General features: G+C 61.3%; 81 protein-coding genes (1 of these 81 running past the window's edge). 40 read left to right on the plus strand and 41 right to left on the minus strand.

Annotated features, from left to right (window positions below; all coding sequences use genetic code 11):
* The 3 genes from ONB52_19765 to ONB52_19775 form a co-directional block, all read left to right on the plus strand.
* A partial coding sequence (locus ONB52_19765) for a hypothetical protein (GenBank protein ID MDZ7418369.1) occupies positions 1-311 on the plus strand: 311 nt, incomplete at its 5' end.
* 430 nt (positions 312-741) lie between these two features.
* Positions 742-2124 carry a GH1 family beta-glucosidase gene (locus tag ONB52_19770; protein MDZ7418370.1) on the plus strand — a complete coding sequence of 461 codons (1383 nt, stop codon included), beginning with the start codon at positions 742-744 and terminating at the stop codon, positions 2122-2124.
* 228 nt (positions 2125-2352) lie between these two features.
* Entirely contained in the window at positions 2353-4446 is a 2094-nt protein-coding gene (locus ONB52_19775) for a glycoside hydrolase family 9 protein (GenBank protein ID MDZ7418371.1), read from the plus strand.
* Positions 4447-4740: 294 nt separating this feature from the next.
* Here the strand turns inward: ONB52_19775 and ONB52_19780 are convergent, their stop codons facing one another.
* The 6 genes from ONB52_19780 to ONB52_19805 form a co-directional block, all read right to left on the minus strand.
* The gene (locus tag ONB52_19780; protein ID MDZ7418372.1) at positions 4741-5061 is read right to left on the minus strand and encodes a hypothetical protein; all 321 of its coding nucleotides are present in this window, start codon (positions 5059-5061) and stop codon (positions 4741-4743) included.
* Positions 5062-5225: 164 nt separating this feature from the next.
* Complete coding sequence (locus tag ONB52_19785) at positions 5226-6560, minus strand: SpoIID/LytB domain-containing protein (GenBank protein ID MDZ7418373.1); 1335 nt, start codon at positions 6558-6560, stop codon at positions 5226-5228.
* A complete protein-coding gene (locus ONB52_19790; GenBank protein MDZ7418374.1) occupies positions 6557-7540 on the minus strand; it encodes a DUF4922 domain-containing protein in 984 nt (327 codons plus the stop codon). The genes ONB52_19785 and ONB52_19790 overlap by 4 nt, the downstream gene beginning before the upstream one ends.
* Before the next feature lie 93 nt (positions 7541-7633).
* Positions 7634-9103: a glycosyltransferase gene (locus ONB52_19795; GenBank protein MDZ7418375.1), complete on the minus strand. Its 1470-nt coding sequence runs from the start codon at positions 9101-9103 to the stop codon at positions 7634-7636.
* A 177-nt stretch (positions 9104-9280) separates the two neighbouring features.
* The gene (locus ONB52_19800; protein MDZ7418376.1) at positions 9281-11179 is read right to left on the minus strand and encodes a CocE/NonD family hydrolase; all 1899 of its coding nucleotides are present in this window, start codon (positions 11177-11179) and stop codon (positions 9281-9283) included.
* A gap of 664 nt (positions 11180-11843) precedes the next feature.
* Positions 11844-14768, minus strand: a complete 2925-nt coding sequence (locus tag ONB52_19805) for a M20/M25/M40 family metallo-hydrolase (protein MDZ7418377.1) — start codon at positions 14766-14768, stop codon at positions 11844-11846.
* Positions 14769-14837: 69 nt separating this feature from the next.
* Between ONB52_19805 and ONB52_19810 the strand changes: the two genes are divergently transcribed.
* The 7 genes from ONB52_19810 (at position 14838) to ONB52_19840 (ending at position 20354) form a co-directional block, all read left to right on the plus strand.
* Positions 14838-15380: a hypothetical protein gene (locus ONB52_19810; protein MDZ7418378.1), complete on the plus strand. Its 543-nt coding sequence runs from the start codon at positions 14838-14840 to the stop codon at positions 15378-15380.
* A 488-nt stretch (positions 15381-15868) separates the two neighbouring features.
* Positions 15869-16327: a hypothetical protein gene (locus tag ONB52_19815; GenBank protein MDZ7418379.1), complete on the plus strand. Its 459-nt coding sequence runs from the start codon at positions 15869-15871 to the stop codon at positions 16325-16327.
* 163 nt (positions 16328-16490) lie between these two features.
* Positions 16491-17426: a hypothetical protein gene (locus ONB52_19820; protein ID MDZ7418380.1), complete on the plus strand. Its 936-nt coding sequence runs from the start codon at positions 16491-16493 to the stop codon at positions 17424-17426.
* A gap of 152 nt (positions 17427-17578) precedes the next feature.
* Entirely contained in the window at positions 17579-18304 is a 726-nt protein-coding gene (locus ONB52_19825) for a superoxide dismutase (protein ID MDZ7418381.1), read from the plus strand.
* Entirely contained in the window at positions 18301-18747 is a 447-nt protein-coding gene (locus ONB52_19830) for a cytochrome c (protein MDZ7418382.1), read from the plus strand. The genes ONB52_19825 and ONB52_19830 overlap by 4 nt, the downstream gene beginning before the upstream one ends.
* A 442-nt stretch (positions 18748-19189) precedes the next feature.
* Positions 19190-19768 carry an SCO family protein gene (locus ONB52_19835; GenBank protein MDZ7418383.1) on the plus strand — a complete coding sequence of 193 codons (579 nt, stop codon included), beginning with the start codon at positions 19190-19192 and terminating at the stop codon, positions 19766-19768.
* Between the two features lie 100 nt (positions 19769-19868).
* On the plus strand, positions 19869-20354 hold the full coding sequence (locus tag ONB52_19840) for a copper chaperone PCu(A)C (GenBank protein ID MDZ7418384.1): 486 nt from the start codon (positions 19869-19871) through the stop codon (positions 20352-20354).
* Positions 20355-20745: 391 nt separating this feature from the next.
* Here the strand turns inward: ONB52_19840 and ONB52_19845 are convergent, their stop codons facing one another.
* The 9 genes from ONB52_19845 to ssnA form a co-directional block, all read right to left on the minus strand.
* Positions 20746-21294: a BMC domain-containing protein gene (locus ONB52_19845; protein MDZ7418385.1), complete on the minus strand. Its 549-nt coding sequence runs from the start codon at positions 21292-21294 to the stop codon at positions 20746-20748.
* Between the two features lies 1 nt (position 21295).
* Positions 21296-22621, minus strand: coding sequence for an SLBB domain-containing protein (locus ONB52_19850; GenBank protein MDZ7418386.1), 1326 nt, complete (start codon positions 22619-22621; stop codon positions 21296-21298).
* A gap of 18 nt (positions 22622-22639) precedes the next feature.
* Complete coding sequence (locus tag ONB52_19855; GenBank protein MDZ7418387.1) at positions 22640-23620, minus strand: ornithine carbamoyltransferase; 981 nt, start codon at positions 23618-23620, stop codon at positions 22640-22642.
* Between the two features lie 308 nt (positions 23621-23928).
* Positions 23929-25110, minus strand: a complete 1182-nt coding sequence (locus ONB52_19860) for a YgeY family selenium metabolism-linked hydrolase (GenBank protein MDZ7418388.1) — start codon at positions 25108-25110, stop codon at positions 23929-23931.
* Between the two features lie 20 nt (positions 25111-25130).
* Positions 25131-26603 (minus strand): pyridoxal-phosphate dependent enzyme, encoded by a 1473-nt coding sequence (locus ONB52_19865; protein MDZ7418389.1) that lies wholly within the window; start codon positions 26601-26603, stop codon positions 25131-25133.
* Positions 26600-27856 carry a threonine synthase gene (locus tag ONB52_19870; protein ID MDZ7418390.1) on the minus strand — a complete coding sequence of 419 codons (1257 nt, stop codon included), beginning with the start codon at positions 27854-27856 and terminating at the stop codon, positions 26600-26602. The genes ONB52_19865 and ONB52_19870 overlap by 4 nt, the downstream gene beginning before the upstream one ends.
* A 395-nt stretch (positions 27857-28251) precedes the next feature.
* Positions 28252-30843: a selenium-dependent xanthine dehydrogenase gene (xdh, locus tag ONB52_19875; protein ID MDZ7418391.1), complete on the minus strand. Its 2592-nt coding sequence runs from the start codon at positions 30841-30843 to the stop codon at positions 28252-28254.
* 25 nt (positions 30844-30868) lie between these two features.
* A complete protein-coding gene (locus ONB52_19880) occupies positions 30869-32887 on the minus strand; it encodes a glutamate synthase (protein ID MDZ7418392.1) in 2019 nt (672 codons plus the stop codon).
* 153 nt (positions 32888-33040) lie between these two features.
* Positions 33041-34387 (minus strand): putative aminohydrolase SsnA, encoded by a 1347-nt coding sequence (gene ssnA / locus ONB52_19885; GenBank protein ID MDZ7418393.1) that lies wholly within the window; start codon positions 34385-34387, stop codon positions 33041-33043.
* Between the two features lie 691 nt (positions 34388-35078).
* Between ssnA and ONB52_19890 the strand changes: the two genes are divergently transcribed.
* Together ONB52_19890 and ONB52_19895 are read left to right on the plus strand one after the other, a co-directional pair.
* Positions 35079-37184, plus strand: coding sequence for a serine hydrolase (locus tag ONB52_19890; GenBank protein ID MDZ7418394.1), 2106 nt, complete (start codon positions 35079-35081; stop codon positions 37182-37184).
* 121 nt (positions 37185-37305) lie between these two features.
* Entirely contained in the window at positions 37306-39006 is a 1701-nt protein-coding gene (locus tag ONB52_19895) for a peptidylprolyl isomerase (GenBank protein ID MDZ7418395.1), read from the plus strand.
* 448 nt (positions 39007-39454) lie between these two features.
* Here ONB52_19895 and ONB52_19900 read toward each other — a convergent pair whose 3' ends face one another.
* From ONB52_19900 to ONB52_19930, 7 genes are all read right to left on the minus strand, one after another.
* Positions 39455-40351 carry a carbohydrate ABC transporter permease gene (locus ONB52_19900; protein ID MDZ7418396.1) on the minus strand — a complete coding sequence of 299 codons (897 nt, stop codon included), beginning with the start codon at positions 40349-40351 and terminating at the stop codon, positions 39455-39457.
* Positions 40344-42707 carry an extracellular solute-binding protein gene (locus tag ONB52_19905; GenBank protein MDZ7418397.1) on the minus strand — a complete coding sequence of 788 codons (2364 nt, stop codon included), beginning with the start codon at positions 42705-42707 and terminating at the stop codon, positions 40344-40346. Before ONB52_19905 ends, ONB52_19900 begins: the two co-directional genes overlap by 8 nt.
* Before the next feature lie 1167 nt (positions 42708-43874).
* Positions 43875-44696 carry an AAC(3) family N-acetyltransferase gene (locus ONB52_19910; protein MDZ7418398.1) on the minus strand — a complete coding sequence of 274 codons (822 nt, stop codon included), beginning with the start codon at positions 44694-44696 and terminating at the stop codon, positions 43875-43877.
* Positions 44697-44703: 7 nt separating this feature from the next.
* Positions 44704-46113: a DUF5009 domain-containing protein gene (locus ONB52_19915; protein MDZ7418399.1), complete on the minus strand. Its 1410-nt coding sequence runs from the start codon at positions 46111-46113 to the stop codon at positions 44704-44706.
* Positions 46113-47456 carry an FAD-dependent oxidoreductase gene (locus ONB52_19920; GenBank protein MDZ7418400.1) on the minus strand — a complete coding sequence of 448 codons (1344 nt, stop codon included), beginning with the start codon at positions 47454-47456 and terminating at the stop codon, positions 46113-46115. The genes ONB52_19915 and ONB52_19920 overlap by 1 nt, the downstream gene beginning before the upstream one ends.
* 42 nt (positions 47457-47498) lie before the next feature.
* Positions 47499-48185, minus strand: a complete 687-nt coding sequence (locus tag ONB52_19925; protein ID MDZ7418401.1) for a putative N-acetylmannosamine-6-phosphate 2-epimerase — start codon at positions 48183-48185, stop codon at positions 47499-47501.
* A gap of 73 nt (positions 48186-48258) precedes the next feature.
* Complete coding sequence (locus tag ONB52_19930) at positions 48259-50439, minus strand: T9SS type A sorting domain-containing protein (GenBank protein ID MDZ7418402.1); 2181 nt, start codon at positions 50437-50439, stop codon at positions 48259-48261.
* Between the two features lie 407 nt (positions 50440-50846).
* Between ONB52_19930 and ONB52_19935 the strand changes: the two genes are divergently transcribed.
* The 8 genes from ONB52_19935 to ONB52_19970 all read left to right on the plus strand — a co-directional run bounded on the left by ONB52_19935 (position 50847) and on the right by ONB52_19970 (position 65951).
* Positions 50847-53282 carry a glycosyl transferase family 36 gene (locus tag ONB52_19935; GenBank protein ID MDZ7418403.1) on the plus strand — a complete coding sequence of 812 codons (2436 nt, stop codon included), beginning with the start codon at positions 50847-50849 and terminating at the stop codon, positions 53280-53282.
* 42 nt (positions 53283-53324) lie between these two features.
* Complete coding sequence (locus tag ONB52_19940; GenBank protein ID MDZ7418404.1) at positions 53325-56012, plus strand: TonB-dependent receptor; 2688 nt, start codon at positions 53325-53327, stop codon at positions 56010-56012.
* Positions 56013-56188: 176 nt separating this feature from the next.
* A complete protein-coding gene (locus ONB52_19945) occupies positions 56189-59383 on the plus strand; it encodes a hypothetical protein (protein ID MDZ7418405.1) in 3195 nt (1064 codons plus the stop codon).
* Positions 59384-59429: 46 nt separating this feature from the next.
* Positions 59430-60419, plus strand: coding sequence for a PorV/PorQ family protein (locus ONB52_19950; GenBank protein ID MDZ7418406.1), 990 nt, complete (start codon positions 59430-59432; stop codon positions 60417-60419).
* A gap of 68 nt (positions 60420-60487) precedes the next feature.
* Positions 60488-62425: a family 10 glycosylhydrolase gene (locus ONB52_19955; protein ID MDZ7418407.1), complete on the plus strand. Its 1938-nt coding sequence runs from the start codon at positions 60488-60490 to the stop codon at positions 62423-62425.
* Between the two features lie 58 nt (positions 62426-62483).
* Positions 62484-63539 carry an FAD-dependent oxidoreductase gene (locus ONB52_19960; GenBank protein MDZ7418408.1) on the plus strand — a complete coding sequence of 352 codons (1056 nt, stop codon included), beginning with the start codon at positions 62484-62486 and terminating at the stop codon, positions 63537-63539.
* A 28-nt stretch (positions 63540-63567) separates the two neighbouring features.
* On the plus strand, positions 63568-64686 hold the full coding sequence (locus ONB52_19965; GenBank protein ID MDZ7418409.1) for a DUF2334 domain-containing protein: 1119 nt from the start codon (positions 63568-63570) through the stop codon (positions 64684-64686).
* Positions 64687-64706: 20 nt separating this feature from the next.
* Positions 64707-65951 (plus strand): ROK family transcriptional regulator, encoded by a 1245-nt coding sequence (locus ONB52_19970; GenBank protein MDZ7418410.1) that lies wholly within the window; start codon positions 64707-64709, stop codon positions 65949-65951.
* Between the two features lie 136 nt (positions 65952-66087).
* Here ONB52_19970 and ONB52_19975 read toward each other — a convergent pair whose 3' ends face one another.
* Together ONB52_19975 and ONB52_19980 are read right to left on the minus strand one after the other, a co-directional pair.
* A complete protein-coding gene (locus ONB52_19975) occupies positions 66088-67242 on the minus strand; it encodes a family 10 glycosylhydrolase (GenBank protein ID MDZ7418411.1) in 1155 nt (384 codons plus the stop codon).
* A 1-nt stretch (position 67243) separates the two neighbouring features.
* On the minus strand, positions 67244-69697 hold the full coding sequence (locus ONB52_19980) for a glycoside hydrolase (GenBank protein MDZ7418412.1): 2454 nt from the start codon (positions 69695-69697) through the stop codon (positions 67244-67246).
* Between the two features lie 195 nt (positions 69698-69892).
* On the opposite strand from ONB52_19980, the gene ONB52_19985 reads away from it, so the two are divergent.
* The 14 genes from ONB52_19985 to ONB52_20050 all read left to right on the plus strand — a co-directional run bounded on the left by ONB52_19985 (position 69893) and on the right by ONB52_20050 (position 83719).
* Entirely contained in the window at positions 69893-70126 is a 234-nt protein-coding gene (locus tag ONB52_19985; protein ID MDZ7418413.1) for a hypothetical protein, read from the plus strand.
* A gap of 863 nt (positions 70127-70989) precedes the next feature.
* On the plus strand, positions 70990-71607 hold the full coding sequence (locus tag ONB52_19990; GenBank protein ID MDZ7418414.1) for a sigma-70 family RNA polymerase sigma factor: 618 nt from the start codon (positions 70990-70992) through the stop codon (positions 71605-71607).
* Positions 71608-71640: 33 nt separating this feature from the next.
* Entirely contained in the window at positions 71641-72273 is a 633-nt protein-coding gene (locus ONB52_19995; protein MDZ7418415.1) for a cupin domain-containing protein, read from the plus strand.
* Positions 72274-72478: 205 nt separating this feature from the next.
* Entirely contained in the window at positions 72479-73306 is an 828-nt protein-coding gene (locus ONB52_20000; protein MDZ7418416.1) for an anti-sigma factor, read from the plus strand.
* A gap of 126 nt (positions 73307-73432) precedes the next feature.
* Positions 73433-74182, plus strand: coding sequence for an ABC transporter permease (locus tag ONB52_20005; protein MDZ7418417.1), 750 nt, complete (start codon positions 73433-73435; stop codon positions 74180-74182).
* A 34-nt stretch (positions 74183-74216) separates the two neighbouring features.
* On the plus strand, positions 74217-74948 hold the full coding sequence (locus ONB52_20010) for an ABC transporter ATP-binding protein (protein MDZ7418418.1): 732 nt from the start codon (positions 74217-74219) through the stop codon (positions 74946-74948).
* 7 nt (positions 74949-74955) lie between these two features.
* Entirely contained in the window at positions 74956-76200 is a 1245-nt protein-coding gene (locus tag ONB52_20015; protein MDZ7418419.1) for an MlaD family protein, read from the plus strand.
* A gap of 178 nt (positions 76201-76378) precedes the next feature.
* Complete coding sequence (gene ubiE / locus ONB52_20020) at positions 76379-77167, plus strand: bifunctional demethylmenaquinone methyltransferase/2-methoxy-6-polyprenyl-1,4-benzoquinol methylase UbiE (protein MDZ7418420.1); 789 nt, start codon at positions 76379-76381, stop codon at positions 77165-77167.
* 99 nt (positions 77168-77266) lie between these two features.
* The gene (gene mce, locus ONB52_20025; protein MDZ7418421.1) at positions 77267-77680 is read left to right on the plus strand and encodes a methylmalonyl-CoA epimerase; all 414 of its coding nucleotides are present in this window, start codon (positions 77267-77269) and stop codon (positions 77678-77680) included.
* Positions 77681-77702: 22 nt separating this feature from the next.
* A complete protein-coding gene (locus tag ONB52_20030; GenBank protein ID MDZ7418422.1) occupies positions 77703-79850 on the plus strand; it encodes a hydantoinase in 2148 nt (715 codons plus the stop codon).
* 239 nt (positions 79851-80089) lie between these two features.
* A complete protein-coding gene (locus ONB52_20035) occupies positions 80090-81073 on the plus strand; it encodes an ROK family protein (GenBank protein ID MDZ7418423.1) in 984 nt (327 codons plus the stop codon).
* Positions 81074-81100: 27 nt separating this feature from the next.
* The gene (locus ONB52_20040) at positions 81101-81814 is read left to right on the plus strand and encodes an SDR family NAD(P)-dependent oxidoreductase (GenBank protein MDZ7418424.1); all 714 of its coding nucleotides are present in this window, start codon (positions 81101-81103) and stop codon (positions 81812-81814) included.
* A gap of 59 nt (positions 81815-81873) precedes the next feature.
* On the plus strand, positions 81874-82890 hold the full coding sequence (locus ONB52_20045) for a hypothetical protein (GenBank protein ID MDZ7418425.1): 1017 nt from the start codon (positions 81874-81876) through the stop codon (positions 82888-82890).
* 271 nt (positions 82891-83161) lie between these two features.
* Positions 83162-83719: an SET domain-containing protein-lysine N-methyltransferase gene (locus ONB52_20050; protein ID MDZ7418426.1), complete on the plus strand. Its 558-nt coding sequence runs from the start codon at positions 83162-83164 to the stop codon at positions 83717-83719.
* A gap of 377 nt (positions 83720-84096) precedes the next feature.
* Here ONB52_20050 and ONB52_20055 read toward each other — a convergent pair whose 3' ends face one another.
* Positions 84097-86124 carry a hypothetical protein gene (locus ONB52_20055; protein ID MDZ7418427.1) on the minus strand — a complete coding sequence of 676 codons (2028 nt, stop codon included), beginning with the start codon at positions 86122-86124 and terminating at the stop codon, positions 84097-84099.
* Positions 86125-86452: 328 nt separating this feature from the next.
* Positions 86453-87457 (minus strand): cobalamin-independent methionine synthase II family protein, encoded by a 1005-nt coding sequence (locus tag ONB52_20060; protein ID MDZ7418428.1) that lies wholly within the window; start codon positions 87455-87457, stop codon positions 86453-86455.
* 167 nt (positions 87458-87624) lie between these two features.
* Here ONB52_20060 and ONB52_20065 point away from each other — a divergent pair, with 167 nt between their 5' ends.
* Complete coding sequence (locus ONB52_20065; GenBank protein ID MDZ7418429.1) at positions 87625-88551, plus strand: AraC family transcriptional regulator; 927 nt, start codon at positions 87625-87627, stop codon at positions 88549-88551.
* Between the two features lie 170 nt (positions 88552-88721).
* Here ONB52_20065 and ONB52_20070 read toward each other — a convergent pair whose 3' ends face one another.
* From ONB52_20070 to ONB52_20115, 10 genes are all read right to left on the minus strand, one after another.
* Positions 88722-89573, minus strand: coding sequence for a phytanoyl-CoA dioxygenase family protein (locus ONB52_20070; protein MDZ7418430.1), 852 nt, complete (start codon positions 89571-89573; stop codon positions 88722-88724).
* Positions 89574-89837: 264 nt separating this feature from the next.
* Positions 89838-91448, minus strand: a complete 1611-nt coding sequence (locus ONB52_20075) for an amidohydrolase family protein (protein ID MDZ7418431.1) — start codon at positions 91446-91448, stop codon at positions 89838-89840.
* A gap of 146 nt (positions 91449-91594) precedes the next feature.
* Complete coding sequence (locus ONB52_20080) at positions 91595-92797, minus strand: aminotransferase class III-fold pyridoxal phosphate-dependent enzyme (GenBank protein ID MDZ7418432.1); 1203 nt, start codon at positions 92795-92797, stop codon at positions 91595-91597.
* Positions 92798-92945: 148 nt separating this feature from the next.
* Positions 92946-95651: a glycosyl hydrolase-related protein gene (locus ONB52_20085; GenBank protein MDZ7418433.1), complete on the minus strand. Its 2706-nt coding sequence runs from the start codon at positions 95649-95651 to the stop codon at positions 92946-92948.
* Positions 95652-95761: 110 nt separating this feature from the next.
* Positions 95762-96565, minus strand: a complete 804-nt coding sequence (locus ONB52_20090) for a sugar phosphate isomerase/epimerase (GenBank protein MDZ7418434.1) — start codon at positions 96563-96565, stop codon at positions 95762-95764.
* Between the two features lie 56 nt (positions 96566-96621).
* Positions 96622-97926, minus strand: a complete 1305-nt coding sequence (locus ONB52_20095) for an aminotransferase class V-fold PLP-dependent enzyme (GenBank protein ID MDZ7418435.1) — start codon at positions 97924-97926, stop codon at positions 96622-96624.
* A gap of 312 nt (positions 97927-98238) precedes the next feature.
* Positions 98239-99033 (minus strand): hypothetical protein, encoded by a 795-nt coding sequence (locus ONB52_20100; GenBank protein MDZ7418436.1) that lies wholly within the window; start codon positions 99031-99033, stop codon positions 98239-98241.
* A gap of 4 nt (positions 99034-99037) precedes the next feature.
* On the minus strand, positions 99038-100867 hold the full coding sequence (locus ONB52_20105) for a hypothetical protein (GenBank protein ID MDZ7418437.1): 1830 nt from the start codon (positions 100865-100867) through the stop codon (positions 99038-99040).
* Positions 100868-100901: 34 nt separating this feature from the next.
* Positions 100902-101927 (minus strand): hypothetical protein, encoded by a 1026-nt coding sequence (locus ONB52_20110; protein MDZ7418438.1) that lies wholly within the window; start codon positions 101925-101927, stop codon positions 100902-100904.
* Positions 101921-103510, minus strand: coding sequence for a hypothetical protein (locus ONB52_20115; protein ID MDZ7418439.1), 1590 nt, complete (start codon positions 103508-103510; stop codon positions 101921-101923). The genes ONB52_20110 and ONB52_20115 overlap by 7 nt, the downstream gene beginning before the upstream one ends.
* On the opposite strand from ONB52_20115, the gene ONB52_20120 reads away from it, so the two are divergent.
* Positions 103497-103997, plus strand: a complete 501-nt coding sequence (locus tag ONB52_20120; GenBank protein ID MDZ7418440.1) for a hypothetical protein — start codon at positions 103497-103499, stop codon at positions 103995-103997. The two genes, ONB52_20115 and ONB52_20120, sit on opposite strands and share 14 nt — an antisense overlap.
* Positions 103998-104062: 65 nt before the next feature.
* Here ONB52_20120 and ONB52_20125 read toward each other — a convergent pair whose 3' ends face one another.
* Both ONB52_20125 and ONB52_20130 read right to left on the minus strand, forming a co-directional pair.
* The gene (locus ONB52_20125) at positions 104063-104866 is read right to left on the minus strand and encodes a phytanoyl-CoA dioxygenase family protein (GenBank protein ID MDZ7418441.1); all 804 of its coding nucleotides are present in this window, start codon (positions 104864-104866) and stop codon (positions 104063-104065) included.
* Positions 104863-105111 (minus strand): hypothetical protein, encoded by a 249-nt coding sequence (locus tag ONB52_20130; protein MDZ7418442.1) that lies wholly within the window; start codon positions 105109-105111, stop codon positions 104863-104865. Before ONB52_20130 ends, ONB52_20125 begins: the two co-directional genes overlap by 4 nt.
* On the opposite strand from ONB52_20130, the gene ONB52_20135 reads away from it, so the two are divergent.
* Positions 105110-106363: a Gfo/Idh/MocA family oxidoreductase gene (locus ONB52_20135; GenBank protein MDZ7418443.1), complete on the plus strand. Its 1254-nt coding sequence runs from the start codon at positions 105110-105112 to the stop codon at positions 106361-106363. The genes ONB52_20130 and ONB52_20135 overlap by 2 nt on opposite strands.
* Before the next feature lie 237 nt (positions 106364-106600).
* Here ONB52_20135 and ONB52_20140 read toward each other — a convergent pair whose 3' ends face one another.
* Together ONB52_20140 and ONB52_20145 are read right to left on the minus strand one after the other, a co-directional pair.
* On the minus strand, positions 106601-106855 hold the full coding sequence (locus ONB52_20140) for a hypothetical protein (GenBank protein ID MDZ7418444.1): 255 nt from the start codon (positions 106853-106855) through the stop codon (positions 106601-106603).
* 436 nt (positions 106856-107291) lie between these two features.
* Positions 107292-107714 carry a hypothetical protein gene (locus tag ONB52_20145; GenBank protein ID MDZ7418445.1) on the minus strand — a complete coding sequence of 141 codons (423 nt, stop codon included), beginning with the start codon at positions 107712-107714 and terminating at the stop codon, positions 107292-107294.
* Positions 107715-107952: 238 nt separating this feature from the next.
* On the opposite strand from ONB52_20145, the gene ONB52_20150 reads away from it, so the two are divergent.
* A complete protein-coding gene (locus ONB52_20150) occupies positions 107953-109959 on the plus strand; it encodes a 9-O-acetylesterase (protein ID MDZ7418446.1) in 2007 nt (668 codons plus the stop codon).
* 1138 nt (positions 109960-111097) lie between these two features.
* Here ONB52_20150 and ONB52_20155 read toward each other — a convergent pair.
* A complete protein-coding gene (locus tag ONB52_20155; protein ID MDZ7418447.1) occupies positions 111098-111892 on the minus strand; it encodes a hypothetical protein in 795 nt (264 codons plus the stop codon).
* A 1312-nt stretch (positions 111893-113204) separates the two neighbouring features.
* On the opposite strand from ONB52_20155, the gene ONB52_20160 reads away from it, so the two are divergent.
* Together ONB52_20160 and ONB52_20165 are read left to right on the plus strand one after the other, a co-directional pair.
* Entirely contained in the window at positions 113205-114830 is a 1626-nt protein-coding gene (locus tag ONB52_20160) for a GMC oxidoreductase (protein MDZ7418448.1), read from the plus strand.
* A protein-coding gene (locus ONB52_20165; protein ID MDZ7418449.1) for an energy transducer TonB crosses the window boundary here: on the plus strand, positions 114808-115343 show its 5' portion. The gene runs 214 nt beyond the window's last position; the window shows 536 of its 750 coding nt (coding positions 1-536); the start codon lies at positions 114808-114810; its stop codon lies off the right edge, out of view. Before ONB52_20160 ends, ONB52_20165 begins: the two co-directional genes overlap by 23 nt.

A 115343-nucleotide genomic window follows, 5' to 3' on the forward strand; every position in this document is an offset into this window, starting at 1 on the left:
AGGGCAAGACGCGCCGCGGGACGCACCCGCCGTCTGCGAGGCCACATGGGACTCCTCCTGGTGAATTTTGCGCAAAGATACGCAGCGATTCACCCAGAGGAAAGATGTGGTTCACCGAGGGGATACGGTTAAAAGAGCAAATCGTTGCAGAAAAGAAATTTCCGGTCTATTTTATCACGAAACACCCTGGCCTGGGCATCCCGCCTGCATTGCAGACGGGAGGTTCAATGCCGCCAACTTTTTCCAAGCGATCAAATCCAAAAGCCAAAACCCGCAAGGACGCGAAGCCGCAGGGGCTTCACAAAAAGTAACCCTTCCGCCACGGTTTGACTGTGGCCTTTATCTTACGCTCCTGCGGAGGCTCTCTGCAGGAATGCCACCGCCAAGCCGTGGCAGATCAAAAAGGAGGGAACTGTCACCGCGAAGATTTTTGGATCACACAACCCGCCAAGAGCATGAGGGAAAACCTGGTGGCCTATGTGATTTCTGTGGTGCTGAGGCTCGTTGTTTGGCCATTGTTGCAGAAAACTCTTTGCGGGAGAGTTCTTTGCTATGTTTGAAAAATTAGTGACATTGGACCCGAGATCTGCGCTGCGCTTCCCGGGGTAATAGTGCCCTCCCGGTCGATTGAATTCTAAGGGCGCGGAATGCGACCGGCGGCAGCGTGATCATGCCTGTGTCGCAGTCGCGCTGCCACTCTGTCAGCGGCTGTGCAATCAGAAAGCCTCTTTCATGAAAACCATGAAAACATTCCCGTCTGATTTTGTATGGGGCGCCGCCACTTCGAGTTATCAGATCGAAGGCGCCTGGCTTGCGGATGGAAAAGGCCTCTCGATTTGGGATGCCTTCTGCCATACGCCCGGCAAAATTCACTGCAATGAAACCGGCGATCTTGCCTGTGATCATTATCATCGCTTCAAGGACGATGTCAAACTGATGGCCGACATGGGACTGCCGGCCTACCGCTTCTCGCTGTCCTGGCCGCGCATTCAACCCGCCGGCACCGGCCGGCCCAATACCGACGGCATCTGTTTCTATTCCGAACTGATTGACACGCTGCTCGCCCACAACATCACGCCGTGGGTCACGCTGTATCACTGGGATCTGCCCCTGGCGCTGCAGATCGAGCATGACGGCTGGCTCAATCCCCGCATGGCGGAGTTCTTCGCCGACTACGCCGCGATTTGTTTTGCGGCATTTGGCGACCGTGTCAAACACTGGCTCACGCTCAATGAGCCGTGGTGCAGCGCGTGGCTCGGTTATGGCCTGGGCGTGCATGCGCCGGGCCGCCTCTCCCGCGATGAACCTTATCGCGCCGGTCACAACCTTTTGCGCGCACATGCCCTGGCCGTGGCACGATATCGCAACGAGTTTCAGCCCGCGCAGAAAGGGATGATCGCCCTCACCAACAACTGCGACTGGCGCGAGCCGCTGACCGACAGCGAAGCGGATCGACAGGCGGCCCAACGCGCCGTCGAGTTCTTCCTGGGCTGGTTTGCGGATCCCGTTTTTTGGGGTGATTACCCGCAGGTGATGCGCCGGCGCCTGGGCGACCGGCTGCCGCATTTCACCGACGAAGAAAAGGCGCTGCTCAAAGGTTCGGCAGATTTTTTTGGCTTGAATCACTACTCCACCATGTATGCCGCCGACGCTTCCTCCGCTGCGGCGCGCAGCACACACGACTACAACAGCCTGCTGGAGGATCAGGCCGTGGTGCTCAGCTCGGACCCCGCCTGGCAAAAAACGGACATGCAGTGGAACATTGTGCCGGAGGGCTTCCACAAGCTGTTGCTGTGGATCCGGGACCGCTATGCCTCGCCGGCCATCTACGTCACCGAGAACGGCTGCGCCCTGGCGGATGTTTTGGTTGACGGCGAAGTGCACGATCGCGGCCGCATCGAATTTCTCGACGCCTATCTCACGGCGGCACACGAAGCCCTGCGCGCGCAGGTCGATCTGCGCGGCTATTTTGTCTGGTCGTTCATGGATAATTTCGAATGGACGGAAGGCTATGCCAGGCGTTTTGGGCTGCATTACGTCGATTATGCCACCGGCCGCCGCCTGCCCAAAGCCTCGGCGAAATGGTATGCCGGTGTCATTCAGCGCAATGGATTGTGTGATTGAGGGAATCCCGCTGCAAGGGAGGGAGGAGGGCAACCCCCTGCCGGCCTTGCTTGGCAGACAGGCGGTCTGTGCAGCCGGAGCGGCGGGCGGTTGCAGGCATTGGCCTCGCTGTTTGACCCGGAGAGGATGGTGGCTCCGGCCTCAACAAGACGATGCCGCCGCCGGCATGAATTTCACCCGCCACTGGAGGCGTCCCTGGCATTTTCCCTTCCTGCAGGAGATGCAATCATGTTTAACAAAATGCTGTGTGCCCATCTGACGCTCGCACCCGTTCTGCTTGTCATCGGCATTGCTGCCGGACAGGATGCCATTCGCTTGAATCAAATCGGCTTTTATCCCACCGGCCCGAAATTCGCCGTTGCTGTGGGGGCAGCGGGCGGGAGGTTTTACGTCCTCACGCGTGATCAGGGTGACACGCTGCTCGCCGGCACGCTGGGGACGCCGCGCCTGTGGCCGCATTCCGGCGAATCCGTCCAGTTGATCGATTTCACCTCTTTGCAACAGCCGGGCGAATACCTCATCGTGGTGCCGGGTTTGGGAAGCTCGCCCCCTTTCACCATCGGCAACCATGTTCATCAAACCGTGACGGTGATGGCGTTGAAGTCCTACTATTTTCAACGCGCCTCGACGCCCCTACTCGAACCCTTTGCCGGAAAATGGCGACGGCCGGCCGGCCATCCCGATACGCAGGTGTGGGTGCATCCTTCAGCAGCCAGCGCTGCGCGGCCGGTCAACACCATCCTTTCCTCTGCCCGGGGCTGGTATGACGCGGGCGATTACAACAAGTACATCGTCAACTCCGGCATCAGCACCTACACGCTGCTGGCGGCCTACGAACATTTCCCCGCGTATTTTCGCGCGCTGGCTGTCAACATCCCGGAGAGTGCCAACCGCCTGCCCGACATTCTCGATGAAGCGTTGTGGAATCTCGCCTGGATGCTGACGATGCAGGATCCCAATGATGGTGGCGTCTATCACAAGCTCACCACCGCCAATTTCAGCGGCTTTGTCATGCCGCATCAGGACACGGCGCGGCGCTACGTGGTGCAGAAGAGCACCGCCGCCACGCTCGATTTTGCCGCGGTGATGGCACAGGCCAGCCGCATCTTCGCCGATTTCAGCGCCGAGATGCCCGGCTTTGCGCAAACCTGTCTGCAGGCCGGCCTGGCGGCCTGGCGCTGGGCCCGCCGCAATCCCAATGTGCGCTACGATCAGCACGCGCTCAATGCGGCCTATGATCCCGACATCACCACCGGTGAATATGGCGACGGCAGCACCATGGACGAGCTGCGCTGGGCCGCCGCGGAGTTGTTCATCACCACCCAAGCCGACAGCTTTCTGGCTGCCGCCAATCCGCTGGCGGGACCGTTTGGCGTGCCCGCGTGGCCGAACGTCAATACGCTGGGGATTTATTCGCTGGCGTTTCATCGTGCCCGGGTGGGTGCTGCGTTGGATACCAATGCGGTCAAAGCCATTCTGTTGCATCTTGCCGGCAGTCTGCGCGCGGCTGCCAATGCTTCCGCATATCGCGTGGCGATGGGCATTTCGAACAGCGACTTTGTGTGGGGCAGCAACGGCATTGCCGCCAACCAGGGCATGGCGCTGGTGCAAGCCTGCCGCCTCACCGGAGATGTCTCCTTTCTGGAAGCGGCAGTGCACCATCTCGATTACCTGCTGGGCCGCAATGCCACCGGCTATTGTTTCATGACCGGTGCGGGTGAAAAATCCCCCCGGCATCCGCATCACCGCCCGTCGCAGGCGGACGGCATTGCCGAGCCGGTTCCTGGTTTGCTGGTGGGTGGGCCCAACGGCAATGCGCGCAACGATGACGGGGGGAGTTGTCCGGCCTACCTTGGGCCGGAACGCGCACGCATGTACCTCGACAACGTGTGCAGCTATGCCACCAATGAGAACGCCATCAACTGGAACGCGCCACTGGTGTATCTCGCCGGTGCGATCGAAGCCTTGTATTCGCCCACCGGCCGGCCCAATCCCACCACCGTCTCAGAACCACGAGAAGGCGCCTCGCCGCGCGCTTTTGGTTTGCTGCCGAACTACCCCAATCCATTCAATCCTTCCACCCAAATCCGCTATGCCTTGCCGGTTGCAGGCTGGGTTGAGTTTGGCATCTACAACGCCACCGGCCAGTTGATTCGGCGCCTGCAGCAGGCCACGCTGCCGGCGGGGTATCATACGGTCAGGTGGAATGCCGATACCGACAGCGGCCACCGGGTTGCGAGCGGCATTTATTTCGCCTGCCTGCGCTTTCAGGCCAGCGGCCGGGTCTGGCATGATTTGATGAAGATGCTCTTGCTGCGCTGAGCCGGAGAAGCACAATGAATGCGACTGGTGCGGGCAGGAGAACGTCATGCAAGCCCCGCCGGCACCACAGCGTGCGTCGCACAAGACTGTTGTGAAATCATCACGCTGCACTCTCTGCCATGTTGCGGTGCCACGTTTGTTCTGTGGGCGGGCCTCTCTCCGGTCTGCCTGTTGCGTCTGCGGCGCATGCCATGCCACAGCGCGAAGGTGTTTTTGCCCATCTCACAGATGGGGAAGAAGCAGGCCTCGCTGCTGCGGTTGCCGACCCGCACGGTTGGCGCTGCACTCCGAAATTCAATCCTCAACGCGGATAAAATTTCCCCGTTTGGCGAAGGCGTCACGTTTTTTCTCCCGCGAAAATGAATGTCTCTTGAGATTTTTTCGTGGCGAAATTTTTTGCATTTGATCCCGACATTGTCGTCCCGTTCCGGTGGCTCTTCTCATCTGGGACAAATGTGGCCACACAGGGCCATCGCCCGGGGAATTATCTTTTGACAGAATGAGCAGGATTGGCGGGATCAATTCCTGAATGTTGCATCCTCTTCCTGTCACCTTTCGCCTGAGAATAAATTCCCGGGCCGCAAAGCTGACAATCTTCAGCAAGGCGAGCTTCATGGCACTGCACACCGGTTTAGAAGGCCCAACTCGCACCTTGCAGCGGATTGGAGTCCTTTGCGCCGGGAAATGTGGCAACGGGGAATCTCGAGGCGGGAAAAGAGCAGGCCGGGGGAATTGCGGCGGTGCGAAACCTTACGGTTTGCGAATGCCAGCGACGGGCTTCAGTAGAGTTTGCGAAGCTCTGCGCCGCGAAAATAGTGCTGCACGATTTCTTCCGCGCGATAACCGGTAAGCGCCATCACCGCGGCGCCGATCTGGCACAAGCCGACACCGTGTCCCCACCCTGCGCCGTGCAGCGTAAACCGCAGTGGCAGGCCGCGGCGGTCGCGCTCCGTCCTGACGATGAACGCCGAGCTGTAGAGATGGCTGGGCGACAGCCAGCGGCGGATCTCCAGCTCCTTGCCCACCACCAGCGTTTGCGCGCTGCCCACGATTTTCAATTTCACCAGCCGGCCGGAGAGGCCGCGCTGCACCGGCACGAGATCGTGCAGCACGCCGAAGTGCAAGCCCGATTTCTTTTGCAGAATCTGCTCGAGCTGTTCGCGCTCATATGTCACCTGCCAGCGAAAGAAATCCGTGGTTTCCTGATCGAACGACGGCAGGATTTGTTGCAGAATCCTGCCGTCGGTGGTGTTGCAGAAGGCTTCTGGTTGGGAGAGAATCCATTGTTCCGCCTCGGCCTCACTGCGCAATGGCGGGTGGGGCTGCCGCGCATCCGCGATGCACTGCAGATAAGGCACCGGTGTGTCCTCCCAGGCATTTTCGAAGTTCTCGCTCAAGCCGCCGCAGGCCTTCGAAAAACGCGCATCACAGATTTCATTTTCATAAACCAGAAAGACGCCGGCGGTGTCCTGCACGGCCGCGGCCGCCGCCGGTGTAATGATCTTGGTCACCCCCTGATAGCGCTGGCAATGATCATCGGCGCACACGTCATACAGGTCATGATCCTCGCGATCGTACCAGCGGATCAGCTCACCCGGCATGGTCAGCGTGTGCGCGGATGAGCGGCCATGCCGCCTTTGCCGCTGTTCGCGCTCGAGCATCGCCACCAGCCAACTGCGGGAAGTGATGGCGTGCGCCCGCAGCAACTCCAGCGGCGCGGTGGCGCTCATCTCCGAAGAAATCACGCTGGCGAGATAGTCTTCCACAGAGATTTCGTTGATCGCGGCCAGTGTGCCGTCCCCGCGCGCCACCAGCAGCAGATCGCCGCGGAAAGTCTGGTTTTCCCTGCGTTCCCAGTGAAAAGCGATGCCGATGATGACATCATGCAGCGTGAAGGTGGCGGCGGCCGCGCTGCGGCAGTGGATCACCGGCGCGCTCAGCCGGATTTCGCCGTTGCCGCTCTCGAGCACGACCGCACCGTTTTTCACAACCGCAACGAAGGCGCCCTGACACGGCCGGCCATCAGGCAGGGTAAAAACGGCATTGAAAGCACCGCGCACCTGCTGCTGGTGATCGAGCACACCGACTTTGAGGCGGAGTTCGCTGGTAATCATATGCGCGCCAGGATTTGATGCATGACTTCCGGGGAGATGGAAACTTCGCGATAAATTTCCGCCACCAGCTCCGCCTCCACCTGCCGGAAGTCTTTCTCAATGGGGGTGATGATCAGCCCGCCCATATCCACCGCTGCCGGGCTGATGAGAATTCTGTCTTCGCCTTCGCGATAGAACACCTGCGGCCGGTGTTTGCGGCGGGGGAAGAGCAGAACGTGATAAAGCTCATCTTCATAAAAACAGATGGCATTCAGCATGGGCTCATGATCGACCGGCAGCACGGCCTGCATCGCCGCCAAAGTGCGGCGCCACACGGCCGCCAGTGCGGCGGCCTCGAAGCCGGTGAGCAGCAGCACCTCGCGGCCAAAACCCTGCAATTTGTGCAGCGCAACCCCCTGCAGGCTTTTCACCAACAAACGGCGCGCGGGTTCATACATCTGGGTTTCCACGGGAATCACCCGTCGCGGACAGGCCTGAAAATGCAAATGATCCGGCGCGGAAGCGCCGCATTTCGGGCCATTGTAAAACACGGTGAAAGACGGGCTGAAATCGCGCGTGAGCTGCAGCAGCGTTTCCACGCGGCCGGCGAGCGCCTGCGGCTGGTGCTGGAGATGGGAAATGGTGTAATGCTGCGGAAAAATCGGCGCGGGATTGCACAACACCAGAAAATCGTCGTGATACAAAATGCCCTGCTGCTGCGGCGGCAGATTTTCCAGGCAGAGAAAACAGGGCCGCGCCTCAATCGAACGGGCATCGACTTTGGCACCGCTGCTCACCACGCGCCGGGGATTGAATTGCAGGCGCACGGCATATTCGTGATGGTTCAAGTCACGCAACTGCACGTTTGCCAGGCCGCGGTAGCCCTCGTGCAGTTGCGGCCAGGTGGCCTGTTGCTGGTCCAGAAGATCGAGCGCCAGCCGGGACAGGGCGGGGGAATGCTGTTCTGCTCCGTATTTTGCAAAAAAACGATGCGACTGCAAGCTTTCACTCCTTAGATTGGGCAGCGAAACGGCAGCGGCACCGACGCGCGGCCGCTGCTCGCGCAGCGGACGGAACGCGTGAGCCGTGACGTTTCAGCGGCGGCGATTGCGACGCTGCCGCGCCAGCAGTTCGATGGTGCGGATCCTGTCCTTGTAATGGTCGTTGCGGTTGAGCTTGTCGATGGGCAGGGCCGCGTCGCTGTTGCCCTCCCAGCGGCGGCAGAGGTAAAGGCAATCGTAGATGCGACCGATTTGATATTCGCGCGACAAGCGCAGCGCGACGGCATAATCCTCGCCATAGCTGACATTGGGCAGGGGCAGGGCGCGCAGCAGGGCCGTGTCAAAGGCGCGCGGTGCGCCCAGACCGTTGATGCGTAGCGCATTGTTGCGGCCGTTGGCCGGCGTCCACTCGCGGTGGTCGATCAAACCCGGTGGAATTTCCTCGAGGTTCATGTTGACCAGGCGGTAGGAGCCGATCACCATGGCATAGTCGCCGCGCTGGAATTCCTGCACGATGCGCTGCAGCGTTTCGGGGCCGCTGTACAGGTCATCGGAATCGAGTTGCACCGCATAGCGGCCGCAGTGCTCCGATTGCACCGCCTCGTTCCAGCAGCCGCCAATGCCGAGATCATGGCGGGTGGGAATGAGATGCCGCAAGCCGGCATGCTGTGCCGCCAGGCTCTGCAGTTTCTCGGTGGTGCCGTCGGTGGAGTGGTTGTCGACCACGATCACATTGAAGGGAAAATCGGTTCGCTGGCTGAGTGCGCTGTGCACCGCGTCGGCGATGGTGCGCACGCGGTTGCGCACCGGAATGATCACGCTCGCCGTCACGGGAAAGCGGGTGGCAGGTTGCGGCACCTTTTTGAAGCGCGGTGCGAGATAGGCCCCGATGCGTTTGAGATGCTGCGTCACCACCTTCTCCATTTCCTTTTGCACCGCCTGATTGCGCGGATCGACATAGTCGAACAGCTTCTCGCCGCTCTGCCGCAGGTCGGACTCCACCTTGGTGTAAAGAAATTCCTGCAGATGAAACAGCGGCGCACGCAGCGAGAGCTTCAGGCGCAAATCATACCAGCCGGCATACTGCACGTTGGCCACCGCCCCGTAGCGCTGCAACGCCGCGCGCACCGCCTTCATGTTGCACAACCACAGCGCGCCGAAATCGAAGTTGTCGCGCAGGCTGCCGGGCTGGTAATCATTCAACGGATGTTCGCTGCGCGTGCCGTTCTTGATTGCATGAAAATCCGCATAGACCATGCCCGCACCCGTGTCTTCCGCCACCGCCATCAGCCGCGCCAGCGCATGCTGGCCGAGTTGTATCGCCGCGGGCTGCGGCATGAGCAGGGCATGGGTGCTTTTGATGCGCTTGCAAATTGCATTCAGCGTGCGGCCGGATTGCAGCCCCTCCACCCGCAGGCCCGAAATTTTGGCCAGCGCCGGTAATTCCAGGCCGTGATGCAACAGCACGATCTCACGAACCAGCGGGGACTGGGACAATTCCTGGAGCAGGGCTTGCTCATGGGGGGCCGCGACCAAGGGCAGGACAACGGTCAAATCGCTCATCAATTCTCCTCACATGCTTCACACGCACGCAGCCAGATGACCGGCGGCGGACCGGACATGGCCGCCGGTCACAGCCACGAATCCCTCCTCCTGCCGGGGTGGGTCGCATGCCGCCGCCGCGTGCCCGTATGTATCAGAACCCCTGGTGAATTGCAAGAGGTTTTTCCGGCGGCAATTTTACTGTCGACCGTCCCCGGGCAGAATGCGCAGCGTGATCCGGCTCGGATATTCCGCCGAGCTGTAGACGCGCTGTGTGGCGGTTTGAAAGTCCCCGGGTTGGGCGTTGAAGATATCGACGAATTTCTGCGGATTGCGATCGATCATCGGAAACCAGGTGCTTTGGATTTGCACCATGAGACGATGGCCCTGTTTGAAGCGGTGCAGCACATCCTGCAGCACGAATTCCACTTTGGTGATCTTGCCGGGCTCGAATGGCTCGGGTTGGGCCAGGCTGTTGCGAAACTTGCCGCGGATGACGTCGCCGCGCACGAGCTGCTGGTAGCCGCCCATTTTCACATTGCGCGGATTGGGATCCGGGTCGGGCGTGTTCTCGGGAAACACGTCGATCACTTTGACGATCCAGTCGGAGTCCGTGCCGCTGGTGGAGACGAACAACGTGGCGGTGATCGGCCCGGCCGCACATATATCGGCCGTGAGCGGCGCGCTTTCATAGACCAGCACATCGGGCCGCCGCGCGGCGAAGCGCTGATCTTCCAGCATGAAGGCGGGATTGTACCAATGCCTGATTTCAGCGGTGTAGGGCACGGGTTTGTCCGGGTCGCTGAGGTACTGGCGAAACACCTCGCCGCTGGCGGACGGCGGCTCGAAGCGCAGGCCGCCATCGCCATGCAGGTAAATGGCGGCGGGGTTCGCCTCTGCCGGCGGCCAGTTTTTGAAGAAACGCCAGACATTGCCGCCGGTTTCGAACATCATGGCCTCCGCCAGCTCCGGTGGCTGGTGGTCCTTGAGATAATGGTTGAAGAATGGCAGCTCGATGTGTTCGAGATAGTAGGCCGCGGTCTTCGCGCCAAAATTGATGTCTCCCAGTTTTTCGCCATCGTCGTTGCCCCATTGCCCGTGCGACCACGGCCCCATCACCAGCATGTTGACCGTGCCGGGATTGTTCTGCTCGATGGCCTGATAGGAATGCAGTGCGCCGTAGAGATTCTCCGCGTCGTACCAGCCCCCCACCACCAGCATCGCGGGCTTGATCTTGCGCAGATGCGGCAGCACATCGCGCGCCTCCCAGAAGGCATTCCACACACTGTTGCGCGCCAGTTCATTCCAAAATTTCACCTGATTCTTCATGTAGCGGGTGTTGGCATTGGACAACGGCCCGAGATTGAGAAAGAACTGGTAGCCGTCGGGAGTTTGATGATCAAACGGGGGAACGGGGGTGCTGGTCGGCTGCGGCCGCGGCTGCCCGAAGCGCACGTAGAAATCGAAGGCGTGGGAGACGAGGAAGGCGCCGTTGTGGTAGAAATCATCGCCGGCCATCCACTTGGAAACCGGTGCCTGTGGCGACACGGCCTTGACCGCCGGATGCGCGTCGATGGCGGCCATGGTGCTGTAGAATCCCGGATAGGAAATGCCGCTGACGCCCACGCGGCCGTTGTTGTTGGGAATGTGCTTCACCAGCCAGTCCACGGTATCGTAGGCATCCGTGGTTTCGTCGATGTCGCGGTTGCTCTTTTTGTTGGGCAGATAAGGCCGCACGTCTTCAAACTCGCCCTCTGACAGGTAACGGCCGCGCACATCCTGTGCGGCGATGATGTAACCTTCCTGGAAATAGCGCATGCGCTGGCGGTCGGGCTTGTCCAGATAGTGATCGAGGCCGTAGGGCGCAACGCTGTAGGGCGTGCGGCGCAGCAGAATGGGATACTTCCGGGATTTGTCCTTGGGCACGTAGACGCTGGTGAAGAGACGGACGCCGTCGCGCATCGGGATGCGGTATTCATATTTGGTGTAATGCTGCCGCAGGTAGTCCATTTCCTGCGGTTTGTTCTGCGCCGTCAGGGGCAGCACGATCAGTGCCGCCCACAGCAATCCCCATCTGCACAGCCGCTGCCATGCCATCTTGCCTCTCCTTTCGTTCGCTTGTGAGATATGTTCGTGACTGCGTTGCCGCCAGACTGGCGTCACGCCGCAGCAACCGGGCAGGACCGGGTTGACGCACTGCCGCGCGCGATTGCCGGCAGGTGGCTGGTCAACCAAATCGAAAACACTCTGGATCAGGAGATGACGGCGGGAACGAAACCGGGCTGGCCGCCACTCTCCGGCGAGTCATCACTCATGCCGGCCGCGTGGTATCGTCGCACAGGGCTTGGGAAGCGCATGGTAACCAGCGTCGTTTTCAATTTCAAGCGCTTTTTGGCGGGGAGCGCCATGCCCCGGCCGGCGAGTGGGGGAAACGCAGCACCGGCCTCCTGTCGGCAGACGAGGTGCTTGCGCCCCACCACCTGTAACCAGGGTATTGATCGGAGAAAAGGCACAAAGACAGCGGCCGTGTCTTTGTGCCTGGTTGGTTGTGCCATGCCAGCGGTCTGTTGCGTGGGAGCATATCGCGGCCGCCGGTGTCATGCTGGAGACTCCGGGCAAAGATTCGCGCACCGCGTCACGCACCTTGCAGGATTCCTTCCGAATGACCCGCGAAGCATGCACACGAATGAAGGGCAACAGCGCGGGTGGCGGAGAGGTGCTTTCCGCGCGTGACGGCAAGTCATGGCAAACGGCAACGCGACTACCGCACCAGCACCATCTTCCGCACTTGTGTGAAGCCCGCCGTGCTCATTTTGCAGAAATAAATTCCGGAAGCCACCGGCTTGCCCTCCGGCGTTATCCCCTGCCACGACACGGCGTGGGTTCCCGCCGGCTGCACGCCATCAACCAGGCGTGCCACCTCCTGGCCGGCAGTGTTGAATATGGCCAGCACGACGTGGCTTGCCAGCGGCAGTTGATAGCGTATGGTGGTGGCAGGGTTGAAGGGATTGGGATAGTTTTGTTGCAGGGCAAATTGCCGCGGCAGACTGCCGTGTGAAGGGCTGCCCTCCGCAACCCCCGTCGCTGTTTCGCCCAAATCCGCCAGCGCTTGGCGCGCCGCCTGTGCCGCCGCTCCTGCCTCCATGAAATAGAGCGGAAAATCGAACACCACCAGACGGTAGCGGTTGCCCAAAAAGCGCAAGCCCACCGGCCGGCCGTGATTCACCGCGGCAATGCCCGTGGCGGAAACATAGCTGTAGATGGTCTCGGTCTGCGGCTCTTCTGCCAGCGGCGGCAGAAATGCGTCGATCTCCAACAAGTTGCCGTTGAACAGCGCGGCGCGCAAACTGTCAACCTCGAGCGAAGGATAGCCTGCGCGGCGGCTCTCGGCCGCTTTGAAATCGCGATCCGCCGCAACCCGCGCGGCGCGGATTTTCAGATAGTCACGCACAAAACTGCCGTTCGGATAGATGACCTCGTTGCCCGGGCTCGTGCCCAGTGCGCGCAGCAGTGACCAGCCCGTCAGCCAAAGCTTGCCGCCCTGTTCGAGATATTTGCGCAAAGCGACCGTGTCCGACGCCATCGGCCGGGCCTGTCGCGCTTCCGCGTGCCAGATCACGGTGGAATAAACGCCCAGATCGGCATCGCTGAGGGTGATCTGCTGCGCCGTGCTGTCCGCCAAATCCCACTCGCTGGTGACGTTGTATCCCGCCAGCAGCGCGCGATAGAAATCGTCCACTTCCGCATCGGTGGGACGCAATGCGCTGCCGTCACCGTCGCGCGTGTTGTCCACAATCAAGATGCCCCGGTCATGTGTGGCCAGCCGGCCTTTCACCAGATTGGAGGCCGCACTTTCCAGCGCGGTGCGATCGACGGCTTTGACCTGGTAATAATAAAATGTGTGCGGCGCAACGTTGGCATCCTGCCAGGTGGTTTGCGGCGCCGGCACGAATGTCGCCAGAGCGAAGCCCTGCTGCGGCGCCAGGCTGCGATAGATGTTGTATCCGGCCAAATCCAGCTCCGTGTTGTTGGCCTGCCAGGTGAGCGTGATCGTTGCAGCTTGCGAAGTGGCGTCCAGCGCCGCGGGTGCCACCGGCGTGCGGCGGGGTGTGAAAGCGAGTTCCGGTGTCAACAGACTCTCGTTGCCGCTTTGATCAATGGCCGCGACCGCGGCATACATGCGCTGGTTTTCCGTCAGGCCGCGCAGGGTGTCAAAGGGTGTTGCGACCATGCGCATCTCGTTGTAGCTGCCGCTGGCAGAGCCGAGAAAAAGCTTGTAGCCCGCCAGATCCGGCTCCTGATTGGCCTGCCAGCGCAGGATTTGCGACTGGCCGTCGCCCACTTCCGCGGCCTGGAATCCCACCGGCGTAGCCGGCGAATTGGCCACCTGCACCAGCGCGGCCAAAACCACCTTGATGACTTCTTTCGCATAGGGAATGCTGATGTTGGCCATCACATCTGTGGAGCGATGCCAATTCGGGCTGAAGTCCCCCTCGTGCAGGAACAGCGCGTGATAGCCGGCCTGTTGAAAGGGATAGTGATCGCTGTTGCCGCTGCTGGCCGCAATCACCGGAAGCAGGGTGCTGTATTGCCGCGTGAGATGCTCGACCAGCAGCGCAAATGCCTGCGAAGGCCGGTCGGTCAGAATGTTGACATCGGGATGGGCATCCGCGACATTGGCGATCATGTCCATGTTGAGCACCAGATCGATGCTCATCCCCTGGCGGCGGGCATTCTCGGCGAAATGCCGGCTGCCGCCCAGCCCCTGCTCTTCTGCGCCAAAGGCAATGAACAGGATCGTGGTTTCCAATTCTTCGCGCGCCAGCACTCGGGCGATCTCCAGCGTGGCCGTCGTGCCGGAGGCGTTGTCATCCGTGCCCGGGGCATACACCGCAGCATTGCCGCCGTCATACACCACGGAATCGTAATGGCCGCCAACTATGAGCAGGCGCGGCGTTTTGTGCGTCCCCGGCTTGGTGGCCACCACATTCATTTGGGTGGTGTTGAACCAGGGGAAAGGGTCGAAACGGACGTCGGTGTAGCCGAATTCCTGGAATTTCCTGAACAGCCATGCGCGTGCCGGCACAATCGAATCGGAGAAGGAATAACGACTGCGGAAAGCCTCCAGGCGCTGCAAATAAGTGCCGATGGTCGAGTCGGAAATTTGCGCGATCAACCGCGGCAGCATGGTATCCGTGCCGGCGGCTCTCCACTGCGGGTGAAATTGCGGCCCCGCCGCCACCAACGGCAGCGGCCGTTCGGAAAGCCGCACCGGGTGCCAGCCGTGCTGCGCCGCCCGCAGCACCTCCGCCTCGCTCATTTTGACGACAATCTCTGCCGCATTTGCGGCAATGACCCTGGCGCCGGCACCCGCCGGCGGGGATGCATGTTCGTCATGCCGGGTCAGCAGGTAGTAGGGTTGCGACCAGGCCTCGTAATCGACGATTTCATGGGCAATGCCGCTGCGCTGCAAGTGCGGCAGCTCCGTCACCGCAACGGTTGCCAGCACGAAGTTATCCGTGCGCAAGCAAACTTTGAGCGGCAAGCCCTGCAAGCGACTCACTTCCTCCGGCTGGCGCAGATCGAAGCGCACCAGCACCGCGGGACTCTGGCCCGCCACCGCAAATGCAACTGCCAACGAAACCAGCCACCAGCGGCAAGCAACAACCATTTGATTCCAAGTCATAAACGGCTCCCGAGGTCATCATGCGAACAGTAAATTGGGAAATGGCGAAGGTATTGGGCTGGCAGTGGCATGAAGAAACCCGCCGCGGCCGGGGAGATGCCGGCAGGTAGAAACATTGGCTGCCGGCAATTCACCCCAATATCGGGGCATGCCGGCGGCAGCTTGGCATGCGATACGCCCGTCGCTGGCTTTTTCTCCTCGAACGCCAGTCCGTGTGCCAATGATGCAACGAATCACGGTCATGGTAGCGTGTCGTCGGCTCAATTACAAGGCCTTTCTTCCCGCCGGTGTTCTGCCAAGGCAGACTTTGTTTTTTTCATGTCTTTCCGTGTAACGCGGGCCACCCGCCCGCCAACCGGGGGAAGCAAGAAGGCTTGCGCTGCAAAAATTTCGCGGTCACGGGGGTGTCCCGGCATGAATTCTTTTATTCAAACTCGAAGCCGTTGGAGCATTCCGGCAGCTTCGCAGCGCAGTTTGCAAGCCGCAGCCCAGTCTGTTAACCGCGAAGCCGCCAAGCACGCAAAGGATTTCTTTGTGTGCTTCATGCTTTTGCGTGCAATCATGTGTTGCGATGATTCCTCATTTGCTGTCTGCCTGCTTTCATTGGTTTGACGTTCCAGTGCAGTAAGAGCCCCGGGCGGCAGTCGGGTCATTTCAAGCCGTCAGGAGTTGGACCTCGTGTATTGGCAGCAGTTTTTGATACAACCTCCGATGCGCCTGTCAATGCAGCAGCCGGCAGCAATCTGCTGGCCGTCATATGGAGTCGGTGGCGATCCTTCGTCCTCCACTCGCAAACCGCGCAGTTTTCAAACAGAACGCTGTTGGCAGGCCGACTCCAACGCGTGCAGCCAGCGATGCCATTTGGTGTTCTTGGTGCGCCTGGCGGTTCAAAAAAATCTTTGCGGTTGTCACAGTTTTGCCAGGATAATACTATAAGAAATTCCACAGCCCACTCCTGACGGAGTCTTGTGAACAAGCCATTTCCTCCGGACGACAGCAAGCCAACATGCAAAATTCAGGTTTTACCGCGCTCCGCGTTTGCAGAAACGAATCCGCAGGCAGACGAGCCTGCGCCGCCTCGCAGATGAAACTGCGGCCGCATGTCCGGCAACTTGCGGCTTGCTTTTCAAACCACCGGCTTTTATATTCGCGCCATGCAAAGCACGAGGCACACATGGCTGGGTGGCCTGGTTCTGTGCGGTTATCTCGCCGGACTGCTGCATCCTTTTTTCCCCTATTGGGAATATGCCTTGAACCAGCATTACATCGCCCGCGTGCTGTGTGAGAACAAGGAACGACCCCAGGCGAATTGCGAAGGCAAATGCTATCTGGCCCAACGCCTCGCCCAGGCTGGCCAGGAGGCGGGCGGGCAGCCGGGAACGGTGCCGGTCAAAGCAAACCCTGAAAAGGACACCTTGCATCTCTGCACTGCCAGCAGAGTACAGTTGACCCGGCCGGCGATCACCGGTTTGCTGGCCGGCCATGCTGGTGTGCCTTCCCTCCTTTCTCCTCCTGGTGAAATTTTCCACCCTCCGCGTCAGCGGGCCATTCTCCTTTGAACCCTATCGCGAAATCTGCCGCTGTCGTGGCGGCAAATTTACCTGGCTGGTCGCACGGTTGCGCAGGGCATGTTCTCTGTGATCCGTGAGAGAGAGGGGCTTGTCTGTGCCTTCGCAACCGGTGCGCACTCAAACCTGAAGATCATGCAACGGGAGAAATACAATGCGCACTCTTGGTGTTTTGCTGCTGACTTTCCTGCTGCCGGCCGCCGAAAACCTGCGGGCATGTTCCGTCTGTCGCTGCGGCGATCACAGCTTTTTCCTGAACAATGCCCGCCTTCTGCCCGCGGGGCGGCTGTTGCTGGGCGTGGATCATTTGAATACCCGCAAAAGCGCGGGTGTGATTCATCACGACGAACATGGTCAGGCTTTGGCCAAAGCCGTCCTGCCGTCGACCATCCACCATGAGGATCCCACCCTGGAAACCCAGACGCAGAATGCGGTGCAGTTCAATCTCAAATATGGGCTTGCCACCCGCGTGATGTTGCTGGCCTCCGTGCCTTATATCTTCAATCGCATTGCCACGGACACGGGTGCGGAAACTGCCAGCGGTCTGGGCGATCCTGAAATGCTGGCAATCGCGCACCTGCTCAATCTGGGTGCCTGGCGGTTGCAAGGTTTGGCTGGTGCGCGCCTGCCCCTGGGAATCTCTGATCTCGAGGAGAGTCCGGGCGTGCGGCGGGAGCAACATCTGCAGCCGGGCAGCGGTGCCTGGGCCGGCATTTTCGGGGTGCAATTGCTGCAGCCTTCCGGCCGCGTGCCGCTGTTCTTGAGTGCGAGCTATCAGGCCAATGGCAGCAATGCTCATGACTTTGCCTATGGCAATGTTTTCCGTTTCAACGTTGCTGCGCAAACCGCACTTGCCGGTGCTTTTGATTTGATCGCGGAAGTCAACGGCCGCATGGCAGAATATGACAAAGACGGCGCGGAGAGCGATCCCAACAGCGGCGGCACGGCAGTTTATTTTTCACCGGGTCTGCGCTTGCGTCTGGGCGCGGCCTCCCTGCGCAGTCAGGTGCAAATTCCGGTGATCGAAAACCTGCACGGCGGGCAGAACGAAAAGATCAATCTGCGCACCGGCCTGATGTGGGAGTTGTAAAGGGAGCAACAAACTGCAAGGGCAAGGGGCAGGGCGCGGCCAACCCGCGTGCTGCCCCGCTCAGCCACTGCGCGTCATGGCCAGCCATCACAAGGAGAATGCACATGAACTCGAATCACTCTGCACCCACGCGGCGTCAAGCTTTGGGTTTGATGCTGGGCGGGGCTGCCTGGACGGTTGCCGCCAGAGCCTTCGCACGACCGGACAAGAAGGAGAAAAACAAACCCGGGAGCACCGTCGATTTTCAAAAGCTCGCGCCCGGTGCCGCGGTGACTTATCCCTTTGCCCTGCCCGACCTGCCTTATGCGACCAACGCGCTGGCGGCTGCCATCGATGAACAAACCATGCAAATCCATCACGGCCGGCATCACAAAGCCTACACCGACAACCTCAACAACGCGCTGAAGGATCATCCCGCGCTGCAGCAAAAGACCATCGTCGAGCTGCTTGCCGACTTGCCGGCCGTGCCCGAAGCGATTCGCACGACAGTGCGCAATCATGGCGGCGGTTATTTCAATCACTGTCTCTTCTGGCACATGATGAGTCCGCAGGGCGGCGAGCCGGCCGGCGAGCTGGCCGCGGCGCTCACCCGCGATTTCGGCTCGTTCGACGCCTTCAAAGAGAAATTCAACAAGGCCGCGGCCTCGTTGTTCGGCAGCGGCTGGGCCTGGCTGGTGGTCAATGACAAGGGCAGGCTCGAAATCATTCAAACGCCGAATCAGGACACGCCGCTGGCGGGTGGTTACAAACCGGTGCTGGGCATTGACGTGTGGGAGCATGCCTACTATCTGCGCTATCAAAACAAGCGCGCGGATTACATCACGGCATTCTGGCAGGTGATCAATTGGGAACAATGCCGGCGCAACTTTGCTGCGTGAAACCGGCCGTCTGGCTGCTGGCGGTGGTACTCGGCCTCAGTGCCTGCGGCAGGGAGGAACAACCGCCGCCACCGGATCAGCGCGCCCGCATGGAAAGTTTGCGGCACGAGCTGCGGCAGACGCTCGGAGCAAAATACACCGAGCCGGTCCCGCCCGCCACGGTGGCCCAGCTCAAACGCGGCAGCGAACTGTTTGCCGAGTTGTGCGCCCCCTGTCATGGCGCGCGCGGGGACGGCAAGGTCGAGCATCCCGGTGTGCTGCTGCAACAGCCATCCAACTTCACGGATCCGGCGCAAGCGACCTTTTTCTCCGAACAGGCGCGTTTGCACATTATTCGCAAGGGCATCCCCGGCACGGCCATGATGGGCTGGGAGGGCGTGCTGCCGGAGGATGACATCGTGGCGATCTACCAATACGTTCGCCATCTTTATCAATCCCGCTGAGGACGCCAGCCTCTGCGCACTGCCAGGAGGTCGGTGTGTGCTTCATGCGTTTGTGTGCTGGCATGCGTTGCGATTATTCCTCATGCGCTGTCTGCCTGCTTTCATTGGTTGGACATTCAGTGCAGTAAGAACCCGGGGCGGCACTCACGTCATTTCAAGCAGGCCAGGAGTTGGATCCCGTGTATGGGCAGCAGTTTTTGATACAACCTTCGATGCGCCTGTCAATGCAGTAGCCGGCAGCAATCTGCTGGCCGTCATATGGAATCGGTAGCAGCACTTCGCAATCCACTCGCAAACCGCGCGAGCGCGGTGTGCAAACAAAACGCTGTTGGCAGGCCGCCCCCAACGTGTGAAACCAGCCATGCCATTCGCTTGGTGTTCTTGGCGCCCTTGGCGGTTCAAAAAATCTTCGCGATTGTCACGGTTTTGCCAGGATAATACTATGCGCCTCTGGTTGCCCGCGATTCTCGCCCTCGCCGCCTGCGCGTGCCGCTCCCAGGAGGCTTTCCATGCCACTGAAATGCCGGCTACGCCCATTAGTGATTTCGTCCTGCAGGATCAGCACGGCCGGCCGTTCAAACTGAGTGAGCAACGCGGCAGGGTGGTGGTGTTTTTCTTCGGCTACACCTTTTGCCCGGATGTCTGCCCGCTGACACTCTCCACCTGGAAGCGCGTGCACGATGCGCTGCAGGCCGACACCGCCCGGGTGCGCTTCGTCTACGTCACTGTCGATCCGGAGCGGGACACGCCGGAGAAACTGAAAACACATCTTGCCATTTTCCATCCCGGTTTCACGGGCCTGACCGGCAGTCCGGAGGCCCTGCGCGAAGTGTATGCTGATTTCGGCGTGTATGCCGAGAAGGTGAACATCGCCGCCGGTGCCAGCGGCTATCTGGTGAATCATTCCACCCGCATGTTCGTGGTCGATCCCCGGGGCGATTTGCGCCTGCTGATCGATCACGCCGCGCCGGTGCCGGAGGTGGTGCATGATCTGCGGCTGTTGTTGGCCGGGAAGAAGTGAAGAGAAGGCAGGGGGCAAGAGGCAAGGGGGCCATTTTTGTTAGACGCCCTTTAAAAATGGGTCTGTGAGAGAGTTTGAGTTTTTGGGAAGGGAGGAAGAGATGACGATGCGATTTGCCGGTGTGTTGGTTTTTCTCGTGATCTTGGGGTTGGCGGGGTGTCAGCGTGGGGCGCAGGTTCCCGAGCTGGTGATTTCCGAAGTGTGGTCGCGGCCGGTGGCCCTCGCCCAGCCGGATTCCGGGGCGGCCATGGAACAGATGCACCATGCCGGCAGCAATGGCGTGGTTTATTTGCAAATTGAAAATCGCGGGGCGGCTGCGGATCGTTTGTTGCGCGCCACCTCGGAAGTGTGCGCGGTGACGGAGCTGCATGAGACGATCATGCAGGGGGATCGCATGAGGATGCAGCCGGTGACGAGCGGTCTCGAAGTGCCCGCGCACGGCCGTCTGCAATTGTCACCCGGCGGCCATCACATCATGCTGATGAATCTCAAGCGCGATCTTGCGGCCGGCGACAGCATTGCGGTGCTGCTCGAGTTCGAGAAAAGCGGCAGCCAAACCGTTTTTTCGCACGTCCGGCAGCCCTGAAGGTGAAACGGACAGGGTTCCTGCCGCGCGATGACGGTGACGACAGGCTGCCTTCATTGCCAATCGTATTCGAGACCCGGCGGGCAGGTGAAAGCTCCGGCTGAGTGCCGGGCGTTTCACGCGCCCGCCGGGCTTTGCCGCCGCGCCGAATTCGTGTTCGGCAATGGTCTGGCCGAGGCACGTGATCTGCCCGGGAGTTCACAACTTCCGGCTTTGTGGAAATTCCGACTCAGCCGCGGGGCAACCCTTTCGGACGGATGCGAATCAGCAGCGTCATCCGGCAGCTCAGATGCGCCGCGCCAATCGAATGCAGTGGTGAGCGTGACAGTGACGGGCTTGGCGGACCCGCGTATGCGAAAATCTCCGGCGTCATGGGTGACGGTGTCCCCCCTCAAATCTTATCCTCCAAAATTTCCCGCCGCGGTTGGGGGATGACGACCTTGCTCACCAACAATCCCTTGTTGCGAATGTAATCTGCGCCTGCTTCCACCGCCGCCGTGACGGCGGCGACCTCGCCGGTAAGGGTGACGTAGCCCTTGCCGCCGATCGCCATGGCGAGATGAATCTGCACCAACTGCACGTTGGCCGCCTTCACCGCCGCATCGGCCGCCTCGATCACCGAAGCCACCGAAAACGTTTCAATGATGCCCAACGCCCCGGTTTCCGTGATCACGCGCGTGCCGCTGATCGCGGGAAAAACCTCGGGATGCACATTGGGAATGAGCAGGCTGTCCACCACGGTCTCCCCGCCGCGCGCCAGGCCCACCTGCATGCTCTCGCGCACTGCCGCGGTGTCGCCCGCCACCATGACCATGAATTTGCCGGGGCAAATACTGCGATTGAACACGATCTGCACGCCGGCCGTTTTCAGCAGCGCGTCCGCCACCTCGTAGCCCCGCGCGATGGAGGTCAACTCGATCAAGCCGATGGCGTTCTCCATGCTACTCCCTCTCGATCACGATCTTTTGCCCGACCGACACCACCCGGCCGGTGAGGCTGGCATGCACCGGCACGCTCAGATGATTCGCGGCGGGCCGGGCGAGCACGTCGCCAATTTCCACGCGATCACCGGGCCGCACGCACGGCTGGGCTGCCACGCCGGTGGGCGGCTGCAGCGGAATGGTCACGCGCGCCGGGATGATGGTTTCTTCGAGCAGGGGTGCCTCCTGCGTGAATTGGTGCAAGCCCAATCGTTGCATCAGTCGCTGCGTGGGCACTGCGCGATAGGCCTTGAGCGGATGCACCTCGCGGCTGAGTTTTTGCAAGTGCTCCGGCGGCAGCCAGCGGTTGCCCGCTTTGAGATCACGCTTGGTCGCCACACACATGTTGCGCGGATCCAGCTCTTCCGGGCAGGCCCACAGCGTGCAGAGGTTGCATTCACAACAAGCCTGCGCCCACAGGCAGAGCGTGTCGCTCAGCGGGCCGGTGGTCAGCAGCGAACGCATCACCAAATGCGGCTGAATCGGATAGCCGAGCAAATAGCGCGGACAAAGCTCGGTGCACAGGCTGCATTGATCACAGGCCGATTTGCCGATGCGTTTGAAGTCGCGTTCGGATTGCGATTTTCTCTGTGCCAATCGCGTCGCGCGGCCCAGCACAATCAGGCCGCTGGTCACGGCGGTCACCGGGGTACTGAGATCGGTGACCACTTTTCCCATCATCGGGCCGCCATCCAACAAAACAAAATCAGCGAGCGTGGCACCGCCGGCCAGCGCCAGTGCCTCGCCATAGCTCATGCCCACCGGCAACCATGCGGTGACCGGATTTTTGACATGGCCGTGCAGCGTCACGAGGGAATGCGTGACACCATGGCCCTGTGCCGCACGCCAGACATTGAACAGCGTCTCAACGTTTTGCACGACCACGCCGACCTGCACCGGCAGGCCGCCGGCGGGAATGCGGCGGCCGGTGCTGTGATACACGACTTCGAATTCATCGCCGGCCGGATAAACATCTTCCATCTCGAAGATCGAAATGTCCGGCTCGAGATGGGGAGTGAGGGCCTGAATCGATTTGCGGTTCTTGTGCTTGACGGCGACAATGCCGCGTTGCGCGCCGACATGCTGCATCACCAGCCGCAGCCCCGCCACCATTTCACCGGCGTAATGCTCCAGCAATGCCTTGTCCTTGTAAAGCAGCGGCTCGCATTCCGCGCCGTTGGCGATGACCGTATCGGCGCGCGTGTCGATTTTTTTATAGGTGGGAAAGCCGGCGCCGCCCGCGCCCACGACGCCGGCCTTGCGCACCAGTTCGACCAGGTTGTGCATTGGCCGTCCGGTGGTGGATTACATGGTCAGTGCCATGATCGCCTTGGCGGTGTGCAGGCGGTTTTCCGCCTCCTGATAGATCACCGACTGCGGCCCGTCGAGCACGGCATCGGTGACTTCATTGCCGCGATCAGCGGGCAGGCAGTGCATGTAGATCGCGTTGGGTTTGGCGAGTTTCATGCGGCGCTCATCGCAAATCCAGTCGCGGTACTTTTTGGAGATTTCCAGGGCACGCTGCGGCTCGTGAAAGAGCGACTCGATGCCCCAGCTTTTGGCATAGATGATGTCCGCCTGCTCGCAGGCGGCATCCATGTCGTGCACGATTTCGAATTTGGTGCCGGCGGCGCGGGCATTGGCACGCGCCGCTTCCATCACCGGTTTCATCAAATCGTACTCCGGCGGATGCGCCAGCACGACATCCAGGCCGAAACGCGGCAGCAGCAGGCACAGGCCCTGCGGCACCGACAGCGGCTTGGCATAGGAGGGGGCATAGGCCCAGGATATCGCGATTTTTTTGCCGCGCAAATCCTTGCCGAAAACCTCGCGCATCGTCATCAGATCGGCGAGCGTCTGGCAGGGATGATCCACATCGCACTGCATGTTGATCACCGGTTTGTCGGCCCAGCGCGCGATCTCGCGCATGTAGGTGTTGCCCTCGCCGGGCACGAGATCGTGGCGCACCGCGATGGCGTGGCCATACGAGGACAGAATCAGCGCGGTGTCCTTGGCACTCTCGCCGTGGGAAATTTGCGAACTGGAGGAATCGATGAAGTGCGCATGGCCGCCGAGCTGGGTGATGCCGGCCTCAAAGGAATTGCGCGTGCGGGTGGATTTGTCGAAAAACAGCAGAAAGATGGTCTTGTCCGGCAGGAAACGGTGCGGAATGCCGTTTTTGAACATGAATTTCAGCTCGGCCGCGGTCTCCAGCGCCAGCTCGAGCTCCTCGAGGCTCCAATCCTGCGTCGAGATGTAGTCTTTGCCTTTCAACGATCCAATCATGTTTGCTCCTGAAAAGGGACGGGGTGAAAAAGGAAAAAGGCAATTACTCAGGGCGAAGGGCTCCGGTCAAATCGCAAACTTCGAGAAAAAGTTCCTGCAACGGCCGGGCTGTTGCGTGGAAATCCTTTCACGTTTGCCCGGAGCGCCGGGGTTCGGAAACCTCGGCTCAGCCGGGAGAAACATTGTCGGGCAATTTCGAATGTTCGGAAAACCCCGGCACCCCCGGTGGTTGTTGGGGAGCGGACACTCTTCCGACAAAGCAGAGTGATCGGGCACCCATTTGTCAAACCCGGGCAGCCCGGGTCGGCTCAAAAGCCGCGCGCGAATTCGGCATAAAACGCCGTGGCTTTGACGAGATGGTCGATCGGAATGTACTCATTGGGGGCATGCGCCAGCACTTCATTGCCGGGCCCGAATCCCAGCGTTGGAATGTTGAACATGCCCATGCTGCCCACGCCGTTGGTGGAAAAAGTCCACTTGTCGACTTTCGGCTCCGCCTGAAACAGCGTGCGGTAGCTTTTGCGCGCCAGCGCCAGCAGGGGATGGTTCTCCGGCAAGACCCAGGTGGGCATGTAGGACGGCATGGGGAAGACGGTGCCGGTGTAACTGGCGGCGCGATATTCCGGCACCCACACCTGCGCATTGGCCTGCTGAAAGGCGGGCAGATTGCGGATTTCCGCCAGGCTGCTTTCGATGGTTTCGCCGGCGGTCAGGCGCCGGTCGAGATGAATGGTGCAGGAATCGGCGACGGCGCAGAGCGAGGGCGAGGTCGAGCGAATGTCGGAGATCGTGACGCTGCCCTTGCCGAGGAAATCATCATGGCGCAGCCGGCCGTGCAGCTCCTCGATTTCGCGAATGATGGGCGCCATGTGATAAATGGCGTTGACCCCGCGCTCGGGTGCCGACCCATGGCAGGAGAGGCCCTCGGTTTTTACCTTGATCTCCAGCCGGCCGCGATGGCCGCGATAGATGTTGAGATTGGTCGGCTCGGTGAGCAGAACCGCATCGGGTCGAAAATGATTCTGCTCCACCAGATATTTCCAGCACAGCCCTTCAATATCCTCCTCCAAAACGGTGGCGGTCACCCACACGGACACGTCCTGCGGGACGCCGGCTTCCGCGAGAATTTTGCCCGCATAAACCGCACTCGCCAAGCCGCCTTTTTGATCACAGGAACCGCGGCCGTAAATCTTGCCGTCTTTCACCACCGGTTCAAATGCCGGTGTTTCCCACAACGCGGGATTGCCGACATCCACCACGTCGCAGTGACCGTCGATCGCCAGCACGCGCCGCCCGCTGCCAATGCGCCCCATGAGGTTGCCGAGGCCGTCGCGGCGAATTTCATGATAGCCGAGTTTTTTCATCTCCTGCTCGATGCGCGCAATTGCCGGCTCTTCCTTGCCGCTGGTCGAGGGGATGGCCACCAGGTCGCACAGGAAGGCGGTAAGCTCTCCCTGCAATTCCTGGGCACGTCGCAAAATGTCGTTCACCGTGTTCTCCTTTCAAAAAGTCATGAAGCCTGCCGCCCGGCCACCCGGGCGTTGAATGCTGCAATATGTCGATCGATCTCGCTGATTTGATTCTGGATCGCCAGCCAGTAGTCGGGATAATCGTACCACTGCGCCTGCAGCTCCTCGAGCCGGCGGCCCTGCTGTTCGATCCAGGTGTAGTACTTGAGCTGGTGAATCCGCTTGCGCTCGGCGTGCGTCAGCTCGAGCAGATAATCCGTGCTCAGGCCCTGTAAATGGCGGTGAAAATCGCGGAGGGCGTGCTCCCGCGTGTAAGGTCCTTCGGCGTTGCGCATTTCCGCCAGGCGGCTGGTGTAGAGTGCCATCGAGTCGGTGAACACCGTGAAGATCACGTCGCGTTCATTCAACTCGAACGCACGGGCGAATTTGATGGCTGCGATGAGATTGGCAATCCCGGAGATGCCGATGAGCGGCAGTTGCTGCAGGAAGGCCTCGGGCACGCCCTCGGCCGCCAGATAGTCCCGGCCGGCCGGTTCGTTGAACAGGCGGATCAGGCGCAGGCACGCTTCGTCATCGACGGCCACCACCACGTCGGTGTTGCGCACGTTGTGAATCCACGGCACGTGCTTGTCACCGATGCCCTCGATGCGGTGGCTGCCATAGCCGTTGGCGAGCAGTGTCGGACATTGCAAGGCCTCCGCGGCCACGATTTTGGCCTGCGGAAATTTCTGTTTCACGTAATCGCCGCACGCCAGGGTGCCGGCGGAGCCGGTGGCGGAAACGAAGCCTGCCAGCCGCTGGCGGGGCTGGTGCACCGTGGCGAAAACTTCCTCCACGGCGCGGCCGGTGACATGAAAGTGCCAGAGGTAGTTGCCGAACTCTTCGAACTGGTTGAAGATCATGATGTCGCGGCGTGTGCACCGCAATTCCCAGCATTTGTCATAAATCTCCTTGACGTTGGATTCCGAGCCGGGCGTGGCGATGACTTCCCCGGCAATGGCCTTCAGCCAGTCGAAACGTTCGCGGCTCATGCCCTCCGGCAGAATGGCGATCGAGTCACAACCCAGCAGGGCGGAATTGTAGGCCCCGCCGCGGCAGAAATTGCCGGTGGAGGGCCACACTGCCTTTTGGCTGGTGGGATCGAACTGGCCGGTGACCAGACGCGGCACCAGGCAGCCAAAGGTGGCGCCCACTTTGTGCGCGCCGGTGGGAAACCATTTGCCGACCAGCGCGAGAAGGCGCGCGGCCACGCCGCTCAGGCGCGGCGGGATTTCGAGAAAATTCACGCCGCCGAACAGGCCGCCGCTCTCCCGCGGTTCGTTCTTCCACGTGATGCGAAAGAGATTGAGCGGATTCACCTCCCACAAGCCCACCTGACGCAGTTGCTCGGTGATGGCGGCAGGAATTTTTTCCGGGTGCATGAGTTGTTCGAACGTCGGAATGATGAGATGGCGCTCACGCGCGCGCTGAATCGCTTTTTGCAGGGTCGGCTCATGAATCTGCAGATCGATCATACTGGCTCCTGATGGGCTGACAATTTTCGTTCGACCTCCGCCAGGCTGTTTTCAACCAGCAGAGGCTGGCGGCGCACCGCCCGCATAACGCCTTGAATGTCTTTGAGGCCGTTGCCGGTAACCATCACCACCGCGGTGGCCTCCGCCGGCAGGCGGCCGGTGTGCGACATTTTCACGAGGCCGGCCAGGGCGGTGGCACCTGCCGGTTCGGCGAACACGCCCGCGCGGCGCGCCAACACCGACATGGCGGAGAGAATTTCCTCATCGCTTACCGCGAGAAACTCCCCGTGCGACTCGCGCACGGCAGCCAGGGCTTTGCTTTGATCGCGCGGCACGCCCACCGCAATGCTGTCTGCAAGGGTGTCGGGCACGATTGGCGCGGCAGTGGCAGCGCCCTGTTGCCAGGCCTGCACCAGCGGCGCACTGCCCTGGGCTTGCACGCCGATCATGCGCGGCAGCCGCTCGATCAGGCGCAGGGCATGCAAGTCTTTGAAGCCCTTCCACATGCCCTGCAGGATGCAGCCGTCGCCCACCGCCACAAACACGCAATCCGGCACCTGCCAGTGCAGTTGTTCGCAAATTTCCAGGGCCGCAGTTTTCTTGCCTTCGCCGAGATAGGGATTGATCGCGGTGCTGCGGTTGTACCAGCCCCATTTTTCTGCCGCCTGGCAGCAGAGATCGAAGGCCTCGTCATAGGTGCCGCGCACCTGCAGCACGAGTGCGCCATACAGCAGCAGTTGCGCCAGTTTGGCGGCGGGCGCGTTTTCCGGCACAAAGATGACGGTGCGCAATCCCGCGACGGCGGTGAAGGCTGACCACGAGGAAGCGGCATTGCCGGTGGAGGCGGCTGTCACCGTGGTGGCGCCCCTCTCCAAAGCCCTGACGATGGCCACCGAACTGGCGCGATCCTTCAGAGAGGCGGTGGGATTGCGGCCGTCGTCTTTGATCCAAAGTGCACGCAGCCCCAATTCTTGCGCCAGCGCGGTGCTGTGATAGAGCGGCGTTCCGCCCACCGCCAGCGGTTGAATGAAGCGGGTCTCCTTGACCGGCAGGATTTCCCAATAGCGCCAGTGTGTGACATCGCGATTGCCGGCGAGTGCGTCCCGAGTCAGCCTTTTGGCAACGGCGTCGTAGTCATAGCACACTTCCAGCGTGCCGGCCAGCGGGCCGCACGCCGGGCAGGTGTAATCGATTTCCGCGGGTGAAAAATTGCGGTTGCAGGAGACGCAGCGAAGATGGGAAAGATTGGGCATGAAGACTCGCCGGGTTTGGTTTTTCTACCGCCGGATATGAGGTGAGATCATTTGTACTTCTTGATGGTCAACGACAAGTTGACTGTCGAAGACCTCGCCGGTGATTCGAAGCGCAGACAGAAGGTCTGTGACATTGAAGAAAGTATGGGCCGGATTCAGCCACAACGGCGAAGTTTAAAAGCTTCCTGTAACGACCTGGCCGTTGCGTGGAATCCTTTCGCGTTTACTCGATGAGCCGGAGTTGTAATGTCTCAGTCACGCGTGGAGACGTGACGCGGACATCTTCTCTGCAGGCAGGGAGGCCTGCGCTACTCCACACGGATTCCCCGGGGTTGGAAACCTCGGCCCAGCCCAGGTTGAACCTTGCGAACCCTGGCCGGAGCCAACTTCTTTTCTCAACCAAGTTCACCTGCGGCCTCGTTGGTCTCCAACTGCTTCCGCCGCCGGCGCAGGGGCAGGCGAGAGCGCCGGATACCATCGAATTGAAACAGGGCATTGGCCACCGCCGCCGCGGTCGGCACCAACCCGATTTCGCCCACACCCTTGGCACCATAAGGGCCGTGCGGATCGGGCACTTCCACGCCGATCACTTCGATCTCCGGCATCTCTTTGGCCCGCAGAATCCCGCACTGCCGCAGCCGCGTGCTTACCGGCACACCGTTTTGCAACGGCAGGTCTTCCGTCAGCGCGTAGCCCAGCCCCATGTGAAGCGAGCCTTCGATCTGGCCTTCGAACAAATTGGGATTGATGATGCGGCCGGCATCATGCGCGGCGTAAATCTTTGCGACCTTGCCCTGTTCATCGAGCACGGCCACTTGTGTGGCATAGCTGTAGGAATAATGCGTGACCGCCTGCTCGTGGCCGGCCTCGGGCGGGGTGGTCCAATCACACACCCACTCGCCCTCATAGACGCGGCCCTCCAGCTCCGCCAAAGAATGGTGCGCGAGATCCTGCCGCAGTCGCTGCGCCGCCTTGAGGATGGCATTGCCGAGGATGGAGGTGGCGCGCGAAGCCGTGGTCATGCCGGCGATGGCCGCGGCCGTGGTGTTCACCTGCACTTCGACGAGTTTGGGATCCAGGCCGGTTTCATGGCAGAGAAACTGCACCGCCATGGTGTGCACACCCTGCCCCATCTCCGTCCAGCCGTGATGGATGATCACCTTGTGCGGCGAGGCCACTACGATCTTCACTTTGCCCTCGTCGCGCATGCCGTTGCCGATGCCGGTGTTCTTCAAGCCGCAGGCGATGCCGGCATAACGCGCGGCTTGAAACTGTTCCTTCACCGCCAGCAGCGTGGCGCGCACGCCGCAGCCGCCGCGAATGATCTGGCCGGTGGCGGTGCGGCTGCCCTCCTGCAGCGCGTTGTCGTAGCGGAATTGCCAGCGGTCAAAGCCGCCCTGCGCGCAGAGTTCATCGATGCAGCTTTCCAATGCAAAGGTGACTTGATTCACGCCGAAGCCGCGCATCGCGCCGCACGGCAGATTGTTGGTGTAAACCGCCCGGCTGATCACGTGCACGTTGGGAATGTCATAGGCGCCGGTGGCATGGCCGGCCGCGCGCTCGAGGACTTTCATTCCCACCGACGCATAGGCCCCGGTATCGCCAAGAATGTCCGCCTGCAGTGCGGTGAGCCGGCCGTTGCGATCGCAGGCAAGCGTGTAGTTCATGCGCAGCGGATGGCGCTTGGGATGCATGCGAATCGACTCCTCGCGGGTCAGCGTGATCTTCACCGGGCGCTGCAGCAGCCGCGCAAACAGTGCGGCGTGCCCCTGCACCGAAAGATCCTCCTTGCCGCCGAACCCCCCGCCGCTGGGAACCAAAATCACTTCCACATCGGCCGCGGGCAGGGCGAGCAGGCGCGCAATCTGCTTTTGGTCCTCGTAAACGCCCTGTCCCTGCGAATAGACTGTCACGCCCCGGGCGGTGGGCAGAGCCAGGCAGCACTCCGGCTCCAGAAAGCCATGCTCGATCATCTGGGTTTGATAGATGCCGCGCGCGACAAATGCCGCTTCGGCCAGGGCCCTGCTGACCTCGCCCCGGGCAATCACCGTTTCGGAGAGCAAATTACCGCCCGGATGAAGACGCGGGCTCTCCGGTCGCAGCGCCACCTCCGGATCGGTGACGGGCTCGAGCACCTCGTATTCCACTTCAAGCAAGCGCGCCGCCTCCCGCGCGCGATCTTCACTCTCCGCCACCACGCCGGCAATGACGTCGCCGACGTAGCGTGTCTCTTCACCCTCGGCCACCATTAATGGCCAGTCGTTGACGATTAATCCAATATGGCGCTCACCGGGAACATCGCGGGCGGTGAACACACGCAGCACGCCCGGCAGCTTTTCCGCGGCCGCCGTGTGAATGGCGCGCACCTTGGCGCGGGGATGATCACTCAGTTTCAACGCCCCATACACCATGTTCGGAACGTGCATATCCGCAACGAACGGCCGTTTGCCCAGCACCAAATCCGCGGCTTCGTATTTGGGATGCCGGCTGCCCAGGCGGCCATCGCCACCGGGCGCGGGAATCTCGCGACCCTCCCGCAACGCGGCGGCCGCCAGCAGGATCGCGTCTTCGATCTTCTTGTAGCCCGTGCAACGGCACAAGTGCGGCGTCAACGCCTTCTGCACCTCCGCCCGCGTGGGATTGGGATGGTGATCGAGCAGCACCTTGCTTTGCATCACGATGCCGGGGATGCAAAACCCGCATTGCACGCCGCCGCTGGTCACGAAGGCATGGGCAAACACGGACTGGCGGTAGGCACCGATGCCTTCGATCGTCACCACCTGTCCGTTTGCAACCTTCCTCATGGGTGTGGCGCACGCCAGCACGGCCCGGCCGTTCAATTCCACCACGCAGCAGCCGCAGGCCGCCTGTGGTGCACAGCCGTCTTTGGGGGAAAGCACACCGGCGTGCTCGCGCAAATAGCGCAGCAGCGACAACTCCGGATCACCGTGATACTCATGCCGCGCGCCATTGAGGGTCAGTATCATGAGGCACCTCCTCTGCAGTTGTGTTTCAGGCCGGGGAGACCGCGTTGCCATCATTGAAAACCGGAGGTGACATTTCACCGGCAGGCGGACCGCCGTCCGCCTGCAGCAGCAAAGCCGCGTACACTTGCCGTGCGGTGTGCACCCCATCCAGCAGAGTGCGCAGGATGTGATACGGCCGCAGATCAACCAAGGCGGGCGCCGCGGCACCGCGGGCGAGCGTGAAACCGAGCGGCTGGTGGTTGTGGTCGAATTCCACGGTGAGCGGCCCGGTGCGGAAAAGGTATGTTTGTCCGGCGGCGGAGCGCGTGAGCTGATACTCACCGTCTGCGAGGCGGCCCACCAGCGTGTCGGGGGTGGCGAAGTAAAAGCCGTTGCCCTGCGCGGATCGTGCAAAACTGGCTGGCGTGAAAAAGAAGCGCGGCTTCTCTATGTATGGCCCGCCGGTCTCCGGACAATACGTGTCGCAGTTGCCGCAGTCATTGCAGAAATCCGCGAGATTGGCGATTTGCCGTGCCTGCGCCAGCACAAACCGGCCCGCCGGAACGGGGATGAGCCGGCCATTGTCGAGGCGATAGTTGGTCACCTCCACGGTCTTTTCGCCGATGGGCAGCGAAAAGTTGGCGGCATTGGGACATACCGGCAGGCATTTGTTGCAAGTGATGCAATCAAAGAGCGCGAGGTGGCGGTCGATTTTCGGCGGAGTTTTGCGATGGTTGGCGGCATGATATTGCGGATCGTGCGCCAGCGTTGCCACGATCCGGCCGGAGTTGATGGCGCCCGCCACCGCCACGCTGGCGGCCGTGCCGCCGGCGCTCGCGAGAATAAACTCGTCGATGGTGTGGCTGCCGGTCTCGGCCATCGCCTGCTGGAGATTCTTGAGATAATCGAACAGCCGCGTATAACCGCCGGTTTTGAGCAGATCGGTGCAGGTGGAAACCGGCCGGAGATTGCAGGCCACCGCCCGGGCGAAATTCTGTTTGGTGATGCCGGCGGAAAAGGAAAGATGAAACGCCGGCCCCATGGCCTCACGGAAACGCTGCATGGCCTGCATCGCCAGCACGTGCAGCGGCGCACCGGAGAGATAAATGAACTCATCCTTGAAAATGCGCTCGTGATTGCGCACCACCAGGGTGTTGGTGAATTTGGCGCCGACGCACCGGCCGTGGCGGCCGGCAAACGCCGCCAGCCGCTGCATCATGGCCACCGCCTCCTCGAACTGCAAATCCTTTTCGAAGGCATGGGGATCGAGCTGGATCTCGGTGTAGCCCAGCTCCTCGTGCAACACCCGCCGCACCGTGTCATATCCCAACAGCGTGGGATTCATCTTGACGATCACATGAAAGCCGTGCGTGCTGATCAAATGCTGCACGATGTTTTCAATCTCGGTCCGCGGGCAGCCGTGGAAAGTGGAGAGCGTGACCGACTCCGAAATGTTCGGTGCAATCGCGGTGTGCCGCAGGTGGTGGAGGGCCGGGGGCAGGGTTTCGAGTGCCGCGGCGATGGCGGCCTCCGCGTTTTGCATGCCGGCCAGCCAGCGTTGCATGGGCGGCGAGGAAATGCCCGCGAGATCATACCCCACCGACAGGTCGAAAACCGTGGCATAAAAGGGGTCGCCGGCCGGCACGCCGAGCAGCTCCAGCTTCTCGATGAGCTTGAGCAGCACCCAGGCATTGACATACTCCTGATACGATTCGTGCAGCCGCAGCTCCTGCGACCATTCGATATTGTAACCCACGTTGCGCACGTCGATGCACGGCCGCGGAATCTGCAAGTGATCGCGAATCTGCACCGTTTTCAATTCGATGATGCGGCCGCCACCCAAAAAGGAGAGCACGATGTTTTGTGCCAGTTGCGTGTGCGGACCGGAAGCCGGCCCCAGCGGCGTGGCTGCCCGCCGGCCGTGAAAAGCCACGGAAAAATCGAAGCCGGGAAAGCCGCGAAACATTTTGCGGGCGGGGTAGCCGCAAATGGTGTTGTTCGCCCGCCATTCGCTGACAATTGCCTGCAAGTGGCGGCCCACGGGAATGCCATGCAATTCGGCCATCGCAAACTCACTTGGGGTTGCCGGTGCTGCTCACCACACTGCGTCGCGCCCAACCCTGCCGGCCGGGAAGATTGCCGGGCCGTCGTGTGCCAAGCGGCGCTGTCTGTCCCGGCATGATCGTGCAAGGAGAGGCGGGCAACGCAGTGCGGCCAGTCATTCGTAAAATCGCTGCCACACCCGCTGCGCCACCGGCCGCGCTGCGGCCGCGAGCTCTCGCTCATCGAGTTGCAGCAGCCTGCCGTTCCGCACCACGACTTTGCCGTTGATGATGGTGGTGTCAACCGCGGCCTCGGCAAGGCCATACAGCAGATGCCCCCAGAAATTTTCCGGTGTCAGCGTCGTGGCCGGATAATAATCAATCAGGATCAGATCGGCCAGGCTGCCTGGCGCGATCTCTCCGACGCGTTTGCCGGTGAGGTGCTGAAAGATCGCGGGATTGCCGCGCAATGCCATGTGCTGAATCTCGCGCCAGCCTGCATTGCAGTCGCGCAGATCATGCTTGTGCAGCAGGATTGCAGTGCGCAGATCGGGCCACAGCGCGGCGGACATGCCGTCGGTGCCGATCCCCACGGTGACGCCGCGCTCGAGCAGGCGGAAAATGTCGGCACGGCCCACCGCGTTGTTCATGTTGGATTGTGGATTGTGCGCCACCAGGGTTTGCGTGTGCGCCAAAATATCCCGATCCTGCTCCGCGAGATGAATGCAATGCGCCGCCAGCGTCTGCGGCCCGAGAATGCCGAAGCTCTGCAGCCGGTCGACCACGGCGCGGCCGTGGCGTGCGCGCGTCTCCTCCTGATCGACGGGATCCTCCAGCACGTGCACATGGCAGCCGGCATGATAGGCGCGGCTGAGGGCCGTGGCGGCTTGCAGCGTGTCGTCCGCAACCGTGAAGGAGGCGTGCAGGCCGACCATGGCGTCAAAAAGATGCTCCGTGCTTTCGTTATTGGCGTGCCGGCATTTGTGCAGATAGCGTTCGTTCTCGCGCAAACCCGCCTGCGCGCCCGCCCTGCCGTTGCGATCGGTGATTTCATAGCACAGCACGCCGCGCATGCCCACCAACGCCAAAGCCTCCTCGATGCAGTCGAGACTGCCGGCGATGGCATTGGGACTGGCATGATGATCGATCACCGCCGTGACGCCGTGCTTGACCGCGCTGGCGGCAGCCAGCAGGGTGCTGTAATAAACCGCCTCCTCGTCCAGGCTGGCATCCAGTTTCCACCACAGCAGACGCAGCACCTCGGCGAAATTGCGCGGCCGCACCGGCGGCGCCAGGCCGCGCGCGAACGTGCTGTAAAAGTGCATGTGCGCGTTGATCAAGCCGGGCATGAGCAGCCGGCCGCCGGCGTCGATGATTGCGGCGCGGGGATGTTTCTGCCGCGCCTCGCTTTCGGGGAGGATTTCGGCAATACGAGCACCGTCAATCACGAGGGTATGCGCGGTGAGCACCGGCGTGGTGCCGGTGTTGGTGAAAATCGTGGCATTGTGAATGAGGGTTTTCATGCTCAATTCACCCGCTCTGGCGGAAAATGCTGTTGCTGTGTGGTGAAAACCGTGACGCGCTTGTGGTTATTCCGTGGCCGCAGGTCTGGTTCGTGAGTGCGGCGAAGATAGGAAGTTTTGACGAGATGTCCAAACGAGGAATTTTTCACGGGTGCCGGGGCATCTGTGTGGGAATTCACCGTGCCGGCTGCCGGCCGGCAACGACGTTTTCGCGGTATCGGGGGGAACACGTCGCGCAAGCAGCCTGTCCGCCTGCAGGCTGGAATCGCCCAATGGCACCAACTTTTTAACCTGAATTATTCAGAATCGTGAAACCGCAAAGGCTGCGAAGTGTGACATCAGCTTTTGCCTGAATTTTGCCCTCAGATTGATTCCATCAGCGGGGAACGCCGATTTGATCGCGATGGCCAATCACCCGGTGGCTGCATAAAAAATTTTGCAGGCAAACGCGCGGTCAACTCCGGCAGGAGTGAACTGTTTTGAGTGAAGCGGCATATCGTATTTCACAAAATTCCATCAGGAGTCACGGCTTAACCGTGGTTTTATCCTGCGATCCTGCGGAGGCTCCCTGCAGGAATGCCCCAAGCGTTGTTTGCAGAGAAGCCGCGCTGCAATCGTCCCGCGGCACTTGTGTCTGACAAAATGAATCGCTTATTTCCAGCATTCTTCTTCAATCAAAAGGGAGCGCACAATGAAAATTCTGCTGCGCGGCTGCCTGGCGGCGCTGGGACTGGTCAGTTTGATCGTGCCGTTGCGCGCCCAGGAAAGCGGCCGCCTGGCTGCTGCCATCGAGAAGATCGAACAGGCGGTGACAAAACAAATGGCGGTTGATCGCACGCCGGCAGTTTCCCTTGCCTTCCGCAAGGACGATTTTCTGTGGGCGCGGGGCTTCGGCTATGCGGACCTGGAAAATCAAGTACTGGCCACGGAAAAATCCGCGTATCGGCTGGCCTCCGTCACCAAGCCCATGACCGCGGCAGCCATCCTGCAACTGGCAGAGCAGGGCCGGATCGATCTCGATCATGAGGTGCAGGCTTATGTGCCCTATTTCCCGCGCAAGCCCTGGCCGATCACCATACGCCAGCTTCTTGGGCATCTCGGCGGCATCAGCCACTATAAAGATCCCGCCGAGCTGCGCCTGACAGAGTCGAAGACAACGCGCGAAGCCATCGCCATCTTCGAGAATTTTGAGCTGGTCGCCGAACCGGGTACGCGCTACAACTACTCCAGCTATGGTTACAATTTGCTCGGGGCGGTGATTGAAGGCGCCTCCGGCATGTCCTATGGTGAATACATGCGCCAGCATGTTTGGGAGCCGCTGGGCATGCACGACACCCGCCTCGATGATCCCTATGATTTGATTCCGCACCGCGTGCGCGGCTACCAACTCATCGCAGGTGAGATCAAGAATTCGGAATTCGTCAACCTCAGCAGCCGCTTTGCCGCCGGCGGCACGCGCAGCACGGTGCTGGACATGGTCAAGTTTGCGCACGGCCTCAACAGCGGCAGGCTGCTTTCTCCCCGGAGCCTCGCGCAGATGTATGAGGCGATGGCCACGCGTGACGGCCATGCCACCGATTACGGCATGGGTTGGGGCACGGGTCACAATCTCGGCCATTTTGTGGTGCGCCACAGCGGCGGCCAAAATGAAACCCGTACCTTGTTGTACAACGACATTTGTTGCAACTTCATCGTCGCGGTGGCCTGCAACTTTGAAGCGGCCAATCCCGCGACTTATGCCAGCATTGTGGTGGCGGCGGTTTTGGAGGAACCCGCCAACATCGTGCCGTATGCGCCCGATCGGGTGAGTGACGCCCTGCTGACCGGCATGCGTGAGGTGTTTGCCAGCGGGTTGAATTACTTCAAGCGCTTCGGGAAACCCATGAGCGAGAACCCGGCAGCCCTGGCACAGGCGTTTTCCTATTTCAATCAGCAAGTCAGCGTTTTGGCCCTGCGGAAGGATTACGCCGTCGCGCTGCAGAAAATCCGCGAAGGCCGCCATCCCGTTGTACAGCAGGCGTTCGTCCAGCTCGGCTCGTTCATGGCCGCGCGCCTGCAGGAGAGATTCGGTGCGGCCCGGCTGGAGGAGTATCATCGCACCGGCGCCATTCCGTTTTTTTATGACTATATCAGCCTGTGCCGGCAGCAGCCCGGTCTTCCCGCATTTCATGCCACTTTTGTAAAGGCGGTGCAGCGCTGGCAACGCGACTGGCAACGGACGTGGACGCCAGAAGTGCGCGCCCTGGCGCTGGCGCCACGCGCGGAGTTGGCGGTGGTGCAGGCCCCTCTGCAAAAGCTGTTTGCCGGCGCGCAGGTTTATCCAAGTTTCATCGGCGATTTTCAGGAGGCCATCCTGCAGTTCATCCTGCGCGGCGAGTACGAAAAAGCCCTCACGGCCGCAGAGACCGGCACGGCGCTTTATCCCGGCTCGAATGAGCTGCTGGTTGAACAAGGCGTGGTATTCGCGCTGTTCGGCGCGAAGAAAAACGGCCTGGCCCGCATCAAACAGGCCGCTGCCCGCGATCCCCAGGGCCCGGCGACCGCCGCGGGCCTGAACCGTCTCGCGGGCCAGCTTGCCAGCCACGGCCGGCTGGATCAGGGCATCGCCCTGCTGCAGCTCGCCGTGGAGCTGTATCCTCAAAACGCCAATCTTTATGACAGCCTGGGAGAGTTGCACGGGCAGAAGGGAGAGCGGCAGCAGGCAATCGCCTGTTACCGGAGGGCATTGGAGATTGATCCCAACCTTCAAAATGCGAAAGCGGAGCTGGAGAAGATCACGAAATCACCCAGCCCGTAACGCGCCCGGGCAACTGCCCGGGAGGGCCATGTCCATGGCGGAAGAAATGCCAGTGAGTTTTTAGAATGCAGTCCGATTCCGGTCGCGAATGCAGTGCCGGCGGACCTTGCCGATGAGTGGGATGATGAAAACTGTTGCCAGCCGGCGTACCAGCCGCTTCGCCAGAGCCGTGGCCGCCTTGTGCCTGCTCTTTTTGCCGGCCTGTCAGGGCGGGCATCCGCCCCTGGTGGCGGAGTGGCGGGAAATCAGAATTACTCAGTCCGATTTCGAGAGAAGTTATTTCCAATACTGGCAAACCACCAGCGCACCTGATTCACCGGCCTTGCGCCGCCATTTTGCGCAACAAATGATCGAACAGGAATTGATCGCGCGGGCGGGCATGGCCGGAGGGCTGCATCGGAGCGCCGAAGTGCAACGACCCTTGCAGCGCGATTTCAGGCGCTTCCTGCGGCGGCGTTATCTCGAAGTGACGCTGCAGGACACGCTCACCGAGCCGACGGCCGCCGAAATCGCCGCCGCCCTGCAGCGGCAAAACACGCAACTGCGCGTGCGACAGTTGTTCGCGCGCTCCGCCGAAGAAATCCAACGGCTGCAGCAGCAATTGCAACAGGGCATGCCCTTCGAGAAGCTTGCGGCCATGACCATGCCTGACAGCACGCTGGCCGCAAGCGGCGGCGATCTCGGCTGGCTCGGTTGGGGAGATACTGATTTGCCGGTGGAAGAGGTGCTTTATCAGCTCCCGCGCGGCGCGATTTCAGCGCCGGTTTCATCGCTGATGGGCTGGCATATTTTCCGTGTGGATTCGATACGCACCACGCTGCGTTTCGGCGGGATGACGCCGTGGGAGCGGGAGGATATTTACCAGCGCCTGCTCAGCCGGCGGCTGGACCTGGCTGCCGCCCGCCATCTGCGCGGGTTGGTGTGGAGCAAGCCCCTGGTGGTGAACATGGCTGTGCTTGCACGGGTGTGGGAACGGCTTGCACCGATTGTGCGGCACCCGGCGCCATCGCACTGGCCGCAGGCTTTGCAAAAGCTCGAGCGTGATCCCCCCTTCGATTTGTTGCAGGAAATTGCCGCCACCGTGGCGGGCGAGCCATTTACGGTTCAGGAATTCCTCGAGGCGTTGCCGGAGATTCCACGCCAGCTCCTCCAGCCCAATCTCAAAAAGGCCCTGGAGCTGGCAATTCGCGACCGGCTGCTGACGCAGGCCGCGCTGGCTGCCGGCCTCGCCAATGATCCCGTGGTGCGGGAGAAAATGCGGCGCGCCGAGCTGCAGTACACCTATTACGCCACCTTGGCGGCACAAGACTCGGTTGTCGAGACCGCGGCGGCGCTGCAGCGGTTTTATGCCGAACATCGCGCCCGCTACGGCGAGCGGGTCGAATCTGAAGTGTACGAGATTCTGGTGGCGCAGCGTGATTCCGCATTGGCCATCGCCAAAGCCATCCAAGCCGGCCGTGATTTTGGGGAAATGGCCCGGCGCCATTCCCGGCGGGCGGCAACCCGCGAGCAAGGGGGTTTTGTGGGAATCCTTTCTGATGAAGACAAGCCCCTGGGGCAGCAGGCCGCACAGCTGCGGCCCGGTGAGCTGTACGCGCCGGTGGCGACTGCGGAAGGATACAGCGTCATTCGCGTTGGCCGGCAGATTCGCCGTGCGCCGCAATGGCAGGAGATCGAGCAGCGCGTTCGCGAGGATTGGCGTCGCGCCGATTTACAACGCCGGCATCAAAGCCTGTTGCCGGCGGACTACCGTCCCCAAGACATCAAATTCCACGAAGAGAATCTCGCCCGGGCACTCACACAACGGGGCACGGTGTTTTAAAACAAAAATCCGATGCCCCCCGCCACTGTTGCCACTGATCATCGCGCTGCCCAAACCGGGAGTCGCGGCATACCCGCTGCCCGCCAGCCTGAAGCATGGCGCGGCCGGCTGCGCCGGCGGTGGATTGAGTTCACGGCTCGATGGTGATTGCCGGGTGTAATTTGCCATGCTGCGCGTGGCACCCATTGGGATGAAAATGTCGCGCCGGCCTCTTGCCGGCATGCCGGCGGGCTGACCGCACGGCATTTTCATGATTCGGATATCTTCAGCGACATTGGCAATTACTCCAAAACCCCCTCCCGGCCACGGTGATTCCGGAGACACGGGTTTGTGCAGATCACCGCAGATAACAATCAGCGTGAGTCTGTGGCGATCAGTGTCCGGAAAATTTGATGGTGGCCGCGCGCCGCGTTGCGCTTCGCCCACAGCGCGCCGCATGGAAGCGATTTCATTCTTTCATCCCCGCCAGGGCAATTCCCTGAATGAAGTATTTTTGCGCTGCAAAAAAGAGGGTGAAAACCGGAATGATCATCAACAGGGAAGCGGCGGTGAGCGGCCCCCATTCGGTTTCTCCATAGCGTGAGGAGAACGCCTGCAATCCCAGCGAGAGCGTGTAAAGCGCCTGATCCTGCAAATAGATCAGCGGCGTGAGGAAGTCATTCCAGGAGGCCATGAATTGCAGGATGATGACGGCGATCAACGCCGGCCGCACCAGTGGCAGGGCGATGGTGAAAAAGGTGCGCCAGGGGCTGGCCCCGTCGATTTCCGCCGCTTCGAACAACTCGCGCGGCAGGCCTTTGAAGGATTGCCGCAGGAGAAAAATGTAAAACGCCGTGCCGAACAAGGAGGGCAGCCACAAAGGCGTGAACGTGTCGACCAGGCCAAGCCTGGCGAAGATCAGATAAACCGGAATCATGGTCACCTGCGGCGGCAGCATCATGGTGCTGAGCAGCAGCAGGAACATGGCGTCACGGCCGGGCCAGCGATAACGGGCGAAGGCAAAGGCCACCAGCGAGCTGGCCAGCGCGGTTCCCAGAATGGAGAGGCCGGTGACCAGCGCCGTGTTGCCGAGATAACGCCACAACGGGATGCGCGCCATGGCACGGCTGTAATTGTCCCAAGCCACGGGATTGGGCACGAAGAATTCCAGCAACGTATCCGAGCTGACCACCTGGGCATCGGTTTTGAACGAAGTCGCGATCAGCCAGATGATGGGAAGGGCAAAGAGCAGCGAGGTGGCACACAGCACCAGGTGATACAACACCCGGCGCTGGATGAGCTGTTGCAACCGCTGTTGCCAGCCGGCGGCCGCGCCGCCGGCTGGTGCAAGTCGTCGATCATTCATCGGCATAGTAAACCCATTTCGGCGCCAGCTTGAAATTGACCAGCGTGAGGGCGAGAATGATGAGAAACAGAATCCACGCCATCGCGCTGGCGTAACCCATTTTGAAATATTTGAAAGCATTGTCGAACAGATAGAAGACGTACATGCGCAGGGAATCCTCCGGGCCGCCGCGCGCGTCCAGCAAGTAGGGCTGCGTGAAGATTTGAAAATAGGCGATCAGGCTCATGATCAAATTGAAGAAGACATAAGGGCTGAGCAGGGGTAGAGTGATGCGGAAGAAGCGGCCCATCGTGCCCGCGCCATCGATGCGCGCCGCATCGTAGAGCGAGGGCGGAATGCTCTTCAGGCCGGCAAGCCAAATCACCATTGAGCCGCCCGCGCCCCACAGCAGCATCATGATCACCGCCACTTTGGTGTAGCGGGGATCGCCCAGCCAGTTGATCGAAGCCATACCCGCCTGGGCCAGCACGAAGTTGATCAGCCCGTTTTGCGGATTCAGCAGAAACATCCACACGATCGCCACTGCCACGGCGGGCACGATCGCCGGCAGATAGAGAATGGTGCGATACCAGCGCACGCTGCGGCCGGTTTGATTGACCAACAGCGCTATGCCCAGGCCGGTGATCAAACTCAGCGGCACACCGAAAGCGGCGAGATAGAGCGTGTTGCCCAGGCTTCTCCAAAACATCATGTCCTGGCCGCTAAACATCGTGAGAAAGTTTTTGAACCCCACCCAACGCGGCAGCGAGAGTACATCGTATTCGGTGAGACTGAGCAGGAGGGAAGTCAGCGTCGGCCAGAACATGAGCACGAGAAAGCCGATGACCCACGGCAATGCGAAGATCAAACCGGTTCTGGCCTCCAGCCAGGCGCGTGGCGAGGCTTGGCGCAGCCGCCGCAAATGCCAGAGGAGCACAGCCAGCCCGGTCACCAGCAGCACCGCGGCCAGCGCGAAACTCCACTGCAGCGGCACGACGGGCCGCGTTTCATCGGCGTAGAAAGCATCCACGGCTTTTTGTACCTGTTGCGCGCTCTCGCGCAGCGCCTGCTCGGGCGTGAGCGCGCCATAGGTGGCCAGGTCCGTGGCGCGCACGTGCTCGTCCCACAACTGCTGGCCCACCGGCGTCACCGGCCGAAAATGCGAGATATTCAACAGCTCAACGAAGACTTCCTGCGCGTGCTGCAAAGCCGGCACGGGAATCGGAAAGGCGCGCAGGCGCTGCGCGTTGGCCGCTTTGTGGGCGACCAGTTTGGGAACGTAGATCGCATTGCCCGTTTCGGCATTCACGCGGCTTTGTTCTTCGCCTTCGGCCAGCAAGCCGGCCGGCGAGACCAGATATTCGATCAAGCGCCAGGTTTCCTCCGGATGCCGGCTTTTCATTGGGATGACCCAGGCAAAACCGCCCGACCAAGTGGTCGTCGCTTTGCCCGGCGGTGCGGGCGGCGGCGCAACGCCCAGTTCGAAATCCGGCGCCAGGCGCGCGAGTTTGTTGAGATACCAATTGCCGTCGATGCGCATTGCCAACTTGCCGATCAGGAAAGGATCGGTCGCGTCGCGGCCATAACCGCGTTCGAAGGGATCCACCACGTCGCGGCGTCCGCCCAAAGCATCATAGAGACGTTTGATATAGACAAGTGCGTCGCGCACTTCCGGGCTGTCGAGCAGCACGCGGCGGCCATCTTCGCTGAGAAAGCGAGCGCCGTTGAGCCAGCCGTAGAGATAGAGCCAGGAATTGCCGAGCAGCGGCGCGAAACCGAGTTGTTCGGCCTGGCCCTGGGCATTGTATTTCGTCAGGCGTTGCGCATAGACGATGAGCTCCTCCCAGTCGCGCGGTGGCCGTTCCGGATCCAGGCCGGCGGTGCGAAACAATTGTTTGTTCCAGAAAAAAGCGCGGGCGTCAGTGCCATAGGGAATGCCGTACAGCCGGCCGTTGTAGGTGCATTCCGCCAGTGGCGCAGCATAAAAGGCTGCAGGGTCGACCGTGGAGTTGGCGACGTAATCATCCAGCGGCAGCAGCGCGCCGCGCGCCGCCCAGCCCGCCAGCGTGAAACGATCGAGAAAAACCAAATCGGGCGGCTTGCCGGCAGCCAGCGCGGTCATGAATTTCTGGCTGAAGCCGCTGCCTTCGGTTGCGACCTCCGCCTTGCCGGCGGTGACGATCTTCAATGCAATGGCAGGATGGGCGGCATCATAACGCTCCAGCACGCGCACCAGGCCGAGATCATCGGTGTGCGGCGAGAGGCCCCAAATCGTGATCTGTTTGGGCTGGCCGTTGCCCGGCAGCGGCAGCAGGCCAATCAGCAAGAGCCAGCCCATCCACCATCGGCAGGCAGTGGTGCAAATGCGACTCCTCATTTTCTCGCCTTTTTGCAGTAAACGCAGTTTCAGCCGGCATCAGAAAAATTAGATCATCCGACGCAAGCGTACATGGCCACATGACTGTTCTTGGCATCTGATGAACTCCGCCAGGCGTGAGAGGTTTATAGCCAAGTGCCGTTCGCCGAAATGAAACCCCCGCGGGGTGACATGTGTATCGTGCATTCTCATTGATCTCCTCTTGAATTGAAGGCGAACGCCGTTACATGTCACTCCTCAAGGAGTTTGAAGCTGGAGGTGTTGACAATCACTCCAAGCATTTCACCCCTGGCGGGGTTGGGCCGTTCGCTATCACGTTGGGGCAAGTGGCTCTCAGCAGCGAAGGCACGGAACTGATTTTGCGATTCTTTTCATCTTGTTGTCGCAAAATGTACGCAAAATTCGGATGATCCGAAAATTTGCATGCGGCAACGCGCGGCAGGCTTTGTCATGACAGCGCCGGCACCCGGGCATAACGCGCCACGGGTGCAATCCCTGCGTGACGTGTGGGATGGCTCAGGCCTCCCTGTCTCGAGACAAGATGGCCGATGTCACCAACTTTTAAAACAAAGCAAAAAACTCTCACGCTTGCATAGACAATAGAAATTTTCCTTGACTGTGAACGGAATAACTCGTGGGCGGCTGTTCAAAAATGAATTTTTGCTCCTTCAGCAGCAACCCACGAGGGCCGGGGCTACAAAAATTGACGTAACAATGCACTAGGAGTTTTTCTGCGGCAATTGCCAGACAACAGGCATCAGCATCACAAAAGTCAAACAGGACAGCAGGTTTTCCCCGGTGCTCTTGGGGGTTGCGTGGTTCAAAAATCTTCGCAGTGACAGTCTTTTTGTGATCTGCCACGGCATGCCTGCAGAGCGCCTCTGCAGGATCGCAAGATAAAGCCACGCTCAAACCGTGGCGCAACGGTCATCCTTTGCGAAACCCCTGCGGCTTCACCTCTTTGCGTGTTTTGGCTTTTGATTTTGTCGCTTCGAAAAAGTAGCGGCATTGGACAAGATGGCTGCGCCATTACCCCGTACGTAACTCAGGCATGAGCGACAGGCTGGCTGCATGCGCCACTTTCCAGCAGCGCATGCACCGGTCGCGCCGCATATCCCGGCCCTCTGAACACGGCAAACCGGAGGTGGTGCCTGGCCATGAGACAGGTCAGAATTGGCGGCGGGTATCACAGGCCTGGCAGGTGCCCGCCGCACACAGCAAGCCATCGGGATGCTCACGCAGAAATGCCAGTCCCTCCTCATACAAACGGGCCACTGAAATGAGATAACTGCGCAGTCCGGCGTGCTCATATGGCACCAGGCACTGCTGCTCGAGCAAATGTTTTTCGAGATGGATGAAAGAGCGGCTGCAACCCGGCACCTCCTCGAGCGGCTGCTCACCGGTGGTGGATACGCCGACTGGCAGAATGCCGGCATGCGTCCATGGAAAATTTCTCAGCCCCGGCAGACCGGCCGCGTGTTCGAGATAATGGCCAAACGTCAAGGCGGAAAAATCCACCCCCAGCATGACCACCACCGCGGTGTCCCGGGCGTGCAGCCATTCGAGCACACTGCCCCTGCCGAGTGGTGCGGTGGGGGAGTTGTCGGCGCCCACTTCTTCAGTGACCCTGCCCCACAGAGCAAAGGCGTGGGTCGGTGAAGCTGTGCGGATTACACCAGGATTTTGCCGAAAGTGCTCGGAGAGAAATCCGGTCTTGCTGGGGGTGGTGGCGGCCTCATAGGGCACCACACCGCCGGCGACTCGTTTGAAGCAGTAGGTGAAAGTGGGCATGATCAGCGAACCGTTTGCCGTCAGAATGCGCTGCAGGGCGGCAAGCACCTCTTCAGCGCGGCAGCGCGGGAAGGCGCGACGAACGGCCCGCAGGGAGCCATGCAGCAGCGCGTGCTGTCCCGGTCTCAGGCCGAGTTGGTGCAGATACTCGAGCAAGCTTATGCCCGGTCCTTTTCGCGTGAAACCTCCGTCAGTCATGCCGGCCTCAGGTGCGCCAGAGAATTTTTCTTTTGGTGCAAAAGCCCACCAGCAGCGCGAGCAGCAGCGTCAGCAGCATGCCCCTTAAAAATCCCAGCCACGGTGCGGTGGTGACCGCTTGCAGGAGCGGATAGAGGCCGGTGAGATGCAGCACCGGCATGATCGCAAACGCCACGCCGATATAAGCCAGCATGGGATTCTGGCCGTTGGCAATGAGCAGTTGAAACCCGCGCCGCTGCTGCCAGACTTCGATAAAAATGACGAGCGTGAGCAACAGCAAAACAGCCAGGCCGGCGGTGACGAAGTAGTAGCTCAACGTCGGATGATCCTTTTTGATGCCGCCCTCGAAAGGTTCGAACAGGAGCCCGAGGATGATCCAGTAGGCGCCCCAACTATAGAGCCTGGCCAGCAGACCCTCGGTGCGCGTGCGCGGTCTCCGTGTCAGCCCCGCCCCGATCAGCAGCACGGCGAAAGTGATCACCGTGGTGGTGATGAGCCAGCGTGCCTGCAAGCCGAGCAACAGGAAGATGGCCAGCCCGATGATCAGGGTGACCAGGGCCACTGGCCGGCCTTGGTTCCATGCGCGCAGCGGCTTGTCTTCTTCACGACTGGCTCTCCGCCAGCGCAGCAGGAGTTCGCCCGCAATCATGCCGGGAATGACGAGGAAGAGGTACTGCAAATAGTAGAGCTGGTAGAGCCACGGCGCGGGACTGGCCTGCCACAGCCACGCCACCAGGCCCGGCGTTGTGCTGGCCAGGCGCAGTGCCAGCAATACTCCCAGGATTCCGAGACGCGGAATCAGACGGGAACGCGTGGCCAGCCAGATCAGACTGCCAAACACCGCCATGTTGGCAAGCACAATGATGATGATGTCGCTGCGCGCGAGCGCAAATCCGCTGCCGTCGGGATAATGGACCGTGGCGAGCAGGGCAAGCGCAACGAGCCAGCCTGCCGCGCGGACGGCAAAGTGCACGGCCGGCTTCCAGTCCCGTGGCAGACGGGTGAAGAGGGCAAAGAAAACGGCGAGTGCCAGCAGGGCGAGCAGCCAGTGCCTGGCGGTGGGTTGCGCACTGAAAGTGTAGGGTTTGAGATGTTGCAAGGCGATGGCAAAAAAGCCGAGCAGAAAACCGCGTTGCAGGATGGCACCGGCAATTTTCCAGCACGGCGTGCCCTGCGCCAGACGCGCAGTAAGCGCCAGCGGCAGGGCGGCACCGAGGCAAAAGAGAAAGAGCGGAAAGACCAGGTCGACCCAGGTGAGGCCCGGCAGGTTGGGGTCAAATTTGTGCGCGGGCGGCGGCACTTGGGCATGATACATCCACGCCGGCAGCACGCCGTACGGCACGAGCCCGGAGAGCACCATCATCAGAATGGCGAAGCCGCGAAGCGCATCGAGTGCCTGGCTGCGGGCGTGTTCCATCAGATGTTTCCCAGCTTGCCGAGATGTTCCTGCAGTTGTGCCAGCGGCACCTGCCGCACGCGGCCGGCATGCGGCAGGGCAAGCGCGGCAAGTGCACCGGCGGCCTCGCCCACCGCTGCGGACGTCGCTTGAATGCGCAGGGCGGCGTGACCGGCACGCGTCGCCGACAGGCAGCGGCCGGCCACCAGCAAATTTTCCCAATCTTTCACGATGATCGTGCCCAGGGGAATCTCATAGTATTGCCCCGGCGGCAAATGTTCCATGCGCGAGGGTTCGTCTTTTTGGCCGTGCACATCGATGCCGTAGCAGCCGCGCGCGATGCGATCAGGAAATTTGCGTGCATGCATCACATCCTCGCCGGTCATGACGTAATCACCCACCGCGCGCCGTGTTTCCCGCACGCCCACTTGCACGCCGGTTTCGATCAAGTGGGCGTGTTCGAACCCCGGCGCACCGGCGCGCAACAGGCCGGCAATTGTGAACACCTGCCGGCGGCCCTCGATTTCCGCCGCGGTCAAATCCCGGGAGGAGGAACCATCCAGCCCGAGAATGTTGGTGGTGTTGAAGGCCGCCTCGCCGAAGGCCGGCAGAGAGGTGAAGAAGAAGTAGTCCACCGCCTCACTCAACAGGCCTGCCTGCCGCGCCCTGCGCACCAGGTCGTAATATCCGGCGATGGCAACAATGCGGCCGGGGTGATATTCTTTGGTGGACCAGGCAAAGAATTGTTCCGGATGCGCGGCGACGTGGGCGACCGCCGCCTCCAGATCGATGCCGCCGAGGCGAAAGAACAAGGTCATCGCCTGCAACCGGCCGGTTTGCTCATCCCCCTTGCGCCAGGGTGCGCCGGCGTGCAACAGCAGCTCGCCGTCGCCGCTGGTGTCGATGAAGACGCGGGCGGAATGCGGCTGCAGCGCGCGGCCCTGCTGCAGCAGAATGCTTTGCACCCTGCCATGCTCCACCCGGGCGCCCAGCATGACCGCGTGCAGCCGCAGCTCGACGCCGGCCTCGAGCAACATCTCGGCGGCGACGCGTTTGAAGGCCAGAGCACTGAAGCCGTTCTCGATCATCCCGCCGATCGCTGCCATGCGCTGGGTCAGCTCCTCGAAGAGGCCACCCACCAGCGGCTGGCGCCGGCCGCCCTCGGTTTCGATCCAGAACTTCATGAAGGGCGTGACCATGCCCGCAGTAGACATGCCGCCGAGAAAGCCGTAGCGCTCGATCAGCAGAGTGCGTGCACCCAGACGGGCGGCACTGGCAGCCGCGCAAATACCCGCGATGCCGCCACCCACAACAATCACATCATGGTGCAGGTGTTCAGGGGGATGTTGGAACTGCGCAATCATGCCTGACCTCGCGCGCATTGGTTGCGGCCCGGTTTGCCGCGATTATGCCCGGTTTTGTATGGCCGCCACGAAGCGCCGGGTGATCAATTGCGGTCTGGTGATCGCGCTGCCGACACACACGGCGAACGCGCCTGCAGCCATGGCTTGTCGGGCTTGCGCGGCTTCCCAAATGCGGCCCTCGGCAATCACCGGCAGCGACAGGGCACGGCTGAGCGACGCAATCAACGCATAGTCGGGTTGTTCCTTGCTGGCGTGCTGGGCGGTGGCCGGGGTGTATCCGGAAAGTGTTGTCGCCACCGCGTCTGCTCCCGCCGCCGCCGCCTGCACGCCCTCCGCATGGGTTGCCACATCCGCCAGCAGCGGTATGCGGTAGCGCTGCTTGACCGCATGCAGAAAATCGCAGCCATGCCAGCCATTGGGCCGCACACGATCCGTGGCATCCAGGGCAATGATGTCTGCGCCGGCGTCGATCATCGCGGCGATGTCGGCGAAGTCCGGCGTGATCAGGACGGACCCGTCCGCAAACGAGCCTTTGATCAAGCCGATGACCGGCAACTTGACCGCCGCTTTAATGGCGCGAATTTTTTCCAGACCCTCGGTGCGAATCGCCACCGCGCCGCCGATTTCCGCACAGCGCGCCAGCGCGGCAAGATATTCGGGACGATTCAGCGGCTCGTCACCCGCGGCCTGGCATGACACGATCAAACCATGCTGCAGCGCCGCAAACATGTTCTGCCCTCCTGTTGCAATTGCATTCCTGTGGTCAATTGTTGCATGCCCGCCGCCTTGCGCCGGGCGACGGCTATTTGATGAAAAGCATTTTGCCCGTCAGTACCTGTCCGCCGGCTTGCAGACGATAGAGGTAAAGGCCGCTGGGCTCGCTGCGCGGTGTCCATGAGAACCGATGGCGGCCCGCAACCAGCACGCCGTTGACCAGCGTCGTGATCTCCTGCCCCGCGAGATTGAAGACCTTCAAGCTCACCGGCACGGTGGCCGGCAGCTCAAACATGATGGTCGTGCCGGGATTGAAGGGATTGGGATAATTCTGCAGCAGGCGATATTCGCGCACGACTGCCGCAGCGGGCGTTTGTTCGACCGCGGTGATGCTGCCCGGCGATCCAATCACTTTCATGCGCAGACCAAAGGCCGCCGCATCGCGCCAGAGACTCGAGCCCAGCCCCATGCGCAGGAAGCTGTTGGTGCCATCCTGGTTGTTGATGCGATCTTCATCGGTGAGATCGACATCAAAAGGCAGGATGTGACGGTCCTGCGGCGTGTAGCGCGGCCACTCGAGATTTTTCTGCGGGGCGACCTGTTTGGCAATTTTACCGGCGAGAGACGCCAGCGGGATGCGCCATTCGAGATCATAACCCTTCTCATCGTCCCACTGACGCAACGCCACGACGGTGTTGTGCAACAGGGTGTCAACGTAGCTCCAGGCATAATTGACCACGCTGCCGCCGCTGGCATAGAATGCGCCGTTGGTCAAAGTGCTGTCGTAGGTCTGGATATTGATGCCGAGCTGATAGTCGGCACCGCGCGTGGCTTTGTCGGGATCATCGTCTGTCCCCGGCTTGATGCGATGGGTGCGGCCGCCGGCGACAATTTGGCCGGTGGCGGGGTCGATGATGTTGACATCGCGCAGGTGCGGACTGCCGGGGAGATCGCCAATATCATACAAGCCGAGATAGAGCGCAACGTGCTCCTGCGTGAACATGAGATTGGCATCGTTGCGGTTGCGACGACGGTGTTGAAAGGCACCCGTGCCCTGCGGTTCATCGCGCACGCGGGCCGCGAAATAGATGTTGTCCTGATCCAGCCGCACTGCGATGTAGCCGCCGAAATCCGCCGGCGAGCTCAGCACGTCACCGTTTTGAAAAATGTACTGGTGATTGGGACTGTCCTGGCTGATGCCAATGAACTGCGAGGTGGACCAGTCGCTGAGATCGCCGTCGATGGTGACTCCCGCCCCCGCCGGTGCGAAAGCAGCATGATAGTAATTGCCGGCATTCCTGCCACCACTGACATCCACCACCACGCCCCGACCCTCCCAGGCGTAAGAATCGCGCCAGAGATTGCTGCCCCGGCCCAGACCGAGGAAGTTGTTGTTGAAATCCTCCGGAGCCCCCAGCCGGTCATCATCGGTGAGATCAATGTCGAAGGGAAGGACGTCGCCGGCTTGCGGGCGATAGAGCGGCCATTCGATGACGGCCTGTGGTTTGGAAGCGCGCGCAATCCTTCCCGCCAGGGAGGCGAAGGGGATCCGCCATTCCAGCGTGAAGCCCTTCTCATCACTCCACGGCTTGATTGCCAGCTCGGTGTTGGCGATCAGGGTGTCGACGTAACCCCAGTTGTAGTTGATCACCTCTTCGCCGCTGGCATAATAGGCACCGTTGGCCAGCGTTTTGTCATAAGTTTGAAAGTTCACACCGAATTGATAATCCGGCCCCAGGGTGGCGTTGTCGGGATCGTTGTCGGTGCCGGGTTTGATGCGATAGGTTCGGCCGCCCTGCACCACCCGGCCGGTGGCAGGGTCGATGATGTCCACCGTGTTGCGATGCGGGCTGCCGGGCAGCGTGCCGATGTCGTAGAGACCAAGATAGATGGCGAGATGGTCGAAGGCGAAACTCAGGTTGGCATTTTGACGGGTGCGGGGCGGATGAATTAAAATGCCGCCTTCATCGCGCACGTGGGCCGCAAGATAAAGATTGTCGTTGTCCATTTTGAGGGCAACGTGGCCGCTGAAATCCGCCGGTGAGGCAATGGGTTTGGCGCCCTTGAAAACGCCATGCGTGGGGCCGTCTTCGCTGAGATAGATGAACTCGGCATCGCGCCAGTCCTGCAGTACGCCATCGATCGTGACCGGCTGACCATTGAAGGCAATCACATAAAGATTGGCCGTGGCAGGAGGCGGGTCCTGCGGCCTGGCCGGCCCGTAAAAAAGAAGGATGTTCATCCACAAGAGCCTCGTCGCGAGTTTCATAGGCAGCTCCTTCGCGTTATGGTGGGAACAGCACTGAGACAAGGACGGGCCGGCAAAAACTCGGGGTGGTGGCAGGCGCCGACCCGCGTATTTTTAATTGATCATATAAACAAATATATCGCAACATTTCTCATTGTCAAGGTCTTTCTCCGGCCGGGCGGACGTCGATCCGGATCTCCTGCCTGGAAATGGCTTGACAATGATCCCGGATTGATATATTTTCAGCCATGAAAATCGCGGTTTTCCCCACAGCTTCCCCGGCATCCTGCCGCAATTTGGTGACGGCAGGAGTGCGGCAAAGCCGACTCGCCAGGACAGGGCGTTGAAAATGTTTGTTAGGAGAGAGAATCAACAAATCCTAACTGTGACCCAGAATCAGCCGGTTCATCCAACCGATTGCGGCCCGCATGTCCGATCACAATCAGGATTCTCTGCCCCCCAACCCCTATGGCCATTTCACGGGCGATTATCGTGAATTCGTCATCACCCGTCCCGACACGCCCGCGCCCTGGGTGAATTATTTGTGGAACGAACATTACCAGGCACTGAGCAGCCACGTCGGCGGCGGGTTCTCCTTCGTACAGGACCCGCGCGACAACCGCATTCTGCGCTTTCGTTACAACAGCCTGCCTTGGGATCAGCCCGGCCGTTATCTTTATCTGCATGACGGCCACGAATTCTGGTCGTTGTCGTGGGCGCCCACCCAAACGCTGTCCTACGATCATTATGAAGCCCGGCACGGCCTGGGCTACACCATCATCGCCACCACGCGGCGGGGTTTAGCGGCTGAAGTAACGTACTTTGTTCCCCGCGGCGAAGCGATGGAATGCTGGCTGGTCAAGCTGGAAAATCGCAGCGGGGAACGCCGGCGCTTTGATTTGTTTGCCTATGCCGAGCTGTGTTTGGGGAATGCCCTCAATGATCTGATCAACCAGCCCAATGACAAGCATTTCAGTGCGGTGCGTTTCCGCCGCGAATGGCGCGGCCTGGCTGCCACGCGCAACTATTGGAAGAACACCCGCGGGGTCACTGTGGAACAGCCGAATCAGGACTGGCCGTTCGTCGTCTATTTCGCCAGCACGCTGCCGCAGGCGCCGGCCGGGTTCGACGGCGGCAGGGAGCATTTCATCGGCCGCTGGCGCTCGGAAGCCAATCCCGCAGCGGTGCAGCGCCGGCGCTGTTTTGATTCGGAAATCACTCACGGCGATCCGTGCGTCGCGCTGCAATATGACCTGGAACTCGCGGCGGGGGAGACGTTGACCTTTGCCATGCTGCTTGGCGTCGCCGATAAAGCGGCCGCGGACGAGCAGGTCCCGCGCGTCTTGCAGCATTATCGCCAGGCGGGTGCGGTGGCGGCGGCGCTCGCGACGGTGAAAGCCCATTGGCACCGGCATCTTTCCGTGCTGCAGGCTGAAACACCCGACCCCGCTTTCAACGCTCTGATCAACGTATGGACGCGCTACCAGACTGCGGTGACCTTTGACATGGCGCGCAACGCCGGCTATTATCACGGCGGCCTGCTGTTCGGCACCGGCATTCGGGATCAATGCCAGGATCTATGGGGGCCGTTGCTCGCCGAACCTGCGGCGGTGAAGGCGCGCTTGCTCGAAATCGCTTCCTATCAATTCGCCGATGGCTCGACCCTGCATAATTATTTCCGCCTCGCGCGCACCGGCGAGCGCACCGGGCATTCCGATACTCCGCTGTGGCTGCCTTTCGCGGTGATCAACTATCTTAAAGAAACCGGCGATTTCTCCCTGCTCGATGCTGTTGTGCCGTTTTATGATCGTGGTGCGGCCCCGCTGCGGCAGCATGTCGTGCTGGCGCTCGACTATGTCATCGGCCAGCTTACGGCGCGGCATCTGCCGCGCTTTGGACCGGGTGATTGGAATGACACGCTCGACTATGTCGGCCGCGGCGGCACCGGTGAAACCATTTGGGGTGCGGCCTTCCTGTGTTATCTGCTGCGGGAAGCCGGGATGCTGTTTGACCATCTCGGCGAGCGGGAAACCGCACGTCACTATCTCGCCGTCTATGAGCGGGTGAAGACGGCGATCAACACGCTCGCCTGGGATGGCCGCTGGTATGTGCGCGGTTTCAAAGACAATGGAGAAGCGTTCGGCTCACATCGCAATTCAGAGGGGCAGATCTTTATCGAGCCGCAATCCTGGGCCGTGCTCGCCGGCGTGGCGACCGGCGAGCGGGCCCGACAAGTGTTGCAGGCGGTGCGCGAAAAACTGATGACACCTTTTGGTCCGCAAATCGTCTCTCCCGCCTATCGCACTGTCGATCCGGCGATCGGCCTGGCGACACGCTGCGTGCCGGGCAAAAAGGAAAACGGCGCGGTGTTCAATCATGCCGCCTCGTGGTACGTTTGTGCCGAGCTGTTGTACGGCGATGTGCAACTCGGCTGGCAGACTTATCGTGACATGATGCCCATCAACAGCAGCAGCCGTGCCGGTCAGGAGCGTTACAAAACCGAACCCTATGTCTACGCCGAGTATGTCACCAGCCCCGAACATCCCACCGCGGGGGAGGCGAGCCATTCCTGGCTGACCGGCTCGGCGGTGTGGATGCTGCGCATCGGCACGGACGTGATCCTGGGATTGCAACCAACTTATCGCGGCCTGAAGCTGGATCCGCATTTGCCGGTCAACTGGCCGCGCGTGCGTCTGCACCGCGCGTTCCGCGGCACGATCTATGAAGTCGAAATCGAGCAAAGCGCAAAATTCGATGCGCCACGGCGCCTGCTGGTGAACGGTGAAGTATGCGAGGACGACGTTCTGCCGCAGCGGCCGGGCGCCGTGCTGCACGTGCACCTGCAGTTGCGCACGACAGTGTGAATGGATGCGAGTGGTTTCACCTCTTCACGGAAAAGGTCGGTTATGCGCATTTTCTCCGCGTTCCCCGAGGGTCTGGCGCCTGCCCTGATCGGCGTCCTGCTGCTGCCGCTGGCGGCAATGGCCGGTATCACCGGCAAAATTGCCGGGCAGGTGACGGACGCGAAAACCGGTGAGCCGTTGCCGGGCGCCACCGTGATCATTCGCGCGCAAATTATTGACGGCCGTGAAACCGCGCTGCAGCCCGTGCAGGGCACCGGCGCCGATGGCAAGGGTCGCTACTTCCTCATCAATGTGCGGCCCGGACAGTATGTGCTGGAAGCCTCGGTGATCGGCTACCAGCGGGTGGTGAAGCGTCCCATCCGCGTCGAAGTTGATCGCACCAGCACGGTTGATTTCGCTTTGCACGAGGAAGCGCTCGCCGGCGAAGAGGTGGTCGTCACCGCCGAACGGCCGCTGGTGGTCAAGGATCTCACTTCCTCCTCGGCAAAAGTTTCGGGGGAAGATCTCAAGGCGCTGCCGGTCGAGGGATTTCAGGAGGTGCTCACCCTGCAGGCGGGCGTGACACGTGGTTTGGGCGGCGATCTCCACATTCGCGGCGGCCGCAGCAGCGAGATTCAGTTTTATGTCGATGGCATCGCCATCGCCAATCCCTTCAGCAACAGCCTGGCGGTGCCGGTGGAAAACAATGCGATCCAGGAGCTGGAGGTGATCAGTGGCACCTTCAATGCCGAATACGGCCAGGCGATGAGCGGCATTGTCAACATCGTCACGCGTGAGGGCTCCGAAAACTATCGCGGCAGTTTTTCGGCCTATGCCGGCGACTTCCTGTCGCGCCGCGACGAAATCTTTTACAACATCGGCAGGATTGACCCGCTGGCGCAGCGCTATGCGGAAGCCGATCTCAGCGGCCCGCTGTTTACGCCCAAACTCAAGTTTTTTGCCTCCGGCCGGTTCACCGACCAGGAGAATTGGCTTTATGGCCGGCGCGTGTTTCTGCCGGGCGATTCATCCTCCTTCCGCGCCACCGATCCCAGCCAGTACTATCTCGAACGGCGCGGCGACTCCTCGGCGGTACCGATGAATCCTTATCGCAGCCTGTCGGGACAGGTCAAGCTCACCTGCAACCTCACGGCAAAATTCAAACTGTCCTACAATCTGCTCGCCAGCACCAGCAAAGGCCAGAGCTACAGCAATTTTTACCGCCTGAATCCGGATTACCGGCCGACGAGCTACACCCGGGCCTTCAACCACATGTTCCGCATCGACCATGTGCTGGGCCGGCGCGCGTTTTACACGCTCAATCTCGCGGTCTATGAAAACGATGTGAAGAGCTACGTCTACCAAAACCCGTTCGATCCGCGTTACCGCACGACCTTCGAGCGCGGCGTGCAACCGCAGTTCGTCTTTTCCACCGGCGGCGTCAGCCCCTCGCATTTCTACCGCAATGGCAGGAGCTATGCCCTGCGCGGTGATTTTACCCTCCAGGCCAACCATGCCCATCTTCTCAAAGCCGGTGCCGAGCTGCGCTATCACAAGCTGAAAAACGAATTCTTCAATGTCGAAGTCAATCCGCGCAAATACGGCGATTATGCCGTGCGCATACCGCCGCTGAGTTCCTTCGACCATGATGCCTATCAGCGCGATCCGCTGGAATTTGCCGCCTACCTGCAGGACAAGATCGAGATCAAAGACCTGATCGTGAATGCCGGGCTGCGTTTCGATTATTTCGATGCGCGCGCCCGCGTGCCGGTGGATTTGCGCGACCCCGGCAACAAGATCTTCACCCGCGAGCAAGCGCTGGCTTACCGCCGTGTCAAAGCGAAGACCCAGGTCTCGCCGCGTTTGGGGCTGGCGTTTCCCATCACCGCCCAGGGGGTCATCCATGCCTCCTACGGCCAGTTCTTCCAGATTCCCGAATTCAGCCGCCTCTACGACAATCCCGAGTTCGAAGTGGTCGGTGCATACAACAGCATCATTGGCAACGCCGACTTGGAGCCGCAGCGCACGGACATGTATGAAGTGGGCCTGCAGCAGCAGCTCACCCGCTTTCTGGCCGTGGATCTCACCGGCTTTTACCGCGATGTGCGCAATCTGCTCGGCACCGATCTGCACGAAACCTATGCCGCGGACCTCTACGGCCGCTACACCAACTCCGATTATGGCAGCGTGCGCGGCGTAACGTTGTCGGCGGAGATTCGTCTGCCGGAATATCATCTCACCGGCGGCGTGGATTATACCTATCAAGTCGCCAAGGGCATCGCCAGTGACCCGCGCCAGAAGTTCTTCGATGCCCAGGGCCGCAACGAAAGCGCCATCGTACTAGCGGATCTTGACTGGGATCTGCGCCACAATGGCAACGCTTATTTGAATTATGCCCGGCCCTCCTGGGGCGGCAGTTTGATCGCCCGCCTGAATTCCGGCTATCCCTTCACCCCGGCACGCTTCATCGAACTGCGCAACGAAGGCCGGTACAAGGGCGAACTGTTTCTCGATCTGCGGGCCTACAAACGCTTTGCTCTTGGCATGGTGCGCCCCGAAATCTTCGTGAAGGTGGACAATTTGCTCGACAGCTTCCGCCGCGATCTGCTGCCGGAAATCGACCCGCGCGACGAGGCCGCGCACCGCGCCAATGGTCTTGACATCATCAACACGCGCTATCAGTTTGCCCTCAACCCGGCGGCGCAACCGGTGCCGCGTGAGGTGAAAGTGGGGGTGAAGGTCGATTTCTAAAGCGCGGCAGCACCCAGCAAGGGTTGCCTGCAACCGCGGTATCGGATGGTTCCGCGAAGGAGGCCGTGGGGCACACTCGCCCGGGGATTCCGGCAGGATGACGGCGGGGGATATGCCTGTCAAAATATCAGCGCAGTCGCGCGTGGCCTGGCATCAAAACCAAGGTGGTTGATTCCATGATGAAACGGAAAAGCATGGCGGCCGTGCCCGTGCTGCTGAGCGCCTGGGTGCTCGCCCTTCCGCTCCGGGCACAGAATGGCGGCGTCTATCTCGACCCCAATCGCAGCGACCGGCTGTTGCGCCGCGCCATGATCATGAACGCCAATCAGGTCGAGACCGACATCACCAATCACGGCACGATCGCGCGGGGCAATGACAGCCCCATCGGCGGGGTGTGGCCGCGCGGCACCGGGCACGATCACATTCACGAAATGACCGGCTTTATCGCCGCGGAAGTGGTGGACCGGAACGGCCAGACCATTCATATCATCTCGGATGGCTATCGTGATGCCGGCGGCTCCGGCGGCGAGATCGATCCGGTGACCAACATCTCCTACAAGTTTCACCCCCTGCCGGGCTACTTCAAAGTGGCGCCGGGTCAGGATGAGCTGGCCAACAGTCTCAATCCCAGCTCCTGGCCCGAGACGTGGCCGGGCAAGGACCAGACGTGGAACGGCCGCTGGAACGGCTACTTCGGCCTCAATCAAATCAACGCCGATCAGGAAGTGTTGTATGTCATGGATGACAGTTGGAACAAGGAATTTCAGTTCTATCCCTTTCGCGACCGCCCCGACTGGCGGGGCCTGGGCATGCAAATCGAAACCCGCTTGTTTCAGTGGGCCCACCCGCTCGCCAAAGACATTCTCTTCATTCATTATCAAGTTTCCAATATTGGCGAACACACCTACAACATCACGGACAGCAAAATTTTCTTTGGCGGTTATGCCGATATTGGGCCCGGCGGCCGCGGCACCACTGATGACAATGCCGCCTTCCGCAAGGAGCTCAACCTGGTCTATGGCTGGGACAACGACAACATCGGGGTGTGGCAGCGCAACCGCGAAATTCCGCCAGGCTACCTCGGCTGGAAATTTCTCGAATCGCCGGGCCTGGGCGATGACGGGGTGGACAATGACAACGACGGCCTGCTCGATGAACGCCGCGACAACGATGCCGGCAATTTGATCTTCGGACCGGTGGGAAAATACGGCGATGCCAAAGAGCACTGGAGCGGCGATGAAGACGGCGACTGGAACCCAGGCGTTGACGACGTCGGCAGCGATGGCGCCGGCCCGCTGGATGAAGGCTATCCCGGTCCGGATGCCGACGGCACCGAAGGCAACGGCCGGCCGGACCAGGGCGAGCCCAACTTTGGCAAGACCGACAACGATGAAAGCGATCAAGTCGGCCTGACCAGCTTCACCGCGCCGCTGTTCGGCACGGTCAACGTTACCGATGAAGAAGGGATGTGGCCGCGCATTCAACCCGGCTATTTCACCGTGCCGCAGCAGGCCGTCAACCAATATTGGATTTTCGGCAGCGGCCCGTTCAATCTGCCGCCGCGCAAGACCGAGCGTTTTTCCACCTGCTGGGTGTTTGGTGCCGATGAAGTGGCGTTGTTCCGCAGCGCGGAGGTGGCGCAGCGCATCTATGACTCGGACTACCGCTTTGCGCGGCCGCCACGCCAGCCCCGGCTCACCGCCATTCCGGGCAACGGCAGGGTCACGTTGATTTGGGATGAGCTGGCCGAGCTGAGCCGCGATCCCATTTATGGCCGCGACTTTGAGGGCTACCGGCTGTACCGCTCGACCGATCCGCAATTTCGTGACGCCAGGGAAATCACCGACGCGCTCGGCAACGCCCTGTTCCGGCAACCGATCGCGCAGTTCGACCTCGCCAACGGCCTGACCGGCCCGCATCCACTGCAATTCGGCGAGGAAATTGGCGCACCCACCGGCATTCATTTCTACATGGGCGACGATACCGGCCTGCAACATTACTTCATTGATGAAGACGTGATCAACGGCCGCACCTACTATTACGCCCTGACCGCCTATGACAGGGGTTATGACGACGATTTTTATGGGCGCGGCCTGGCGGACAGCCCATTCCTGTTTCGCATCACGCCCAGCGAATCGCCCGCCGCGATTACCGTGACCGACGGTGTGATCACACGGGTCGATCAAAACACGGCGGTGGTGACACCCAATCCGCCGGCTTCGAATTTGGAGCCGGGCCGCACCGACGTCGGCGAGGTGTTGCATCACAGCGCCGGCCCGGCCACCGGTACGGTCGGCATTCGCATCGTTGCCCCCGATTTGCTCAAGGACGAGAACTTTCGCGTGAGCTTCGGCACGGTGCGCGGCACCACCGTGGTTGAATATGAAACCAGCACGGTGACGGTGGTGAATGAAACCACCGGCGATACGCTGGCCGCGCGTCGCGCCATCCCGCTCAACCTCGGCACAGCCAAGTATCAGCGCGAATGGACCACGGAGTTTTTGCAAAAAGGCTTCGTCCTCACCTTCCAGAACGAATTTCCCACGCGCGAGCTGGCGCTCAGCGAATCGGGCTGGGAGGCCGGCCGGCGCACCAATCTGGTGGCCACAGTGGCGCCGCTGTTCGACACGTCGCCGTTGTGGCCGGTGTCCTTCGTGCTGGAATTCAGCGATGAGGTGGGTGTCGATACCGCCTTCACCTCGAACACTGGACGCATCACCCGGCCGGTGAATTTCAAGGTGTATGATTGGCATTCCCGCAGCCCGCTGGATTTCGTGATCAGCGAGAAAGTGGGACAGGAGGACGGCAAAATCACTGCCGGCGAGGTGGCTTATCTCGTGTTCAAGCCGACGCCCGGAGCGACGCGCTACAATCCCGCCTGGGCGGTGAAATTCGATCCGCCACTCGATGAGAATGGTTTGCCGCTGCCGGAGAGTGAATGGGTGCTGCCGCGCCGGGGCGACACTTTTGTTGTGCGCAATCGCATTCCTTTCAGCGAGCGCGACAGCTTTGTTTTCAGCACCGTTGCCGGCAGGGTGCGCGGCAATGCCCCGGCCACGGTGCTCGGCCGGGTGCGGGTGGTGCCCAATCCGTATGTCGTGGCCTCGATTCTCGAACAACAGCCCTATCTTTCGGGCCGCGGCGAACGCTTTGTGCGCTTCATCAATCTGCCGGCGCAGTGCACCATTCGCATTTACACCGTCAACGGCGATCTGGTGCGCGTGCTGCAGCACAACGGCGTGGCAAACGGCACCGAGCGCTGGGACCTGACGACCAAGGATGGCCTGGAGGTGGCGTACGGTCTCTACATCTATCACCTGGAAGCGCCGGGCATCGGGGAGCATGTGGGCAAGTTTGCGATCATCAACTGACCCCGGCTTTTCACCGCAGGACCCATCCCAATTGCTGGAGTGGATCATGATGAAGAAATTCGCGCTGCTGTTTTTGCTGCTGGCCGGCGCTGCGGGCGCGCAGACCAAAGTCGGCACCACCGCCGGTGCCTTTCTGCAGATCGGCGTGGGCGGCCGGGGTGCGGCCATGGGTGAAACCGCGGTGGCGAGCGCGGCCGATGTTTCCGCGATTTACTGGAACCCGGCACTCGCCGCCACCCTCGCCCGGGGCCAGGCCTATTTCAATCACACCACCTGGTTCGCCGACATCGACGTCAACTACGGTGCGGTGATGTTGTCTTTCGATGAGATCGGCCAATTCGCGCTGTCTTTCTACTCGCTGAATTCGGGCCAGCTCGAGATCACCACCGAGGAACGGGAGGAAGGCACCGGCCAATTGTTCACCGTGCAGGATCTCATGCTCGGCCTGACCTACAGTCGCAGTCTGACCGATCGCTTCACTTTTGGCGGCACGGTCAAGCTGATTCGGCAGGCGCTGTGGGACATGTCGGCGGCCACCATCGGTCTCGATGTCGGTCTCACGTATCGCACACCGTTCAACCCGGTGACGATCGGCATGAGCATTTCCAATTTCGGCGGCGAGATGCGGCTGTCCGGCACCAACACCGCGGTGCGTTACGATCCGGATCCGCGCGTGGGCGGCAACAATGACGGCATCGTGGCGGACCTGCGCACGCGCTCGTGGGATTTGCCCGTGACCTTCCGCGCCGGTTTCGCGTATCGCGTGCTGGAGACGCGGCTGAACCGCGTGCTGTTGAGCGGCGACGTGCTTTATCCCAACAACAACGACAATTATCTCAACCTGGGCGCAGAATACAGCCTCAACAACCTCTTTTTTCTGCGTGCCGGTTATCGCCAGCTCATGCTCGATGATGCGGAGGGCGGGCTGGCGGCCGGTGTCGGGTTTCACTACAAGAACGTGCGCATCGATTTTGCCCATACCGACCGCGGCCGCCTGCACAGTCCGCAGTATTTCTCGGTGGGCGTTGATTTTTGAACGCGCCGGCCGCGGCTGACGCGGCACCGCCTGCGCTGTGTCCCAACCTTCAAACGGATCAGGTGCTCATGTCCATTCGCAACCTCCGAGTGTTGGCGCTGTGGCTGCCGGCCCTTTGGCTGCCGGCCGCCGTGCCGCTGGCGGCGCAAACCCCCGAGCTGCGCGGCGTGTGGGTGACCAATGTGGCCTCACAGGTGCTCAACTCCAAGCCGGGCATTGCCGCGGCGATGGATTCCCTCAAAGCCGCCGGCCTGAATGCGATCTTCCCCGTGATGTACAACAACGGCTACACGCTTTATCCCAGCCTCGTCATGCTCGGCGTCACCGGCGAGCTGATCGATCCCGCCTTCCAGGGCCGCGATGTGCTGGCGGAGTTGCTTGCCGAGGCGCATCGCGTCGGTCTCGAGGTGCATCCCTGGTTCGAGTATGGCTTTGCCGCCTCCTTCGGCAACAACGGCGGGCCGATCCTGGCGCGCAATCCCGGCTGGGCCGGCAAGCGCCTCTCCACCGGCGGCGCCACGGATGATGAAGCCATTGGCGGCGGCTTTTACTGGCTCAGCCAGGCGCATCCGGAAGTGCGGGAATTTCTCCTCAGCCTGATGCTGGAGGTGGTCGAGAATTATGATATTGACGGCGTGCAACTCGATCGCATCCGCTATGGCCGCGTGCACTTCGGCCGCAACCCCAATAATCAGATTCTACCCTCCGATTTCGGGTATGATGATGCCCATCTGGCACGCTATCGGGCCGAGCACAACGGGGCGGATCCGCCCGCCAATCCCGATGACGAAAACTGGCGCCGCTGGCGTGCCGGTTTGCTGAATGAATTCACCGCCGCGTTTTGCGACACGGTGAAGAAGATCAATCCCCACGTTCTGGTGTCGAATGCGCCGGTGGTGTATCCCTATGGCTATGTTTATTTCATGCAGGATTGGCCTGCCGCCGTGCGCCAGGGCCGGCCGGATTTCGTGGTGCCGCAGATTTACCGCTTCGATCTGGTTTCCTACACCAGCGAATTGAACAACACCAAAAGCCGCCTCCCCGCCGGCTATGACGGTTTTTTTGCCGGCATGTTGATTCGCAGCGGCAGCTATCAGGCGCCCGCAAATTTGGTGGTGAGCTTTGTGGAGCAGAATCGTCGCAGCGCTGTGGCGGGGGGCGTGTTCTTTTTTTATGAAGGTATGCCGCCGATCGCGCGGGCGCTGCACCAGCAGGTGTTTCAACAGCCGGTGTCGCCGCCGTTTCGCCGGGGCTTGTGGCGGCCCCCCGCCACCATCATCGCGGAAACCGCGGCCACGGTGGAACGCACTGGCAGTTGGACTTTGCTGTCCGGCAGGGGGGATTCGAGCTATTTCAGTTTCGACAACCGGATTTTGACCGCGCGCGGCAGTTCGGGCGCCGCGCTGCGTTATTCCGCGGAAATCACCACCGCGGCACACTACGATGTCTATCTCTACCAGCCTTACGGGCCGCAACTCGCACGCGAAGTCACCGTGCGTCTGCTTGATGGCAGTGGCACGCAAATCAAGCTCAATGAGACCAACGCGGTTACGCGGGGATGGACCCTGGTGGGCACGAGTTTTCTGGCGACCGGGCTGCAAGCCGTTGCCGAGCTGACCACCGCCGGCGTGCCGGCCACGCAAACGGTGGCCGCCGATGGCCTGATGTTGGTCTTGAACCGCCAACTCAGCCCGGAAGTGGTGGTGACCGCAGTTGTCGACCAGCCTGCGCCTGCGGTGCCGTCCGCTTTTGCGTTGTGGCAAAATTATCCCAATCCTTTCAATCCTGCCACCACCATTGCCTTTGCGGTGCCGCGCCGCTCACTGCTGCGTTTGGAAGTTTTTGATCTGCAGGGCCGGCGCGTGGCCGTGGCTGCCGCGGGTGATTATCCGGCCGGTGTGCATCAGGTGACCTTTAATGCCGGACAGTTGGCCGCGGGCGTCTACTTCTACCGGCTCTCGGCCTCGGGCTGGGTTGCCACACGCAAGCTCGTGCTGATGCCTTAAGACGCATCTGCCAGGCTGGCAATGGAAAACGGACGGGCATCGTATTCCCCGGGATGAGATGAAGATTGTCCACACCATCACGACGGATGTTGCCGTGCTCGGCGGCGGCCCGGCGGGCGTCGGTGCTGGCCTGGCTGCCGTGCGCGCCGGCGCACGCACGCTGCTCATCGAACAGTATGGCTTTTTGGGAGGCATGGCGGCCGCGGCGCTGGCCCTGCCCTGGCGTTATCGCCAGGAAACCGCTTTGCTGCCGGAGTTTGAAGAAATCCTGGCGCGCTGCCGCACGCTCGGGGTTTGCGCCGCTCCCTTTCCGGATTATGCCGATGCCAATTCGCGCCTGATCCTGCTCGATCCCGAGACGATCAAATATGCGCTGCAGGAACAGGTCCTGGCGGCGGGTGTGGATTTGCTGTTGCACGCCAAAGTCATTATTTTGCGCCGCGTGCAGCAGAGGATCGTGACGGCCATCATACATTGCCGGGAAGGCGGGGTGTCGGTGCGGGCCACAGCTTTCATTGATGCCACCGGCACGGGGGCTTTTTGCCGCGGGAATTCACCGGTGCCGCTGGCCTATTCCTTCGTGGTGGCCGATCTCCCGCGTCTGCGCAACAGCGGGCAGGACCTGGGCGGCTACTTCGCCTGTTTTCTGCAGCAACGGGAGGCGCTGCAGCGTGTGCTGCCGGACCACGGGCTGGCGCGGCTGCAAGAGGAGCAGCCCGAGTTTCGTGCAGTGCAGAATGTCTGTTTCGATCCAGCCTGGCGCAGCGGCGAGCTGCTCATCCACCTGCTGTTTGCGCCGCCGGTATCGCCGGAGGAGGCGGCGGCTCTCACGCATGCGGAGCTGCGGGGGCAGGCGTTGTCGCATCGCCTGGTGGAATACTTCCGGAAGCAGGTGGCAGGTTTTGAGACCGCGCGCATTCTGATGACGCCGGCGCAAGTGGGGCTGCGGCGACCGTGGCAGGTTCCGGAAACGGTCGACGCCGGCAATCTTCTCGTGGCCGGTCGGCATGCACTGCCCCCCTCGCCGGACGCCGCCTGGACCAGCCTGGCACCGCATACGTTTGCCAGCGGTGTGGCTGCCGGACAACGGGCCGCGGCAATCGCCGGCATCTGAAGCGTCTTCAACTTCGAAATCATTTCTTATGGCGAGATTGCTCCTGCTCTGGTTGCTGCTCACTGCGGCGGTCGCCGGTGCGCAACCACAAAAACTGATCGTCGTGCTGCGCGTGGATGACATCATGTCACGCAACCTCACCATTCTGCCGCGCAGCATTTCCGCGTTCGAACAGGCGGCGCAAAGCCGCGGTGCCAAAGTCACCTGGGTGACGATTCCCCACCGGCTGATCGAATCCGCCAACCAGGATGGCATGCTCAAACGCGAACTGATCGCTTCCACCGGCCGCGGCCATGAGATTGCCATGCACGGCTACACCCATATTTGCCAGCGGTGCAGTCAATCCAGTCATGAGATGTTTTGCACCACGCACAATCTGCCGTTCACGTATGCCCAGCAGGAGAAGCTGGTGTACGACGGCCGGCAGATTCTGGCCGACAGTCTCGGCGTGCAAGCGCTCACCTTCGTGCCGCCCGGCCACCATGCCGACTCCACCACCTATCGGGTTTTGGTGGATCAGGGCTTTCGCTGGATTTCAACCAGCGGGCCGGCCAAAGTGTCTGTTGCCGGGGGCCTGTTTAACCTGCCGCCACACCGCGAATACACCTGGCAAATGGTGCCGGCAAGCTATCAAGCCCGGCTGCATCAGGCGCTGCAGGATGTGCGCAGCCTGGGCCGTGCCGACGGCTACTTTTGCCTGCTGTTCCACGATCCTTTCACGCGGCCGGGCTATGAGAATGGCCTGGTGGTGCGCTGGGTGGGGGAGGTTCTCGATTCGCTGCGTGCAGAATATGGCAGCGATCTGGTCTTTATGACACTGGCGGAGGCCGCGCAACACTTTGCCGGCCGGCTCACTGCCGTCACGCAGCACAACGCGGCCCCGCTGGCAGGTGCGCTGGTGCAGAATTATCCCAATCCTTTCAATGCGGCAACGCTGATCGAATTCCGTCTGGCGCAGGCTGCGCCGGTGCAGATGACGGTGTTCAATGCCAACGGCCAGGCGGTCGCGCAGTTGCTTGACGGCCGGCTGCCACAGGGCACCCATCGGGTTCGCTGGCAGGCCGCAGCCGCCGCCAGTGGTGTTTATTATTTGCGCTTGCAGGCGGGCGCGAGCAACACCACCTGCAAACTGCTGCTGCTCAGATGAAGGCCATGAGGTCTGCTGTCATGACTTCCATGCTGGAAAGCAAACTCGCCGGGTTGAACGAGATCCGGGTGTTGCGCACGATCTTTGAAGCCGGCCCGATATCGCGGGCCAAGGTGGCGCGGCGCTTGAATCTCTCGCGTGCTGCAGTGACACTCATCACACAAAAGCTGGTAAAGCACGGCCTGTTGACCACGGTGGGCAAGGGCGCCTCCACCGAACGCGGCGGTCGCCGCGAGGTGTTGCTCGCCATCAGCCCGCGCGCCGGTTTCATCCTGGCGGCGCAGCTCGAACGCAATTTTTTCCGCTTCGGATTGCTGGACAGCAACGCACGCCACCTCGATCAGGAAACGCAACATTATGCCCTGGGCACGCCGCCGGCACAAGTGCTCGACCGCCTGATCAAGGGCATGCAGCGCATGCTGCGCAGCCACCGGGTGCCCGCCGATCGCATTCTCGGCATGGGCGTGGGCTTGCCCGGCATTTTAGATTATGAACAGGGTTGTTTGCGGGAGGCTTACACGCTGCAGGGCTGGCAGGATTTCCCCGTGCAGCGCCATCTGAGCGAAGCGCTTGCCGTGCCGGTGCATCTCGAAAACGATGTGAAGGCTGTGACGCTGGGGGAATTCCAGTTCGGCACCGGCCGCCTGGTGCGCGATTTGATTTGCCTGTGGGTGGAAGATGGCATTGGCGCCGGCATCATCGTCAACGGCCAGTTGCTGCGCGGTGCCACCTCCAGCGCCGGCGAGATCGGCTACAACGAGCTGCCGCTCAACCAGGCGGGCGGGCGCTCCCTGCTGATCACGCCGCAACAGCACGACTGGGGCGATATCCTCTCGCATTCCAATTTGAAGGAGGCGGTGGCGCGCGGCCGTGAAGACGGCTGGGCCACCAGTCTGCCGGCGAATTGTGAAGTCGCCGACATCATCGCCGCCGCAGAATCTGGCGATCCCCTGGCCTTGCACCTGCTCAAGGACTTCGGCCGGCTGCTCGGCACGGTGTGTGTGAATCTCATCTATGCTTTCAACCCGCCGTTGATGATTCTCCACGGGCCGCTGTTCTATCGCAGCTCACTGGTGGCGGATGAAGTGCGCGCCCATGCCGTTCGTGGCCTGTTGCGCTCGCCGGTGGAGGCGGTGGATATTCGCACCGGCATGCTGGGTGAAAATGCCGTGCTGGTGGGTGCCGCCACACTGGTGCTCGAAAATCTCTTCAAAAACTCCCCCCATCACGCCGCCCTGCGTTCGGTTCCCGCCAGCGCCCGTTGACCCGCAGCGAACGATTCCCGCCAGACATCACGGTTGGCCGGTTCCAAACAATCTTCCGGAAGCAGCACATACAGCGCCCTGCCCGCGGGTGCGGTGCCAACCGCCACGGCATCGCATCGACAGAGCCGGGCCGCGACTACTGTGCACGCCAGGGCAGCCGCGCCGGCGTGCGATAGAAGGTCGCCCGCAAAGTGTCCGCCAGCTCGTCCTGATTGCGGCGCAAGCCCTCATAGAAGAAGAACACCTCGCCGGCATACCCCTGCTGCCGGTTGTAGGCGAGCGCGGCCAGCAGATAGTCCACCGGCATGCGATAATCACCGAGGTTCATCAAGATGCCGGGATGGAGCAGGCGTTGCTGAGCGGGAGTGAGGCCGATTTTCTGCGGTGCCATTTCATCCAGTGTGCGGCGATAGTCGGCGAAGCTGTAGCGATACACCTGAGGATGCACCGCATCGGCATACCCGCCGCGAATCCAGGCCGGCCAGTCCTGCAGATATTCCTCGTATGACCAGGGATAAACACTCGGTGCCCAGGAGACGATGGCCTGCGGCTTGACGGCTTTGACGGCACGATACAGGCGCTGTGCAAAGGCATTGAGTTTGTCCGCCCGCCAGCGCAACCAGGCGGGGTCTTTGGCATCCCGCGGGGGAGGCGCGCCGTGGTGTTCGGCACGATACAGGCTGTCGGTGAAGGCGGAGTAGCCGCCCTCGCTGGGATTGGCCGGCAGCCGGTCGTCGCCCTGCACCCCATCGACGGCATAATTGCGCACAACCTCCAGCACCAGCGCCAGCATGAATTCCTGCACTTCCGGATGATAGGGATTCATCCATTCGAAGCCGTTTTTGGTGAGCAGTTTGCCGTCGCGATCGCGCTCGGCCCAATGCGGTTTGCGGCGCAGCAAATGGCCACCGTTTTCCTGATAAGAGGCAGAAAAGCCGAATTCAAACCACGGGATCACGGCAAGCCCGTGACGGTGGGCGGCAGCGCTCAACTCCTGCAGCGGATCGCGATCGCCGTAACGCGGATCGATGGCCAGGCCGAACAAACTGTCCATCACCGCGCTGCGATAGGTGGTCATGGCCTTGTTCCACACCACCGGATAGACGACATTGAAATGGTGCTCCGCGAGAAAATGCATCGCGGCTTCGATGCGGGCGCGGCTGTCCAGCACCTCGCTGTCAACATTGGTGAGCCAGACGCCGCGCAGTTCGACGGGCATGGCCACGGTTTGCGCGGACAGGGAGCGGCAGGTCAGGCTCAGGATCATGAGCAGCAAAATCACAATGTGCATGTCACCCCTCTGCCTCCAGGCGAAAGCAGTCAATGCCGGCGCTCAACGCGCGGCAACATTGCAGCGCGCGGTGCTCATGGTTCAGCCCGGGGCCCCATTGCACCATGAAACGGAATTCATGAAAGCCGCCCAGCCCTGCTTCAAAATTGGTTTCCCAGTAATTCGTCATCAACCAGGCGTAAAGCTGCATGGGCTCGTTTTCCAGCCCGGGCATGCCCTGCAGCAGGCGCGGTTTGACGCGCAGATCGCCGAGTTGCATCAAGTTGCAATCGGGGGTGGCGAGGGCAATGCCGTAATCTTCCGCCACCCAGGCCAGACCCTCCTGGATGCTGTAGAAATCCGTCAGCGTGCCGGGCAGTTGATCCAGGCGCGGCCGGACCGCTGCGCCGGCCTTGTCGAGCCATAGTTGGAAAGGCCGGTCGCCGGGGGCAAACGGCAGGGCGAGGTAGAGATTTTCCGGCTCCCAGAGATGGTCTTTGTTGATGCGCACCGTCACGTCGACACGCGGTGCATGCCCGTGCGGCCGGAGTTCGACCAAAAACAGACTGGTGCCCGGCAGCGCATAGCGCAATTCTGCTGTGCTCCACACGCTGCCACTGCTGACGGCTTCCACGGCCATCAGCCGGCCAGCCGTGCGCACGACATTCACGCCTTTGCGATTGCGTCCCATGAGCTTGCGCACGTTCGTCATTTGGCTGCGCTCCGGCACCGGCGTGATTTCATAAACCGGCGTGAATGCGCCGTGCTCCCGCCGCGGGTCGAGCAACTCCACGCGCTGCTGCTTGTCGAACCAGGAGGTAATCCCGCTGTTTTCCTGCCAGGAGATGCGCACCCACGGGGTCTCCACAAAGTGGCTGCCGTGTTGCATGCCGGTTTCGGTTTGTGCCACGTCCAGAACGCCCTCCACACCCCGCAACTGAAAGCTGCTGGTCGTGTTTTCCGCCGGGGTTTTCACCGGCCGCACTTCGAATGTCTTCTCTTCTCCAGCCGCCAGCGTGCAGGCAACGCCGATCAGAACGCCGCGCGGCACTTCTTCCATCTGATGCGCCACCGGCGCGGCGGCGGACCCCTCCCAAACTGCCACGCCCTGATCGAGTTGCCGCTCGAAAAACTCGAAGTGATGCACCAGCATCTTCGCAATGTCATGCACTGCATGATCACCAGGATTCACGACGCGGTAACGCAACGGCATGTCCGGCCGCATGCCCGCGGCCCCGAGCTGGCGGCGCGCCTCTTCGAGATGGACTTGTATCCCTTCGTAAGCCGCAATCGCAAAGGCCTTCTTGCGTGCGGAAATGATCAGCGGCACCCAGTTCCAGGGATGGGAGACCGATTCCGATCCTTGAAAAGTATGCTCGGCAAACATGGTCAGGTCATATTCGACGGCGCTGCAATCTGCCGGCGTCACCTGTGGATAACGCCGGCACAACTGCCGGTAGTGGCGCAAATCGCGCTGGGCCTGCCGGAAGATTTTGGTGTACTGCGGGCAGCTTGCGGGGCCGTCCGACCACCAATCCGGCCAGTCCCCGCGATACACCGGCAGCGTGATGCCGGTGCGTCGCACGATCTGAAAGAACTCGCCCAGTGTCACCATCTGCAACCGGATGTGGCGGCCATGGGTCTCGTTCCAGCGCTGGATCATGGTAATGATGTGGCCGCTGGGAGGCGCATTGTCGTTGCGCAGGCCGGAGACCATCACCGGCACGAAGTCGAAGGGGTAGCCCTCCTGCCGCAGTCTGGCAAGGTAGCGCGGGATGCGGGTGGTGGCAATGGGCCAAACCTCGCCATACATCGCGGACAGCGGAAACTCGTCCTTGATGAGATACGTTGCGGCCGCACCCGGCATCACCCCGAGATCATTGCCAAAGTGGTAATGTTCGCCATTCCACACCAGCACGCGCTGGCCGTGCGGCGTTTCCCACCAGAAGGGGAATTGCTTGCGGCCGACGGGAAACATGCCGTGATGCGTGTGCACGCAACTGAAGAGATTTTCCACCCCGTTGTCGACCAGCGCCTGGGCGAAACCCCAACTGTAGCCGTTGATGTCGGCGGTCATTGCGGCATCGACGGGCACGCCGATTTTCCGGCCGTAGGTCGTGGCGCGTGCGATCATCCGGCGGAGGAGATCGAAATCGGGCAGTTCGGTCAGATTGAGATAGCTGGCCGACAGACCGATTTCGCCGGCTTGCAACGCCTGCTCGAAGGCCTGAATCTCCTCATGGCCGGCCTGCTGCAGGAACTTTTCCACCGGCCAGAAGGTCTCGCAGGTCCATTTGAAGCCGTCGAAATGCGGGTTGCGCCGGGCCCGGGAATCCGCCAGAATGCGCAAAGCCTGGCGGATGAAATCCACATGCCAGCGTTCGATGCGCGGCTGAAATTCGGTGTAGCCAATGTCGGTGTGGGAGTGATGAATGAGATACAGCGTGTGCGGGGCGGTGGCGTGGCGCTCGGGCATATGCGATCCTGGGGAGATGTTTGGGTCCGGCAAATCTGCGCTGAAAGATCACACGGTCCGAGTATGCAATCAAACCGCCTCAAAGTCAAGAGGGGAGGCTGGCGGCGTTGTGCGGTCTTCCGGCCGTGCGTTCAGGATTCTGCCGGCGTGCATCACCAGCGTGCGGGCACAGAATTGCCGCACCAGGGCGGCGTCATGCAAGACGATCAGCATGGTCAGATGATGCTGCTCGCGCAGGCGGCGCAGCAGGTCGAGCATGCGGCTTTGGATGAGTACCTCGAGGGAGGCAAGCGGTTCATCGGCTGCCGGGAACAGGGAACGAGTGCCAGCGCACGTGCCAGCACCACACGATGGCGCTGGCCCGCGCTGAGCTGCGCCGGCAGCGCCTCCTGGTCACGCGATGGAATTTCCACCATGTCCAGCAGTTGATGGGCACGGTGACGTGCAGCTGCGCGCGAGCAGGCCGTGGGCGAGCAGGGGTTCGCTGACCGCATTTGTGAATGCGCCGCAGCGGATTGAGCGCGGCGCCGGCATCCTGGAAAACGAGCTGGGCCTGCTGCCGGAAGTTTTGCAAGGCCGCGCCGCGCAGTGTGGCAAGCTCATGGCCTTGAAAACGAATACTGCCGGTGGTTGGCCGGAGCAGCCCGAACAAACAGCGTAGCAGGGTGTTTTTGCCGCAGCCGGATTCTCCCACTAGTGCCAACGTCTCTCCCGAAGCGATCGCCAGTGTGAAATCATGAACCACGGTTGACCCGGTACCGTCCCGGCGGCGAAAGTGAATCTCCAGATTCTCGATCTCGAGCAATGCCGGCTGGTTCATGGTGGATGTGGTGGAATCCCTCAGTACCTGAAATTTGCAATTAGATTGATCCCCTGCGCTCGAAACGCCGATTGGATTGCGACGCCCAACCACCCAGTGGGTGGTGCATAAAAAATTTTGCGGGCAACGTTGCTGTCAACTCCGGCAGGCGTGAACTGTTTTTAGTGAAGCGGCATATCGCATTTCCCGAAACTCCTTCAGGAGTGATCTGCTCGCGGAGTTTTGTGAACACGTCATCTCTCCCGGACAACAGCAAGCCAGCATGCAAAATTCAGGAAGTAACGTGTGGAGCAGCGCAGGCCTCTCTGACTGCAAACAAAGTATCTGCGCCACGCCCCCGCAGGTCACGGAGGCCTTACTTTCCTGTGGAAAATGACCTTGCTTTTGAGGGCGATTTATGGCAACTTCCGGCACTTTTCGGGGTTTTTGTACGAGCCAATTCCGCCGCGCTGTGAAATAGATGGAATTTCGCATGAAACAAAATCTCCAAACTGCCGCAGGAACTGCACGGCAGACGGGCAGCGGTCGCTCGGATGATGAGCTGCTCCAGGCGATGGCCGGGCGTGAGCAGTGGGCGCTTGCCGAGTTGTATGATCGCTATGCCGGCGTGCTCTACACGCTGGCTCTTCGGATATTGGGGGGGGCGGCGCCGGCGCAGGATGTGGTGCAGGAGGCCTTTCTCACCGCCTGGCGCAAGGCCGAATTGTATTCACAAAAGCGCGGCAGTGTGCGCACCTGGTTGATTGTGCTGTGCCGCAATCTCGCGATCGATCACTATCGCGCCAGGATGCGCCTGGCCTCGCGCCACGTGGAGCTGGAGGCGGTGGGCGAGCGGCTGATCGAGCCGGGGCAGAACCCCGCGGACCTGGCACTCGCGCTCGAAGATGGCCGCCTGCTGCAGCAGGCGATGGAGCGTCTGCCTGCGGAGCAGCGCGAGGTTATTGAGTTGGCCTACTTCCGCGGCTTGAGCCAGTCGGAAATTGCCGAACAAACCCAAACACCGCTGGGAACAGTGAAGACCCGCACGCGCCAGGCCATGTTCAAACTGCGTGAAGCTCTCCAGCAAGCGGGACGACTGGCGGGCCAGTAGCCAAAAAAATCGCTTGACTCGTGAAACAATGATATGACAACGGAACAGAATGAAATGTTGGGTGCCTATGCCCTGGGCGCCCTCGATGAGCCGGAACAAAAGACGGTGCAAGACCGGCTCAGCGGCAGCCCGGCTGCGCTGACGGAATGGGCACGGGTCATCACCGGCCTGGCTTACAGTCTGAAGCCGGTGGCGCCACCAGCCGCCCTCAAAGCGCACGTGCTGGCGGCGATTGCCGCAGAAGCTGCCGGCACAACTCCGGCCCGCGACCGCGGCACGCCGCCGTCGCCGCCGGGTGTGCAGGTTTGGAAGAAGTGGAGTGCGCCGGCGAGCCGGCCCGAGCTTTATTTGCAGCGTGCGCAGGAGGGCAAGTGGGAGGCCACTGCCGTCCCCGGTGTCGAAGTCAAAAAACTGTTTGTGGATCAAAGCCGCAGCTATGCCACCATGCTGGTGCGCATGGCGCCCGGCACCTCTTATCCCGGCCACCGCCACGCGGGCTTCGAAGAGTGCTACGTGCTGCAGGGTGATCTGCACGTGGGGGATACGGTGTTGCATGCCGGCGATTATCAGCGCGCCGAGGGCGGATCAACGCATGGCATTCAAAGCACGCAGGGCGGATGCCTGTTGTTCATTGTCTCGTCACTGGAGGACGAGCTGCTTCCCTGATCATGATCCTGCCGCCACCGGCGGCCTCGCGACTGGTTTGAGCAAAAAACTGAAGGTGTGCTTTTATTCGTACAGAGTGAAAGTGTCGCAGCCGCGATTGCATGGGCAAGACCGGGCAACTGCCTGAAGTTTGCGATGAAGGACGGGCAGGCGGGCCAGCAATCGGAGGCATGACCCGCTCACCTCGCTTCAAAGAAAAGCGATCATGTCTGACGAAAAAACACAAGCTCTCGCCGATGCCTACGTGCTCGGCGCCTTGGAGCCGGAGGAGATCGCAGAATTTGACCGGCGGCTCGCCGCCGGTGAGGTCGCGGCGGCAGAGGCGCTGGCACGGGCGCAACAACTGGCCACTGCGCTGCCTTTGGCCCTGCCAGTGCAGTCTCCCCCGCCAGAGTTGAAGCACCGGGTGTTGCAAGCCGCGGCCGGGGAGGTGCCCCCGCTTGCGGCCACGCCGGGCGGTGCAACCGTTCGCGCCCTGCCGGTGCGCTGGTTTGCCACCACGGCCGGGCGTACGCTCGCGCTGGCCGCGGGTCTTCTGCTGATCGCGGCAGGCGTCACCTCCTGGCTGTTGCAACGGCGGGCCTGGCACCGTGAAATCACAACCCTGCGCGAAGAGATTCGGCAAAAGGAAGCGGAACTGGCACAGTTGCAGCTCGCACTGGCAATGCATCATGAGCTGGCGCGGGCGCTGCACCGGCCGCGGGTCATGCTCGTCACCCTCAGTCCCACGCAGCCCAATCAACCGGGCAAAGCCACAGTGCTGTTTGATCCGGAGGCGCAACGCGCCTACTTCGTGGCGCACGACCTGCCGTCCCTCCCGCAAGAATATGATTACCAGCTCTGGCATATCGGCAATGCCGGGCCGGTGGATGGCGGCGTTTTCAATGTGGATCAATCCGGTGACGCCGTGCTCGAGGTTCGCAATCTGCCATCCACCGGTGCCACACTGACGGCATTTGCCGTGACGCGCGAACCGCGCGGCGGCAGCGTTACGCCCACACTCACGCAAATGCTGCTGTTCGGGAAAGTTTGAAATGTCCGCTTTACTCATGAAGCAAGTGAAGCAAGCCCGCCCCTGTGATGTGCCGCAATGGTGTCAGTGGACTCACCGCTCGTCCTACCGCCTGCGCCGCCGTGTCAACCCGGACCTCCTGATTGGATGAAGGTGCTTTTCGAAGAGCTCGCCCGCTTCGTGTTGTTTTGCGGCCGCTTCTTCGCCTGCCTGTGGCGCGCGCGGGAAGACTGGCGTGAAACGCTGCGGCAGATGTATGAAATCGGCGCCAAATCGCTTTTGCTGGTGGGCGTGTCCGGTCTGGCCATCGGCATGGTGCTGGCGATGCAAACCGGCAGCACGCTGGCCCGCTTTGGCGGGCGCAGCCTGCTGCCCAGCATGATTGCGGTGGCGGTGCTGCGTGAGATCGGCCCGATGATCACGGCGCTGGTGGTGGCCGGCCGCGTCGGCGCCGGCATCGGCGCGGAGCTGGGCGCGATGCGGGTGACCGAGCAGATCGATGCCATGGAAGTCGCCGCACTCGATCCTTTTCGCTATCTCGTCGTGACACGCATGCTGGCCACAACTCTCATGCTGCCGTTGCTCACGGTCTATGCCAATGCCCTGGCGCTCTTCGGCGGGTTCCTGGCCATGCGGGTGGAGGGAGGCATCTCGCTCACACTTTACTTCGATTCCGCCATCCGCTTCCTGGATTTTCGCACGGTGCTGCCGGCGCTCGCCAAAACCGCGGTGTTCGGCTTTCTCATCGGCGCGATTGCCGCTTTTCTCGGATATCACACCTCCGGCGGCACGCACGGCGTGGGGCGCAGCGCCATGCTGGCGGTGGTGCTCGCCTCCCTGTCCATCATCGTCGCCAACGTGGTGCTGGTAAAACTCACCATCATCTTTTTCGGCTAGTAAGACCGGCGCGCCGTCACCGGCCGGAAACAACATGATCACCATCACCGATTTACACAAAGCCTTTGGCACGCAACAGGTCTTGCGCGGGGTGCAGCTCACGGTCGAACGCGGCCGGATGCTGGTGGTGCTCGGCCGCAGCGGCAGTGGCAAAAGCGTGCTGCTGAAATGTCTGGTGGGCCTGCTGGCGCCGGATCGGGGCAGCATCACAATCGATGGCGAGGAAGTCGTGGGGCTGCCACCGGCCAGGCTCAATGCCCTGCGCCGGCGCATGGGCTATGTTTTCCAACATGCCGCGCTTTACGATTCCATGACCGTGGCTGAGAATCTGGCCTTTCATCTCGACCGGCAGTCGGCACTGCCGGCGGCGGAACGGCAGCGCATTATTTTGGAGAAGCTGCGTTTTGTCGGCATGGCGGAGGCCTGGAACAAGTATCCCGCCGAGCTTTCCGGCGGCATGCAGAAGCGTGTGGGCCTGGCGCGCGCGCTGGTGCTCTCCCCGGAAATCGTGCTGTATGATGAGCCGATCACCGGCCTGGATCCCATGACTGCGGCCGAGATCGATGAACTGGCGATTCGCCTGAACCGGGAAACCGGGGTCACGTCGATTGCCATCACGCACAGCCTGGAAAGCGCCCGCCGCACCGCGGATGTGATTGCCGTGCTCGACGGCGGCCGCATTGTTGCCACCGGCACGTTCCACGAGCTGTGTGACAGCACCCATCCCTTCGTCAAACAATACTTCGCGCATGCCCGCATGGGGTGAAACTCACATGAAAAGCAACAAACTCTTCTGGCTGGGGCTGTTTTCTTTTGGCGGACTTGTCCTGCTGGTGTGGGGCCTGTTTCTGCTGGGCACGAAGAAGAAAATTTTCGAGCAAACCTTTCATTTGCACTCACCCTTTGAAACTGTCGCCGGCCTGCGCGAAGGCTCGCCGGTGCGCCTCTCCGGCATCGACATCGGGGTGGTGGAAACCATCGCCCTGCCGGCCCGGCCCGGCGGCAAAGTGCTGGTGACCATGCGGCTGGATCAGGCGGCGCAGCATCTCATCCGCCGGGATGCCTACGCCGTCATCGAAACCGAAGGCCTGGTCGGCAACAAAATCGTCGCGATCAAGGGCGGCTCGCTGCAACTGGCGCACGTCGCGGACGAAGATTCCATCCGCAGCCGCAGCCCGATCGATCTCTCCGCCATTCTCCACAGCTTCGATGAAACCGCGCGCTACATGCGGCTGGTTACTGCCAGCCTGGACGGCATTACCTCCAAAATTCGCAGCGGCGAAGGCACCATCGGCAAGCTGGTCTACGATGAAGAATTCTACCAAAATTTGATTTCGATGACCGAGCGCAGCGACTCGACATTTGCCGCCGCCTTTGCCGAGACCCGCCGGCTGGGCAATCTGCTCACCAAAGTTTCCGCCTCGGTGGATTCCGTGATCAAGCGCGTGGAGCGCGGGCAGGGCACGCTGGGCGCGCTGGTTTACAAGGATGATCTCTACCAGCTCACCCATGCCACGGTCAGCGCCACCGGGGATTCCCTGCAAACCCTGTTGCACGACATGCGGCGCGGCCGCGGCCTGCTGGGCAGGATCATCTCCGATGAAACCCTCGCCGCCGAACTCGACAGCTCGGTGCGCAATCTCGCACGGTTGCACGATGAGCTGATGGAACTCAGCCGTCTCGCCCGCGCCGGCGCCTTCAGTTTCGCGGAAAACATGGAGGCGCTCAAACACAACTGGCTGTTCAAAGGCTATTTCGAACGCCGCGGCTTTTGGAACCGCGCCGAATTCGAAAAGGATTATGCCGACCGCCTGCGCGAGCTGTCCGAGCGCGAAACCCGCCTTAATGAATATGAAAAGACCCTGAACCTGCAGTTTCGCCAGGTGCAGGAGCTGCACCAGCAAGTGCAACGGCGTTTGCAGCTCGTGGAACAGTTGGAGAAAAAAATGCGCCCGCCCGAACCGCAGGCAGAACAACAGAAGCCGCAGGAGCCGCCGCCGCAACCACGCCAGCCTTGACCGCCGCCTCGTCTGCACCCGCCGCCGGATGACGGCGGCGCCTCCGCAAAAGCGGCCCCGCGGCTGTATTGTGCAGGGACAAGGCCGCGATGGCATTGTCCTCCATCTTCGCTGCCTGCCACTGCGTGCCTGGAGCAGCAGCGGCAATGACGAAATCATCAGCCACAGATCTTGCCCTATGCCCGTTCGCGATTTTCGCTTCGACACCCCCAATCAAAAATCCTCCTACGTGCGCGAGATGTTCGATCGCATCGCGCCGCGTTATGATCTGATGAACCGGATCATGACGTTCGGGCGGGACCAGGCCTGGCGGCGGCGGTTGGTGCGCCGCGCCGGGATCTCCGCCAATGCCGTGGTGTTGGACATTGCCACCGGCACCGGCGACATCGCACTGGTGGCACAAGCCGCCGGCGCGCGCCAGGTGGTGGCCGCCGATTTCAGCCGCGCGATGCTGGGCCATGCCCGCCGCAAAGCCCGCAACCGCCGGCTGTATTTCGCCGTTGCCGATGGTCTGAAGCTGCCCTTCCCGGATGACACCTTCGACGCGGTGGTCACCGGTTTTTCCCTGCGCAATGTCGCCAATCTCGATGCTTTTTTGCGCGAGATGGTGCGGGTGACCAAGCAGGGCGGCAAGGTTGCCAGCCTGGAAATCACGCGGCCGCGCAGCCGCTGGTTTCGCAGCCTTTTCTCCTGGTATTTTGGTGCGATCGTGCCGCGTCTCGGTGCGCTCATTTCCGGCGCAAAAGAAGCCTACAGCTATCTGCCGCATTCCGTTTCCGTGTTCATCACGCCGGAGGAGTTGCGCGTGCGGCTGGAGGATGCCGGTTTGCATCATGCCCGTTTCGAAACGTTGATGTTCGGCTGCATTTCCATTCATTCCGGCACCAAAATTCGCGCAAGCACCACCGCACGACCGCCGGCCGCCAGTGCCGCACGGCGGCCGGCGGTCACCTCTGCGCGCGGGTGAACCGGCCGCACGCCCACGGCGGTGGCAGGTTAAGCCTTGCAATTCAAAACTATCTTTGATATTTTCGCCCCACTTTCAAGCGACAGGAGATTGTTGTCCGTGTTGGAAAAGATCGATCACATTGGCATCGCGGTGCGCGATTTGGACGAGGCCATCAAGCGCTACACCCTGTTGATGGCGGCGCCGCCGGCGCACCTGGAGGAAGTCCCCACGCAGCAGGTGAAAGTGGCCATGTTCAACGTGGGCGCCTCGCGCGTCGAACTGCTCGCCGCCACCTCGCCGGAATCGGCCATTGCCAAATTTCTCGACAAACGCGGCGAGGGGTTGCATCACCTGTGCTTCCGGGTGGATGATCTGGCGGCGGCACTGGCGCGCGTGCAGGCCGGCGGCATGGAAGTGGTGGCGGGTGCCGGCACGGCGGGTGCCGGCGGCAGCCGCGTGGCCTTTCTCCATCCGCGCAGCGCCGCGGGCGTGTTGATCGAACTGGTGGAGCACAAGCAAGCCGGGTCCTGACCATGCCGGGTGAGCACAAATCATGAGGCGTATCCGCATCGGCATAGACGTCGGCGGAACGTTCATCAACGCCGTGGCCCTCGATACCGCGAGTTTCAGCATCATCGCGCACACCAAGACACCCACCACCCATCACGCCAACAGCGGTGTGGCACATGGCATGGTCACCGTCTTGCGCAGACTCCTGCGCAAGGGCGAGATCGATCCGGCAGAGATCATTCTGGTGGCTTACAGCACCACCCTGGCCAGCAACGCCCTGCTGGAAGGCGACGTGGCCAAGGTGGGCATCATCGGCATGGGCACCGGCTTGAAGACGCGGCGGGTGCGGCGCGAGACCAACATCAAAGACCTCGAGCTGGCCCCCGGCAAAAAGCTGCCCACATGCTACCGCTTTCTCGACACGCGCCGGAATTTTTCCACCGCCGTGATTCGGCAAACCCTCCACGAGCTGCAGGCCGAGGGCGCGCAGGCAATTGTCGCCGCCGAGGCTTTTTCCGTTGAAAACCCCCGCTACGAATTGCAAGTGCTGGACTGTGCCCGCGAACTGGGCCTGCCGGCCACGGCCACCCAGCAAATCTCCCAGTTGTACGGCCTGCGCCTGCGCACGCGCACAGCCGTGCTCACTGCCAGTATTTTACCAGTGATGCTCGCCACCCTGGAAATGATGGAGCGCAGCCTGGAGGAAGCCGGCATTCAAGCCCCCTTGATGATCATGCGTTCGGACGGCGGCGTGATGGATGTGAAGAGCATGCGTGAGCGGCCGTTGTTGACACTGCTTTCCGGCCCGGCGGCCGGTATCGCCGGCGCCCTGATGTATGCTTCGCTCACCGAGGGCATTTTTCTGGAAGTCGGCGGCACCAGTACAAACATCAGCCTGATTCACCGCGGCCAGGTGGCGGTGCACACCGCGCGCCTCGGGCCGCACCAGCTCTCCATTAAGGCGTTCGATATTCACAGCGTGGCGGTGGCCGGCGGCAGCATGATTCGCATTCAGCAGGGCCGCGTTCACGACGTCGGCCCGCGCAGCGCACATCTCGCCCGCATGCCTTACGAAGCCTTCAGCGAGACTAGCGATATTCACGAGGCCGAACCCACGCTTGCTCCGCCCCGCAGCGGCGACCCCGGTGATTACGTCTTCCTGCAACACCAGGAGAAAAAAATCGCGCTCACGCTTACCGGCGCCGCCAATCTTCTGGGATGTGTTCCGGATTACGATTATGCCCGCGGCGGTCAAAAAAATGTCGGGATGAGCTATGCCAAGCTCGGGCGGCTGCTCGATCAGGCGCCAGAGCAGATCGCGGAGGCCGTGATGCAGGCCGGCTGTCGCAAAATCGCCGAAGCCGTGCGCAGCCTGCTGAGCCACTATGAGTTGCCGCGCGAGAACCTGAGGCTGGTGGGTGCCGGCGGCGCCGCTGCCACCGTGGTGCCCTACACCGCCAGGCTGCTCAATCTCCCGTTCACGGTGGTGTTGAACAGTGCGCTCTTTTCCGCCATCGGCGTGGCGCTTGCAATGATTCGTGAAACCATCGAGCGCAGCCTGGTGAATCCCACCGAAGAAGATCTGATCAATCTACGCCAGGAGGCGGAACGCGTCGTGCTCGCCCGCGGGGCCTCGGCGGAAAGTGTCGACATCAAAATCGAAGTCGACGCGCAGCACCATCTTGTGCGCGCGATCGCCACCGGCGCCACCGACGCCCGCCTGCTGGAAAGAATCCGCCGGCCGGTCCCCGCCCACCAACGGGCGAGCGTGGCCGCCGACGCACTGGATGCCGAGCTGGCGAGCGTTCAAATGTTGGCACATACCGATTTTTTCACCGTCTATTCCGCGGTCAAAACCGTCCCCCGCTTCTTTGGGCTGCTCAAAAGCCGGCGCCAGCCCATGGTGATTGTCGATCAGCACGGTGTCGTGCGTCTCACGTTCGAGCACGCCGAAATCAGGGAAATGACCGCCGGTGAGGGCCGCCAGCGCCTGCAGGAATTTCTGGAGAAATGCACGCACTATGGCGACAGTGGCGCCTGGCTGCCGGGCATATACCTGGCAATCGGGCCGCGCCTGGTGGATTTTTCCGGGCTGGTCAGTATCAACCAAATCCTTTCCCTCGGCACCCATGAGCTGGAGCAAACCCGCGCGGATTCGCCGGTGCTGCTGGTCGCGGATCTGAAGAATTGAGGCGATGACGTGACGCGCCGGGCACCGTGCCCGCGCAAAAATACCGATGGTGAGGCAACCTGTCCGTCAACACCTTTTTTCGGTTCGGCAGAAATGTTCCGCCATGAGAAGAAAGCCACTGCCCGGGCACGAATGATTCGAATCCACTTTGTTTGCAGCATTCCCTTGCCGAGCGGGCTGCCGGAGGGGGCAGGCGTCCGCGCGGTTCTTCGAATGACCAACTTTTTGCGATTCGGCTTATGATCCTGACACGCACGGAGGCGGCGTCATCGGCACCGCTTTACCTCGCCCTCCACCTGCAAAGTGCCTCTCTGCAAGCCGGCTTGGGTGACGGCTTTCAAATTTTACTGAGTGACCTCGGGATTCCCCTGGACAAGACCGACAGCGCCGCAGAATTTCTGCAGGCCCTGCGGCAGGTTCTGGAAAAGACGCAGATGATTGCGGCCGACCTTGCCAGCCCTTTGCTTGCCGCCGGTTTGGCGGTGCCGGCACATGTCCATCCCACCACCGGCAGTCTGACGCTCCCCACCGCGCCTCAGGCCATGTGGCAGGGCATGGACGTGAGGGCCTGGCTCGCGCACGAGCTCGGCCTGCCCGTGGTGGTGGAGTCCGACGTCATTGCGACGGCGGTGGCGGAATTGAAAGTCGGCGCGGCGCGCGGCGCAAACGACGTTCTGATCGTGAAGATCGACACCGAAGTCCAAGCCGCCTACTGGCGCAACGGCGAATTTGTGCGCGGTGCCCGGGGCTGCTTCGGCAACCTCGGCCACCTCGCGACCGGCAACAGTGATTTGCCCTGCTCCTGTGGCCATCTCGGTTGCCTGGAGGCGAGCGTTGCAACCGATGCCATCCTGGACCGTTTCTACGCCGCCGCGGAAGCCGCGGAGCTCGAGCTGGAAGATGACGAGATGCCGGAATCGGCGGAGGCGGTGTTTGCGCTCAGCCAGAAGCAGCACGCGATCGCAGTTGCCGTGCTGGATGACGTGACTTTTGATCTCGGCACCGGCATCGCCAGCGCGGTGAATCTGCTCAATCCGCAAAAAGTCGTCATCACCGGCGCACCGCTTTATTTGCGCAGCGAATTCTTTCAGCAGCTTGCCCGTGATGCCAGCCGGCGCATGCTGCCGGCCTGTGCCGCCGCAGTGCAACTGGTGCCGGGCATGATTCGGGAACATCCCGAATGCCTGGGCGCCATGCTCCTGGCCAGGGAGAGATTCGGCTGATTATTCTTCAACAAAGGGAGTGTCGCCATGAATTTGACCGGCAAAGTGGCCATCGTCACCGGTGCCAGCCGCGGCATCGGCCGTGCGCTGGCGTTGCGGCTGGCACGCGAGGGGACACATCTGCTGCTCACCGCGCGTCAGGAGCCGCTGCTCGCGCAAGTGGCCGAACAAGCACGTCAGCAGGGGGTCGAAGTCGCCTCGGTGCGCGCGGACCTGCGGGAGCAGAAGGAAATCGATCAGATGATCCAAACCGCGGTCGAACGCTTTGGCCGCATCGAGATCCTGGTCAACAACGCCGGCTTGGGCTATCTGAAACCGGTGGCGGAGTTGACCACTGCCGAATGGGATGAGATGTTTGCCGTCAATCTGCGCGCGGTTTTTCTGGCCACGCGCGCGGCCCTGCCGCATTTGCGGCGGGCCGGCGGGAGCTTTGTGGTGAATGTGGCCTCGCTCGCCGGCAAGAACACTTTCGCCAACGGCAGCGGCTACACCGCCACCAAGTGGGGTTTGCGCGCCTTCAGCCAATGCCTGATGCTGGAGGAACGCCGGCACGGGCTGCATGTGCTCACGATTTGCCCGGGCTCGGTGGAAACCGAATTTGGCGCCGGCCGCGCCACCCCGCGACCGGCATCGCGCGACATCCTCCTGCCGGAAGATGTCGCCGAGGCCGTGGTGGGCGCGCTGAAACTGCCGCCGCGCGCGATGCTCAGCGAGATCGACCTGCGCCCCTCGAATCCCTGAACCCGTCGCCATCTCTCTCAAAAGGATTTTGCAAGATCATTTCGAAAGGACACACTGCCATGAAGCACGCTTGCTGCATCGCCCTGCTCGCCGGGCTGCCGCTTTTCCCCGGCAGCGGCCTGGCCCAACATTCCCAACGCCTGTTTGCCGCCGTGGCAAAGAACATCAACAGTGCGGAAAATGGCGCCGCGGCAGCGACGGGCTTGCTGGCAACCCCGCTGCAGGGACCGCAATGGCAGCCGCTCACCTGGCCGGATATGCCGCTGCGCTGCCTCAGCCAGTCGCCTGCCGGTGGCTCCCCCAAACTGCTCGTGGCGGGATCAGACGGCATTCTGCGACCTTTCACCAATCCCACCGGCTGGCGCCTGCTGACGGATTGGCAATTGACGGAAGTGCTCGATGTCGCCGTTGATCCGCTGGCACCCCGTACGATTTATGCCGCGACCGCCAATGGCATCTTCGTATCAACGGACGAGGGCAGGGGATGGCAGGCCCGCAATCGCGGCTTGGCGAGTACATTCGTCAGTTGCTTGCTGGCGGATCCGCAACAACCCGGCCGGTGGTTTGCCGGCACGGAAGCCGGCTTGTATGAATCGCTCAATGGCGGCCAGGATTGGCGGCTGCTCGCGCTCGAAGGCATCGCGGTGCGCGCCCTGTTGCGCGAGAAGCAATCGTGGCCCGGCATCTTCTGGGTTGGCACGGAAAATCACGGCCTGTATGAAAGTTTTGACGGCGCCAAAACCTTCGCCAAAGTCGACATGGATGACGACAGCAGCTCGGTCTATGCGCTTGCCGGCGGCGGTGCCAATGAACCAATCTATGCCGGACTGTTCGCCCAGGGTCTCTATCGTGCCTCCTCGCCGGGAGAATTGTGGGAACCGCTTGCCGGCAGCCAGCGGTTGGGCACGGTGTTCTGCATTTTGCCACTGCCGGAACAACAACTGCTCTTCGTCGGCACCCATGACCAGGGCGTGTTTCGCAGCACGGACGGCGGCCAAACCTGGCAAAGCTTCGGACTCGAGGGTGCGACGGTGCGCGATTTGATGCTGGGGGAGGCCGGTTGGGCCAGGCCCTAGGCACGGTTCCCGCGATGAGCGCAGGGGGACGCGCCGCTGTGTCGCGCAGAAGAATCTCGTGCAAGGCCGGGCCCTGTGGTCAATTTTTATGGAATCTTTGCAGGAGGTGAGCGCGTGATGTCCGGCTTTTCCGCAGCAACCGACCACCCGCTTGCCCAACGCCGGTTGTGTTGAGGACCATCATTTCGGTTGTGCCGTTGCTCTCATTCCCGCCCTGCGGCAGCGGGGCAAAAAAAATGCACCTCACTCATTCAAGGAGGAAGGAATCGCAATGTTGAATTCGAAGGTGGAGTTGAAGCAAAGTGGCATTCAAGGCCTGGGCATTTTCGCCAGGGAATTCATTGCAGAGGGCGAGATGGTATGGTGGGAAACTGCCGAGGAACAAGCGCGGCGTTTTATCGTGACCCGCCAGGAGATCGAAACCTGGCCGGAGGAGAAACAGCGCAATTTTCTCAAATATGCCTATCAAATCGATGCCGGCGTCTATTACGGCCCGCGTGACACGGTGCCGCAGGATCCGGCCGACTTCACCAACCACAGTTGCGATCCCAACACCTGGTTTGTCGATGACAACACCATGACCGCGCGCCGCGACATCATGCCCGGAGAGGAGATCACCTATGACTATGCCACCAGCGAGATCGAAGAAAGCTTCCTGCTGGTCTGCGGCTGCGGCGCCGCCAATTGCCGCGGCATCATTCGCGGCACCGATCATTTATTGCCGGAATTGCAGGAAATGTACGGCAACCACATGATGCAGCATGTGCTGCGCAGCATCGCGGCCCATCGTGCCGCAGCGCACAAGGCAAAAGTTGCCGGCATGAAGTAATCCCCTTCGCTGAAAACTCGGCCGCGCCGGCCTCCAGCCCGCTTGCAGACCAGACGCCTGCGCCAGGCTTTCATCCTGATGGCAGGTCGCGCAGCGGGGACAGGCTCTCGGGAAAAATTGTGCCTCTCAGCCGATCGTTTGCGGCCGGTAATTGCGGGGTGTCCATGCGCCGTTGCGCGTTTCCTCCGCCTCGCCGCCGGCTGCCGGCAAATTTCGCAAGGACGCCCTCTCTCTTCCAGCCTCTCGATGCCTTCCCCGCCAGCAGACAACGGCGGCTGGGAAGAGAGAAGGGCGTCATGTTCAGAGGCATGATCGTGTTGTCGTCGCGGTCCCGATCTTTCACGCGAGGATTGCGACAGGACCATTCGAGCCGCGCCTTATTTTTGCTTCACAAGAACAGACAGGTTTTGCGCCGGCCAGGGCAGGGTGAAGCCCTCTGCGGGCTTGGACTGCGGTTGCCCGTCAATCCACCATCCCGTCTGGCTTTCCGCGGCAACTCTCTCAATCCGCACAGCCAATCTTGTGTCCCGCACTCTCACCGTTGCTTCCAGCCAATTCATCCCCGCCAGCAACCGGGGGCGCAGGCGCAACTGCCGCCACTCCGGGCGAATTCCCAGCACATGATGAATGCACAAGATGATGATTTCCGCCCAAGTCCAGGGAATGATGCCGATTTGCGGACAGGGTGGAATGGGCCGCGGGCCGTAGAATTCAAACCAGGCGCCGGCGCGGCCGCCGGGCACGGTCGTCAGCCAGTGCAACACACGCCAGACTTTTTCATCGTTGCCGGCTTCGAACCAGGCGCGTGCGATGAACAGCGAAGCAAATGGCCACGGCCCTGGAGAGTCTGGCTCGGAGGTATAGTGATAACGGCCATAGCCCCCGCCGGTCCAGTTGGTATTCCACAAGCCTTCGAGATGCGCCAGCGTTCTCTGCGCCAGCTCGCTGCGCGGGTCGATGAATTCCAGCGCAATCGGCAGGGCGGCGGCGCTGTCGGGATTCAAATAATGCGGGCCGGGCTGGCGCAGGGGAATGCTGGCCGGGAACGTCTCCGGCTCACGCAGAAACGTTTCCGTCTGCACCTCGCCATTCAGGCGGCGGCGCTTGATGAAATGGCCATTCTCGATCAGACAAAATTTGGGATCAAACAGCATGGCCTGCGTGATTGCCTGCGCCGCCTCCAGCCAGCCGCGGGCACGGTCCTGCTCGCCGAGCAATTCCGCCAGCCGGGCGGCGCTGCGCAGGCCGAGAGCCGGATAAAATTGATACATCAGCTCCATGCCGTCCTCGATGCCGAACAGATGGTGACGCTCCCAGAATTCGCGCTGGTTGTGCAGCAGAAAAGTTTCGGGATGGCGGAAAACCGGTTGCAAGGGCAAATCCGCGGTGGCGCAAATACGCGGCCAGTGCCGCCGGATCAAAGCGAGATCACCGGTCCAATCACAGTAGAGCTGCAGGGTGTGGAGCAGAATGCCGTTCTGGTCGAGTTCCACCTCGGCCGGCGGCCGCCGGCGGCTGGAATCGACGGTGTCGCCCGCGGGCGTCACGAACTCCGTCAGCATGCGCTCCAACATGGTGGCCGCGAGCTGCCATTGGCCGGTGCACACCAGTGCCTGCACCATCATGGCCTGGTCGCGCGTCCATTCGAGATTGTATTGCCAGCAGCTCGAATCACAACGACCGCGTGCGGAGATGACCGCCTGCAATTGGTGGCAGGAGGCGTGGAAGAGATGATTCAGCACCGGCGAATCGCTCAGCCAAGCCGCCGCCTGTTGCCAGTAGTTTGCCGCCTCCGGCAAAGGAGCCTGCGGTTCGCTCCAACGACAAAGCACGGCCGGCTGCTCCGAACCTTGTGCCGTCAGGCAATATTCGACAAAACACTGCTTCGTTTCCCCGCCGGCCAGAGGCAAATCTTTGGTGAGCTGCTGCGCCCGCACGCCGGTGTGCAGGGTTACGTGCTGTGATCGTGAAGAAATGTTGCTGATGGTGAGAGCACGCACGAGGCGGGGAGTGGAGCGGTCCGGGCAGAAGAAGCGCTCACGCACAGCAAACTCTTCCGTCTCCCAGAACACCGCCACTGTCGGAATCTTTTCCTGCTGCAGCCAGAAGGCTTTGACGCTTGCCGGGTCAGCCGCCAGGATTGCTCCCCCGGTCTCGAGCCGCAACATGGTGGCTGCCAGTCCGGTTTGCGGATCGAAGCTCAGCGCTTTGCGTTTCGGGCCGAAGTGATCCGGCGACATCAGTAACAGGCCGACCGGCGTGCCCTCGCCGGAGGTGCAGATTTGAACAGCGGCGGTGAGATGGCCATTTCCGAGAAAGTAATAGTCGATGCCGGCGAGCATCGTGCGCACATCGGGCGGGCCGAGGGCGGGATCATCGCTGTAGAAATGTTCCGAAGCTTCCATGGCTCTTTCCGGGTGGATGATGGAAAAGGGAGACAGGTGGTGGTGACGTGTTGCGCGCCGGCTTAGCGGTCACGAAGCTTGCTTGGCTGGATCAGGGGCAGGGCACCGCTCCGGCTGTCAAGCCACCGCCTGCCAGCGGCGTAATCCCCAAGCGAAGGACAACGCCCGGCAAGCTCGGGCAGCCGCCCCCGCCGGGCCTGCAGCAGGGAAGGCAGGCAGGTGAGGAATACTTGTGGCTGTCAGGGGAAAGTTGTCGCTTCAGCGAAGGCACCGGCATTATTTTTCGTCGCCGTACGGTTGTGCGGGCACATTTGCAAACACGCCGGGCTCAGCGGCCCAGGAAGAGATCGCGGCCCCTGACAAGATTGCGCAGTTTGGCATCAGCGACCGAACGCGGCAGCATCCACAAGCCGCAATCGGGGTGAACGTAGTGGATGCGTTCTGCGCCGACCAGCCTGGCCACTTCTTCAATGCGGCGGGCGATTTCTTCGGGGGATTCCACCTGATTGTCTTTGATGTCGATGACGCCCAGGCCGATGCCCATCTCCGGTTTGAGCTGCACCAGCATGTGCTTGTCGGATTCGGGTCGGCGCGCCATTTCCAGCACCATGTGGTCGCACTGCAGGCGGTTGATAAAACGCACCAGGCGGTCATAGGTGCCTTGCTGCACGCGTTGACCGCCATAATTGCCGAAACAGAGATGCACGGCCTTTTGCGTCTGCACGTTTTTGAAGATGCGGTTGATGGCCTCGGCTGCCAGGTCGGCATCATCGGGGTTGCCGGTCAGGTTGGCCTCGTCAATCTGGATGACTTCCGCATTGATGCCGACCACCTGCTCCGCGAGAATATCGGCGAGCGCCAGCACCAGCTCCGCAAAGCTGGCATAGTGTTGATTGAGCAGCACGCGCGCCAGCATGTAGGGGCTGGTGAGGGTGAACTTCAAGGGTTTGGTGGTGAGGGGGCGGATGAACTCGAAATCCTTCAACAAATTCAGGGTGCCGGCGCCGAGCGTCTCGACCACGATGCCCGCCGGCTCGGCGCGATAAGCCAGGGCGCTTTGCCGGCGAAACGTCTCGAGGGTCTTGCGGGAAAAGGAGGTTTGCACACCCGTCATCGGCCGGATGAAATAATCGATCATGCCATTGGTTTCGGGATGATTGATGTCCCAGCGGTAGAGCTCACCGTCGACGAGTAAATCGATGCCGGCCAGCTCCTGGATTTTGAGCACGACCAGCACGGCGTCCCGCAGGTGCTCCTTGGTGCCGAAAGTTCGCAGCCATAGAGGTACGGGATAGCTGCCGACCGTGGTCGTCAGCAACGAGGGTTTGGCCATAGGGTCTCCCTGGGTTCTGGAAAAAGACCTTGACAACCGCGATACAAGTATTAAATTCCGGGCGTGATTTTCTTGGTAGGGCAGGACCTCTTTATTTGCAATTTCGGCACCAGCCAGGACGGGCGCCTCGATCTGAGTGAATACGGGTTTGTTGTGGAGGTCGCGCCATGACGGGTTTGCCTGTTGCAGCCGAGGAGTCAGTACGTCTCACCAAAAGGCCGGTCAAGATTGTCATCCCGCCGTATGGCATCAGCATCACGGAAAGTCATCACGAGCGTGGTTTCGTGATGCCGCCGATGCGCAATTCCTACACCAAAATCTACTACATTCTGGACGGCATCGCCGATTGCTACATCGAGCGCAGTGTGGCTCATCTTTCGCGGGAAAACGTACTGGTGGTGCCGCGCGGGGCCACGCATTATTTGCGCGACAAGGAGTCCTCGCCGCTGTGGCTGTACATCGTAGCGGTGCGCAACAACAGTCTGGAGCATCTTTCGACCTTCAATGAACAAATCGAGCAGCTCAACATCCTTGCCGCCCGTCATCTCAAAGCGCTGAGCGCGCATGATTATGCCGCCTACGACCTGCCGCGCATGCTGCGCAAAATTCTCTATGAACAGCGCATGCGCGCCAGCGGCTATGTTCCGGCGATTCAGGCGACGCTGCTCAATCTCGTGGTTGCGCTCAATCGCATCTATCTCAACATTCCGGTGGAGCAGCATTTCACCAGCGACAAGCCCACCATCAGCCGCATCCAGCAAGTGGCACGCTATATTGAAAAGAATTTCTTCGAGCCGGTGTCGGTCGAGAACATGGCGCGCATGGCCTGTCTGAGCGTGCGGCAATTCACCAATCAGTTCAAGGCGGTCTACGGCGTCACCTTCATGCAATATCTGCATTATCATCGCACGCGCTACGCCCAGCGCCTGCTCGCCGAAACGGATCAGGAGATCATTTCCATTTGTTTCGCCTCCGGCTTCAATGATCTGGCACACTTTTACCGCATTTTCAAACGCTACACTTCCCTTTCCCCCCGGCAGTACCGTCTCAATGCCGGTTATTTTTACACCAGGGCGGGCCGCGGCAAAAATTGAAGGCCGGCCCGGCCACCTTCCGCCGGGCGCAACCCCGCGTCCGCCGGCGTCGTTTGCGCCGCACCGGGGCTGCCGCTCTTTGAAAGCGGCCTCCGCCGCCAGGCGATGCAAGGGTGGAAAGGCCAGCCTTGCCGTGGGGCAGGCAATGACAGCCTGCGCACGCCCTGTCTTCAGTGCTTCACCAAAAACTCGCGATATTCCGCGTTCTTCCGTTCACATTTCTCATTCCATGCCTGCCAGTCACGAAATGGCATGTGCCGGCCCTCGACGTAACGGGGCCAGGGCTGGTAGGTATTCCCTCCCGCCACCGGTTGACCGCGCAGCATGAACGCGCTCGGGAAAGGCGTTTCGCCGAGGATGCGCGTGGTCGCGGGGATGTAGCGAATGGTCAGGCCACGGCGCCAGCGCGCGGAGGTGTTGGCATTGGAGCCGTGAATGACGTTGGGATGATGCACCGACACATCTCCGGCACGCAGCCGCACGTCCACCGCCCGGCTTTCGTCGATCTGCGCCGGATCGATCCCCGAACCCAGCACGTTTTTGCCGTCCTTTTGCTCGATCAGCTCCGCTTCCGTGAGCAGGCGCAGATGCTGCGTGCGTGGTATGACGCGCATGCAGCCGTTCTCGGGGTCGGTATCATCGAGCGCCAGCCAAAGCGTCACCACTTCCATCGGCTCGAGCGGCCAGTAGCTGCCGTCTTGATGCCACAATACCGCCTGCCCGTCATGCGGCCTTTTGCAGATGTAGTGGGAGGCGAACAGCGCGAGGTTCGGGCCGATGAATTGCTCGGCCACTTCCAGCAGACGGTCGTCGCTGATGAGCCGCACCCAGAAAGCATCCTCGGTCATCAGCGTGTGATGCAATTGCTCCGGCCGTGTGCCGGGGTTTTTCTGCAGCAGCCACTCGACATGCTGCCGGGCCTCGGCAATCAGCTCCGCATCGAGCACCTCGCGGAAGATGGCATAGCCTTCGTTTTCAAAATGTGCCCTGCCGCTGCTGGCAGGGTGGGAGGCTGAGGGCATGGCAGTCTCCTTATGTTGTTGGTGGAACGATTTTTTACGATAACGTGCCGTTGGTTTCGCGTGGCTGGTGTGGAGAAAGCATGCGCCCGGGCAACATCGGGAGCGTCCCGGCCTGGACAGCCGGGTGCAAAATCATGGCAGGGGAGTCCCCCGGTGCTTTCTGCCGAAACGGAATAGCACGAAGCACACGAAAAAGCAGGGATGCGCGTTCGAATGTTCCGGGCCTCGTGGTTTATCGCGCCCCGTTTTGTTCGGGGGCCACCATCACGGCAGCTTCACCTGTGCCAGAATCTGCTGCATGTTTCTGCCAAGAATGTTGCGCTTGTCTTCCTCTGAAATATTGGCATATGCCACCCAGCCGAACTGCGGAAAGGGATCGCGCATGGGCGCATCCGAGCCGTAGAGCACGCGTTCGGAGCCCAGCTCGCGCACCAGGTATTCGATCACGCCGCTGGTGACCGAGGTGAAAGTGATTTCCAGAAAACAATTGGGAAATTCTTTGGCCAGCGCCACGTGCTGCCGCGCCACCGTCCAGGTCCAGCCGGAATGCGCCAGGATGAAATTCACCCGGGGATAGCGCCGGGCCAGCTCGGGCATCTCTTGTTTGAAGTTGTCGGAGGGATGCAGGAGGGCAAAGAGACGATGGGCATTGCCGTATTCCCACCAGGGCGTGAACCGCGGATCATTGTAGGGCACAGCCATGCGCGGGAAATAGGGCTTCATGCCGCGAAAGCCGCAGGCTTCATAATAATAACGCAGCTCCCTGTCCCAATCCGTGACGTAGTTGGGATCGAGCACGGCATAGCCGGTGATTTCTTCGGGAAATTCCAGCATCGCCTGGCGCGTGTCCTCGTTGCCCAACTCATAATCCGTCCAGATGGCCGTCCAGGCACTGAGGCATGTCTGCTTGACACCCAGCCGGCGATTGCGCTCGACCACGCCTCGGCCATCGCCCTCATTCATGACCACCATGGCGGCGCCGCGTGTGCCGCGCCGGCACAGGTGTGCATGGGCATCGATCACCACAGAATCGGTAATGGGCCGGCCCTGCATGGCGCCGGCGATGATGCCGTCCTGCGGCTGGTGTGCCGGATAATCCGGCGGCGGAACGGGCAGGCGCAACAGGCGCTGCAGGTTGCCACCGGCAATGGCGCGGCGTTGTTCGTCGCCCAGTTCGGAATAATCCACATAGGCGCGCGCCGCCCCGATGCTCTTCTCCAGGGCTTCCGTGCCGAACAACAATCTTTCATGGCCAATGCGCCGGCACCAGAATTCCAGCATGCGGTTGCCCTGGTAGTTGGAGAATTCAAAATGCAAATTGGGGAAACGATCGGCCAGGGGCAGCAGCTGGCGCGTGGCTTCCCAACGCACGCTGTGCAGCAGCAGAGGCAGGCGGGGATAATTCTCGCACAGCCAGGCAATTTCCGGCCATTCGATTTGCACGGCCGCACCGTATTCCCCGCGGTCGACGATCAGCAGCGTCTGCGTTTCCTGCATTGCCGCCAGCAGTTCCCCCAGCGTGGCCTGATCGACGGCGTGGCGGTAAAGGCGTGGGAAAATCTTCAGCGCGCGCACACCCTGGCGCTGCATCTCCGGCAGCAAATCATGCGGATGGGGAAAATCGCCCGCGTGATGCGGCAGCGCCACCCAGCAGGGATGGAGGCGGGGATACTTGCGGCATTCCGCCAGCACGAGAGCATTGCCCACTTCGGGATGGACTTCGCGGGCCTGATGTGCATACACCAGCGCGGCGTGCACACCGCAGCGTTGCATTTCTTCGAGCAAGTGTGTGGTGGTCCATGGCGCCTCGGGATCTTTTCCCGCGCGCCGGCCGAGGGCGGCAAAGCTGTCGAAATAGCGCAGGCTGGTGTTCATGGTTCAGAGAAGAGCGGGAGATTCAACTCCGGGTTCCTGCTCTGCACCGCGCGTCATCGCGGGCAAGCTCTGCGGCAGCATCATCTCCTGCGCCGGGCAATTCATCCGCTTCCTGCGCAACGGCATGCCGGCGGGCGTGGCAACAATCAGCAAATGGCGCGCGCTGCATCCCGCACTTTTTCCAAAGCCTGTTCAATATCCGCGGGCTGATGCGAGAAAGTGATGAACCAGCGCTCGCTCGGGAAAATGCCACGCTTGAACAATTGCGCAAACAACCGGTTCTGCCACTGCAGCTTTTCCTGCTCGCTGACGCCTGCAAACTGCAGGAACGGGGCGGGCGCGACACCGGCGGCATGGGCGGGCAGACCGGTTTCTTGGATGATCTCCTGAAAACCGTCGCGCAGGCGCCGGCCCATTTGATTGAGGTGTTCATGCACCGGCCGGGTGCGCATGACCGCCATCGTGGCCGTGCAGGCTGCCAGCGACAGCGTCTCGCCGGCATAGGTGGTCGTGATGATCGTCTGCTCCAGCGTCTGCATATATTCACGTTTGCCCGCAAAGGCCGAGAGCGGATAGCCATTGGCCAGGGCTTTGGCAAAGGCGGCGAGATCCGGCGTGATGCCGTAATATTCCTGTGCTCCGCCGCGCGCCAAACGAAAGCCGGTGAGCACTTCGTCGAAGATCAGCCAGGCGCCGTATTGATCACACTTTTGGCGCAGCAGCGCAAGAAATTCCCCGCCCGTGTCCTCGTTCCAGTCATACGGCACCGTGATCACGCCTGCCAGCTCGTGACCATGTTGGTCGAAAACCTTCAGGGCGGCCGCACAATCGCCGTATTTGATCTCATGCACATACTCGTTTAGCACGCGCGGCACGCCGGGATTGGGCCAGCGCAGGGCAGACCAGTCATGATAACCATGGTAGCCGCAGGTGAGGATGTGCTCCCGGCCGGTATGGGCGCGCGCCAGCCGGACACAGGCGGTGCAGGCATCGGCGCCGGTTTTCATGAAGCGGATCTGTTCCACCCACGGCACGTTTTGACAAACGGCCTCCGCCGCCTCCCATTCCAGCGGGCTGGCCATGCTGAACAGCACGCCGTTTTCCATCTGCGCCCGCACCGCGGTTTCGACTTCCGGATAACAATATCCCAAAATAATCGGGCCCAGGGCGCAACGAAAATCGAGGTATTCGCGGTCGTCCAGGTCCCACAGGCGGCAGCCCTGCGCGCGTTTGATGAACGGCGGCATGAAGTCGCCGTATTCCGGCCGCCAGCGCTTGGCGTTGGTTTGCGTGGCCCAGGGCATGCGCGCCAGCGCGCGGGCGTAGTGTTCGGCATGTTTGGGCGTCATGATGCGCTTTGCGGTTCGCGGCCGGCCCTGCCGGGCGGGATTGAAATTTTTTGATCATGTGCCGGCGCCGGCAGAAGCCGCCGCGTGTGGTTGTAAATGATGGCGCCGGCATGCAGAGCTGGAACCGGCGGCTGTTTTACGGGCGCGGTCATGCAGCCGCAAGCCCCTGGCAATCCAGCCGCAACCGCAACGAAAGAATTTGCCGCGCTGCAACTTCAAAGTCCACCCGTGTGCCTGCGGTAATTGGCAATTCCTGCAGATCCCGTTCGTTGAGTTGTGTCAGCCAGGCGGCTTGCAACCCCGCCGTCACAGTTAGCCTGCCCTGCACGCCGGCGGCCGTGGGATTGTACATGCGCACAATGACTCCCCGCCCGTCTTCCGCGGGCTTGCATGCGGATAACACGAGCGCGGACGGCACCAGCTCGATGCCAAATGGTGCGAGATGGACGGCCGGATCGCCGCCGCGCCGCACGGCCAAAAAGGGCAGATGAAAATTTTCCAATTGCTCGTTGACACTGCCGTAGTCTTCGAATTGCGCCGCGGTGTGCGGGATAATCGCATAACGAAAAGAGTGCGTGCCCGGGCATTGCGCTTCCGGCGTGTCGGTGATCCAGCCGGCTTCGCCGCCCGGCCGCATGAGCAGGTCACCGCCGGAAAGCCGCGCCACACAGCGCAAGAGCGTAATCGCGAGCGTGCCCGGTTCCTCCACCTTCAATTCATATTCCGGCAGGCCGGCCGTGGCTATCGTCAGGCCGCGCCCGCCCGCCACCATGGTCACCCCGCGCTGCATGGGATGGACAGCAGGCGGCACCTCGATGTTGTAGGCAGCGGGATCGATGACATGGTGTTCGCGTCGCGTGAGGCCAAATTGACTGTCGGAATGGCTGACGTTGGTCTGCAGTCCCGAAGCAAACAACACGCGCAGACGATGATCCTTCACGTTGTTCTCCACCGTGGTTTCGCATTCCACCCACGGCTGGTTGTGATACAGGCGCACGCGCGTGCAAATCGGCAGAGGGACGCGGCGGCGGGACCGGCTCTGGCGCGATCCGGTGAGACCCGCGGGCAGGGAAAGCGCGAGCGTGATGGCGATCGTGGCGCGCAGCGGGCCGGTCTCCAACAAGTGCCGGGTTGCGGCACACTGGTGCGAGGTGAAAATCGCATCTTGGCGTGGCGGGGAATAATTGTACTCATCCCCGGCATCTCCGCCGTCTTCGAACACATGCAGACCGGGGAATTGGTCTCCGGTACGCTTGTCCAGCAGGGTGATGGCGCCGTTGGCCAGCACCTCCACCCGCAGAAAATCATTCTCCAGAACATTTTCCCGCGCGCACAGGCTGCTGTGATAAACCGGCATGCGCTCCTGCAATGCCACGCGGTAGCGGGCAAAGCCCAGGGCGGGAACCCGCTTCGCATCGAGCAGGATATGAAAGCGCTCGGTGAGCCGTTTGGAAGGATAGGAATAGTCGCTGTAGCGCAGGCCGTGCCCCGCGGGTTCGTGCTGCAAAATTTGACAGGGCACTTCCCTGCCCGTTTCGTCACGCAAACAGAAACCCGCAATCAGCGGCAGCGGCTTTTCCACCCGAACAGTCGGATTCAAGCCCACGACAATCTTTTGGCGGAAGAATTCCACCACCGCCGGCACCACCTGGCTGGTGCAGCGCGTCTGCGGATTGAAAACCAGCACATGCTCCCCGCCCTGCCAGGCATCGGGGTGGAGATGGCGCACCGCTTTGTCGATGATCGCCTCGCCCACCTGCTGCACTTTCGCAAAGCGCGTCATCATCTCGCGATGCACGGCATCGATGCTGCAGCCGCAGATCGAATCATGCGGATGATTCTGCAGCAGAAGCCTCCAGCCGTGCGCCAGCATGGGGAGGAGGTGTCGCCGGCCGGCGAGATCCGCCCACACGGCAAGCGGCTCGGCGTAGCGCGTGAGCAGCTTCTCGGCCGCGTAATTTGCCTGCTTGAGATACATGCGCGAAGAGTACACGCCCGATTGCACGGCAAAGGCATAGCGGAATCCGCCGCGCAATTCCCCCTCGATTTGCGGCAACACGATTTGCGCCTCGTCCACATGCCGTTTGATGGCCGCAACGCAGGCGGGCAGGCTGCTGTGGATGAACCTGCCCTCGCCGAGGGCATTCATCACGCGCAATGCCCGGGGCAGATAGGGCTCGGGAAAATGGTGATCGCCGCCATTCATGCACAGGCGATGCGGCGTGGAGGCGCGCGGATCGAGAATTTCTTTCAACTCGCGCGCCTTGCGGCGAAAGGCGTCCTCACTGTCGGTGCCGATATAGGCATCCCCATAGCCGTTGGGCGGCAGATGAATCATCAGCACCGTGCTGCCATCCGGTGCCCGCCAGCGATATTCCGATTTTTCCTGGCCGGGTTCGCCGCCAAATCCGCGGTAAATGATCGCGGTGTCCATGTCAAAACCGCGCAAAATCGCGGGCATCATGGCGAGATGGCCGAATGAGTCGGGCAGGTAACCAAGCGGCATCACCGCGCCATAGGCGGCACCCACTTTTGCGCCCATCAGCAAATTGCGCACGGTGGATTCCCCCGCCACCAGAAACTCGTCGGGCAAAACGTACCACGGCCCGATGGCGAGCTTCCCGGCTTGCACCAACCGTCGCAATTCCTCCGCCCGCTGCGGCAGGATGGCGGCATAGTCCTCGAGCACGATGGTCTGGCCATCGAGGGTGAAATGCTCATAATCCGGCACCTGCGCGAAAATGTCCAGCAGGGCATTGATCATATCCACCAGATCCAGGCGAAAGGTCTCGAAGGTTTTATACCATTCGCGATCCCAGTGGGAGTGGGAGATGAAGTGATAGGTCGGTTCCATGCCGGCTTTCCGAGATCGGGCAGCAGCCGGTGATTGGCTGCCGTGGAAATTTGTCATTGGTTGGCGGTCTGCCTGCCGGGGCCCCGGCGGAATGCCCTGGTGTTGTCCTGTTATCCCCTCGGGATCTCCGCCAGCATCCTGCGCACCACTTCCAAATTCTTCCGCGAGTTTTCGAGCAAGGGCAGGCAGTGTGTTTCGATGGTGACATGCGGGACGACTTTGTCGCGAGCCAGCGCCTGCAACTGTCCGCGCCAATTCACCCTGCCCTCACCCACCGGCACACACTCCACCAGCGCCCCCTTGATGGTGTCTTTCACATGCACATTGGCGATCCATGGTTTCAGCGCATCATAGCCCTCGGGGTAGGGAAGTTCCGCCGTGCCCACGGCATTGCCGGGATCCCAGTTGGCACGCAGCGCCGGCGAATTGACCTGCGCGAGCAGGCGGCTGGTGTTCCCGCCGGTGTCACACCAAAAGCCGGGTTCGTTCTCGACTGCCAAAATCAGACCGTGTGCGTGCGCTGCCTGCGCCGCCTGCCGGAAAATTTCCACGACCTTGTTTACATCGCCGGGAACATCGCGGGGGGAACGTTGAAAACCGAACACGATCACGAGCGGTGTGCCAAGCACGCGGGCCAGATCAAAGGTCGCGGGCAGGGTTTCCCGCAATTCATGCTGCCACAGCGCCGTGTCGTGCACGGTGCCCTTGAACACGCCGGGCGAAAGCGCGGTCAGGCGCAGCCCGTGTTTTTGCTGCAGCGCGAGGATTTGTCCGACGGTGGCGGGCGTAATCGCCGGCACGCGCCGGTCGCCGATCACCCGCAATTCAAAATCACGCACGCCCCACGCCAAGCCGATGGTGAGGGCTTCCACCACCTCTGCGGAAATTTCATCTGTCACAAAACCGATGCGCATGCCGGGACTCCCGGAGTTGTGCAAAGGGGGGAATCGCCCTGCCCCGTTTCTTTCGATCAATTCTGCCGCATCGCCGCCTGCACGCCCTCCAACACCCTCCCGACGTCTGCAAAGGAGTTGTAGAGATGCAGCGAGATGCGAATCGCATTCAGGCCGCCTTCATAAATGGCGCGGGTGCGCAGCTTGTATTTTTCTGCGAGGAAATTTTGCAGCGCGCCGCGCTCCATGTTCGGCAGTGTGAAAGTGACGATGGCGCTGTGTTCCGCGGGGTTTTGCGGGGAGTTGACCTCAACGCCGAGCCGGTTCAAACCTTCTTTCAGCGCAGCGGCCAGCGCATGATCGCGCCGCCAGACATTCTCCATGCCGATGCTCAGCAGGAAGTCCAGCGCGGCTCCCAGGCCCGCGAACAGGGGCGTGCTCACCGTGCCGTATTCATAACGCTGTGCGGTGGGATGAAGCTGAAACGCACCGCTTACCATGTCGAACGCACCGGTGTTGGAATAGCCGCCGAGATATTTGGCCGCAATCAGGTCGAGGGCGTCCTCGCGCACGTAGAGCAGGCCGGTGCCCTTGGGACCGAGCAGCCATTTGTGCCCGCTGGTGGCGTAGGCATGGCAGCCAATCTCATGCAGCTTGAGCGGCAGCATGCCCGCGGCCTGCGCGCCATCGACGAAATACCACAGCTTGTTCGCCGCCGCCCATTCCCCGATTTGTTTGACCGGCAGAATCTGTCCGGTGGAGGTGGTGATATGCGGGATGCTGAGGGCGCGCGTGCGCCGGGTCAGCAGCTTTTGCATGCGCTCCAGATTTTCCTGCGCGGAGCGCGTGGAGGGCTCGAAGGTTTTGATCACTATGCCGTCGCGCTTTTGCCGTGCCAGCCAGGAAAGCGTGTTGCCCACGTGTTCGTGCGTGGTGGTGATGACTTCGTCCCCGCGCGCAAGCGGCAGGCCGTTGCAGACGATGGCGATGCCCTCGGTGGCATTGCGCGTGTAGGCCAGCTCCTCCGCTTTGCAACCGAGCAGGTGTCCGGCCCGGGATTTGATCTCATGCCAGAGTTCGTCGCTGTGCCCGGTTTCGCAAATGCGCTCCAGTTCGGTGATTTTATTCCGCAGCGTTTCGATGACAACATAGGGTGAGGCCCCCAGCCCGCCGGTGTTGAGATAGACGCGCTCGCGCGTGAGCGGGAAGTGCTCGCGCACCATGGCCCAAAAGGTCTCATCATGCGCGTCGATGCTGTGGTCAGCAACGTGCGGCAGGGCGGGCGGCTGCCTGGAATCGGATCGCGCTGCCGCCCACAGCCCGCTCATCCCGGTCACACTCGCTGTCGCAGCCGCAAGAAAATCGCGTCGGTTCATTGTCATGGCATCAGCAAACAGTTTGCCTGCGAGGGCAGGCCGTTGCATCTCGCAGCCAATGCCGGGGTTCGCACCGCCGGCCTCAGGCACAGGCGCCGTGCTTGTTGTGGATTTTTCCCGGCAGGTCATCGCGGCGAATCTTGTGAAAGACAGGGCACGGTGTCGGGATTTTCAGGAAAACGCCGTCGCGCAAACCTCCAGCCCGCAGTCAGACAGCAGGTCTGTGCTGCATGCCCTCGCGATGACTGCGCACACATGCCTCATCATTCCTGCGGCATGGCCACCCGAATCACCCGGCTGAACCAAAGTAACAAAACACTATCGCTGACAGGTGGGGCAGAAATAGGTCATCCGCCGCCATTGCCCCTGCCGGACCATCGCGACAGGCGTGTTGCAGCGATAACAAGGCTGGCGGGTGCGACGATAAACCCAGTATCGTGCCCTGCCCGTCCGCAAGGCAGGCGGCAGCGTCACGATTGGCCCTTCGTTTATTACCCCCTGCCGCATCAGCGGGATTAACACCTCCCACAGGCGCATGCTTTCCGCCGCTGTGATCTCCCCGGCATGCCGGCGGGGATCGATCCCCGCCAAAAACAGCCCCTCGGATTTGTAAATGTTGCCGATTCCAGCGATGAGATTTTGATCGAGAATGGCGTCACCGATTTCGCGGCTGCCGGCCTGCTGCAGACGCTGCCCGGCCTCCCGGCAATCGAAGGCGGGGCTCAGGATATCCGGCCCGAGCGCAGCCAGAACCGGATGCCCCGGCAGCTCGTCGGCACGCAGGAGTTCCACCACCGGGCCGTGATAAAAAACCGCTTCATGCTTCGCCGTGCGCAGCCACAGTCGCACGTGTTTGACCGGCTTGTTCAAAGCCAGCCCCCGGCTCTCAATCTGCCAGGAGCCGAACATCATGGCATGACAATGAATCGCCCATCCCGTCGCGAGTTTGAGCACCAGATGCTTGCCGATGGGGGTGACGTCGGCGAGACGATCGCCTTGCAGCGCCGCCCAATGCGGCTGCCAGCTTCGTGGTGCTTTCTCAAACCACACGGGCCAGCCCACCAGCGGTTGCAAGGCCCTGGCCCAGCGCGCCACGGCATGCCCCTCGGCCATGACTTCACCAGTCTGGCGTTTCGGTCACCACGCGCTCGGTGATGGTGAGCGTGTTGAAATCCAGCACGCGCCGTAGCCTGCCATGGCGCAGCTCCAGTTTGCGGCTGCCCTTGTCAGCGTGCAGAAACGGCCCGTCGAACAGCGGCCAGTTTTCATAATCCACCGCCACACCATTGACGCGCGGGATTTCACCGTAAGTGAATTCCATCTGCGCGCCGCGCAACGAGGTGAAGCGCACGCCGGGCCGGGGCCGGGTGGTTGCCTGCAGCGGCAGCGCGCGCACGGCTCGCTTGAAGGCCTCGAAGGAAGCAAAATCTCCCGCCGGTGCAATTTGCACGACGGCGCCGTTTTTAAGCGCCCTGCTGATGAGACGCCAATCACCGTCCTCGTCTTTCTGCCATTCGTATGTTGCCAGCGGATGGCAGGCGATCAACGCCTCGCCGCCCTGTGCAAAAATCCAGCCCGATGGGTCCTCCTCCCGCCGCGCCAGATCCTTCGAGAAAAAGCCAACGAAGTGTGAAAAGCGGGTGCCCGGCGGAATGTCACACAAGGTGATCAGCGCATCCTCGTGCTGAAACACTTGCTCATTGGGCGAGCCGCCGGTGAGTTTGTCGGGCGAGTCATAGGTGGTTTTCGAGCGCACCACCAATTCGGTAATCGGGCCGAGATGCTCGGCGAAATACATGCCCAGCTCGAGCGGGGAGGAGTAGGGGTGAATGGTGAAGAAGGTGTTGTGCTTGCCGCGCGGATCCTCCACCGCCCAGGTGAGGTCCCAGGTGTGTTGTTGAATCGGCTGCAGCAATCCGCCCTGGCTTGATCCCAGCGCGTACTCTTTTCGCATGTAGGAGTATTTGTAAACCGGGGCGTTTTTCACCTCGCTGAAGCGAATGCGGTGGCGTGTGCGCTTGCGTTCCCGGTGGATGCAGGGGCGCTCGCGATCGGTGGCAATGTTGTAAAGGATCTCCGGCGGCTGGTAGCCGCTCAAGGCGAGGATCGCCGCTTCCCCGCTGGGATAAAAGGGCGTGTTGCCCCACAGCAGCCATGCGAAAGCGGTTGCACCCACGCGCCATTGCTCTTTCACCGGCTTGGGGTAGGTGCGGCTGTGGGCGCCGGTGTACAGGCCGTTGAGATTGTCCACGGCAAAATCTGCCAGCAGCCAGTCCAGCATCATGGCGGCGCGTTGTTTCATCTCTGCCTCCTCGGCCCAGGCATAAAGCTGGGCCATGGGCACGACAAACACGCCGAAGTAATCCGGCGAATCGTACTCGCCCTGGCCGATGGTGGTGGTGAGGTCCATCCACTCCAGCAGGTATTCACGCGCCTCGGCAAAGCTCTCCTGTGAGCTGCGGCCATTGAACCAGCGCCCGCCCGGCTCGTCGGGATACATTTGCGTGATGAGATAGAGCGCGGTGTAATACATCGCCCAGTGATTCTCGGTGTCCCCGCGATAGGGATGATAGGTGCGCCACATCTCGCGCATGCGCTGTTGGTAAGCCGGTGGCAGCTTGTGCCGGCCCACATAGGTGACGGTGAGGAAGGGATACATCCAGAACATATCCCCCGCGGGTTTCTGCATCAGGCTGTCGAGGCGAGCCAGCACCCACGGCATGTCCTCGTTGCGGTGCAGGCGCGCGGCGATCTCGAGGTAACCGCCGCGGCTGAAGTCGCCGGCGGGCGTGGCGTGCGCATAATAACGAATCAGGGAATCGGCACGCATCTGGTAGGCGTGCACTAACTCGGCACGATTGGGGCGTTGCCGGCCGAAGGCTACGGCAACCGGCAGCATGCCAAAGCAAATCACCAGGCTGAATGTCAAATTCGAGTTCACCGCCATGGGAAGGTTCCAGGAATCTTGAGGGTGAAAGGGCTCATTCGTGCTGCAAGAAAACCAGATCAAATACGATCGCACCGTGCATGCCGGCATCCTTCCAGGTGCGGCCGAAGTCATCCGAATAAAAAATGCCCTCTTCAAAGGTCGCGACCCACAGTCTGCCCGCCTGATCGATGTCGAATACGGTTTCATAGCAATTGCGCACCGGCAAACCCGCGCTGCGATCCTGCCAGGTGGCGCCGCCATCGCGGCTCACCAGCACGCCCGCCCCCCAGCCCGCGGCCGCCATGTTTTTGGCATCATGCGGGTCGATGGCAACCGCATAAATCGCGGCGTGCGCGATGCTGCCCCGGGCAAATTCCCAGGTGGTGCCATTGTCCCGCGAGCGCAGCACACCACGATCCTGGGTGGCGGCCAGCCAGACGTTCGGTGCGGCAGCACATTGGTCGAGATCGAGAATCGTGACCTCAGGCGGGCCGAGCAGCGACCAACTGTCGGCGCCATCCGTCGAAAGGTACAAGCCGCCCTCCGTGCCGGCCAATACACGGCCGGCACGCGTGCGATCAACTCTGAGGCTCTGGGTGTATTTTTTCGGCAGGCCGTTGCTGGCTTCCCGCCAGGTATCGGCGCCGTCTTTGCTGGCCCAAATGCCGTAGGCGGTGGCGAGATAAACGTGTTGTGGCGCATGGGGATCGACGCAAATATCCTGTGTCTCGGTGACGCGCCAGTCCGTGGTCATGCGCCAGAAGTTGCCGCCATCGCGCGTGCGGGCTGCACCGTTGCCGCAGGCGAGATAGATGATGTCGGGATTGGCGGGATCCTGCGCGATGGCACTGACACGCGGCAGGTTCCAGCCAATATGTGTCCAAACTTGACCGCCATCATGGCGGTGCAGGCCGCTGGCTGCCAGCCCGGAACCCACCACATAGCCCCTGGATTTCACCAGGCCGGCGTGGAGTTTGTGTTGCTTTTGTGCCATGACCGGAAACGAAAAAAGAATCAGAAGCATGCTGCCCGCCGGCAGGATGCCCGCCATTTGCCGCATCGACCTGAAATTCAACATGACTGGACACTCTCAAATTGGATGATCACCTCTGCCGTGGTTGTCACCGTGCCTTGCACCTCGACATACGGACTCGCCTCCACCCGGCGGTTGGCGAAGGCCACTGCTTCACCGTTCCAGCGCACGCTGCGGGCCCGGCAGTTGTCCGGCAGCAGGGCCTGCACTTCCACGCGCGCGTCACGGGCCTCGAGCTGGAGGTGCAGCATGCCGGCTTGCAGATGATAGCGATAGCCGAAGGTGGCGCCCGAAGCCGCATATCCCACCTTGACGGCAACCTGCTTCTCAGCCGTCGCCGCCCAGCGCGGTGCGCAGCGCACGTGGCGGAAGGAATGCCCCAGGTCCTGAATGCCGCACAGGCCCTCGAGGAACGCATAAAGCATGGCCGAAGAGCCCCAACCGTCGGTGGGCGCGGCCTCCGGGCTGGTGCTGGTTTCGATCGAGGAGGGCGTGCCATCGGGGAAATACCACAGGTAGGTTGCGCCACTCGCGGCGATCAGCCGGCGGTAAAGCTCGAGGGTTTCGCAGCCGAAGCGTTCGCAGCCGTGCTCGAAGGCGGCGCGCGCCAATTCCCCGCCGCACAGTGGAAAGATGCCGCCGTTGATGTATGCGCCCGGCACCAGAATTTCATCGCCAAAAATGCCGCTGGGAAAGGCCGGATCGATGCCGAACCAGGGCGCGAAGGCGCGCGTGGTTTGCCAGCGACGCTGGTATTCCCGGATGATCGCCAGTGCCATGGCGTGCGTGGCCAGGCCGCGATTGATGGCCATGGGATTGCTCAGGCTCAGTTGTGCCGACTCGTCGACACCGGCAATCGTGACCGGGGTGAGCTTGTAGAAATGGGTGTAAAAGCGGCCGTTGAAGAGCAGGGCGTTGGCGCGGTTGCGCACCCCCGCGGCAATTTCCGCCCACTCTGCCGCACGTTGCGCGTTGCCGAGATGAGCATGCAGCCGGGCGAGCAGCTCGGCCGCTTCATACAGCCCGCTGTTGTCGCCGTGAAAGATGCCCCAGTAGGTGTGCGCGGTGATCTGAAAATTCAGCCAGGGCGCACGGCCGGCGGTGTAGTCGAAATCCCAGGTGTCGATGGTGTAGGGCCGCTTCACCAGTTGGTGTTGTTCATCCCAGCGCAGGGGCGAGGAGCGCAGGTACTGCAGCGCGCGTTCCAGGTTGGGCAGCAATTGCGCCAGCCACTCGTCATCACCGCTGGCCTGCCAGGCGAGATAGGCCGCCTTCACGAAGCGGTATTCGACATCGGCCTCCACCGGCACTCGCACCCATTTTTCCCAGTTCTCACGTTCGCCGGGAAGTTTTTCGGGAAAGATGGTGACATAATCGAAGATGCGGCCGTTGGCAGCCTGGGTTTGTGCGAAGCAATTCACCGCGCTGTGCAGGTCTGGCTCGAAGTATTTGCCGCCGCGCAGCATGTCGGAGTGATCGCGAATCCACAACGCCGGGGTATCGGGCGAGCGAAAACCGCGCACCGGCGCACCCTCGATGGACATGACGATGAGATCGGCTTTGAGAAAGTTCAGAATTTGTTCACAGAACTTTTCCCAAACCCCGGAGGTGGTTTTGATCTCGAGCATAGGGACGGCGATGGATTGGAATGGGGGCACCAAAAACGTCAAGGTCGTTCCGCAAGAAGCCGCCACTTTTCACGCCAGTGAAGGCTGCAGCTCTTCACGTGGCGCGGAAAAACTTTCAGGCAAAATCATCATGGGCAAAACCCTTCAAAGCGTTTTGCCGCGCAAATGCCGCAGCGCAGGCTTCCAGCCGGCAGGCAGAAAAGCTGTCTGCGCCACGTTGCCACCGTGCTGGATGGCGGCGCGCATGACCATAACCCGAAAAATCCCGACTGCGAAGATTTTGAGGACACAGATTTTCGCCGACGAACGCAGACACAATAAATCAACGGTAATCAGCGTTCATCTGCGTCCAAAAACTGCCGCGAAAATACTTTTTGTGGCAGACCCTGCAGGGTCGACCTTTCAGGGCCGGTGCCCAAAGGCACGACTACGAAAGTTTGTTTTCATCGTGAAGGCGGCCGCGCGCGGCATGGCCATGATCTCCTGAATGACACGGACACCGGCGGCATTTCGCGCAGGCAAATGCCGCCCCGCTTTGCTGCCACAGGCCGTTTATTTTTTCGGCCACAGCAGCGGGTTCTGGCTGTCATCATTCAGGGGATCGCCGATTTTGAGCCTGGCCACCTGTTCTTGCGACAGGATGTTTTGAATGCCGTTGAAGGTTGCGCCTTCGGGCATGTAGGCGCAGGTCATGGCGCGGCGCCAGCGCGGCGTCATGTTGGGCCCGGCGGCATGCGCTGTCAGGCCGTTGTGCAAACCGGCATCGCCCGGTTTCATCGGGGCCGCCACCGGCTCCAGGGTGCGGAACTCGGGATAAAATTGAAACAGGGCATCCATGTTTTGCCCGATGTCGACATTGTCGTAGCGCGCGAGCTTGTGCGAGCCCGGCAGATAATAAAGACAGCCGTTTTGCAGGGTCGCCTCATCGAGCGCCACCCAGATCGAGATGGCCTGGCGCGAGTGAAAGGACCAATAGGGATTGTCAAGATGCCAGGCGGTCGGATTGGCCCAGGGCTGCTTTTGCAGTGTCTGGTCATGCCACACCCGGATGCCGGGCGCGCCGGTGAGCTGGCAGAGCATCCGGCCCAGTTCCGGACTGAGAAAGTATTTTTTGATGGTGGGATTGATCTTCCACAAGTTCAGACGCTGCACGAAGACTTTGTCGTAAAACGATTCGCCCTCGACCAAATCCTTGTTGCCCTCGCCGGCAACCTTTTGCCTGCCCATTTGACGCACGGCTTCCGACACGGCGGCGATGATCTCCTCCACTTCCTGCGGGCTGAGGAAATTTTCCAGAATGAGAAAGCCGTTGTCTTGATAAAACGCGATTTGTTCGGCCGTCACGTGGGTGTTCATGTCAGCTCCTCGAGGAGTTGAGTGCTGGTCTGGTTTGTGATGAGCTTAAGAAGCAAAAAGCCGGTGTCTGCTCCGACCGCGTTGCGTTGAGTAACAAATCCGGCCGCATGATTCCTGGTTTCTTTGGCGATAAAGATTCGCAGTTTCGGTCGATTGCCGTGCGGCGCAAATTTCCACTGGCGTTTTGTGCCGCGGCCGATATATTGCGGAGCATGCGCGTCTGATGCAAGGGAGAAGAAAAGCATGAAGCCTGTGCGTTTTGTTGTGATCGGCCTGGGTGGTTATGCGGCGGTTCATCTGGAAGCGGTGGCATGGCTGGCACAACAGGGACTGGCCCGCCTCACGGGCGTGGTCGCCCTTGCGAGCGACCGCCAGCGCTTTCCCGAGCGGGTGGCGGCCCTGCAGGCGGCGGGTGTCCGGCTGTTTGAGAGCATCGATGCTTTTTTCGCCGCCGGCGCACCGGCGGCAGACGTGCTCACCGTGCCGATCGGCATTCATCAGCATGTCCCGGTGAGTGCGGCCGCGCTGGCGGCGGGTTTGCATGTCTATTGCGAGAAACCGCTGGCGGCCACGGTGCAGGAGGCCGATCAACTGATCGCCTGGCGCAACCTGGCCGGCAGGAAAATCGCCGTGGGCTTTCAGCATGTCTACAGCAACGCGGTGCAACAGCTCAAAGCCCGCATTTGCTCCGGCCGACTGGGCCGCGTGCAAACGATCACGGTGCTGTGCAGTTGGCCGCGCAGCATGCAGTATTACCGCCGCAATGACTGGGCGGGCCGCTTGCGCACCGGTGAGAACTGGGTGCTGGACAGCCCGGCCAACAACGCGCATTCGCATTATTTGCTCAATGCCCTTTATCTGGCCTCGCCGCAGGAGCATGCCGCCACCGTGCCGGCGAAGCTGCGCGCCGAACTTTATCGCGCCTATCCCATTGCGAGCTGTGACACGCTGCAAATGAAATTCACCACCACCGAAGGCGTCGACTGCCATGTGTTGTTCTCGCACGCCGCCGCCCGCGAGCTCGGCCCGCTGATGCAAATCACCTGCGAGCGGGGCCGCGTCACCTGGGAAGGCGACAACGGCAAAACCACCATCCTCTATGCCGGCGGCGCAACCGAGCAGTTCGACAATGACGTCGAGCCGCACTGGCGCTATCATGGTCTGCGCGATTTGGTGCAGGCGATCGCGCAGGATATCCAGCCGCGGTGTTCCCTCGAGATTGCCCGCTGCCAGACCCTGACGATCAACGCCATGCATGAAAGCTGCCCGGAGATCGTCACCGTGCCGCCGGACTTCATCGAGGAGGTCGAAGATTGGGAAATGTTTCCGCCCAACACCAGGGGCCGATTCCGGCGGGTGCGCGATCTCGACCGCCATCTGCAGGCCGCCGCGCAACAGAATCTCTTTCTCAGTGAAATGGGCATCGCGTGGGCCACGCCACGCCGGGTGAAAACTTTTGTACCCGGCGATTACCGCCATTTTCCGCAGCAGTCGTGAAGCAGTGCCGGCAGCCGTGCGGCTCACTGCCGGACGTGCACCCCGGTGGGTGGCAGGGGCGGCGTCATCGCCTCGTGCGGCAGCGACTGCCGCTCAACGTCAGAACTGCCTGGCTGGGGAGTGTCACTTGCACTGCCTGGTGCGCCATGGGCAGTGGCGCCAATTGCCGGTGGTTTTCCTGTGCCGAAGAGCGGCAAGCCTGCAGGGTGTCCACCTTCAGATTTTGCAAAGTGACCGTCAGTGTGAGCGCACCGGCGCACGATTGATCAGGACCAGCGCGAGTTGCGCCGGTGCTGCATGTTTGAAGGCGCTCACCCGCAGGTCCGGATGTGAGGACTGCACGGCGATGCGCTGCGCACCCGGCGGCACGTGCAAAAACAACTGCTGCAAAGCATAAAAGACCGGGGTGCGGCTGGCGTCGGTGTTGACGGCCTGGTCCCGACTCAGCAGGGCCCAGTGATAACCGCGCGTGGCGTTGCCGTGTGAGAACATTGTGCCACATTTGCAGGCAGGCGAAGGTCTATGACCAGGTGGTGCAGGGAATGTTCCATGGCGTGGTGCCGATTTCAGTGAAGTAGACCGGGAGGCCCCCGGCTTGCCGCCAGCGCTGCAATGCGTGCGAATCCCGTATTCCACTGATCCGGACCGCCCTCCACGAAGTAAGTGTGATAGGAAATCGCGCCCAGGTGGGAAGCGGCAAGCGAATTCGTGAGCAACGGCGCCACCCATTCGTCGGGGTCGTAGTAGGGCGAGGCAAATCCGGTGCGACGATTTTGGTGGTCAGCCCTTCGCGCTGCAGTGTGGCGCCAACGGTTTTGATCAAAGCGCGCAGCTCGGCGGGCGAGTAGGACAGGTGATAACCGTCCGGCCCGTTGGCCAGTATGATTTCTGAAAAGGTAATCCCCCGTCGATTTCTCGCCCAAAGCAACTACGCTGCCACCGATTCCGCAAACTCGGCATGCAAATTGACGGGCAAATTGCGCCGGCTGGCGAGGGTGGAATCCGCCACCATCCAGTTGGGCACGTTCCAGATGCCGGGCAACAGATGCTTGCGATAGCGCAGGATGAGGCTGTCCAGCATGTTGAAGTCACTCTGCACCAGCCGTGCCCCGGTATCCTGCCGCTCAAAGCGCGAAGCGAAATACTCCCAATTGAAATGCCCGGGATCGTCATCGTCATTGCGGGCTTCCCAGCATTCGAACGCCGTGACCAGCCGCACGTGCGTGATGCCCAGCTTGCTGAAGGCAAGCTCATGGACACGCGGATTGCTCCAGCCATTCCAGCCGTTGACAATCCAACCTGTAGGTGTTGCCGCCCCTGCCCTGAATGGTTTGATGGGTTTGCCCGCCATCCACGGTCAGGCGGACCTGACCGGCGGCACAATCCACCAGCACAAGCAGGAGTAATACGCCCGCCCGCCGGCGGGGCATGAAGGACGGCAAGAGTCATCCTCCTGCAGTTGTTCGGGAGTGACGTCAGGGTTGTGCAATGATCGCAGCGGCTGACTTCGCCGGGAAGAAGCCCATGCAATTTTGATCCGTGTCCGCAACGCGATGGTTTCACAATTTGATTCAAGGGAGGGAAGAACGATGCCTCACAAGCGGGTTCGACTGTGGTCCGCCGTGATGTTGTTGTTGGTACTGTTTTGTGACACTGGTGGTGCCCAAACGCGGCTGCCGGCGATCTTTTCCGATCACATGGTCCTGCAGCAGAAAATGCGCATTCCGCTTTGGGGCAGTGCGCCGCCGGGTGCCACTGTCACGGTGCAACTTGGGCGGCAACGCCAAACGGCCCGGGTTGATGCCCGGGGGCAATGGCGGGTGCACTTGCATCCCATGCCGGCGGGTGGGCCTTACGAACTGCTGGTATGGAGCAGTGACACGCTGCGTTTTCGCAATGTCATGATCGGCGAGGTGTGGCTGTGCTCCGGCCAGTCCAACATGGAAATGCCGCTGGTGAGCACATGGGCGAAGGTGAACAATTTCCGCGAGGAAGTCGCGGCAGCCAATCATCCCAATCTGCGGTTGCTGCTCATCAAGCGGGCCAAAAGCACCAAACCGCAAAGCGAGGCCGACACCGAGGGCTGGAAGGTGTGTGACACCACCAGCGTGAAGAATTTCTCCGCCACCGCCTATTTTTTCGGCCGCCATTTGCAGCAAAAGCTCGGCGTGCCGGTGGGGCTGATTCAAAGTGCGTGGGGCGGCACCGTGGTGGAGGCCTGGACCAGCGGGGCCTCGCTGAAAACTGTGCCGGACATCAAAGGCTTCGTCGAGCTGCTGGAAAAGACAGCACGCGACAGCATTTTCGATCAGGCCCTTTATGAGAAGAACCTGCAGGGCTGGCACCATCAGATTGCCGAGTTGGATCGCCAGGCCGCGGGCAGCGATCTGCCCTGGTGGGAGCCGCAACGCGAGGATCAAAACTGGCAGGTGATGGAGTTGCCCACGGTTTGGGAACGTGCCGGCCTGGTGGATTTTGACGGCCTGGTTTGGTTCCGCAAGCATATCACTCTGCCGGAAACTGTTGCCGGCCGGAAACTGCGGTTACACCTCGGGCCGATAGATGATTTCGACTGGACTTTTTTCAACGGCCGCGAAATCGGCCGCACCACCGTGTTCAATGTGCCGCGGCAGTATGAAGTGCCGGCGGACCTGGTGCAAGCCGGTGACAATGTCATCGCCGTGCGGGTGCTCGATACCGGCGGCAACGGTGGTTTTTACGGCCGGCCGGAACAGCTCTACCTGGTGGGAAGTGATTCCGTGCGGGTTGCGCTCGCCGGTGCCTGGCGCTTTCAATCCGGCTTGCGTCTGCGCGAGATTCCGCTGCCGCCGCCCTCGCCGCGCACACCCAACCGTCCAACCGTGCTCTACAACGCCATGATTGCGCCGCTGATCCCCTATGCTCTGCGCGGCGTGATTTGGTACCAGGGCGAAAGCAACGCCGCCCGCGCTTATCAATACCGCACGCTGTTCCCGCTGCTGATCCGGGACTGGCGCCGGCAATGGCAGCAGGGCGATTTCCCCTTCCTCTTTGTGCAGCTCGCCAATTACCAGGCGGTGAATACCGAACCGGTGGAAAGCGAGTGGGCCGAGCTGCGCGAGGCGCAAACCCTGGCGCTGGCCGAACCCAAGACCGGCATGGCCGTGACCATCGACATCGGCGACGCAAACGATATTCATCCCGGCAACAAGCAGGGCGTGGGTGAGCGCCTGGCATTGCAGGCGCGCCGCATTGCTTATGGCGAGAAGCTGGTGCACTCCGGCCCGCTTTACAAGGGCATGAAGATCGAAAACAATCGCATCCGCCTGTTCTTCGATCACACCGGGAGCGGGTTGCTGGCCGGCGGCAATCAGGAATTGCGCGGCTTCGCGATTGCCGGCGCCGATCGCAAGTTCGTATGGGCACACGCACAGATCGCGGGCAAAACCGTGGTGGTCAGCCATCCGCAAGTGCCACAGCCGGTGGCCGTGCGCTATGCCTGGGCGGGCAACCCGGTGTGCAATCTTTTCAATCGTGAAGGCCTGCCAGCCTCACCGTTCCGCACCGACGACTGGCCGGGGGTAACGCGGGAGACCCATTTGAACCGGCAGTATTGAGCACCGATGCCGGCCTTCGGAAGAAAGTCAACCGGCGGTCCTCGGGATCATGCGACGGCCAGATTGGCTTGTTCGCTCGCTGATTGGTGGGGAGGAGGGCGCCGCGCGTTCATTTGCCCGGTGGGAAAAGTCCGGCTGGTGATTGAGGTTGGGAGCTGTAAGGATTTCACTGCCTGTCGCAATTGTTGCCGATCCCGTTTGACAATCGCAGTCCAAAGGTTTGAATCGGCTTCGCCCGTGTTTGGATTTTCGGCAGGGAGGGGTGTCCGGTGGAAACATCTGCAGCGCAACCCGGGAGCCAACCGATGCCGCCGGCGCGGGCAGAGCTGCAGTCATGCCATGATGCCGGTTTTCATATAAACAGAAAAAGCTGTCAAACTACGACAGCTTTTTCTGCAAATCTCCGGCGCCCAGGCGATCACACTTGTCCGCCTTTGCGAAAATCAAGACTGGTCGGGCGCTGAGTCAGCGCAAAGCATACATATGTCTTCCGTGCATCTCACATCATGATGGCCGATCAGTCAGCAAAGCAGACTTGTGAACGTGCACCTCAAATTTCATATCGCACTGGGACCGGTTTTTGTTGGCTCGGTCAGGGTTGTTGTCGCGCTGGCCACGAGGCCAAATTGCTCAATGGATTGGTGTGCCTGGTTTCCTGGCTGGAAATCATGGCCTGTAAAAAAAACTGCCTCCCGCTGACATCGCGTGGCCGACGCCCACCCGCCGCTCCGCGATTGTGGAGATTCTCAAAAAGACCGTCCGGGCGGTGTTAAACTGGCTTCCACTAAAATTCACACGCTTGGGCTTTCGTCACACACATCATCCGCCCGGACGGTGAATCCATCTTCCAAACTTCTCACAACTCGGCGTATCCCAGGAAACCACGCCAGGAGCATGCATCATGGCCGCCATGGAGTTTTGCAACACTCAGGCCAGCACTTCCTGGAGACGGGCCTCGCATTATTCTGAGCTTACCTCATTTCGCATGAGTAACTTTTTTCTGTTTTTCGCAAAGTTGGGAATTTTTCGCGTCACTTTTCTCATCCTTGAAGCAGCCCCCTGCTTTCGCCGGACAGGCGGCGCCGGCGAACAATCCCAAGCTTGAAAGCATCATGCTGCTCCTCACCGCTGCCCGATCTCAAGGCTTGTCCCGTTTGTCACGAATTTCCCTCAACAATTGCCCGGCTTCGGCCTGGTGCTGCGGGTCATCCCATTGCACCCGCGGCAGCGTGAGACAGGCCTGCAATTGCTCGCGTGCTTCGCGGTAGCGTTCCAGCTTGATGAGCGTGCGGCCATACTCCAGACGGTGGACAGGTTTGTGGCCGTCGAGTGCCACGGCCTGGGCAAACATTTTGGCTGCTTCTTCCAGCGAGGCGCCAGGTGGCACACCGCCATAGACGACCCGGGCTGCCGCTTTCATCAACCAGTCCAGCGTGGCGATGTTGTAATGCCAGCGGCCGAGGATGTGATAGGCACCGTCGTGCCGGGGATTGAGGGCAAGAGTGCGCTCGGCCTCCTTTCGCACCTCCCTTGAAAGCCGGATCTTGGTCTTGCCGCCTTCAAACAAAGCCACACGCCCCACGCACAATGCCAGGGCAAAATGTGATTCTGCGGAATCGGGATGGAGTTTGACCGCGAGCCGTGCCAGACTGTCGCCCTGCCAGTAGAGCTGTTTCGCCTGTTTCCTGTCTCTCTCTTCGAAGGTCTTGCCCACATCGGCGCAGGCGCGTGCAGCCTTCCAGAGCGCTTCATAATTGTTGGGGTCCATTTGCAGTGCGGTGCGAAAGTGCTGCAGCGCGCCGTTATTGTCGAATGCCGCATAGGCCTCATTCCCCTGCGCCAGGGCGCGCTCCACACCGTCTTCTTGTGCGGTGCACTCACGGTTCAATGCTGCGAGCAGCAGCGATGCGACCACCAGCCCTTGCCAGTTCATGAGATTTCCTCCTCGCCGTTGATTGTGAGAGCTTTTGCTTCTTGCCACATCTTGCAGGGTGGTTTGCCTCCTGCAACACCCGGGGACATACGATTCCTGTCGTGGCAAAAGTATCAAAAAAATCCACAATCCCATAATCCTTAAATCACGCCGGCTTCCTGTCTGCCTGCAGGCATTTTCGTGCCAAACTTGAACTGCGAAGTCGCGAGCAAAGCCGGACTGGCCTGGCTTTGTGCGTTCTGGGCGACTTGGTGGTTCAAAAAATCTTCGCGGCCGTGATCATTTTTCCCCCGTAATTTGCCATGCCGCGCGCCACCCCTCAGAATGAAAATGAGCTTTCGTAGTAGTGCCTTCAGGCACCGACCCTGAAGGGTCTACTACAAAAAAGTGGTAAATTCTACAGGCCACCCCCCGGAGTTTGCATTTTGGAGATGGGGCACAGTTATGATATGAACAGTTCGTTCCGCTGGAGCTGTTTATTAGCGCTGCCTTGAAATGAGAGGGAGTACCCCCGGCAACCCCGCCCGCGGCGCTCTGTTTACAGCACAACCGCGATGCAACCATAAGGCATCAGGCTCAAAAACAAACCATCCGCCCAGGAAAGCAGAAATCCACGGAAAAAGCCATTTCGTGGCAGGCCATTTTCGTGGGAGGGAAGCCGTGACGTTTTTGGCGAACGGGCGAATTTCGCAGTCAGAACCGCTCGACATTCGAAAAAAGCCTTGCTTGACTTTGGATGGAATAACTGTCGGCGCTTTGTGAACACGCCATTTCTTCCGGGCAACAGCAAGCCCGCATACAAAATTCAGGCAGCAACCATTTTCCCAACATTGCGATTGGGTTTATAAAGAGTGGGAAATATTGCAGCCCCGCATGCGATCCCCCAAAACGAGGCCATCAACCCGCCAGCATAAATGCAATGCAATCAGCCGGTTGAGCCGTTGCGCTGCCGGCCAGTGCCCGCGACAACCCCGCCTGCGCAGATGGAACAATTCTTGAAAATCCGCCTGCGGGATGACCCTTCCGATCCGCATGAGCGGTCGCTGAAATTCGGTTGCAGGAGAGTTTTTTTTGTGTTATTTGTCAAACGCCGGTTGTGCTGAGAACAGCGACTGCGCCCCGCCTTCCGGGCAAATGCGCTTCATAAATAAGCGGGGAGAATTTTTGTGAGATGGGTGCCGTTATTTGTTTGTTATCTTCGCCACCAGCGCCCTCCCCGCCGGCAAGTGGCTTCAGTCCGCTGCGTCCGGCAGTCATCTCCCGCAAGGCCGGTCAATTTTGTTGTCAAAACATTCAACCGAATGCATGGGCCATGCCCCCACCTCTCTCTCACGATTATGACTACATCGTCATCGGCTCTGGATTTGGCGGTGCCGCCGCAGCACTCCGCCTCTCGGAAAAAGGCTATCGCGTTTTAGTCTTGGAAAAGGGCAAATGGTTGCGGGCGGAAGATTTTCCCAAACGCAACTGGAATTTGAAAAAATGGCTGTGGCTGCCGGCGTTGCGGTTCTTCGGATTGTTCAAGATCACGGTGTTCCGCCACGTCGCGATACTCTCCGGCGTGGGCGTGGGTGGCGGCTCGTTGGTTTACGCCAACACGCTGGCAATCCCCCAGGCCGGATTTTTCAAGGCGGAGAGCTGGGCGCATCTGGCGGATTGGGAGCAGGAGCTGCAGGCGCATTATGCCATGGCGTTGCGCATGCTGGGCGCAGTGCCCAATCCCCGCCTGGAGGTGGGTGATCGTGCCCTGCAGCAATTGGCTGCCGAGCTGGGCAAGCAGGAGCATTTCACTCCGACCAACGTGGCGGTTTATTTCGGCACGCCGGGAGTGACGGTACCGGATCCCTATTTCAACGGCAAAGGCCCGGAACGCACCGGCTGCCTTTTCTGCGGCGGCTGCATGTTGGGCTGCCGTTACAACGCCAAGAACACGCTGGACAAGAACTATTTGCATCTCGCCCGGCAAAATGGCGTGCACATTCAAGCGGAAGCGGAAGTCTGCGATGTTGTCCCTCTGGATGGTGAGTCGGGCGCCACCGGCTATCGTGTCAAGTGGCAGTCCGCCACCAAATATTTCAAGAGGCGCGGTGCATTCACCTGCCGCGGGGTCGTGTTTGCCGGCGGTGTGCTCGGCACCGTCAAGCTGCTGCTGCAATTGCGCGAGACCTCTCTGCCGCGGTTGTCGGACAAAGTCGGCACGGGCATTCGCACCAATTGCGAGAGTCTGATCGGCGTGACCACGTTCGACCGCCGGACGGTTTTTTGCGAAGGGATTGCCATCGGCTCGATTCTGCATACAGATGAGCACAGCCACCTCGAACCGGTGCGCTACTCCGCCGGCTCCGGATTCTGGCGGTTGTTCATGTCGCCACTGGTGCATGGCGGCAATGTTTTCATTCGCACCGCCCGCATCGTGGCTGATCTGCTGCGACACCCGCTGGCCAACCTGCGGCTCTTTTTCGTGGATGACTGGTCAAAGCGCACGCAAATTTTGCTGTTCATGCGCACATTGGAAAGCACGCTGCAGTTTGTGCGCGGCCGTTTCGGGATGAAGTCCGTGCTGACACAGGGCGCGGCCCCAACGCCCTTTATTCCCGAGGCCCGGGAACTGGCGGAACGCTACAGCAGTATTGTGAACGGCAGGCCCGCAGCGCTGCTCACGGAGACGCTGCTGGGCATCCCCACCACCGCGCACATCCTCGGCGGCGCCGTGATGGGCAGGGATCGCAGCGAAGGTGTGATTGACAAGGACAACCGTGTCTTTGGGTACGACAATATGTATGTCTGCGATGGCGCGATGATCTCGGCCAATCCCGGCGTCAACCCTTCGCTCACGATTTTGGCGCTCACCGAACGGGCAATGAGCAAGATTCCGCCGGCCCCCCGCCGGCACGAGGTCTATAGTGAGGTTGCAAATGAAATGGTTTTGGCAGTATGAGCCCCTGCTTCAGCTTTTCCCCTACGGCGCGCCGGAGCTGCACAAGGTCTACAACAGGTATTTGACCTGGGCAGCGACCGCCGCCGTGGCGTTCGACCTTGTCATGGTGGGATCCTGGCTGGGTGGCCGGCTGCTGAGCCGGGAGCCGGAGGTGCGTCTGGTGCGTCTGCGGGTGATTCGGGATGTGGCCGAGCTTGGCCCGCCGCCCTCGATTGCCACCCCCACGCAGGCGCTGGCGGTCAGAGGCCCGCTGGTGCGGCCGAGCGTTGGCGTGCCGGTTCCCGTGCCCGACGCGCTGATCACCCCGGAAGCCACGCTGGCAACGCAGGAGGAGATGGCCCAAATGCAGGCGCCTGTGGGAACGGGCGAATCCGGAGGCGATTCCATGGTCGTGGCAGCGGACGCCGTACTGTACGGCGAAACGCTGGAAGAGCCTGGCATCAATGAGTTTATTCCCTTCGAGATGCCGCCGATGGTGGTGAAGCGGGTCGAACCGGTCTATCCTGAGCTGGC

It is taken from the genome of candidate division KSB1 bacterium, from assembly GCA_034506255.1.
Taxonomy (GTDB): Bacteria; Zhuqueibacterota; Zhuqueibacteria; order Zhuqueibacterales; family Zhuqueibacteraceae; genus Coneutiohabitans; species Coneutiohabitans thermophilus.

Coding starts and splice junctions, on each gene's coding strand:
- ONB52_19775 (MDZ7418371.1), top strand. CDS start 2,353: ATGTTTAACAAAATGCTGTGTGCCCATCTGACGCTCGCACCCGTTCTG.
- ONB52_19975 (MDZ7418411.1), bottom strand. CDS start 67,242: ATGCACATTGTGATTTTGCTGCTCATGATCCTGAGCCTGACCTGCCGC.
- ONB52_20110 (MDZ7418438.1), bottom strand. CDS start 101,927: ATGTTGAATTTCAGGTCGATGCGGCAAATGGCGGGCATCCTGCCGGCG.
- ONB52_19940 (MDZ7418404.1), top strand. CDS start 53,325: ATGCGCATTTTCTCCGCGTTCCCCGAGGGTCTGGCGCCTGCCCTGATC.
- ONB52_19950 (MDZ7418406.1), top strand. CDS start 59,430: ATGATGAAGAAATTCGCGCTGCTGTTTTTGCTGCTGGCCGGCGCTGCG.
- ubiE (MDZ7418420.1), top strand. CDS start 76,379: ATGCCCGTTCGCGATTTTCGCTTCGACACCCCCAATCAAAAATCCTCC.
- xdh (MDZ7418391.1), bottom strand. CDS start 30,843: ATGATACTGACCCTCAATGGCGCGCGGCATGAGTATCACGGTGATCCG.
- ONB52_19850 (MDZ7418386.1), bottom strand. CDS start 22,621: ATGCACAACCTGGTCGAACTGGTGCGCAAGGCCGGCGTCGTGGGCGCG.
- ONB52_19840 (MDZ7418384.1), top strand. CDS start 19,869: ATGACGATGCGATTTGCCGGTGTGTTGGTTTTTCTCGTGATCTTGGGG.
- ONB52_20005 (MDZ7418417.1), top strand. CDS start 73,433: ATGAAGGTGCTTTTCGAAGAGCTCGCCCGCTTCGTGTTGTTTTGCGGC.
- ONB52_20145 (MDZ7418445.1), bottom strand. CDS start 107,714: ATGGCGGGCAAACCCATCAAACCATTCAGGGCAGGGGCGGCAACACCT.
- ssnA (MDZ7418393.1), bottom strand. CDS start 34,387: ATGAAAACCCTCATTCACAATGCCACGATTTTCACCAACACCGGCACC.
- ONB52_19785 (MDZ7418373.1), bottom strand. CDS start 6,560: ATGATTACCAGCGAACTCCGCCTCAAAGTCGGTGTGCTCGATCACCAG.
- ONB52_20135 (MDZ7418443.1), top strand. CDS start 105,110: ATGAAGCCTGTGCGTTTTGTTGTGATCGGCCTGGGTGGTTATGCGGCG.
- ONB52_20160 (MDZ7418448.1), top strand. CDS start 113,205: ATGCCCCCACCTCTCTCTCACGATTATGACTACATCGTCATCGGCTCT.
- ONB52_19930 (MDZ7418402.1), bottom strand. CDS start 50,439: ATGAAACTCGCGACGAGGCTCTTGTGGATGAACATCCTTCTTTTTTAC.
- ONB52_20075 (MDZ7418431.1), bottom strand. CDS start 91,448: ATGAACACCAGCCTGCGCTATTTCGACAGCTTTGCCGCCCTCGGCCGG.
- ONB52_20115 (MDZ7418439.1), bottom strand. CDS start 103,510: ATGCTCGAGATCAAAACCACCTCCGGGGTTTGGGAAAAGTTCTGTGAA.
- ONB52_19920 (MDZ7418400.1), bottom strand. CDS start 47,456: ATGATTGCGCAGTTCCAACATCCCCCTGAACACCTGCACCATGATGTG.
- ONB52_19810 (MDZ7418378.1), top strand. CDS start 14,838: ATGAAGAAACCCGCCGCGGCCGGGGAGATGCCGGCAGGTAGAAACATT.
- ONB52_19990 (MDZ7418414.1), top strand. CDS start 70,990: ATGAAACAAAATCTCCAAACTGCCGCAGGAACTGCACGGCAGACGGGC.
- ONB52_20030 (MDZ7418422.1), top strand. CDS start 77,703: ATGAGGCGTATCCGCATCGGCATAGACGTCGGCGGAACGTTCATCAAC.
- ONB52_20100 (MDZ7418436.1), bottom strand. CDS start 99,033: ATGGCCGAGGGGCATGCCGTGGCGCGCTGGGCCAGGGCCTTGCAACCG.
- ONB52_19970 (MDZ7418410.1), top strand. CDS start 64,707: ATGACTTCCATGCTGGAAAGCAAACTCGCCGGGTTGAACGAGATCCGG.
- ONB52_19825 (MDZ7418381.1), top strand. CDS start 17,579: ATGCTGGGCGGGGCTGCCTGGACGGTTGCCGCCAGAGCCTTCGCACGA.
- ONB52_19890 (MDZ7418394.1), top strand. CDS start 35,079: ATGAAAATTCTGCTGCGCGGCTGCCTGGCGGCGCTGGGACTGGTCAGT.
- ONB52_19800 (MDZ7418376.1), bottom strand. CDS start 11,179: ATGGCATGGCAGCGGCTGTGCAGATGGGGATTGCTGTGGGCGGCACTG.
- ONB52_20035 (MDZ7418423.1), top strand. CDS start 80,090: ATGATCCTGACACGCACGGAGGCGGCGTCATCGGCACCGCTTTACCTC.
- ONB52_20090 (MDZ7418434.1), bottom strand. CDS start 96,565: ATGCGCATCGGTTTTGTGACAGATGAAATTTCCGCAGAGGTGGTGGAA.
- ONB52_20050 (MDZ7418426.1), top strand. CDS start 83,162: ATGTTGAATTCGAAGGTGGAGTTGAAGCAAAGTGGCATTCAAGGCCTG.
- ONB52_19835 (MDZ7418383.1), top strand. CDS start 19,190: ATGCGCCTCTGGTTGCCCGCGATTCTCGCCCTCGCCGCCTGCGCGTGC.
- ONB52_19780 (MDZ7418372.1), bottom strand. CDS start 5,061: ATGAAGCTCGCCTTGCTGAAGATTGTCAGCTTTGCGGCCCGGGAATTT.
- ONB52_20055 (MDZ7418427.1), bottom strand. CDS start 86,124: ATGGAAGCTTCGGAACATTTCTACAGCGATGATCCCGCCCTCGGCCCG.
- ONB52_20015 (MDZ7418419.1), top strand. CDS start 74,956: ATGAAAAGCAACAAACTCTTCTGGCTGGGGCTGTTTTCTTTTGGCGGA.
- ONB52_19770 (MDZ7418370.1), top strand. CDS start 742: ATGAAAACATTCCCGTCTGATTTTGTATGGGGCGCCGCCACTTCGAGT.
- ONB52_19980 (MDZ7418412.1), bottom strand. CDS start 69,697: ATGCCCGAGCGCCACGCCACCGCCCCGCACACGCTGTATCTCATTCAT.
- ONB52_20140 (MDZ7418444.1), bottom strand. CDS start 106,855: ATGTTCTCACACGGCAACGCCACGCGCGGTTATCACTGGGCCCTGCTG.
- ONB52_19805 (MDZ7418377.1), bottom strand. CDS start 14,768: ATGACTTGGAATCAAATGGTTGTTGCTTGCCGCTGGTGGCTGGTTTCG.
- ONB52_19925 (MDZ7418401.1), bottom strand. CDS start 48,185: ATGTTTGCGGCGCTGCAGCATGGTTTGATCGTGTCATGCCAGGCCGCG.
- ONB52_19945 (MDZ7418405.1), top strand. CDS start 56,189: ATGATGAAACGGAAAAGCATGGCGGCCGTGCCCGTGCTGCTGAGCGCC.
- ONB52_19935 (MDZ7418403.1), top strand. CDS start 50,847: ATGTCCGATCACAATCAGGATTCTCTGCCCCCCAACCCCTATGGCCAT.
- ONB52_19845 (MDZ7418385.1), bottom strand. CDS start 21,294: ATGGAGAACGCCATCGGCTTGATCGAGTTGACCTCCATCGCGCGGGGC.
- ONB52_20105 (MDZ7418437.1), bottom strand. CDS start 100,867: ATGGCGGTGAACTCGAATTTGACATTCAGCCTGGTGATTTGCTTTGGC.
- ONB52_20130 (MDZ7418442.1), bottom strand. CDS start 105,111: ATGCTTTTCTTCTCCCTTGCATCAGACGCGCATGCTCCGCAATATATC.
- ONB52_19880 (MDZ7418392.1), bottom strand. CDS start 32,887: ATGGCCGAATTGCATGGCATTCCCGTGGGCCGCCACTTGCAGGCAATT.
- ONB52_19865 (MDZ7418389.1), bottom strand. CDS start 26,603: ATGATCGATCTGCAGATTCATGAGCCGACCCTGCAAAAAGCGATTCAG.
- ONB52_19985 (MDZ7418413.1), top strand. CDS start 69,893: ATGCAAGACGATCAGCATGGTCAGATGATGCTGCTCGCGCAGGCGGCG.
- ONB52_19995 (MDZ7418415.1), top strand. CDS start 71,641: ATGACAACGGAACAGAATGAAATGTTGGGTGCCTATGCCCTGGGCGCC.
- ONB52_20000 (MDZ7418416.1), top strand. CDS start 72,479: ATGTCTGACGAAAAAACACAAGCTCTCGCCGATGCCTACGTGCTCGGC.
- ONB52_20070 (MDZ7418430.1), bottom strand. CDS start 89,573: ATGCCCTCAGCCTCCCACCCTGCCAGCAGCGGCAGGGCACATTTTGAA.
- ONB52_19855 (MDZ7418387.1), bottom strand. CDS start 23,620: ATGATTGGATCGTTGAAAGGCAAAGACTACATCTCGACGCAGGATTGG.
- ONB52_19905 (MDZ7418397.1), bottom strand. CDS start 42,707: ATGAGGAGTCGCATTTGCACCACTGCCTGCCGATGGTGGATGGGCTGG.
- ONB52_19915 (MDZ7418399.1), bottom strand. CDS start 46,113: ATGGAACACGCCCGCAGCCAGGCACTCGATGCGCTTCGCGGCTTCGCC.
- ONB52_19965 (MDZ7418409.1), top strand. CDS start 63,568: ATGGCGAGATTGCTCCTGCTCTGGTTGCTGCTCACTGCGGCGGTCGCC.
- ONB52_19815 (MDZ7418379.1), top strand. CDS start 15,869: ATGTCCGGCAACTTGCGGCTTGCTTTTCAAACCACCGGCTTTTATATT.
- ONB52_19955 (MDZ7418407.1), top strand. CDS start 60,488: ATGTCCATTCGCAACCTCCGAGTGTTGGCGCTGTGGCTGCCGGCCCTT.
- ONB52_20085 (MDZ7418433.1), bottom strand. CDS start 95,651: ATGGAACCGACCTATCACTTCATCTCCCACTCCCACTGGGATCGCGAA.
- ONB52_20010 (MDZ7418418.1), top strand. CDS start 74,217: ATGATCACCATCACCGATTTACACAAAGCCTTTGGCACGCAACAGGTC.
- ONB52_20060 (MDZ7418428.1), bottom strand. CDS start 87,457: ATGGCCAAACCCTCGTTGCTGACGACCACGGTCGGCAGCTATCCCGTA.
- ONB52_19960 (MDZ7418408.1), top strand. CDS start 62,484: ATGAAGATTGTCCACACCATCACGACGGATGTTGCCGTGCTCGGCGGC.
- ONB52_19870 (MDZ7418390.1), bottom strand. CDS start 27,856: ATGCCCAATCTTTCCCATCTTCGCTGCGTCTCCTGCAACCGCAATTTT.
- ONB52_20095 (MDZ7418435.1), bottom strand. CDS start 97,926: ATGACAATGAACCGACGCGATTTTCTTGCGGCTGCGACAGCGAGTGTG.
- ONB52_20150 (MDZ7418446.1), top strand. CDS start 107,953: ATGCCTCACAAGCGGGTTCGACTGTGGTCCGCCGTGATGTTGTTGTTG.
- ONB52_19910 (MDZ7418398.1), bottom strand. CDS start 44,696: ATGACTGACGGAGGTTTCACGCGAAAAGGACCGGGCATAAGCTTGCTC.
- ONB52_20155 (MDZ7418447.1), bottom strand. CDS start 111,892: ATGAACTGGCAAGGGCTGGTGGTCGCATCGCTGCTGCTCGCAGCATTG.
- ONB52_19795 (MDZ7418375.1), bottom strand. CDS start 9,103: ATGAGCGATTTGACCGTTGTCCTGCCCTTGGTCGCGGCCCCCCATGAG.
- ONB52_20065 (MDZ7418429.1), top strand. CDS start 87,625: ATGACGGGTTTGCCTGTTGCAGCCGAGGAGTCAGTACGTCTCACCAAA.
- ONB52_20125 (MDZ7418441.1), bottom strand. CDS start 104,866: ATGAACACCCACGTGACGGCCGAACAAATCGCGTTTTATCAAGACAAC.
- ONB52_20080 (MDZ7418432.1), bottom strand. CDS start 92,797: ATGACGCCCAAACATGCCGAACACTACGCCCGCGCGCTGGCGCGCATG.
- ONB52_19820 (MDZ7418380.1), top strand. CDS start 16,491: ATGCGCACTCTTGGTGTTTTGCTGCTGACTTTCCTGCTGCCGGCCGCC.
- ONB52_19900 (MDZ7418396.1), bottom strand. CDS start 40,351: ATGAATGATCGACGACTTGCACCAGCCGGCGGCGCGGCCGCCGGCTGG.
- ONB52_20040 (MDZ7418424.1), top strand. CDS start 81,101: ATGAATTTGACCGGCAAAGTGGCCATCGTCACCGGTGCCAGCCGCGGC.
- ONB52_20045 (MDZ7418425.1), top strand. CDS start 81,874: ATGAAGCACGCTTGCTGCATCGCCCTGCTCGCCGGGCTGCCGCTTTTC.
- ONB52_19895 (MDZ7418395.1), top strand. CDS start 37,306: ATGATGAAAACTGTTGCCAGCCGGCGTACCAGCCGCTTCGCCAGAGCC.